Origin of the sequence: Volucribacter psittacicida (genome assembly GCF_004339025.1) — a bacterium.
Classification (GTDB): domain Bacteria; phylum Pseudomonadota; class Gammaproteobacteria; order Enterobacterales; family Pasteurellaceae; genus Volucribacter; species Volucribacter psittacicida.
In genome coordinates this window covers 1-113,264 of sequence record NZ_SMFT01000004.1, presented here as the reverse complement: position 1 = coordinate 113,264, position 113,264 = coordinate 1, and the positions used below count along the sequence as shown (strand labels likewise).

The following is a 113,264-nucleotide window of genomic DNA, read 5'->3' as shown; positions in this document are numbered from 1 at the left end:
ATGCAAACACAGTTACTATAGATATGTTCGGTTCTGCTAAATACCGAAACTATGACTACGGAGCAGACGATCATATTGCGGTTGTTCATACTGAAAGTCTTCCCCCACTGGCAACAATGTTTATCGCATCAGCTATTCATAAAGCTTCTTATTTTTCTGGAAAATTCAGTTATTCTCGTAATTTTTACGCTAAAGATGCAGATGAACTAACGATTTCTCTACCTTGTAAATCAGGGAAACCAGATTACGATTATATGGCGGCGGTAATGTCTGCTGTTCAAAAACTAGTAATTAAAGAGGTGGTTGATTATAGTGATAAGAAAATGAAGGCTTATTGTTCCTGTGTGGATTAATAAGCATAAGTATGTTTCTTTTATTTACTTCTTGAGAAGCAAGGTCAGTTCAGAAATGTGTTACGGTGGTTTAAATAGTGTAAGACATTTTTGATATGTTTTATTCTTATATTTGAAACAATACATTGTTTGTTGAAAAATAATTAATAACCACAAAATATTAAGAGTAATATAGGTTTTTAAAGTGAATCTATCTAATTCCCAAATTTTTATCAAATACCGCAAACGTTTGCTTAAAAATGCGGTATAATTTCCCAAAATTTTTTTAATACAGGTAAACACAATGACAGAAATTAGCTTAAAAAAAATTTATTCAGGTAAAGTGCGGGATCTTTATGAAATCGATCAGCATAGAATGTTAATGGTCGCTACCGATCGTTTATCGGCATTTGATGTGATTTTACCCGATCCTATTCCGGGCAAAGGGGAAATTTTGACGCAAATTTCCAATTTTTGGTTTAAGAAATTAGCCCATATTATGCCAAATCATTTCACAGGCGAAACAGTGTTTGATGTGTTGCCTGCTGAGCAAGCGGAACAATTACAATATCGTGCGGTGGTGTGTAAACGCTTAACGCCGATTAAAATTGAGTCTATTGTGCGTGGTTATTTGACTGGCAGTGGCTTAAAGGATTATCAAAAAACAGGCACTATTTGTGGGCTTGCTTTACCAGCGGGGTTGGTTGAGGCGAGTAAATTACCAGAGCCTATTTTTACTCCTTCAAGCAAGGCTGAAGTAGGCGATCACGATATTAATATTAGCTTTGCTCAATGCCAACAAGAAATCGGCAAAGCATTGGCGGAGCAAGTCAAGGAAAAAGCCATTGCGTTATATACAGAGGCGGCTAAATATGCTTTGAGTAAGGGCATTATTATTTGTGATACCAAGTTTGAATTTGGGCTAGATGAAAACGGAGTATTAACTTTAATGGACGAAGTGTTAACACCAGACTCAAGCCGTTTTTGGTCAGTGGAAATCTATCAAGAGGGGACAAATCCGCCGTCTTTTGATAAACAATTTATTCGTGATTGGTTAGCTCAAAGCGGTTGGAATAAACAGCCACCCGCTCCAACTGTGCCAGCGGAGATTATTGAGAAAACCGTTGCGAAATATCAAGAGGCATTGGATTTATTAACCAAATAATTGTTAATTTTCTTATTATCATTGTATCCGCCCTTTATCCATTAAAGGGCGGTTATTTTTTAAATAATTTTTCTCAACTTTTATTAAGCAAACGATTGCTTATACCCTGTTTTCAAGTATAATCCGCCACTTAAATTTGACTAATCTAAGGAAAAGCATGAACCATTTATTATATTCCGTTGAAGATAAGCCACCATTCGGCTTAAGTTTATTATTGGCGGCACAGCATTTATTAGCTGCATTGGGGGGCATTATCGCCGTACCTTTGGTGATTGGTAATGTATTAAAATTGCCAGTAGAGGATACTATTGTGTTAGTGAATGCTGCCTTGTTAATTTCAGGGGTAGTTACCATTATCCAATGTAAGGGTATTGGACCTATTGGTATCCGTTTGCCTAGCGTGATGGGAACGAGTTTTACCTTTGTGGCGGCGGCGTTAGCCATTGGTTTTAGCGAATATGGCGTAGCTGGGATTATGGGGGCATCCCTTGCAGGATCGGTGGTAATGATTATCGGCAGTTTCTTTATGCCTTATATTCGTAAACTTTTTCCACCTGTGGTAACAGGTACAGTGGTAATGATGATCGGTTTAAGTTTAATCCCTGTAGCGGTGGATTGGTTTGCTGGTGGACAACGTGGCGATAGCCATTATGCCACCCCTGAAAATTTAATGATGGCGACCTTTGTATTGGTTATCGTAGTGGCATTGGTGCAATGGGGAAAAGGTATTTTTTCCGCTGCCGCTATCGTGATTGGTATGATGACAGGTTATATTATTGCTTTAGCATTGGGTTGGGTGGATTTTACAGGCGTTAAAGAGGCACAAGTTTTCGCCGTTCCGCAGCCATTGCATTTTGGTTTAGCCTTTCCTATTTCAGGCATTATTGGTATGAGTATTGCCTATTTGGTTACCATTGTAGAATCCAGCGGTAACTTCTTAGCCTTAGGTAATGCCACCCAAACAGAGATTACAGGCAAACACTTGCGAGGTGGCGTGTTATGTGATGGATTAGGCTCAGCTTTGGCGGCTTTGATGTCCACCACACCATTTTCTTCTTTCTCACAAAATATTGGCGTGATTTCATTAACAGGTGTAGCAAGCCGTTATGTGGTGGCGTTAACAGGGGCGTTATTAGTATTAGCAGGCTTGTTCCCTGTATTTGGGGCATTGATTGTGTCTATTCCATTGCCCGTATTAGGCGGAGCGGGATTGATGATGTTCGCGATGATTATCGCCGCTGGAATACAAATGTTAGATAATGTTGAACGTAGTCGCCGTAATGGTTTAATTATTGCCATTTCCATTGGCTGTGGCTTAGCGGTAACCACACGCCCTGAATTATTAGATAAATTACCGAGCTTTTTCAAAGAAGTGTTTGGTTCAGGTATTACGGTCGGCTCATTATTGGCATTGGTATTGAATTTGGTATTACCACAGGATAAAAAAGCCTAATTTTAATCAAATGATAAAAAGTAAAAGTCGTGAGCCAAATGCCACGACTTTTTGTTATAATATGCCCTTTAATTTTATTTTATAGAAGGACGTAATATGGAAACCATGCCAGCCTGCCCTGTGTGTCAAGGGCAATATGTTTATCACGATAGTATTCATTTTGTTTGCCCTGATTGTGCACACGAATGGGCAGAAAATGAAAATGTTAGCCAAGAGCAAGAGAGGGTTTACAAAGACAGTAATGGCAATCTTTTGCAGGACGGTGATTCAGTGATTTTAATTAAGGATCTCAAGGTAAAAGGCTCTTCTATTGTATTGAAAAAAGGGACAAAAGCGAAAAATATCCGCCTTGTGGATGCTGATCACGATGTTGATTGTAAAATTGATGGGCAAAGTTTTTCATTAAAATCGGAATTTTTGAAAAAAGCCTAAAAAAATTTTGGCAAAATAGACCGCACTTTTAGCACAATAATAGGAATAAGTTACGATGCTCAAGCAAGTTTCTGACAGTTTATTAGCACCGAGCCAGTTGTCGGTGCAGGATTTTCCACAGGTTTTTGATATTCTTTTACAGCGTAATGTTGATTATGCTGATCTCTATTTTCAATTAAGCCAAGATGAAAGTTGGGTTTTAGAGGACGGTATTATCAAAGAAGGGGGCTTTCATATTGATCGTGGGGTTGGTGTGCGAGCCATTAGTGGCGAGAAAACGGGTTTTGCTTATTCTGATCAAATTAACCTAACAAGTTTACAACAATGTGCCAATGCCATTAAAGGGATTGCTCAATCGGCACAAACTCAGCCTATGGCTTTGCGTGATTTTGCGCTAACACAAGCCCCATTACGCTATGCCGCCATTAATCCTTTAGCCATGGAAAAAGAGCAGAAAATTGAGATTTTGCGTTTAGTGGATCGTATTGCTCGTGCGGAAGATCCGAGAGTAATGCAAGTTTCCGCCAGTTTGACAGCATTATATGAAGAAGTGTTAGTGGCAGCCACTGATGGTACGCTAGCTGCGGATATTCGTCCATTAGTGCGTTTGTCCGTATCGGTTTTGGTGGAACAAGACGGTAAGCGTGAGCGTGGCGGAGCTGGTGTTGGTGGACGCGTAAGCCTAGATTGGTTTTTACAGCCTTATTTGGGCGAAATCAGAGCGGTCTATTTTGCTAAAGAGGCGGTACGTCAAGCCTTAGTGAATTTATCGGCGGTGGCAGCCCCAGCTGGGTTAATGCCAGTGGTACTTGCCGCAGGTTGGCCGGGCGTGTTATTGCACGAGGCGGTAGGGCATGGTTTAGAGGGCGATTTTAATCGTAAACAAAGTTCGTTATTTACAGGAAAAATTGGCGAGCTGGTAACATCGCCATTATGTACCATTGTTGATGACGGTACTTTACCTGATCGACGCGGATCTTTAACCATTGATGATGAAGGCGTGCCGAGTCAATGTAATGTGCTGATTAAAGAGGGGATATTGCAAGGCTATTTGCAAGATAAAATGAATGCCCGTTTAATGGGAGTAAAGCCTACTGGTAATGGACGGCGTGAGTCTTATGCGCATTTACCTATGCCAAGAATGACCAATACTTATATGCTTGCTGGGCAAAGTAAATTTGATGATTTAATTCATTCGGTGGATTATGGGATTTATGCACCGCATTTTGGTGGTGGGCAAGTGGATATTACCTCAGGAAAATTTGTGTTTTCTGCCTCTGAAGCCTACTTAATTGAAAAGGGAAAAATTACTAAACCTGTTAAAGGTGCAACTTTAATCGGCAGTGGTATTGAGGTTATGCAAAATATTTCTATGGTGGCAGATCAGGCTGAATTAGATCATGGTATTGGGGTTTGTGGTAAAGAGGGGCAAAGTGTGCCTGTTGGTGTGGGACAACCAGCCCTTAAAATAGATAAAATGACGGTTGGGGGGACGGATTAAACGTTGAAGAATTATATTTTTTCTTCGACTTTGTTAGCATATTTCGCTCCCTTTGATAAAGGGAGCGACTTACTTTCTTTGCTTGCACAAAGAAAGTAAGCAAAGAAATGCACCCCTAGAAAAATTCTGATCCTGTGTTTCAACTTGAACCATCACGCCACATTTCTGAACTCGCCTTGCTTTGCAAGGCTCAGACAGCAGAAATGTGTCTATGGTTCTAAGTTTTACACAGGGAATTTTTAAGGGGAATGATCGGAAATATTGAGATTATTGGAAAATTTTCTAAAACTGACCGCACTTTTGAACAAAACCTAAACTTAAAAAATATATTTATTACCAATAAGTTACCCGAAACAATGATAATGCTCCCTTACCCCTTAAAAAATCCCAGCCTGAGCTTAGAACGATAGAATAATTTTGGCTGTTTGAGCGTAGCGAGTTCCAAAATTATTCGTATATCTTTCTTAGTGAAAGGCTGGATAAGATTTTTTCTAGGGGCGTGTTTCTTTGCCTACTTTCTTTACACGAGTAAAGAAAGTAGGTCGCCAACGGCGAAAACCGTTAGCAATAACGAAGAAAAAAAGCCCCTAAAATAAAACAAAGCTCCAACTAAGCAAACGTTTACTTACCCCCTAACTTTGATTAGAATAACCCCTTTTCTTATAACTTAAGGGGCTATTATGTCAACGCCAACTCATCAAACAAATACATCTTTTTTAGAAAAGCATTTTTTATTAAAACAACGAGGCACTCATTTACGCCAAGAAATTATCGCAGGCTTAACCACCTTTTTGGCGATGGTTTATTCTGTGATTGTAGTGCCTAATATGCTTGGTGCCGCAGGATTTCCGCCAGAATCTGTGTTTATTGCGACCTGTTTAGTGGCAGGTTTGGGATCGATTTTAATTGGGTTTTGGGCAAATGCACCAATGGCGATTGGCTGTGCCATTTCTTTAACCGCATTTACTGCCTTTAGTTTAGTGATTGGACAACAGGTTTCCGTACCTGTGGCATTAGGGGCGGTATTTCTGATGGGCGTGGTCTTTACCTTGATCTCTGCCACTGGCGTGAGAGCATGGATTTTACGCAATTTGCCTATCAGTATCGCCCATGGTGCAGGAATTGGTATTGGCTTATTTTTATTGTTAATTGCCACTAATGGGGTTGGGCTTGTGGTAAGTAATCAAGCGGGTTTACCTGTTCAATTAGGCGATTTCACCTCGTTTCCTGTGTTAATGTCTTTATTAGGCTTGGCGGCGATTATTGGTTTGGAAAAATTGCAAATTAAAGGGGCAATTTTATGGGTGATTATTGCCATTACCTTAATTGGATTATGCTTTGATCCTAATGTAAATTTTAATGGCGAAGTGTTTAAAGCCCCAACTTTTGGCGAACAATCCTTATTTTTACAACTGGATATTATGGGGGCATTACAACCCGCCATTTTACCTGTGGTTTTTGCGTTAGTGATGACCGCCGTATTTGATGCCACAGGTACTATTCGTGCCGTTGCTGGACAAGCAAATTTAATTGATAAAGAGGGGAAAATTATTAATGGCGGTAAAGCCTTAACTTCTGATTCGGTGAGTAGTTTAATGTCGGGGGTATTAGGCACGTCACCTGCTGCGGTTTATATTGAATCTGCCGCAGGTACAGCTGCTGGTGGTAAAACAGGGATTACAGCCATTGTAGTGGGGGTACTGTTTCTTTTAATGTTATTTTTTCAACCCTTAGCTTTTCTTGTACCGGGCTATGCCACTGCACCCGCGTTAATGTATGTGGGGTTATTAATGTTAAGCAATGTGAGTAAACTGGATTTTAGTGATTTTGTCGGCGCAATGAGTGGCTTGATTTGTGCGGTATTTATTGTGCTTACCGCAAATATTGTGACAGGGATTATGCTAGGTTTTGCTAGCCTTGTCATCGGGCGTTTAATCAGTGGCGAAATCGCAAAATTAAATGTAGGAACAGTGATTATTGCGGTGGTATTGGTTGCCTTTTATGCCGGTGGCTGGGCGATATAGTCGTTAGATTTTAAAAAACAAGGCGTATTGCCTTGTTTTTTCGTTTTAAAAATAGGGGAATTTTTATTCCTCAAACAAATCCCGATACTGCACTAATTGTGCTTTTGTTAAAGCAAATACACCGTCTCCACCTTGTTTAAATGTGAGCCATTGGAAAGGGACTTGTGGGTATTGCTCAATTAAATGCACCATACTATTTCCCACTTCACAAACCAGCACACCTTGTTCAGTTAAATAATCGGCGGCTTTGGCTAAAATACGTTTGGCGAGTAATAAGCCATCTTGCCCAGCTTCTAAGGCAAGCATAGGCTCATGTTGAAATTCGGCAGGCATATCGGCAAGATCTTCGCTGTCCACATAAGGGGGATTGGTAACGATCAAATCGTATTGATCAGCAGGTAACTGGTCAAAGAGATCCGATTGAATAGGAAAAACACGATGTTGTAATTGATGTCTTTCAATATTGATTTCAGTTACATTTAACGCCTCTAATGAGAGATCCACCGCATCAACTTCTGCTTGCTCAAAGCGATCCGCACAAGCAATGGCGATACAGCCACTTCCTGTACACATATCCAAAATACGTTTTGGGCTATGTTCAAGTAAGCCCGTAAATCCTTGTTGAATAAGCTCGCCAATGGGAGAACGAGGAATTAAGACACGTTCATCTACATAAAAAGGTAATCCGCAGAACCAAGCTGTATGGGTTAAATAAGCCACGGGGATACGCTGTTCAATGCGAGCAATCACTAAGTCAATAATCCGTTGTTTTTCGGTTTGAGTGAGTTTTGCATCATATAATTCGCTTGGTACATCAGGGGGAAGATTAAGGGCAGTAAGCACTAATTGGCTTGCTTCGTCCCAAGGGTTGTCATAACCATGACCATAAAAAATGTCCGCTTGATTAAAATGGCTATATGTCCAACGTAGATAATCTTTAATACTGTGTAAATCTTTTTCCACCAAGTCGGTATCAATGGTATTTGTCATAATTTGCTCCTTTAAAAATTTTGTCGCTAGTTATATCATATTTAGCCTGATAGCTAAATCGCTTTTCTTTGAATTTATAGTCGTTACACTTAAAATAACCCCCTTTGTACATTGGCTTATTTCAAACTAAAACAACAATCATTGAGATAGGAATAAGAAAAGTGCGGTGTAAAATAGAAAAATTTTTAAAATGAAAAAATTAGCACAACAAGATATTGCGTTATTTAGAGAAGCAACCAAAGGTTGCAAACCGATTAAACAGGATAGTGTTATACCTACTCGCAATAGGAAAATCGTTCAATCAGTGGCAAAACGTGAACAACGTGAGCAACAGGATAATTTATTTTATTTTTCTGACCAATATGAGCCATTACTGAACGAAGATAATGCGGTCAAATATTTGCGTGAAGGGGAAAATCCCCATTTATTAAAGCAATTACGGCGTGGCGATTTTTGTCCTGATTTATTTTTGGATTTACATGGCTTAACCAAGCAACAAGCTAAACAAGAATTGGCAGCATTATTGCTTGTTTGTGAAAAAGAACATATTTTTTGTGCCAGTATTATGACAGGTTATGGAACCTTCACCTTAAAACGGAAAATTCCCCGTTGGTTGGTGCAACACCCAAGGGTGCGAGCCTTACATCAAGCACCAAAAGAGTGGGGCGGTGAGGCGGCAATTTTAATATTGCTTGATACTTGAGCATAAAAAAACCTTGCCTATAAGGCAAGGTAATAATCAAAGGAGATTTATTTTTATGCGACAACACCAAATTGTTGTTTCATTAATGCTTCAAAATCTGTGCAACCGCCGATAGGTTTTTCATCAATAAAAATTTGTGGCACAGTTTCTACAGGTTTACCTACAGATTTTGATAAATCCGCTTTACTAATGCCTTCTGCAAGAATATCTACATAGCGATAGCTAAAATCTTCAACGGTATTTTGTAATTTTTCCGCTAATTCTTTTGCACGAACACAATATGGGCAACCTGGGCGGCCAAAAATAACAACAAACATAAATAACTCCTATTAATAAAATTAGTTTATATTTCGCCTATTCTATCTTATTCTTATGCCATTAATAAACTGTTTTTCAGCATTATTTTGATTGGTATAATATATCAATCTTAATCAGCAGGCTTATTTTAGGAGATTTTTATGCAAGCATTATCTTCCACCATTGCAACGCAATTAGCGCATCGTTCTATTCGTCAATTTACATCACAACCTATTGAAGAATCACTCTGCCAACAGCTCATTGAGGTGGCAAGAATGTCATCTTCCTCGAATCATTTGCAATGTATTTCCATTGTACGCATTACAGATATGGCATTGCGAGAGCAAATTATGGCTTGTGCGTCTCATCAAGTTTATATCAAGCAAGCCCCTGAATTTTGGGTGTTTTGTGTAGATTTTGCTAAGCACCAACAGCTTTGCCCACAAGCTCAATTAGATTATACCGAAGTGGCGTTGATCGGTGCGGTTGATGCAGGGATTATGGGGCAAAATGTGATGGTCGCCGCCGAATCTTTAGGCTTAGGTGGCGTATTTATCGGGGCATTACGTAATAATATAGAAAAAGTTGGCGAACTTTTGCAGTTACCTCCCCATTGTTTTGCGGTGTTTGGATTATGCTTAGGTTATCCCGATCAAGATCCGCCACAAAAACCTCGTTTACCACAACAAACCCTGTGCTTTGAAAATCAATATCAACCTTTATCCGCAAATCAGTTAGATAACTATAACCAAGAGGTTAAAGCCTATTATCAGCAACGTGGTAAACAAACAGATTGGTATGCCAATATCGCCAAAACCCTTGCAGAGCCTGTGCGACCACATATATTACCTTATTTGCAACAGCAAGGTTTTATGAAGAAATAATCTATGAAACTATTGATGTTATGCCGAGAGCCTCGTTTATACAGCTGTGTGAGGCTCAAACAAGCCGCTGAAAATAGTGGACACCAGCTAGATATTCTTGATCCTAATCGCTGTTTATTAAAACTTGAACAAAATGCACCGCACTTTATTCTGTATTATCAAGAAAAGAGCGACAGTGAGCCTGTTTTATTGAATGATTATCAAGGGATTATTCCACGTTTTGGCACAACCAGTACGCAAATGGGCTGTGCTGTATTACGGCATTTTCAAGCTAAGGGTACAGCCTGTTTAAATGAGGCAAAAGCTTTTTTATTGGCACGAGATAAATGGCAAAGTTTGCAGGCATTATTACAGGCGAATGTTCCTATTCCTACCACTTTATTAGCAGGGAATGAATTTTCCGCCTCAGCAGCGGTGGCGCAACTGAATGAGGAAATGATTTTAAAAACCTTAACGGGCGCACAGGGCATTGGGGTTATGCTGGCGGAAAAAGCCCAAAGTGCGGTCAGTATTTTGGAAACTTTACGTCATTCCTCTGTCCCTACCTTATTACAGCAGTTTATTAAAGAGGCACAAGGGCGTGATATTCGTTGTTTTGTGATAGGGCAACAAGTGATTGCCTCTATGCAACGAATTGGCAAAGCGGGGGAATTTCGTGCTAATTTTCATCGAGGCGGTTCCGCCGAGCTAGTTCAGCTTTCGCCACAGGAAAAAAATATGGCTATTCAAGCCACGCAAGCCCTTGGTCTTGATGTTGCTGGTGTGGATCTGATTCGTACCCACAAAGGCACAATGGTATTGGAAGTCAATGCCAGCCCGGGGTTAGAACTGATTGAACAAACCAGCCATATTGATATTGCAAGCCAAATGATTGCTTATTTAGAAAAGAAAATGGCACAATGAAAATATAGTCTTTCCATTTTAAAATTGAAACATAAAAATAGCCGTTTTATCGAACGGCTATTTTTTATGGTATCAATCTGATGAGTCTTTATGCTTGATTTTTTCTTTCATCAGCGATACATACAGCGGCGGTAAATAACACATCTGTTGAGGAGTTTAACGCCGTTTCTGTTGAGTCTTGTAGTACCCCAATAATAAAACCTACCCCAATCACTTGAGCGGCAATTTCATTGGGAATACCAAATAGGCTACAAGCTAATGGGATTAATAATAATGATCCACCAGCGACACCAGAGGCACCCGCACCACAAATAGAGGCGACTACGCTAAGTAATAAAGCACTACCTAAGGAAATTTCCATACCTAAAGTATGTACCGCGGCTAAGGTTAATACAGTAATTGTAATGGCAGCACCAGCCATATTCACAGCTGCTCCTAATGGGATAGACACTGAATAGGTTTTTTCATCAAGGTTTAAGCGTTTAGCCAGACTTAGATTGACAGGAATATTGGCGGCAGAGCTACGGGTTAAGAAGGCGGTTAAACCACTTTCACGCACACAAGTCCAAACTAAAGGGTAAGGATTACGGCGAATTTTCCAGAACACTAAAATTGGATTGACCACAAAGGCGACAAATAACATACAGCCAATTAATACCGCAAGTAACTGTACATAACCCAAGAGAGAGGCAAGCCCACGATCCGCTAAGGTATCAGCCACTAAACCGAACACCCCGATAGGTGCAAGCGAAATCACAAAATAGACGATTTTAGAAATGGCTTCGGAAATATCATTAAGCACATTTTTGGTAGTATCTGCGGCGTGGCGTAATGTAATACCTAAACCAATCGCCCAAGTGAGAATACCGATAAAGTTCGCATTAAATAGTGCACTAAGTGGGTTATCTAAGGCGTTAAAGAGTACCGCTTTTAATACTTCTGAAATCGCTTCTGGCGGAGAAAGGGAGTTATCTTGTACTGCAAGCGCAATGGTGCTTGGAAAAAGGAAGCTGAAAACCACCGCTGTTAATGAAGCAAGAAAGGTACCTAAAGCATATAAAATGATGATGTCTTTCATATTGCTTTGATCGCCAATTTTTTTATTGGCAATGGAGGCAATGATAAGGACAAATACCAGAATAGGTGCAACCGCACGCAATGAACGTACGAAAATTTGCCCTAATAAACCGACTTTTTCTGCGATATTAAAGCCTAAAGTGGGTTCGAGAGTAGGAGAAATTAATGCAACGATAATACCTAGTACAAGACCGATAGCAATACGTTTAATAAGATTTCCCTGAAAGAATAACGAAAAAAAACGTGAAGTATTCATAATATAATCATTGATGTTGTGTTTGGGCAGGTAAAATATAACCTGCGGTTAATCACGATATAACCTATTGGTATAAGCTATATGACCTATTAGAGACTGGAAAGATTAGCTTAAATTAAGCTTAAATAAAACATAAAAATAAAAAATTTGTATAAAAAAATGAAATTTTATTGACACATTGTTTTTTTATACAGTATATTAACTGTATTCTTGTACAGTTAATTCTTTTGAGGCGAATATGGATCCTATTGTAGCGATGGATAATGAAAAACAGACTTTCTCATATCAACCGATGCCGTTTTATACGGATTGTAGTCATAATGCGTTGGGGAAAAATAACTTGGTTAAATATAAGTTAGATTTAAATCTCTACTGTATTAAACGCCCGAAACAAACCTGCTTTATTCAGGTAACCAATCCTAATATGTTGGCTTGGGGAATTGAGCAAGGCGATATTTTGGTGGTTGAGCAAGCGGAGAGATTGAATGTGGGTGATTTGATTGTGCTTGAACAGGAGGAACAATTTTTACTGTATGAATTGCTGAATGATCGAGAACAAGAATGGGTATTTATGTCATTAGATGCCAAATACCATAGTATTCGTACTCAGAATTGGCAAGGGCTAAAGGTGTTAGGACGAGTAACCAATACCATTCATCAGTTTAAACCAAGAAAAAATCTCTTTAAGGCTTCGGTACAATAAGGGGATCTCTTATTTTATTTTAAATTGAAAGCAGTGATATTATTTAGGCGATAAGAGAATACGGCGAGATTGGGTATAATTTTTACGCCAATAATGGTCATTGAGGGAGCTAATGGTTACTCCTTGGCTTGTACTGGCGTGCATAAATTTATTTTCACCAATATATAAACCCACATGATGATTATGACGAAAGAAAACGAGATCCCCTTGTTGTAATTGCTCTTTATTAATGGATTTACCCAGCTGCCGTTGTTGTGATGTAGAACGAGGGAGATCGATTTGGTAAATTTGGGCGAAAATTTGTTGCATGAATGCTGAGCAATCTATGCCATTTTTTGTTGTTCCGCCTAGACGATATTTTGTACCTACCCATTGTTGATAAAGATGAGCAAGTTGAGCGTTGTTGATGAGTGTAGGGTGGCTTGCTTTATTGGTTTTAAGTGCTAATTGAGATTTAGGTTGCTGTATGTTTGTTTGTGGTGGTACGGCGTTACAAGCACTTAGCAATAATAAAGCTATTATAATAAAGAGTTTTTTCAACATTATTCACATCATCTCGCTATTTTTGATAAAATTTTGAAGATAATACTTGAATTTGTATATAATATCCAGTTTTTATCACTAATTGTTTTATCGCCGTACTTTATGAATGATGTGATAGCCAAAAAAGCAAAAGTGCGGTCAAATTTTTTATAATTTTTTAAGGATAAATGATGACAACACAAACAACACCTTTCTCGCTGATTAGCCGTTTATTTGGTAATTTATTTTATCGCCAACCTCAAGATCCTATTTTGGCAAATATTTTTACGTGGTTGGCTCAACAACAACTAACTGCCATTTGGCCATTATCCACCGATAACCAAAGTGAACAAGCCTTAAAGGCTTTGCAATCTCCTCAAGATTTAACGCAATTAAACAAAGAATATTGCCATTTATTCGATCCTCAAGTAGGGGCTGTAACAATTAAACTCAGTAATTATGATGTGAATTTGGCGGACTTTTTACAATTTCGTCAACAATATGCTATGCCAACATTAGAAAATGCTGATCATATTGCCCTTTTATTGCTTACTTCTGCTTGGCTTGAGGATAATGTGGTGGATATTGAGGTGCAAAAAACTTTCTTTGCCCAATTTTTATTGCCTTGTGCCAGTAAGTTTTTGGGGCAGGTTGAGGCACATAGTCATTTACCTTTCTATCGCGCCTTATCTCAATTATGCCGAGAAATTTTGTCAGCAATGGCTGATGAGTTAGAAGGTGTTGAATAGTTTTATTGTTCTCCCATTTTAAAATAATACAGTATTGGTACGCTTTAGCTTATTTTAATGGGGGACGACTATATTTGTTTACTGCTTGAATAGCCTGATACAAATTAGGCAATAATTGGTTAATCATATCAAGTTGTTGAATTGGTACAGTGAAATCTATTTGATTTAATTGTTCATGATAACAATTTAAAAATTGTTTAAGATTGTCGCTAATCTGTTGGTGTAATTGCTCAAATTCTTGAGTATTTAGCTTCGCCAGATGTTCTAATCCATAGATGATTTTTTTTGCCGTTGGGTAAAATTGAGCGAGGAAGTCCCTTTGCTGAGTTAAGGTTGCCATATAGCTACGGTATGCCCCCAATGCAGAAATATAACTTAGCAAGGTGGTATTCAGTTTGAGGAGCTGAAACCCTTCGCTGAGGTAGGATTGGTATTTATGTGGCTCATTATTCATATTGGATACCCTAATGTAGAGGGTATTTGCACTGTTATGGGCATTACGCCGAGCAATACGATATTTTAAATCATCGATCTGATCAAATTGTAATTGGCTGATAATGTATAACAAGTATTTGGCATTGGCGTTGAGGGCTTGCTCACTAACTTTATTTAATTCTAAATATTTCCAATCAGGCCATAAATAAGATACCGCCAGCCAAGAAATTAATGAGCCCGTTAAGGTGTCAATAACACGAGGTCCCATCGCTGCATAAAGATCAAAACCTATAATATCAAAGCTCATTAATACTTGAATGGTAATAAAAAAGGTGGAAAAGCTATAATTATTGCTACGAAAGAAGAAAAATAAGGTACTAGATAGCACCACAATGCCTAATTTGGTTTCTAAGGTTGTGCCGATATAGGGGAGTAATGAGCCGACGATGACGCCAAGAATTGTACCAATAATGCGTTGTTTTAAACGTGTTTTTGTGGCGGAATAATTAGGTTGGCAGACAAAAATAGCAGTAAGTAAAATCCAATATCCCCGTTCTAATTGTAAAAATTCAGCGATACTGCAACAGATGAACACCACAATAGAAAGTCTGAGTGCGTGGCGAAATAGGGGCGAGCGAAAGTTTAATTGACTACGAATAGCTTCAATAATATTACTTAATCCTGCAATATTGTCATTATTGATTTGCTGATGTTGGCTTTTCTCTTGCTGATTGTCTTGGCCGAGGTGTTGTAATTGCCAACCCACATTTTGTAAATTTCCAATGAGACGTTGCAAAGGAAATTGCGGAGATTGCGGTTGGTGCTGTTGATAAAATTCAAAAGATTGTTGAATGCCTTGCAAGGCTTTTTCTAAGCGTTGGTTATGTTGATAAGGGAGATTTTGTTGCAACTGATGAGCAAATTGGCGACAGGCTTGGGCTTGTAATTCTAATAAACGTTGGATACGAAAGAGAATATCGCTATTTTTGAGTTGTTGGGTAATGCGTTGATAATTGAAATGGCTAGAATTCACTTTTTCGTGAATTTCTTGAGCGGTTACGTAATAACGCAACATTTTTTGTGTGCGTGAATGGCGATGTTGCCCTTTTAATCGATAGAATAAAGAGGATCGACAATCATTAAATGATTGAATAACTTGACTATTTTTCAAGGCAAGCTGGACTTGTTTTTGTTCTAACTCATCAATATCATCAGGATCAAAGAAGCTGGCTTTGGTGTCTAAATAATCGGCGAGTGCCAGAAAAGATTTACAGATATTTTCTTGTACAGGGCGATGGGGAAAAAGAAGATAAATCAGCATAGCAGTAACACTATAAAGTAATGTTCCCGCTAAAATCATCAAAGGATTGAGATACCAAGGGGTAGAGGGTAAATAGGTTAAGCCAGTGTAGAGAGCGACAACCAATGCACTAAAAGCCACTGTGTTATAACGTTGCCCTAATGTACCAAGTATAGTAAAAATAAAGGTCATGGTGGTCATCACCATAATAAAGGCGTGGCTATGTCCTAACGTCAGTTGCGTGGCGATAGATGAAATGCTAAAAGCAATAAGGGTGTAAAACAGGTTTTTTAATCGCCCTGTTAAACGATGATCAAGATCGGCTAATCCCCCCGCAATAATTCCTAATACTAAGGGCATACTTTGTTGAGAAATAGCTAATTGCCATACTAATAATGCCGCAATATTAACGGCGATAAAAACAGGTAAGACCGCGATAATATTGGCGGTTAGCCAGCGCTTGATCATGATTTCGTTATTTATTGGTTAAGTTGTTTTTGTGCTTCTCGCACTCTTGCCCGTTGTGCCACTTCTTTGCTTACCACCCGTTGTCCCACAGGGAATAAGGCGATAGCGGCAAGTTTAAAATTCGCAATGCCCGTAGGAATACCTATAATGGTAATACATTGTGCAATCCCTGTGAGGACATGAGATAAACATAGCCACCAGCCAAAAAAGATAAACCAAATAATATTGAGTATTGTGCCAAGGCCGTTGCTGACAGGGTGAGTCGGTTCTAAGTATTTAATATGAATAATATCATTCCCAAAGGGAACAAAGGCCATTTTAGTAATTTCCCAACAACTGCGTGTGTAGGGTAAGGTAATGATTAAAATTGCACTTACTACTGTGGCGAATAACCAGCCTAATGTGGTAAAAAAACCGCCCAAGATAAAGTTTAAAATATTAAGAATTAATGCCATGGTATATTCTCATTGCTTTGATAAACGGATTATGAGTATAGCAAAAGCCTATTGCGGAATATATAGTTGCTCCATTTTAAAATAAGTCAAGCCCTATCAACGCCGTATTTTTTAAAGTGGGGCGACTATTTTAATCGTTCGGCTAAATAACCCTCATAATCAGGGACTGTAATGTCACATTTTTGAGCAAACAAAGGGGAACTAATAAGAAAATCAGCACTGGCTTCATTCATAGCAACAGGGATATTCCAAACTGTCGCAACACGCATAAGTGCCTTAACATCAGGATCATGAGGTACAGCATTCATTGGATCCCAAAAGAAAATAAGGAGATCGATTTTTCCTTCAGCAATTAATGCCCCTAGCTGTTGATCGCCCCCCATAGGTCCGCTTAACAGACTCGTGATTTCAAGTTGAGTATGTTGATGAACAAGGTTACCTGTTGTGCCTGTACCGTATAAACGATGAGGTAATAATAAAGTGCGGTTAGTTTTACACCAATTTATAAGTTGTTGTTTACGATGATCATGTGCCACCAGCGCAATATTTTTTTGAGAAGGTAACTGGCGAGTGGTTGTGTTCATTCTTTTCTCCTTTAAGCTAAATAAAAAGTGAGCAAAGCTCACTTTTCTATTTTGTTTGGATTAGGATTGATATTATTGCTGTTTTGCCCAGTTTAAGAAACGTGCTTGCGTTTCTTTGTCCGCTTGTTGGAACCAATATTGTAATTGCTGTTCTACAATATTTTCTCCTTGTACAACCACTTTTCCTTTTTGTGTTTTCGCAATGCCCGGAATACTTGCTGGAATTGCTGTAGTGGCAAAGGCACTTACCGCAGCAGGTGCACCAGAGGCATTATAATCTGAGATATTATCAATCAGATTAACACCAGGTAAAAAACCTTCTTGTTTTAAGCGATCTTGTTGCGTTTCAATCACATTACCAGAAGTGGTTTTTACTGTGATTTGTGGATTTTGTTTAAAATTACTCACATCACGCTCATTTTCAAGACGTGGTGCGGAGATAACAATATCTTCATTAGAGCCTTGGAAAGTCACAATAATAGGATCTGATTCAAACAATGTACGATCAGAGCCAGCGCGTATAATTTCGGAAACACGAATGACCACTTGATGTTTGTTACCAGCCTGAACATTAAAAGAACGAGCCTCTTTTAATAAGGATTTATTCGCTTTTTTTCCATCAATAGCAAGAAAATCTATATTTGAAGAACTGGTAACCACACCAGCAAAAGTTGCGCTACTTGCAAAAAGCATTGTTGCAGTCAACGCCAGATGACGAAGTTTCATGTCGACTCCTGAAGTGATATATCATTTAACGATAATTGAGTTATTGTTAATCGTCCCATTTTAAATTGAAACGGTTATACTTTGGTTAAGTACAAGGATATATCCTAGTCTAAATTGAGTAAAATTGAAATATTAAAGATGGTTAATATTGTATAATTGTTTATAATTTAACCATAACCTAGGTTTTAGTCCTAAGGTTTTTAAATTATCGTTGCCCTATTTTAAAGTAGGAGGACTATAATATGATGGTATAGGCACGTTTTGCCTTATTTGAACTGAAACGACTATAGCAAATAAAAAAATTTTTGAAAAATCGACCGCACTTTTATAGCATTGATAAACTTCATTACGGACGAAGAAAATGGATAAGGTATTAATCACAAAACATTTTGCTATTTATGGCAAAGTACAGGGCGTAGGCTTTCGCTATTTTACTTGGAAAAAAGCTAAGCAATGGCAGATTACGGGTTGGGTAAAAAATTTGGCAGATAATAGCGTTCAGGTATTGGCACAAGGAAGCCATGAAAATTTGACTTTATTTAAACAATGGTTAGAACAAGGACCGCCTCAATCTCGTGTAGAGCTTGTCCTTGAACTCAACGAACCACAATTCACCGAACAAATTTATTCACAGTTTTCTATCAAATATTGAGGCACTATAAACATTTGGCAGGTTTAGGAAGTCCTGCAAGTTTCGTTGCTTGTTTAGCGGGACCATCGGGAAATAAACGCTGTAAATAACGACTATTACCTTTTTCTTCACCCAGTTTTTGGCTCATGGCTTTCACAAGCATTCTTATTGCGGGAGAGGTTTTATATTCTTGATAAAAATTGCGGACAAAATAGATCACTTCCCAATGTGCTTCAGTCAGGGTAATTTGCTCTTGTTGTGCGATTAATTCGGCCACAGCAGGAGACCACTGGCTAATATCCATTAAATACCCATTGGGATCGGTGGCAATGATGACATCATCAAGTTTAAGCATACTTTTTCCTTTTTATAAAATGGAAAGCCCCTGTAAAGGGGCTTGAGTAGCTACAACAATTTATCGTTATTTCACTTTAAATTGAAACAGCCCTATTAATCTCTATTTAATGATAATAAGTTTAATAAACTAATAAATAAGTTATAAAGTGAAACAAAAATACTGACTGTGGCACGAATGTAATTGGTTTCGCCACCATGAATAATATTACTTGTTTCAAATAAGATCATACCCGCCGAGAAAATAACAAATAATGCACTAATAGCCACTTGCAAACCCGGGATATTTAAGAAGAAACTTGCAATCACACCCACGACTAACACGATAAACAAGGCGAAAAGCATACCAGACATAAATGACATATCTTTTTTTGTTGTTAATACATAGGCAGAACAAGCAAAAAAGACAATGGCGGTTCCAGCTAATGCAAGGAAAACAATATCGCCAGCGCCATAGCTTAAATAAGCATTTAAAATAGGTCCTAAGCTATAGCCCAAAAATCCAGTAAAAGCGAATGTAGCTAAAATCCCTAAGGCACTGTTTGCAAGAGAATAGGTTAAGAATAATAGACCATAAAAGCCCACGAGCATAACAATAAGACCCGGACGAGGGAGATTAAAACTCATGGAAACAAAAGCCATTAACGCCGAGAAAGCCAAGGTCAAAGCTAATAAAAAATAAGTATTACGCAATACTTTGTGCGTGCTAAGCAATGACGTAGATTGTTCACGACTATCAACAACAATACGAGGTTGCATAAAATTCTCCTTAGAATTGTGAATAAGATGTAATACTGGTTAAAGGTAATGTTTCAGCATGGAAAAGTCAATATTCAACCTCAAATTTGTATTAAACTAAAACAAAATGAACAAATAATCAGCTTTTGAACGATTAAAGTAAAATTTTCATTTACTCAATAAAAAAACTATATTATATTTCGCTCCGTCAAAACGACGGAGGAATGGTCGAGTGGTTGAAGGCACCGGTCTTGAAAACCGGCGAGGGTTTACGCCCTCCGTGAGTTCGAATCTCACTTCCTCCGCCATAAAATTTCATTAAGTCGTAAGTAAAGGTGTGAAAAATCAATAACTTACGGCTTTTTTATTTTCTAGTAGATCAAATAAATTTTCGTTTTCTGCTTCAGTACCAAATGCGTTAATTGGTGAGTGTTCCCAAAACATACCCACATTTGCATATTCAAGTAAGTGGTTTGCGTTTAAGTGAGCATAACGTTTTACCATTTCAATACTCTCCCAGCCACCAAGTTCTTTTAAAACCATTAGCGGCGTACCGTTTTGAACATGCCAGCTTGCCCAAGTATGTCGCAAATCGTGAAAACGAAAATTTTCAATGTTAGCTCTGCTTAATGCTCTTTTAAAATCTTCACGATCAATTTCTGTAATATATTTCCCATTTCCTCTATGAAATACAAAACCAGATACACGATCATTCCATTTTTTCTTAAGCATTAATATTACCTCGTTACTTAAAGGCAAAGGGCGAGCCTTTCCTGATTTGGCAATATCACTAGTAACGATAGCGATTTTTCGGTCAAAATCAATTTTATCCCAAGTTAATGAAAGAATCTCAGTCATTCTTGCTCCCGTCATTAAGGCAAATGAGCAGACTTCTTTCATCCAGATTAAATTCAATGAATCTATCAATTGTTGAGCTTCTTGTTTGCTAAGCCAGCGAACCCTTATTTTCGGCTCAGGATTTTTAGGTACGTAAGGCACGCTATCAATCCAACCCGCTTTATGAGCCAGAGACAATACTCGCATAATTGATGTTCGATATCGATTTTGAGTTGATGGAGAAAGTTTCTCTTGAGTACCTGTTTTATGAGTAGGTAAATTGTTCAAGATATCATCTGTTGTTAAAGAGCTTAGCGTTCGCCCCGCTAATACTGTTCGCCAATATTCTGTATGGCGAATTTTAGTTTCAATATCTTTTTGTCCTTTAGATACTTCAAGAAATCGAATTAGGGCTTCTTCTATGGTTCGTTCAGGCTTTTTGTCTAGCTGTTCGATTTTCCACATTTCGTGTTTTAATTTGTCGTGGTATTCTTGGGCTAATTTCCTTTCAGTTGTTTTAGCAGAGTGTCTAATTCTTTTGCCACTCGGCGTTCTGAAATCAACCCACCACTTACCATTTGTTTTTTTGTAGATCGACATTGTAACTCCTTATCGCCGACCTGCATTTCTAGCCGACATACATTATTTTGTTTTTTACGATTTTTTTCAAGATCTGCTTTATAAATCCGCCAAATACGAGAGCCTTCCATTCTGAAAAACCCCCACCTTTCACGGTTATTATAAACAGCGGAATAACTCATTTTGAGTAGGTCGGCGACATCTTGGATAGAAAGTGCTTGTTCCATAATTCCCCCTACAAATACTTATCCTTAATTAATCTATGCAAAACATTTTTAAACGCTCTGATATATTTCGCATTAAAGTTTAGCCATTTAAGCCTGATATGTTTTGTATTCTTCCAATCAGATATAAATCGATTACGTTGAATACACTTTTTATAGGCTTTCTTGGTTTGTCTGAAATTCCAACATTTTCGTTGTCGGCAATAAGTGATTTCTACTTCATTAGTTTTGGTGTTATAGGCTTCTAGGTTAATCATTATTTCCCCCTTTAATTCTTTCACTGGCCAGATTGAAATAATGTGGATTGATTTCAAAACCAACACAGTCAAATCCAAGCATTTTGCAAGCAACTAAACTACTTCCACTGCCAACATGGGTATCTAATATAAGCTGGCCAGCTTTAGCATATTTTTGTAATAGCCATAAATAGAGATTCACCGGCTTTTGGGTAGGGTGAATGCGTTTTTCATTCAACTTTTTATTTCCTTGTTGAATATGACCTTCTTCAATGCTTTTCCCTTGCATCATTCCATTCCACATATAGCGAAATTGTCTTACACTATTGTGTAAACTGCAGTATGCGATTTCGCAATCACTGAATGAGCTTTTGCCATTGACTTTATCCCATACAATTCGGCCAGAGCCAAAATTGTAATTGTTAAAATAATTAACACCCCAAATAATTTGATGTTTACTTACCCGAAATAATTCATCAAAATATTCAGCCGTGGGTAAATCCCAAGTGCTTGTTTTCGCATATAATCGCTGAACGCCAATAGAGCTTGCTTTATTGCCATAATAATTTCTTTTTTCTGGCCCACTAAAATAAGGTGGGTCAACAATAGCCAAATCAAAGAATTTATCAGGATATTTTTTTAATCCTTGTAAACAGTCTTCATTTCTGAAATCAATCATTAGTTATCCTTATTAATAAAAAAGCCACAATCGTGGCTATGTAGTTTGTAATATTTTAATTCTTATCCGTAGAAATACATTCCCTGTATCTAAAGGGATTAAGACTTATCAATTAATACACATTTCAACAAATAAACCATATATAGAAATACCTTTCTTACTTCGGCATCATTGTTATTACTTTGTTGTTCCTCACATGTAGCGATCAAATTTTTAACTTCTGCTATATCGATCTGAAAATCCCAATCCACCTCAACGCCCACACAAGGAGCATTAAAAAGATTTAGTAAAACGTAATAAAGCCCCTTTCTGTAAAGTTCTCTTTCTGGTTTTTCTCCATCAATAAAACTTCTCATATTTTCAAAAGTTAATCTATGCCTTGTTACCATTAATAATTCATTTATAAAGGTTTCTATTTTCTGATCGTCCTCTATGCTTGAATTATGAAAAAATAGTTTTATTACTTCCACATAATTTAAGAGTGTATTAAGCTCCCTTTTCATGTCTTCAGCAATATAAAAATTATTATTCAACACCGCCTGTAAGGATTGCATATAATTAGCCTCATACTTTACTAAGTCAGCTAATTCTACTGAACTTAGATCATTTTCATTAAAAATTACAGTAGCTAACATTATTGTATCTCCTCAAATATGTTTAATTTCCTTTCAACACCCTCAACGCCTTAATAAACTCAGGAATATAAGTATCAAAAGCGTTCATTAATTTTTCATCACGTTTAACGGTGTATAAATAAAGCGGTTGTGGTTGATATTCTGGGCAGTAGCTTACAAAATCCCAAGTTTCATAACCAGTTACCCATAATGCGGATTGCACTTGAATGATGTATTCATTAGGGACACCGCCCTCAAGCAAATAAACAATGTGGGTTTTCATTTTAGGGCATTTAATTTCAAGCCCTTTTTTTAACTCAGGCATTAAACCATCAGGGCTTATCATTAATTCCCTTGCCTCGTTTAAATACACACCGCCTACTTGAACAACGGTATTGCCGGTTAGAAATTCGTAAGCACTTCTGGCTAAAGGCTCAAGCTGATTACCTCTCTCCATAGCGGGTGTTTTTATCGTGTCGGCAGTATGTTCTATGCTTTCTGCTACAAGTTCCGCAAGATAACCTGTCCAACCTGATGATTTATTACCATTCGCCGTCACAATATGCTTTATGCCTGTAGCAGTGGGTATGCCTAACCTTGCGGCAAGCCATTCCTCTGTTCCTTGTTCGCAATCTAAAGTAATTAATCCCTCGATCATAATGGCACGTCCTCACCGTCAATACCGTCATCACGAACTTGCTGTTGATTAAGTTTATCCTTGAGCTTTTTCAGCACCTTTTCAGTCATCGCCTTTGGAATACTTTCAATATTTTTCACGCCACAAGCCGCCAGCAAGCCGTCCATATTTGATGAAGTTACCTCAACTAATTGCTTAATTTCCTCGATTTGTTCGGCGGAAATAAGCTCAATAGCTTGTCCCTCAAGGATATTTGCTTTAGGGGTAACATTGATCGGCTCTTTGTTATTTTCTGCAATGCGATCGGCTTCATCTTGGTCATAAATCCCTGTAAACCCAAAGGCTAATCTTGCACATTGAATCATCGCTTTATGACGTAACATTCGTTTAGGGTGGGTTTTCCAAGGGCCCATATCACGATAACATTCGCTCATATATTCTGTGACTGAAATGGGTTTGGATCGGTCTTTACGGTAAATGCGACAAGTACATTTTTCATCATCAAGATCAAATTCAATGCCGTCAAACTGCGGATTTTCGTTTAGAATTCTTGCCCAACCATCCACCCCAACAATCGGGACAATGCCGTTATTTTTATCAGGGAAAGCGTAAATTTCTTTTGTCCAAGGATTAAGCCCATATTGGTTAGCAACGATTAATAGCGCCGTCATTTGGCTATCATTCACATTGCCTTTAAATGCGGTATTTTTTAGGGTTAACATTAAATCTGAACCATCAGCAATTTCAAACCGATTGGCAAGTTTTTGAGTTAGGGATTGAAGTGTTGTTGACATAATATTTCCTCTGCTAAGTTAAATTAGGGTATAAAAAACCGTACTTGCCTAAAATCAAGTGTAAGTGCGGTTGGTTTTTTGGAAAGTTTTTCAGAATGAATTTAAGGTTTGACGTGAAGTGATAATGCTATATTTTTTATCAATTCAACTTCGTCAATCTTACCCCCTGATAATTTAATGCTTTAACAGGGGCAAAATAAGCTCTGGCTTGTTCTACTGTACCTGTAAATGGAATTTGTAGCATAAAATTAAAAACGGGCTGATGATGTTCTGAGCATTGATTCTCTGATTGTGTTGCTGTTTGGTTTGTCTGCGGTTCTGGAGTAACGGCGTGAGCTTGTGCGTTAGCGTTAGCTTTCGCCTCAATCTCTGTTTTGAGTTGAGCCTCACGTTCCGCTTTTTCTCTTGCCTCTTGTTCGGCTTTCGCTTTGATTTCAAGCTCTCGTTGTTTTTCAGCTTCAACACGCTCAGCAATGATTTGTTCAATATCATCTTGGCCAGCAATTAATTTGACTTCATCACTAAACAAATGTTTATGTGAAAGGGGAATTAATGTTAGCCGAGATTGCAAGCGTGCGATTTCTTGTGAAATTTCCGCCAAAATCAGTGTTTTTTCCGTATTAACCGCTTTTTGCAAGCCGTCTAATGTGCGTTTGTTTTTGCTTGCGGTTTGAATACGTTGAGCAATGCTACTTTTCGGAATATTCATTTCTAACGCTAATGAAATGGTATTTTCCGAACAGCTCTTATATCTAACGTCAATTGTTTTACCAATTGCCATATCAATAATCGCTTGTTTTACTTCCGCCTCTTTGCTTTTCACTAATTTTTCACGGCTTAAGCGTGCTTGTCTAAAACGTTCTGCAATCTCTTTCGCCGTTTCGATCAAGTCGGTAATCTCTTTATTACCATTTAACACGTTATCAATGGCTTGTTTAGTACGACTTTCAAGCTCTTGCAAAGTTTTTATTTCTTCCTTTGCTTGAATAAAATCTTCGTCAGTTTCAAAGGTTTGGGTTAAACCGGCTAAATAAGTGTCTGCTTGATATTCAAAATCCAGAATATTGCATGCAACAACTTTGCTTTCCGTATTTAAGATTAATTCAAAATGAGTGTTCATTTTCACCCCCTGCCATAACATTGACTTTGCCAGTATTCGCAATCGTAACTTTCATAAATACAGTGATAAACATCGCCCTCGCAATCATCGTCTATGTCTTCTTCCGAATCGGTAGGCGTGATTGAAGCATAATAATCGTGGTCGCTATCGTAAGCCCAAGGCGATGAGCTATGTCTGCGTGTCTTTTTTATCATTGGTTTTCTCCTAATTTGCTCTGCGTTGCACTCACCATTTCCGCTAACATTGCAAACATATCTGGTTCAAGTACGATAGTGGAAGCACAGGCTCGGCGGTTGAGCATTAAGCGGATATTGCCTTGATTATCAACGAGATAGCCTTTTAAACCGTAAGGGGTAAAGGGCTTACGTCTGTTAGGTTTAGCTACTTTGGTTGCGATTTCTTTGGTAACGGTTTTTACTTCAAGTGTGGCTTGTTCGTCTTTTATCACGTCCTCTTTAACATCTCGCCGAACGCGAGGAATTTTGGTGTTATTCATAAAGTTATAGCTCTCTATTCGTTCATTGAGCTTTTTAATACAAAGGGCTTTATTCATCATAAATGCCGTTTGGCTGACTGAAACGCCATTTTTAAATAATACGCCTTGATACTGCCCTTTTCCTTCGTGGTAAATAATTTGAGTGCTATACATTATGGCTTCTCCTTATTGATTGATAATTGTTTATTCGCCGTCCATTGATGGAGGTAATCTAATTCCTCTGTGGTAGGTTCTCGTTGAAATTCACCGTATTCCGCTATCCATTCTGCTTTCGCTTGCTGTCGGCTTTGTTGGCTGATTTGTTCGCTAAGGTAGTGATTGTGGTAGTCTGTGGCGTATTCAGCTTTGCCTTTTGTAGGTAAAAGATGAACAATCACGAGAGCCAAGATAAAAAGTGCGGTACATTCTAGAAATGTTTTGAGTAAGTTTTTCATTGGTGGTTTCCTTAAAAAATTAAAGCCCTATTCAGGGCTTACGCATTATTGGCTAATTGAATTAATTCATTTGCTTTGGCAATCTCATCATCATCTTTAGCAGGAAAGCGAGAGCTAATGATAATGGCGTTATTTACCGTCATTAGTGCCACTCTCTTTAATTCTTTAATGAAGAAATATTCAGGATTTCTTAACCATTGATTGAGTAAACCTTTTTCAGCCAGTTTTATTAAGCCTTGATGAATAGGGTTTTTATTTAAAAATTTCTGGCTTTTCTGGGTTTGCGTACGTCTTTCCGCTAACCGCCATTCCATTCGCTCAATCTTTTCATCTTGAGCTTCAATTTCCTTGATTTTGGCGGCGATTCTATTTTGATGTTTATCACAAACCGCCTTCATTCTTCTGCCTTTGGCATTATTAATATAAGGTGTTCCGCCATGTCCTAAGCGAGGGTCGCTATCGCAAAGTTGTTGTAACTCTTGCTCTAATCGCTCTCTTTTGTCTTTCATTTTTTGTAACATTGCATCACTCATAATGTGTTTTCCTTTTCTCTTTCCATTTCAAAGCACATTAAGAACATTCCCCTCTGTGCTAGCTTACATTGGTTCTCTGTGTAATGTGCTTTGAAATAGCGACAGTTGGCTGTCGTATTTCTTACCTTGCGTTTGGGCTTCACGATTCATTGCCGTTGCTAACATTTCCGCAAGGTGGAATATCGCTTGGTTTGGGCTTTCTTCCATTCTGTTGAGCGGTAGGTCTGTTACTACACTTTGACTAACTCTCACCATCAGGCAAGCGATATGTTTTTGGGATAAATTGTTAAAGAGCATTTGAGATTGATTTATCTCTATCAACCCACCGTCTCTGCTTACTCTCGGTTTCCTGCTCGGGTGTGTTGTTTTGATGTGTTTATTATGTACCAAAGGTTCAATTAAGTAAAGAACTTTTTGTACACAAAAGTAACGAAATGAATTAAAAGTTCATATTTAATTGATTTATAAAGGAAAATAATTTGAAAATTTTTTTGATCAGTTGATCAATTTGTGAGCGAGATCACAGAAAATGGGGAATTTAGTGTATAAGAAAGAGGATATAGGTGGATTTATTCCGCATAGGAAAATTTCATAAGCTACAAATATAGAAAGGCGATATGTAGCCAGTTTACCGTTAGCAAAATACTTTTTTATAAAATAGCTTAATATCATCAAGTCTGTATATTAATTCTCTAATAGCTGTTTTCCTAGTTATTTCATATTCAGAAAGTAAGCGATCCGTTAAGATTTGTTTAGCTATACGCAGTTCATTTTTAGGATATCCCTTTTTGCTACGACGGATGGATTCTAATTGATCGCACTTCGTCTGTAAGCGTCTATGATTAGCAATCATAATTTGAGTATGAATATCTATCAATTTTGGGTCCCAGTTTTTATGAATATTTACAGCTTCATTATGAATTTTATCTAATAGCATACCAAGGGAGTCTATCTCATTATTATAAGTCGAATTTATTATATTTCTTATTCCTAAATAATAGCTTATAGGAACTAATAAAACTGAAAAAAGTAACGCTAAAAACGAGATTAGATCACTAGTTTGCATTTTTTCTTACCTTAATTGCTTCATTAACGTAATTACGAATTTCTTCTATTAAATCTGGGTCATCTTTTGATATTAAATTGTCTATAATGTTTGACATAATGGTGCTATTAATACCTTTACGAATAGCTCCTCCAAAAGCTTCCTCTAAAAAAGAAGAACCATACCCAGCAACCCCATCAAGATCTATGATAATATAGTCATTAGCTTTAATTGATGGTATTAAAACATTTTCTCTAAACCATTCGCCACTATACTCTCCTAACTTTATATAACGAGGTCCAGGAAATAAAGTAAAATCTCTAACATTAAGTTTCTTCATATAACTTTCCTATTCTATCTTACTGGGTATGGTATATCCCACTGAACTACCGTTCCCTTTAATGAATAAATCGATTCTTTAAGTAAATCAGGCTTATTTTTGCCATTATACACATACATTCCACGATTTGAACGAATTATTAATTGACTGCTTGGTGTTTTATCAATAAATAATCGAATATCATTACCTCCTTTCCCACGATACTCTAATTCTGTACGTGTTTCTTTGATCAAAGTAGAGGCTTTTATACACAAAGAATCTGCAGTTGGCTTTTTAGTTAGTTTCAATAGACTCCAAATTTTCATTAAAGTAGACTCTTTTTGTGTTTTTTCCAATGTGTTTGGTATTCCGTGTCCTAAATCACAGATAAAAATAGACAATTTCCCTTCTAAAACCGCCATCAACATCCACCATCGTTTGACTGGAAAATTTCTGTTAGAGGGAATATGTGCATCATAAGCATGTTCAACTGCATTCGCTATTGCTTCAAAATAGCTAGCGTAAATATCATTAATTCCCATAGACTTCAATTCATTAAAAAGAGGTTCTGTAATTTTACCATTTGCGCAGTCACTTTGTACAAAGTGCCAACATTTTACATTCTCTAGAGAACAGAACGATGTGTAATTAAATCCAAGCAACTTGTATAACCCAATATGACAGAACACGGCATCTACGTCATATGGCAAATGTTTTCGCTGATCAGCTGGTTTTGATTTTGGTCTAGCTATTTTAAATTTTAATGCAGGATATTGGCATTTTATTGTATCAAGTACAGCTATTAAAACGCTACAAGCGGGAGCATCAATTATAAAAGTATCACGAAAATTTAATTTTAATTGAGTCTTACTTTTAGAGGCTAATTTAGCTTTAAGTTCCAATTCATCTTTAAAATTTGTAAAATCATAACCTATTTCTCTTGCTAATATAATTTTGCTTGGTGCAATAACTTCAAATAAATTTAGTGTCCTATTATTTATTATTTTATACTTCGGTTTGCCACCTCTAGATTGATGGCGTTTTTCTTTACTTATTAAGTTACGAATGGTCCTTTTTCTAACAACAGATTTCCAAACTTGAATATTCACTTATTCTCCTTATTGAATGAATAGTTGCCCTTGAATTTCATTTTTTGACATAAATTATCCTTGATCGTAATTTATTTAAATTAAATATAACATTTTGTTTTTTATGAAAAATATCCCTGATCATAAAATCTATCTTTCCCCATCACAACAAAACCGAATACCAGAACACACGAGAAGTCGCCAAGTATCCAGAAGATTTATAAAATTTGCCTATGCTCAACAGCTACTCCAATAATTGTAATGTCATGCTCCAGGCTGCTTAATGTAGGAAAGCTGTCATTTAGAGGTACTAAATTGAAATGTGGTCGTCCATATTCATCATAAGATCCTAGTTGTTTGTATTGTTTAAATGTTGCCTCGCCATCTCCGTTGATCGCAGCAACAAATTTACCGGGCTTTGCTGAAATATCAGGATCAATCAAAACTAAATCTCCCTCATTAAACCTAGGAAGCATACTTTCCCCTTTAATTTCTAAGAAAAATGCGTGTTCACTTGCTTTAATTTGTGAGGAGATAAGTTCAAATTGCTCATCAATATCAATGTTATTTAGGTAATTAACATCGCACCACATTCCTGCTTGTACAGTACTGAGTAGAGGGTATTTGTAACTTTTTTCTATTTGCACAAACTCTATATTATTATCCCCATAAGTTAGCCATTCAGGAGTAACGCCTAAAAATTTGGCTAATACATAAGTGTTACTTGCCGAAGGCATTGTTTCAGCATTAAACCATTTACTTACTGCTTTAGGTGTAACTTTCAAAATTTTAGCAATTTCTGTACCTCTTCCTTTTTCAGGAAGACCTTTTTCTTTACAGGCTAAATCAAGACGTTTAGCAAAATTTTCTCTAATTTTTTCTTCGGTAATCATTTTTATTCCTTACTGAACTACTAGTTCAGATTATAAATAAAACTTGAAGTACTTTCAGTTCTGTTTTAATATGTACTATATGTTCATTTTGTTGTAGGGGAATTATGGAAAAACTTACTCATATCATAGATCGAATAGGAGTATCCAATGTAGCTCGACTTTGTGGAATTACATCTCGAGCAGTTTACAAGTGGAGAGCTTTAAATACTTTACCTCGAACCGATTATACAGGCGAAACTCAGTACGCAGAAATACTCGCATTAGCCTTAAATAACGGAATGACTGCGGAGGACATTAAGCAGTTAGCAAATCCAGCTAATAATTAATCTATCAAAATTTAATGATAAATAACACCATAAAAAACAACAGGAATTTATGGCAATGAAAACAGTAATTATTGAAATGATAAGCAAATGCACTGGCGGTAAATCGGCGGTGGCAGGGTTTTTAGGATTGAGTGAACAAGCCTTGAATAACCGTTTATATCAAACCAAAGGGCAACGTTTTACCGAAGATGAATTAATTGCCGTTGAGCAAGAGTTTGGCGTCAGTGATTGGTCTGATGAGATTAATCGTAGGCTAAATAAAGTGAGCTTTAGTGTTCCTAATGGGAATAATTTTGATTTTGTTGAGCTATCTCAGTTGCAGTTACAAGAGTTAGCCGAGCGAGGCAGTTTATTTACCAAACTGAATGAATTTTTGAGTGATGGTGAGCTGACTGAGGCGGAAGTTAATGTTTTACGCAAGTTACTACATCGTTCACAGAAAGCAACCAGCAATACCATTGAAGTAACCATTGCTTTACATCAGAAATAAAAAACCACTGCGGGAACAGTGGTTAGTACTAATACTCAAGGAAATACTAATATGGAAAATGTTAATCCAAACGAAAAACAAAGTCAATCACAGAACGATAGGATTTTGGCTTATCTGAAAAAAGGTGGGCGAATAACTTCACTTGATGCCTTAAGTCAATTTGGTTGTTTACGCCTTTCTGCTCGTATTAAAGATTTGCGTGATGATGGGCATCAAATCGACTCAGAATTTATTGCTGTGTCAAGTGGCAAGCGTGTGAAACAGTATTTTATGGTGGGTGATGTATGAGCAAATTTATTGTCAATTCAAATCAATCAAATAGCTCTATAGAGGTGTCATTATGAGTATGTTGTTAATGGTTAAAGCAATGAATTGTAAGGTGGGAAATTCCGCACGCAAATTAGTGTTATTGAAATTGGCTGATAACGCTAATGATGATGGCGTTTGTTTTCCTAGTTATCAGTTTATTGCAGATAAATGTGAAATGACAAGACGCAGTGCGATTAGTCATATTAATGCCTTAATTGAAATGGGCTTAGTAAGTAAAACATTACGCCAAAATAAAGATGGTTCTAGCTCAAATTTATATCAATTACACCTAGACCAAGTGAATGAAAATTGTTCATTTTCTAGTGAAGATTTTGCACCAGAGGGGGTGAAAAATTTGCACGAGGGGAGTGAAAATTATGTAGGGGGGAGTAGTGAAAATTTTGCACCCATAACCAGTAACTCTATTAACCAGTCAATTAACCATAAAAAAATAAATAAAAAAAGTTCGCCTGAAAAATCCGACGAATTAGAAATTTTGCAAGATTTTGGTATTACCGATCAATTGGCAAAAGATTTCATCACTCACCGTAAAGCGAAAAAAGCACCGATTACCATAACGGTGATGGAAGGCTTTCAGCGAGAGGCGGACAAAGCCAAGATACCAATCACGAAAGCAGTGGAAACAAGTATTAACCGTGGTTGGAGAGGTTTTTCGGCGGAATGGCTTGTTGAGAAAAATAAACCACAAAACAAACCTAGCAAACCGGATACTCATAACGGTTTTAACAAACGACACTACGGCGAAACAAAAATACCAGACTGGGCGAAAGACGATGTTAAGGAGAATGGCAATGCGTAAATCCATTGATGAATTACGGAAAGATTTGGAAGATCACCAAGAGGCGTTGAAGTGTGCCAGCGTGGGCTTTACGCCTTCTGGAAATACGGAAGTCAGCCGTCAGCAAGTCGTTTGTGAAAAACATGGTGTTTATACTCAACATTGTCGAAAAACAACCCTGTTTGGCGGCAAAACCCTTGAGAATAAAACCCGTTGTCCACGTTGTTTACAACAAGAAATTTCGGCGTTAGAGGCGGAAATCCGCCAAGTTGAGCAGGCTTATACCCAACGCAAAATTAATGACCTAAAAGCCAAATCAGGTGTTGCTAAACGCTTTGAACAGGCTAGCTTTGACAATTATCAAGATTTAGACGTAAACAGCAAAGCTAAGCGAGTTTGTGAGGCTTATGCGAAAAAATGGCAAGAACGTAAAGCGGTAGGTGGAGGGTTAATCCTAACAGGGAAGCCCGGAACCGGTAAGAGCCATTTAGCCTGTGCTATTGCTAATTATGTGATAGAAAAATATCAAGATGATGTGTTAATGACAACCGCTTTGCGGATTATGCGTAAAGTGAAATCCACTTGGGAGAAAAACGCTGATTTGACAGAAAGTGAGGTCATAGAGGTTTACGTAGATAAGGATTTACTGATTATTGATGAAGTCGGCGTTCAATTTGGCTCAGAGGCAGAAAAAATTATTTTATTTGAGATTATCAATGAACGATATGAGCAATTAAAGCCAACCATTTTAATCAGTAATTTACTGGAAGATGAGCTAGCAGGTTACATCGGCGAGCGTGTTATTGACCGTATGCGAGAAGGCAAAGGGGCCATGATTGCTTTTGACTGGGAGAGTTATAGAAAATGACAGAACAACAATTTAACAAAGACAGCTACCGCACCCCTGAATACCTTTTTAACTGGTTATATAAGCGATTTAAATTTGATGTGGATGGTTGTGCTAATCACAAAAATAAACTTTGTTTTGACTACATTGGCGAGGGTGGTATCGCCGAAGACTTTTTAGATTTTGACCCCTTAGAGCTGGTTTGTGAGTTATGCGAAGCGAATTTAGCTTTTTTCGTCAATCCGCCTTATAGCAATCCGTTACCTTTTGTTCAGCGTGCGGCGGCGCTTAAACAGCAAGGCTATTTAGTCGTGATGTTATTGCCGGCGGATAAATCCACAAAATGGTATGGGGTGATTAATGAACAGGCAACGGAAGTGATTGATATTATCGGCGGTCGGATTAATTTTGTTCACCCACTCACCGGCGAGGAAGTCAAGGGCAACAACAAAGGCTCAATGGTGGCGGTATTTGACCCCACAATGCAAGGTTTGGTAACTCGTCAGGTGGCGTTGGATTTTATTAAAAAATGGGGGGAATAATGGAATTTAATCAACATATTAAATTAGCAGAACAGCTATTAAAACAAAATAAATGTGTTATCTATCAAATATTTGAAAAAGGCATTATGGCTGTTTTTGACAAGAAAGAAACAAGAACATCTATTGTCTGTTCAGCGGAAGAGGACGGATTAATGGTATCCATTTCCGTTAACGGACGAGCTAATTTAAAAATAAGCCAGAAGTTCATTCAAAAAATATTTGGTAAACGTTATGCCGTTGAGCGCCATTTAAACAAGATTGACGGTCAACAAGCCAATTATTTCAAGCTAACAGTGTTGAGGGCGTAATGGCTAAATATCAAATGTTAAAACTGCCGGGCGGTATTTTATCGCCAGTAACAGAGCAAGAGGCGGAAAGTTTAAAAGTCTTAGCCAACAATGAGCAATACGAGGTAGAAATCAAACGTAGTCGCAATCCTGCCTTTCATCGCAAGGTGTTTGCTTTTTTCAATTTCTGTTTTGAGCATTGGTCGGCAGAGCGTACAGAGTTACGTTTTCAAGATGAAAAAGCCCAGTTTGATACTTTTCGCAAACATTTAACGGTGCTTGCAGGATTTAGAACTGTTACTTACAAAATTAACGGCGAATTTAGGGTAGAAGCGAAAAGTTTAAGCTATGCCAATATGGAGCAGGAAGAATTTGAGCAATGTTATTCAGCATTAATTAACGCCGCACTTGTTCATATTTTTGCTAATACACAGGACGAGAAAATTATTAATCAGCTTTATGCGTTTTTTTGGTAAGGAATAAGGTGGGTAATGAATAAGGAATTTTTGTTAGTCATTGTGGGAACATTTATTTTTTGGAGCGTTGTTATAGGGGGTATTGTTTGGTGGCTACTTTAGAAAAGAAAACATTAACAAAAGAGCAAGAGCAGACATTAATGCTCGTACTAGCGAAACAAGTATCAGATTGGCGTAAATGGCGGCAATCGGGGAAAAATAGTCAAAGTGTAATTAATGGGGTAAGACGATGAAAGAAATTATTATATTAGGTTTGTGGTTTGCTTGTATTGCTGCTTTATTTGGTTTTTCGGCGTTTCTTTTTTATCACAAAGTCAGTGGAGCTGGTTGGTTCTTATTTGCCGTTGTGGTTGTTGTAGGTTCAATAAAAATCAAGGTAGGTAAACGATGAATTTACGCAAAGAAGCCAAAGGCAGAGAGTGCCAAGTGCGGTTAGTTGGCGTTTGTAATTACAATCCTGAAACGGTGGTATTAGCCCATATTCGCATGGCAGGTTTAACAGGAATCAGTCAAAAGGCAAATGATATTCAAGGGGCTTGGGCTTGTAGTTGTTGTCATGATGCTATTGATGGACGAACAAAAACGCTTTATTCCAAAGATGAATTAACCCTTGCTCATTTACAAGGAGTTATGCGGACGCAGGCGATATTAATCCAAGAGGGAAAAATTAAATGAGACAACTGGCCGTCAACTTACCCTATCCACCTAGCCTTAATCATTATTGGCGACATACCAGACAAGGTAGGCATTATATATCAAAAGCGGGGAAAACCTATCGTGATGCGGTATTAATGGCTTGTGTAAAGGAGAAACCATTTCAGAGCCAGGTCAGTATTCATATTGATGTTTTTGTGCCTGATAATCGTAAAAGAGACCCCGATAACCTTTGGAAAGTGGTATTAGATTCGTTGACACAAGCCAATATTATTGAAGACGATTGCTGGCAAGTTGTGCCGAGACAGTCTATTGATGTGGTCGCAGTTGATAAACATAATCCGAGATTAGTGGTAACCATTAAGGAGTTGACGTGAGCGAGTTAATATTAAGTGAATTGACATTAACCCCAGAGCAGGAAAAATGGCTTAAAGAATGGTTATTTAAATGGGGGGCTTGGGTCAGAACAGGTCGCTTAGATAAGCGACAAGTCAATATTATTGCTCGGTTAATGGAAAGTGTTACCCCAAGCGATCCGCAAGATCCGATTTGTACGGATGATGAGGGGTTAATGATAAGCAAGATGATTGATGAGTTCTTTTTAACCCAAGATAAGGAGCTTCATTTTATTATTTATGGCTATTATGTGAATAAGATGACAGTAAATAGATTAGCAACAATTTTAGCTGATGATATTAAGCCAAGATTAATGCAGCCTTGTCATGGGAAATCAGAAGTAAGAAAGCCAAGCAAACGAACAGTATTGCGTTATGTATCTAATCGTTTAAATTTAGCCAATGCCATTATTCACGAAATGCTGTTAAAAGGCTTTATTATTCTTAAAAAGGTTACTAAAAAACGTAAAAATATCAAACTTTGTTATTGACAACCTTGTCATCTTGTCATATGATTTTATGCAATGGTGGTCGTAGTGTAACCAGTTTACACCAACGATAAAAAACAAAACGAATTTACAGCCTCAGTAGCAATACTGGGGCTTTTTTATTGGCAAATAATCAAGGATCAATATGTTTAAAGACGCAGGAAACCAAAGTTATTTCTGGTCTGGGTTTGGGGCATTTTGGGCAATGTATTCATTTGAGGAAAAATTAGCCCTTGCAAGTTTATGTGTGGGTGTAGTTACAGCCCTTGTCAATGCTTATGCGAAATGGCAAGAGGGAAAACGTCAAAAAGAATTACATGATTTAAAAGTGCAACAGTTAAAACGTGGACTAAGAAATGAAAATCAATCAGAAGAAAATTAGTGCGGTTATTTGCTCCGTTGGGGCAGTAATCGGCTTAGTGAGTATGTACTATGCTGATGAATTACGCATTACCGAACGAGGGTTAGCCATTATTGGTAATGCAGAGGGTTGTCGTCAAACGCCGTACTATTGCCCCGCAGGCATTTTAACGGTTGGGATTGGGACGGCAGAAACCAGTGGCGAAAAGATAGAACAAGGCAAGGTGTATTCCTTAGACGATATTGCTCAGGCTTGGGTTAAGCAGCTTAAAGTGGCAGAAAAATGTGTCAATCGGTTTGGTAACGGTCGTAATATGCCGTTAGGAGCATTTGAGGCGATGGTTTCGCTGACCTTTAATACGGGCTGTGGCAAGATGCAAAGCTCAACCTTATTTAGAATGGCAAATCAGGGCTACACGCCTGCAATGTGTAACCAGTTTGAACGTTGGGTTTATTCTGGGGGTAAAAAGTTAAATGGCTTAGTAAAACGCCGTCAGCAAGAGAAAGCCTTATGTTTAGCCGATTAAATCAGATTGTGATTGTGGCGGTGTTGGGGTTATGCCTTTGGTCATTCTATCAATCACAACGTATCTATCGCTTAAAAACCGATAACCAAACACAAGCCCAAACCATTGAGCAACTCACTCAACAGCAACGGCAATTAACATTAAGCCTTGAACAAGAGCGACAAGCGATTGCTAAGCTCACTGCGGAAGAACATAAACAAAAGGTAAAAGCCGATGAAGATATTCAAATTATTGACCGCACTTTATCAAAAGAGCATTGTGCCACTACTCGCTTGCCTGCTGATGTTATTAAACGGTTGCAGCAATCAGACTAAGATAACCTATTTAACGCCACCAACCATCTATACTCTACCTTGTCAACGAACACCTTTTACCGCTCAAACTTACGGCGAGGCAATCACGTATTTACGTATGGTAATGAAAGAGCGGGATATGTGTGCAAATCGGGTAGATAAAATTCGGGAATGGATAGTTGAGCAGGCTCAAAGATAAAAGCCCTAGCGGAGGAAACTAGGGCTTTGGGTTAGACGGCTGAAATTTCTAGGCGTTTACCTAGCGCTTTAAAGGCTCGGTTAAGCGTGTCAATTTTGGTATTATGTCCTAAATTAGTCACCCTTTGCATTTCTTGTGGTGTGACATTTATACGTCTAGCCAATTCAGCATTAGAGATTTTTTGCTCAATCATTTCATTAAGCAATAACACTTTAGTTGCAACGCTAGGCGGTAGCTCAATTAAGACATCGCCTTTTTGTGGCTGACTAGGTAATGGAACTTGTCTTTTATCTTCAAAATAAAAGTCCATTGCAGTAACTAAAGCATCTTCTGCCATTATTAAAGCATCTTGATAGTCATCGCCACAAGTAATCGCTTCGGGAATATCTCTAAAGGTTATATTAAAGCCATCACCTTCAGGTTCAAATATCGCTGGATATTGCATTATTAACTCCTTAAGAAGCCTCCCCTTTCGGGGAGACTGGTTATTTTAGACCTAATTGCTTTTTAATGTTCTCAGCAGTACCTTTTCTAATCTCCTTTGATGGGTGTCTTGGCATTACTGATTGATTATTTCGGTAGAAAAGTTTGATATGTTTTGTACCATCTTCAACTTTAACACCTTGTGCTTTCAGCCATCTTAAAAACTCACTTTGTTTCATTATTCCTCCGTGTCGTTTTAAGATGGAATAATTATAATCAAAAATGTTTACTTTGTCAATAAAAATAATCAAATTTGTTTACTTTAAGGATTAACTATGTCAAAGAAAAAAGACGAGGTTAATTCCACGTCTAAAGGGCGTGGTTTAACCGATAAACAAAAACGATTTGTTGAAGAATATCTAATTGATTTAAATGCAACTCAAGCCGCAATTAGGGCTGGATATAGCGTTGAAACAGCAAGACAAATAGGTGCAGAAAACTTGTCAAAACCTGTCATTCAAGAGGCTATTCAGAAAGCTCAAAATAAACGTTCAGAACGCACTAAAATTACTCAAGATGAAATTTTAAGAGATTTGCAAGAACTCAAAGATATTTGTCTTGGGCGTAAGTCCATTGTTATTACTGATACATTAAAGAATGGGCAAGAAGGTAAGGTTACCACGGTTGATAACCCTGTATTTCTCTTTGAGCCAGCCAGTGCAAATAAGGCACTTGAATTAATGGGAAAACATTTAGGGATGTTTAAGGATAAGGTTGAACTAACAGGGGAATTAGCTAGTACGAATATTAACTTAACTCCAGAAGAATTTAAGGATATTGCGAGTGAATTATTAAAGGAGATTTGAGGTGCGTAAATTTAGCAGAGAGGAAAGATTTACTGCTAGGCAATTAGCTATCAATGATTTCTATTTTTTTACTCGGTGGATGTTTTTACAAAAAAGGGGCTATAACTGGCTACAAGCAACACATCATAAAGTGATTTGTAATGCTTTAATGAGAGTTTTTAGGGGAGAAAGTAAAAGATTAATTATTAATATTCCACCTAGATATTCTAAAACAGAATTGGCAGTTGTTAATTTTGTAGCTTGGTGTTTTGGGCAAGCAACAGATAGCGAATTTATCCACGCAAGTTATTCCGCTACATTAGCTACAAATAATAGTTCAAATATTCGCTCCATTATGCAACATGAAGCTTATCAAGAAATATTTCCTGATGTCATTTTAGATAGTGAAGTAAAAAATCATTGGACTACTTCAAAAGGCGGTGTTTTTTATGCTACTGGTGCGGGAGGAACAATTACAGGATTTGGAGCAGGCAAACAGCGTGAAGGTTTTGGTGGGGCTATTATTATTGATGATCCGCATAAAGCAGAGGAAGCTCGCTCAGAAAAGATGCGACAGAATGTAATAGATTGGTTTCAAAATACCATAGAAAGTCGTAAAAACGATCCTAAAAATACCCCCATTATCGTTATTATGCAAAGATTGCATGAAAGCGACTTAGCGGGATGGCTAATTGAAGGAGGTAATGGAGAGGAATGGGAAATATTAAAATTACCTGCCATTCAAATGGATGGAACGCCTTTATGGCCAGAAAAACATGATCTTGTTACATTAAAACAAATGCAGAAAGCTGCACCTTATATGTTTGCGGGGCAATATATGCAAGAGCCATCGCCACTAGAGGGAGGAGTATTTAAACCTCATAACATAGAAATTATTAATGCCTTACCAACGCAACAAGTGAAGTGGTGTCGTGCTTGGGACTTAGGAGCAACTGTCGGTGGAGATCCAACGGCAGGAGTTAAATTGGGCAAATGTCATGATGGTAGCTTTATTATTGCCGATTTGGCTCATGCGGATGTAGGTCCTGATGAAAGGGATAATTTGATAAAAAATACAGCGTCTTTAGATGGTACAAATGTAAAAATTAGTATTCCTCAAGACCCTGGACAGGCAGGAAAAACACAAGCCTTATACTTAACAAGAATGTTGACGGGATATATTGTGAAAACAAGCCCTGAAAGTGGCGATAAGTTGACTCGCGCAGAGCCTTTTGCGGCACAAGTTAACATAGGCAATGTGAAAATGTTAAAAGGCGAATGGAACAAAACAGTAATTGATGAAATGCGATTATTTCCTAATGGTACGCATGATGACGTAATCGATGCACTTTCAAGAGCATTTGGGGAAATTATTGATACTAAAACATCTTTTTTTGGGTAATTTTATGTTTAAATTATTTAAGAGAAATAATCAGGTTCAAGAGAATAAAGAAAGCAAAAAGGCTTCTTTTTGGAGTAGCGAACGTTTTGTTGATGACTTAGAAAATAACTTTTTTATTGAACAATTAAATCGCATTGTTTTATCAAATAACCGATTAACTGGGAATAGCGGTAATATAGCTACAGATAGTGATAATCAGTCATTAAAAATGAATTTAGTCGCACCTGATACAATTAGTGTGGCAATTGCTAATTGGTTTGCAGCACATTCATTTATTGGTTATCAGATGTGTGCATTATTAGCACAAAACTGGTTAATCAATAAGGCGTGTTCAATTCCTGCGAGAGATGCCACAAGAAATGGTTACGATATTATTTCAACAGATGGTTCAGAAATTCCTGATGATATCATTAAAGCATTGCAAAAATATGACAAACAATATCGTTTACGTTGGAACTGTGAACAATTTGTAAGAATGGGGCGAATCTTTGGGATTCGGCTTGCTTTATTTGATATAGAAAGTGATGATCCTGAGTTTTATGAAAAGCCTTTTAATTTAGATGGTGTTACAAAAGGTAGCTATAAAGGAATTATTCAGATTGATCCTTATTGGTGTATTCCTATGCTTGTTGGAGAAGAATTATCTAATCCAGCAAGTCAGAATTTTTATGAACCCACATATTGGCAAATTAATGGTAAAAAATATCATCGTTCTCATCTCATTATTTTTCGTAATAGTGAAGTCCCTGATTTATTAAAACCAGTCTATTTATACGGTGGTTTACCTGTTCCCCAATTGATTATGGAGCGTGTTTATGGTGCAGAAAGAACAGCTAGTGAATCTTTAGGGCTAGTTACGTCAAAACGAACAACGGTTTGGCTAACAAATATGGCAATGTTTGCCGCAGATGCTGAAAATAATTCTCAAAAATTAAAACAATGGGTTAGTTATCGAGATAATTATGGTGTTAAAGTTGGCGATAAAGACGGAGATCAACTCCAACAATTTGATACAGCGTTAGGCGATTTAGACGAAGTAATCATGACTAACTATCAGTTGGTGGCTGCCGCTTCAAATGTTCCTGCGACTAAATTATTAGGCACTACTCCTAAAGGTTTTAATTCTACAGGAGAAGGGGAAGCCAAAAATTATCATGAAGAATTGGAAAGTATTCAGGAACACGATCTTACAGAACTAGTAGAAAGACATCATCAATTAGTTATTAAATCTTGTGGTTTAGAAAGTATAGAAACAACCATTAACTGGCGTCCAGTAGATAGCCCAACTGCACAAGAACTCGCAGAAAGAAATAAACTTAAGGCTGATACTTATTCAGCCTTAGTTATGTGTGGGGCTATTGATGGTGCTGATGTTCGTTATCGATTAGCCTCTGATCCTGATTCAGGTTTCCATGATATGGGTGAACAAGATAATGAACACAAATTGTTAGAGGAGTTGGGATTAACAGAAGATGTTATTCATTCCATTAATGAGTTAGAGAGAGGTAATGATGAGAAAGTCTGAGCTTGAAGGAAAGCCTCTTATAGTTAGTGAGTCTATTGGCAATGAATATGGGAAAGTTATTAAGGCGACTATAAAATTGCTACATAGAGATTTAATGCAAGGCATTGACCGAATATACATTACTTATGCTCAAGATAACGATTCTAGCGATCAAAAAGGAAACGGCATATCTCAATTAAAAATACTTTTTAATAAGTTATTAAGGAAATATACACCAATATTTTCATTTTTAGCCAAAAACGCCACTGAGCGGATGATAAACAGGGTTTTAAAAAACTCATCATCTACGCTGAAATTGAGCCTTAGGGATATTAGCCAAGATCTTGCTATAAAAACCGATTTTATGACAGAAAAGCTCAATAGCATTACTAAAGCGGTAACGATTGAATCGGTTAGTTTAATCAAAACTATTCCTAGTCAATACCTTAATGAAGTTCAATCAATAGTTATGAATTCCATTACAACGGGTAAAGGTTTCCATGATTTGAAGAAATCACTAGATCGTTATTATGGAAAAAATGCTCGTAAAGCTGAATTAGTTGCATTAGATCAAACAAGAAAAGCTTATAGAAATATTCAAGCTGAAAAATTAAAGAAGCTTGGTGTTAGAAAGTTTAAATGGTTACATACTGGTGGCAGTAATGAGCCTAGAAAGTTACATATGGATCTAAATGGCAAAGTTTTTTCATTCGATAATCCGCCGTATATTGGTGAGATGTATGGGGAAAAAGTTTATGGATTACCAGGGCAATTACCAAATTGTCGTTGTAGTATGAAACCTGTAATAGATTTTGAGGACGAATAAATGATTCAATTTAATTCATCACAGATAGAAAGAATAAATCATCTCTTTGCTAAATTATCCATTCAAGCAATGGATAATCGTTGGATCACAGTGAAACCTAATGGAGCACATAATAAAGGTAGAGCTGTAGAAATTGATGATGAGGGAAGAATTGTTAAAGGTATGGGGGGAAAATTTAATGGAGAAAAAATTAACAAGATAGGAAAACAAACTAGGACACCACAATCTTCTACAGAAAAACCTGAAAATACGAGTAAAAGTAGAGAATTAATAGAAAAAATCAAAAAACTTACGGGCAATCAATTACCTGATCATATATTAGAAGATATGGAAAATTGGTCGGAAGAGAGATTAAATAATCGGCTTGTGATATATGCGAGAAATGCACAAAGAAGGCTTTCACAAAGTGAAATTACTACTCAAACTTCTCCTAAAGATAATGTCGAAAAAAATGAAATCACGTCTATTTTAAGTCAGAGCAATAAAAAAAGTTACAGCATTAAAAACATAAGTGCTTTCGTAAAATCTATGAAAAAACAACAAAATGCTGACTTTTCGAATACAAGCGAAAAAGACGCTGAAAGTTTTGCTAAACAGATTTTACCAGTATTAAACGACAGAGGGAGGGGAAGAACCCAACAAGGGCTAAATCTAATTTCAATTATTAATTCTAAACATCGAACAGCATTTAATAAAAGCGAATTAGGTACTTCTCCTGAGAGTTTTATCAGTTCAGGTATCATTGAAAAAGTTCCTGGAACAGAAAAATATCGCTTCACTAAAGCAGGTAATATGATTGCTCGTGAAGTAAAAGAATTATCTGATCAACTAAATCGTAGGGATAATGAAAAAAGGGCTGAAACTAAACGCAGAAAAGCAGAGAAAAAAGCGTTAGAGAAGTCAAAACGAACAATATTAAATGTTCCCTATGCTGAAAAAGAGATAGCGAAATCTTTTGGAGCGAGATGGGATAGTTATGAAAAGACGTGGTATTTACCTAAAGGGAAAGAATTGCCTGATGGATTGAAAAAGTATGTTGTTCAGGATAGTTTAGATTATTTAGAACGGTTAGATATTCTATATCAAAGGACAAAACAGTAGGACATCATCAATGATAGGACAAGACAAAAAAGATATTGATAATAATGGCTGGTTCGAAGTAAGAAATAACCCCCTCAGTAAAGAGGGGGTTTTCTTTTACAGAGGATCGGCAATCAGATTACCCAATGGTGAACAACCGCCAGATTTAAATAAATTATATGCCGTTTATAGGCCAGCAAGTGAACTATCAAATCAACAAGCCATTGACAGTTTCAAATTAGTCCCTTGGGTTGATGATCACGCTATGTTAGGTAGCGAAAATATAGGAATGACGCCTGCTGAAAAAAAAGGTGTAAGCGGTGTGATTGGCGAAGATGTTTATTTTAAAGACGGTATTTTATACGGAAATATTAAAGCATTTTCAGAAACATTGGCACGAAAAATTGAGAATGGTAAGAAAGAATTATCGCTCGGTTATCGTTGCCGTTATGAGCATAATCCCGGTGTATGGAATGGGCAACTTTATGATTATATACAACGGGATTTAAGAGGAAATCATCTAGCCCTTGTAGAGAGTGGCAGGATGGGCGGAGATGTTCGAGTGTTAGATCACGATGATGTAAACCTTGGACAATTTAATTTTACTTGTGATTCTTTTATGGAGAGAAAACAAATGACTTTAGAAGAACTATTGGAACAACTTCAAGGATTAACACCAGAACAGATCGCAGCGTTATCGGCGAAAGTTGAAGAGGTTAAACAATCTAGTGAAGATAATTCCATTAATGATTTAGAAAATGACAATGATCCTGATACCTCAGATCAAGAACCAAATGAAAAGGATGAGTTTAGTTCTGATGATGAGGAAGAAAAACTAGGTCCATTGGAAAAATTGATTAGTGTTGTTGAAAATTTATCGAAAGAAGTTGCTGAATTAAAAGCAGGCTCAAATAAAGAAACACAATCAGAAGATGACGAGGATAATACCCTAGAATCTGATAATAAAGCAAAAGAAGCTGAAAGTATGGATGCGGCAGATGTTGCAAAATTAGCAATGACTGAAATTGCGAAGAAAAATAAATTATATCAACAAGTATCAGGCTTTACCGGTGCTTTTGATTGCTCAGCAATGGATGCCAATGATATTGCTATTTATGCCTGTAAAAAACTGGGTTTAAAAGCAAATCGAGGGCAAGAATTAGCTATGCTTACAGGTTATATGACTCATCGCACCCCAATTAACAAACAAGTAACTACTTCAGCGATGGATAAAACGGATAATTCGTTTGTAGATAAACAATTAACAAAATAGGAGACATTATGGCGTTTCAAAAAACAGTTCAAACTGAGCAAGGTTTTGGCGTTCCTGGGGATATTCACTTAAATTCGCCAACGAGAGCTGAAAGTTTGCTTATTCAATCAGGTAGTGGGCAAAAAAATATCTACGGATATTGCTTCACGAAAGACGCATCAACCAATATTGCAAAAGTTGGTGGCGAAATCAGTTCAGGGCGAGTATTTGCAGGGATTTTAGCCAATCCTAAAGAAAGTATTTCGTATGGTACAGAGGCAGGCACATTAGAGCCAACATTAAATATTCCAGATAATCAACATGGTGACTTTATCACGATGGGAGATGTTGTTGTAAAAGTCTCAACGAAATGTGCTGTTGGTGATCTTGTTGTTTATGATACAACGACAGGGGAATTATCAACCGTAGCGGCAGGAACTGCAACAGCGGGAGCTGGTAAAGCGTTTGTGCCTAATGCTGTTATTTATCGTTATCCAGTAACAGCCGCTGGTGGGCTTACTGTGATCCGTTTAACTAATTAACTTATACAAAGGGGATTTTAATGTTATCAAAAGAACATGGATATATTAGCGGACGCCGAGTCGCTGAATGTATTTCGGAAAATAGACCGCTTATTACTATGGATGCTGCGGATGTTCCGAATTATAAAGCCTTACAAAAGGTCGGTATTGGTTTTTCTAATGAGTATTTACGTAAAGCGCCACAAGCATTTGCTATGGATGATGTGAACGGTGGAGTATTTACGGCAAATTCTGGTGTTCCAGTTCAATTTTTACAAGCTTGGTTACCTGGATTTGTTCGAGCAGCCTTTGCACCTCGTAAAATTGATGAGCTTATCGGTATTATGACTGTCGGCGAATGGCATGATGAAGAGGTTGTACAAGGCGTGTTAGAAACTATGGGGGACGCAGTACCTTATGGCGACACATCTAATGTGCCATTCTCAAGCTATAATGCAGGTTTTGAACGCCGTACAATCGTACGCTTTGAAAAAGGTATTAGCGTTGGACGTTTAGAGGAAGCGAGAGCAGGTGCAATGCGATTAAACAGTGCCGCAGAAAAACGTGCGGCTGCAGAGCTAGCTTTAGAAATGCAACGTAATAACGTAGGCTTTTTTGGATATAATGCACCGAATGTTCGTACTTATGGTTTCTTAAACGATCCGTCTCTTCCTGCTTATATTACTGTGGCTACGGGCGCAGGTTCCGCCACGACTTGGGATAAAAAAACGTTTTTAGAAATTACTGCGGACATTCGCCAAGCCTTTACTCAATTGCAAATCCAATCACAAGGGGTTGTTGATGCTGAACAAACACCAACTTGTTTGGCTCTTCCTACAAATTGTTCAACATTCTTAAGTGTTACTTCTGAATATGGCAATAGCGTTAAGGAGTGGATCAGTAAAACTTATCCTAAATGCCGAATTTGTGTTACCCCTCATTTGAATGGGGCAAATGGTGGTGCAAATGTCTTTTATCTATATGCTGAAAATATTGAGGACGGTGCAACAGATGATAATCGTGTTTGGGTTCAAGCTGTCCCTGCCAAATTTATGGCGTTAGGTATTGAGCAAAAAGCAAAATCAGTCGTTGAGGATTACACTAATGCCACAGCAGGTGTAATGTGTAAACGCCCTTATGCCGTCTATCGAGCAACAGGTATTTAATGATATTGCCCGAGTAACATCGGGCTTTTTATTATTTAGGAGAAATTAATTATGCCTTACGTATTTTCAACATTATCTTGTGATAACCGTTACACTTCTTATACAAAAACCAATAGTGATATTCAAGTTCCTTCTAAAGGGATATTAATCAAAGGTGGTGCAGGTGTAATGAATGATCGCTTTATTACGCCTATGGGTGTAGTTACAGAAGTTTCTAAAGAGGAACTTGATATTTTAGAAAGTAATCCTGTATTCCGCTTACATAAAGAAAAAGGGTTTATCGTGGTTCAAGATAAAAAATCAGATGTGGATAAAGTAGCGTCAGTGATGAATCAGGACGATGGTGGCTCCCCTTTAACGGATGAAAAAATCAGGAAAATGAATCGTTCTAAAAATAGTGAAGTGACAGTAGTAACTAATAACGAGGAATAAAAATGGATATTCAGGTTTTCCGCCGTATTTTCCCTGCTTTTGTTGGAGAAGCATTTCCAGATGAAATGATAGAAACTTGGGGAAACCTAGCAAAAAGTTATTTATCGGAAAGTTGGTTATTAAATGGAGAACGTTTTTCTTTAGCATTAAACCTAATGACAGCACATTTATTATTTAGTGTAAGCCAAAGTACCAAAAGTAATAATGGTGCATCAGGAACAGTTCAATCAGCTTCACAAGGAAGTGTGAGTGTTTCATTCTCTACACCTACAACAAAAAATGGTTGGGAGTTTTGGTTATCTACTTCTCCTTATGGTGTTCAATTATGGGCATTATTGAATAGTGTAGGAGCGGTAGGATGTTTTATTGGTGGATTACCTGAACGTCAAGCTGTTCGTAAAGTAGGTGGTGTATTTGTATGAGTAAAGCTGCAAAATTTACGGCAAAACTGAAACATTACATAAATGCTGTAAAAAGCGGAGAACAAAAAAGCGTAAGAGTGGGAGTGATTGAGAACCAGCATTATGAAAATGGTAATCCGGTTGCTTATATTGCTGCAATTCAAGAGTATGGTAGTGAGCATATTCCCCCAAGACCTTTTTTTAGACCAACCATAGCTACTAAAAAAACAACATGGGCTGGAAAAGCAACGGCATTGTTGAAGCGTGGTAATGATGTTGAGTCAGTTCTAGAAATTCTTGGCGAAATTGCAGCGGCGGATATTGTAGAAACAATAAGTAATATTCACTCTCCGCCTTTATCTCTGGCAACTAAAATAGCTAGAAATCGAAAAGCTCATCAAAAAAATGCGAAAGGAAGACGTAAAAGACCTAAATCAGTATCTATTAAGCCATTAATAGATAGCGGATTATTAGTTACATCCATATCTAGCCAAGTTGTTGAGGGAGAATAACACAATGGATCTTCATCATATCGCTAATCAAGCTATTACAGCGGTTAATCCTAATATTTCAGCAAAACTCAAGTTAAATATTGGTTATAAAACTGATGACACAGGAAAGCGAGTATCTGCTTATGAAGAGCATAAAGTCATGATCCAAGCTCAAAGTTTAAGTTCATTTGACTTACAACTATTTGACTCATTAGCTCAACAAGGTCAGCTATTAAATGTTTATGTATCAGGACAAATTCATGTACTACGACGTATATCAAATAAAGGTGCTGATAAATTAATATTTAAAGCTTTTGGAGAAAATGAACCATCTGAATGGCTAATTAAATCTGTTTCCGAATCTTTTCCTAACTGGTGCAAGGTGGTGGTATGTCGGCAAAGTTAAATATAACTTATGAGGATATTTACCGAGAAGTCCGAGCATTTTTGCTTGGGCTTTTTAATTTGCATGAAGATAACGTAATCAGAGGGTATAGCAATAATGTGCCATTGCCTAATGGCGATTTTATTTTGATGAATATCATTAATGAAAGGGCATTATCAACGACAAGGCATAATTACAACATAGATGAGAGTAGTGCAGAAGTTGTTCAAACCGCAGAAATTATGTTGCAGTTAGATTTTTACGGAGAAAATGCCGCTAAAAATGCAAAAACATTTTCTGTTTTATGGCGAGATTTTTATGCTTGTGAACGTTTTAGTTGTGGCCAGCCACTTTATTGCGATGAGCCTAAATTTATGCAATTTATTAATGAGGCTTCGGAATATGAAAACCGTTGGACATTGACAGCATTTTTTAACTATAACCCTGCATTAACGCATCATCAAGAGTTTATCACTTCATCAAACATCGAAATTAATCAATTGTGAGGATTTTAATATGTTTAATTCAATTCCAGCATCACAAATTGTTAATGTAACCCCTGCAGTATTAAGTTCAGGTGGATCGCCATTATCAATGAATGCGGTTTTTATTAGTAAAAATGATAATTTACCTACGGGGCAGGTTGTTTCTTTTGCGACAGCGGACTCTGTAGGAGATTATTTTGGCTTAACTTCGGAGGAATATAAAGCAGCAGCCATTTATTTTAATGGCTATGATAATTCCACGATCAAGCCCGGTACATTGTTTTTCTGTGCCTATAATTCAGCAGACGAAGAGGCTTTTTTACTTGGTGGCTCATTAAAGTCATTATCACTTGATGACTTAAAAGCGATTAATGGTGAATTAACCTTAACCATTGACGGCACAGAGAAGAAAGTAACAAGCTTGGATTTAAGTAGCGTAACAAGTTTTTCTAAAGCGGCGGAAAAAATGACAACAGCACTTGGTGTTGGTAAGGTAAGTTTTGATACTCAACTGCAAGCATTTAAAATTACCTCACCGACCAAAGGGACAACATCATCTATTTCGTATGCTAAAGGTGCCGTAGCAGAAAAATTGAAATTAACTCAAAAGACGGGTGCAGTGATTTCCCAAGGATCAGGAAAAAGTACGCCAGTTAGTGTGATGCAATCTGTTACAAGTTCTACATTAAACTGGGCAACGTTTACCACAATTTTTGAGCCATCTTTAGAGGAAAAAATAGCTTTCGCTGAATGGGTAAATAACCAGAATGAGCGATTCTTATATGTAGGTTGGGGATTTGAAGAAGAGGCTACATTAACAGGAAATACCACTTGTTTTGGGGCTAAATTAAAAGAAAGTGAGTTTAGTGGTTGTTGTCCTATTTATGGGGGCGTTGATAAAGCCGCTTTTGTGTGTGGCACTATCGCTTCCATTGATTTTACTGAACGACAAGGGCGGATTACCTTAAAATTTAAAGGGCAATCAGGTTTAAGTGCGGATGTTACAGAGGCAACAATAGCGAAAAATTTAGAGGAAAATGGTTATAACTTCTATGGAGCTTGGGCTACCGCAAATGATCGCTTTTTATTTTTATCGCCAGGGCAAATGCCGGGGAAATGGAAATGGATTGATGCTTTCGTCAACCAAATCCGAATTAATAGCCAATTACAACTCGCATTAATGACTTTGTTGACTTCCGCAAAATCTATTCCATATAACGCTGACGGCATTGCATTACAACGTGCAGCTTGTACCGATCCAATTAATGAAGCATTAAATTTTGGTTCAATTCAAATCGGCGTATCATTAAGTGAGCAACAAAAAGCCATTATTAACCGAGAAGCTGGATTTGATGCCGCCAGTATGATTGAAACACGAGGTTATTGTTTGCTTATTGAAAAGGCGACAGCACAAACTCGAGGTGTTCGTCAATCAAATCCAATGAAGTTATGGTACACCGATGGTGGTAGCGTGCAATCAATTAATTTGGCTTCAATTAATGTTCAGTAATTATTTTTCATATCATTAAGGATTAAAAATGCGTACCAATACAGAAAAAACACTTACCTCAGCAAATAGTATTTTGCAAGTTAGAGCAAAAGGCTTTAATGATAATTGGGTAAAAATGGAACAATATGCGGCAGATAATGCCTTTGATTATGGACAAGGGCAAATTGGCGAAACCGTATTAGGGGTTGATGGTATTCAATCAGGCGGATTTACACCTTACGAGGTGGATTTAAATATCCAATTGCAAGCCAATAGCCCAAGTTGTTCATACTTTGATAAGCTAATCAACCATATTAACAACACGCAGGAAACGGTTGCGTTAGAGTTTTCTTGTGAAATTCCATCTATTGGAAAGCGATATAGTTCATCTGGTTTTATGGTAAATATTCCAGGCGGTACAAATGCGAAGAAACTTCTTGACTCAGTAACCTACACGTTTCGTGTTGTAAATAATGGTGCGGAAGATATTTAAGTGATTGTTAAAATGATTATGTAAAAGCTCGATTTTATCGGGCTTTTGTTTTTTAAGAGGTGGAAAATGTCATTAAAAGAGAAAAAAGTTACTATTCAAAAAGGGCGAGATGCAGGAGTTAATTTTTTAATTACTGAAATGCCTGTCGCAAAAGCAGATAAATGGGCAATGAAAGTGTTAATTGCTTTATCAAATGCAGGAATTAAAGTACCAAATGCACAAGTAGGTATGTTGGGGATCAGTGCAGTCTTGTTATCAGCTTTGCAAAATATTGATGAAGAAAAAGCGATTCCCTTATTAGATGAATTACTTGATTGCGTCAAAATCATTCCAGAAGGCGGTGTTCCCCGTCAATTAGATTTAACCCTCAATGATGTACAGGATTTCACTACATTATGGTACTTGCGTAAAGAAGCATTAATGTTACACATTGATTTTTTGAAAGACGCCAATATCCAGATTTAGGGGTAGGAAAACCAAATTCTGGTGAGGCATACATTAATTTAACTTATACCGTTGGTATGATCGTTTCATATAGGCTTGCAACGTTACACGAATTACAAACAGTTTATAGCTTAGAAGACGCTTTAGATTTGCTTGAAGTGATTAGCGTTGATTCCTATAACCAAAATAAAACGGCTAAACATCGTTAATAGCCCTTTGTTCTTTTTTAAGGTTTTTCATTATGACAAATATTATTGATTCACTTTTTCTTGAAATTGGCATTAAAGATAAATTATCTTCTGATGGTGCGAAAATTATTGCTTTTTTAGAGCGTTTTGAAAAAGAATTATTCGGTTTACAAAATACCGTAGAGGAAACTCAAGATACTTTTGATGAAATGCAAGATAAAGTGGGTAAAACTGTTGAACCACTTAAGAAAGTAGAAAAAGAGTTAAAGAATAATGAAAAACAAATTAAAAAGAACAATACGCAAGCAAAAAGTTTACTTGAAGTCTTAACTAAAACAGGTAAACAACTTGGGGCTATTGGTACTATTTTTGCTTCAACAACGGCATTGAAAAGATTAGCAATGCAGTCCGCAGACGTGAATGTTGGATTAAATAATTTATCTAAAAATATTGGCGTAGCCTATGATAGCCTTGTTAATTGGTCAGGTGCCGCTGAAATGGCAGGTGGCTCAGCAAATGGTATGTTAAGCACGATTAAAGGATTATCTAGTGGGCTAACACGTTTTGCGGTAATGGGTGATGACTCAATTATTAAATTCTTTACCACATTAGATATTATGCCCTTTGAAACGAATGGCAAGATCAAAGATTTAAATGCGCTTTTACTTGAACTTGCCGATCGTTTTAGTGTAATGGAAACAACAAAAGCCTTTAGCATAGCCCAATCTATGGGGATTGATGAAGATACATTCAATCTATTAAAACAAGGGCGGAATGAGGTTCAAAAATTTCTCTTACAACAATCCTCTATGTATCGTTCTAAGCAAAAAGATATTGAGGTAAGCCGTAGATTGGTAAAATCAACGAAAACGATTAACCAACAGTTTGAGGCAATGAAATTAATGATTGGCAATGCTGCCGCTCCTGCATTACTCACTATTTCTGAAATTATTGAGAAACTGTTCAACTTTTTAATGAAACATGAGGGATTAATACAAGGCTTTTTCTTATCCCTATCAGGGATTTTAACAACGGTATTAATTCCTACATTATGGCGAGCTACTGCTGCTACATTTGCATTTATTGCTCCCTATTCAACAATGATTTTAGTTATATTAGGTCTAGCTGCTGCCTTTGGTTTATTATTTGATGACTACCAAACTTGGGCTGAAGGTGGTGATTCGCTTTTTAATTGGGGTGTTTTTATCGGATATATTAATGGGACAGAATTTTCCCTAAAAAATTTAGGAAAAGCATTTAACCGATTAAAAGAATATTATACTGATTGGGAGAAAAAAGTTGAGAATGGCAAAGCGTGGCTAACAGCAAAAGGCTTTATTGAGGATAACAAAATTACCGTAGAATCTTTAATCAATGGTTTTTCTAATTTAGCCCAAGAAATTTATATTTCGGTATTACCTGCTCTAGGAAAAATTGGAGATATAGTTAATGCCTTAAAAGAGGGGAGATTTAGCGATGCTTTTGCTATTGCTAATGAGGCTATTTATTCTACAGCTAAATGGGCTCAAAACAAAATAAACCCTTTCTATTCACTATTTGAATTAAAATCTGATAAAAATTTTTACACTGTTGCAAAAAGTGTTAAATGGATGAATGGCAAACTAAATCCTTTTTATATCGAAGGCTTAAAACCATTTATTGATGATCTAACTGGACATGACCCCAACTCCCCCAACTCTTTAACCCAAATGGATATTTATAACCGAGAGGGAGCAACGGGCAAACCAAGAACAATTAAAAGTGGCTTTACGGGGTTCGGTGCTGATATTGATAGTTATATTAAAGAAGCGGCTGAAATGTGGAATGTTGATGAAAAAACATTGCGAGGTTTAATTAAAATGGAAAGTGGTTGGACGGGTAAGGACTCGCCAACGGGGGCTATTGGTGTTGGGCAATTTACGACACGAACTTGGAATGAGTTAGCTAATTCAGCTGACGGGAAAAGGATTGGTATGCAGCTTGTTACTGAAGAAAATAAAGGAACAAGTAATGATCCAAGACGTAATAATCGTGTTAATACATTGGCAACCGCTCTCTATGTAAGAAATAATCGTAAACAGCTATTAAATGCAGGTATTGAAATTACCCCTGCTAATATTTATATGGCACATAATATTGGGGCGTCAGGACTAAGAAAAGCTCTTTCAGGAAACGCCGATTCCTCTTTAATTGATATTATGCGTAAGAATGGTATGAAAGAAGGAATGACCCCTGCGGAGTTCTTAACATACCAGAAAGGAAGATTTCAAACCCATTATGATATGGCAAATAATGTGAATAATGTTGCCCCTGTGCCCGAAATAAATCGTAATAATTATGCGATTTCTGCCGCAATGAGAGCCACAGAGTTTGTAAATAATGCGATGGGATATAGTGGTCCACAAAATATTCAACATAATCGCCATACAGAGGTTGTCATTAATGGGGGTTTAAATGTACAATCCTCTGCGAGTACCATTTCTGGTACATCGAAAGACGCAGTAAATGCAATACAACAGCATATTGACGTTATGGCATTTAATAATGGATTACATTGATATGAAACACTGTAAATACTTTTTTAAGTTAATCCTAGGATTATTACTAACTTTTTCAACTCCCCTTAGCTATGCTTCTTTTCAAGATATATGTTTATATTCTCCAGATGGGCAATCTATACAGGAAGTGCATTGTATTATTGATATTAGCTCTCAAGATAAAATTGGTGGCGATTATTATGTAGCAACGTTAAAGGACAACTATTTTGTTAGCTATAAATTTACTCCTAATAATCCTTATTATTTAGGGGAAGCTATTTTTGAAACGCTTAGATATCCTATTGAATATAAAGCGGAAGTATTCTCTTTAACAAATGAATTTAAGAGATCTAATTCGTTGTCGGACAAATGGCAGTGTATACAAAATATTGATATGAAAGAAATGCTCTGTAAAATTTGGGAACATCATCGAACAAATTCCGAGCAATCTGCTATCAAAAACAAAATGAAAGCTGTCTGGAACGAAGGCACTTATAAAGTAGGTGTAGATATTCCCGAAGGAGAGTATAAATTAATAGAAGATAGTAATAAGTATGGTGGATTTTATAGAGTATATTTAGATTCTGGTAATAAGTTATCTTCAATTGTTACTGGAGGAGCATTTAATAATATGACTTATGTTACTGTTAAAAAAGGGCAATATTTAGAAGTTAGTAGAGCGACTTTTACTTTAGTAAATTAACTAAATGACTTATCGTTACATTGAATATTATCAATGGAGGAAAAGTGTATAGAAAGCGAAGAAAATTGAAAAGCCATTCTGATAGAGAAGCAAATTTCTATGATGTATTAACAAATAAGCCATATTTGACTCGATGGTTCACTGTAGATGGATTACTTGAAGTTGGAAGTCAATATAATAGCTTATCTATGGAAGATAAGCTAAAATTTTGGAGTAATACTCATTTATACTCTATACATAAGTTAACGTTTTTTTCCCTCTTTTTCGGATTGATAGGTGTAGATCGATTTTATTTAAATGATAATTTCCTTGGTATTCTTAAATTAGTATTTTTATTTCCACTATTATTAATAACACCATATAGTTTTATTATTGTATTACTTGATTTATTTTTGTGTAGAAAGAGAGCAAAAATATTAAATCACTTAAACTCTATTAAAACAATTACTAAAATCAAGGCAAGTAGTTATGAGTTAAGAAGTCAACAAAATCAATGTATAAAGCCATTAATAATAGAAAGAGGAACGGCGTCTAAATTAGTTATTGATGAGTTTATTGGCAATGTTTCATTAACAGAAGAATCATTAGAAAATACAGAGAAAGAAAATGAGTTGATTATAGAGAAGAAAATAAAAGAACTAGCTACTATTATTATTTACAAAGAATATGGTAAAGTTATTTATAAAAGAAAATTAACAGCGTTAGTGTCAAAATATTATCATTTTTCTAACTATCTACTTATATATCTAGCTAATTCATCAACTGATGATGCAAATAAATTATTTTTCATAGATATGAAAAATAATAAACAGCTATTTTCTATTATACCTATATATAATTGTTATAAAGGTTCATTCGAATATAAGAATAATAGATTATTTTATTGTTTGTATGGCGATGAGTTTGAGATTGGTAGTAATGGAGATTTGGTAGATAGAATTTCTTATTTGCATAAAGAAGTTTCTAATTTTAGTGATAATTCTCTATTTTATATTGAGTGTTTGATAGAAGAAACAGAGCTAACTAAATATAATATAGGATTATATATTAAATATATTAGAAATTATATATCTTTTTTAGAAGGAACACTTCATTTTTTAGAATATTTGGCAGAGGCATATTCTCTACAAGGAGATTTATTACTTAAATTAGAGGATTTAGAATCTGCATACTATTCATATAAATTAAGTAATAGATTAAAATGTAAAAATAAAAGGAAGTTAGCAAAATTAGAGAAAATATTATCAAAAGAAGTAATAGAAAATATTAGTATAAGTGCTGAGGATGAATATCAGAGGTTACTAGTGATTAATAATAAAGTTAAATCATTTTATTTTAAGAGTTAAAATAGTAAATATTTTATATAAGAGAATTTTTATTCGTTTTTGTGTATCAGACAGCTTTAAATTGGTAGATGCCAAGCCTGTAAAGGTAGATTTGTTGTAGGCAATACAACCCGATCAGAAATGGTCGGGTTTTTTATTATCTAAAATCCAAGAGGCATATCATATGGAAACATTAAAAGCAGAATTTTTAGGACAACAAATCACATTAGTGGGTAACAATGGTGTAGCCTATGTCGCTATGCGTGAGATTGTTGAAGGTATTGGACTTGATTGGAAGTCTCAACATAGAAAATTAATCGATCAGTCTGGTAAATTCAGTTGTGGTCATATCACCACAACAGGGAAAGATGGCAAGAAATATGAAATGCTTTGTATCCCTATCAAAAAGCTAAACGGCTGGCTATTTTCAATTAATCCTAACAAAGTGCGTGCGGATTTAAAAACACGCTTAGAGGAATATCAGGAAGAATGTTTCTTAGCTTTATGGGATTACTGGATGTTAGGCGTGGCTAGACGTGATGAGGTTAAGAATAAATTATTAGAATGGAAACAAAAGGACTTAGAATCAAAAGAACGTGGCAGCGAAGCTGGTCGATTGCTAAATAAAAGAAAGCAAGAAAAAGCAATGTTAGAGGTTGAGTTTTTACAGATTAAGCAAATGGAGCTATTTATGCCGATGTAATAGCATTGACAACTAACTCCTTGTTATCGTAATAAAAAATAAACCCCGATTGCGGCAAACAATCGGGGTTTTCTTTTACCCCTTATCCAAGTTTAGCAACTAAGGAGCAATTTTGATTAAGTATACACCAAAACATCAAGTAAAGGTAGGTGGAAAAATGAGTAAAGAAGGTGCAGATAAAGTAGGGAATAAATTAGCAAATGCAGCATTAATTTTGGCAACTTGCTTGGGAATTAGTGCGTTAATGATTGCATATTCTTATTTGATGTAGTGATATTATTCTACATCAATCGTGTTTTAGCGATATTACATAATTGAATAATGACAAAAAACATAACAATAATTGCCTTGTTCAAGCCTGATAATTTAAAATCATCTCCTCAATTAAGGCAGTTTTTGATTTTTCGGTACGTTCGCTTAGCTCATTTAAACGCTGTATAGTTTCTTCTTTCAGTTTAAAACCAACCATACGAACACCGCGTTTTTTATCAGAGCGATCTTGAATTTCTTTTTTTGTCATTGCCATATTGCTTTCCTGTTGATTTTTAGAACTTGAGTTGTTATAGTAGGAGCCGTTGGGGGACACTCTCACATATCCCCCTCGGGTTTATCCTAGAATGCTGGCATTGCCACCATTAGCAGGATAATTAGGATTGCAATTTTCCAGATCATAATCCTAACTCCTTTTTTAAGACCGCTCACCACAAGGGCGGTTTCTTGTTCTAAAGCACTTTACTTTAGATATGATAATTATAGTTAAAACTACATTTGTTGTAAAATACTTTTTATAGTTTTAACTATATTTTTTATTTGACAACCTACTCCTATTCTATTATTATCATCAACAAGGCGTCGAAACCTTAAACCAAAGGCGGTTATCCGCACCCGATAGCATAGCGGTTTTTTTATGCGTGAAATTTGTGTTTTCCTTTTCTTTTTTCTCACAAATTAACCATACACATCTATCTATGCCGAGAGGGCGGAGAATATAAGACCCGAAAGGGGAATAATCCCGACCGTTCCTTTGGCGGTTTTCGAACCTCTTGGCAACCCTATCCTATAATGGGGGTAATCTTAAACTTCGAAAATTAACAAAGGAGTTCTATATGAACACTCAACTTCAAACAATTCAATTCAACAGTCAATCTCTAGTTACTTTTGAACAAAACGGTACACACTACACTGCGATGAAACCAATCTGCGAAAATATTGGTTTAGCGTGGAACGCCCAATTACTAAGGATTAAAAGAGATGAAGTTCTTTCTAAAGGTATGATCGTGATGATCACACCTACAAATGGCGGGGAACAAGAAATGGTATGCCTACCAATCCAATATCTAAACGGTTGGCTATTTGGTATTGATACAAATAGAGTAAAACCAGAAATTAGAGAAACCTTAATCAAATATAAAAAAGAGTGCTACCAAGCTCTACACGATTATTGGTTTAAAGGCGAAGCTAAAAGAGAGATTAACCTACAAAAACTCACGAAAGAACACCAACTGTTTTTAAAAGATCTGGTAATGGATCGCACAAAACGGTTGCCGAAAGACAAGCAAGCCAAAGGGGCTATTGCTCAATGGTCTGCGTTAAAAACGCATTTTGGTAAGTCTTATAAAGACATTGATGATGAACAGTTCGTTGAGGCTGTGAGTTTATTGGCAAGATTGCCATTAGAGGGCGAGCTAATCATTGAACAACAAAATACAGAGATGATTCAATTGCCCTACTCTATTTTTCTCGGTATTATGAAACATACTCGCTTGGCGAAGAAACTCGGCGAAAAAACAGAAACACTGCATAGAACGCTTTTTGAGCTATTAAAGATAGATCGTTATACCAGAAACGATCTTGCCGCCATAGCCTATGATGTCAGAGCTGAATTTAATGCTGTCTTAGATGTGGGCGAAAAATACTTGCGAGAATACCAAATTAAAAACGGCTTGTTAGAGGAAATAAAGCCTAGAGTAAGAATGATAGCTAAATACTAGAAATTTTTTGAAAATCGACCGCACTTCGGTGCGGTTAATATTAAAAAGTAGGTATAATAACTATAAATTTATTGCATTATTTATCTTTTGTGGGTATAATAACCACAACTAAACAAGTTAGAGGATAGTGTGGAAAGCCGAAAAATCATTAAAATGCTAGAAAAAGATGGTTGGTTTTTAGTAAATATTGAAGGAAGTCATCATCAATTTAAGCATAAACAGAAAAAGGGGCGAGTTACAGTTCCCCACCCTAAAAAGGATTTGCCAGTAAAAACTGTAAATTCAATATTAAAGCAAGCGGGGTTGAAATAACCCCCTTAATTAAGGTGTATTCCACTTAACGAAATATAAGGAAAAATATGTTATATCCAATTGCTATCGAAATCGGTGATCAGGATCATGCTTATGGCGTGATTGTGCCAGATGTGCCTGGGTGCTTTTCGGCAGGCGATACCATGGCAGAAGCCTATGATAATGCTAAACAGGCTATTGCTTTTCATATTAAAGGAATGTTAGAAGACGGGGAAGATATACCGCAACCGACATCCATTGAGAACCATATTCATAATGAAGATTATGTGGGGCTAACTTGGGGGATTGTTGATGTTGATTTAAGCCATTTAATGGGAAAAGCTGAAAAAATTAATATCACTTTGCCGTCATTATTATTGCAACATATTGATAAGTTTGTGGCGACTCATCCTGAATACAAAAACCGCAGTAATTTTCTTGCAAAATTAGCGACAGATAAGGTATTTCAGCAAACCGCACAGTAAAATATTAATGCCTTGAATTTTCAAGGCTTTTTTATTATCTAAAGTCCGTAACCGCTCGCTTGAGCGGTTTTTTATTATCTAAAAGAAATAAGGTGCAAAATGTTTTGGGATTCAATAGGTGTGCCTAATGTACCGGGCATACCACAAAATATCAGTGGAGCGATTATTAAGTTTGGCGGTTCCCAAATTATTAATCAATTTTTTGGAAATTATTGGGGGATATTTGATCAAAATGGTATTCCCCTACTTTTGGCTGATAATGTGAAGTCAGTCAAATATCAGAATACGTCAAAAATATCTAACGCTCCTTTGGAAAAAGGGTCTTTTACTAGTTATAACAAAGTAATCGATCCTTATATTGTTGATGTTGTTATGACAAAAGGGAGTGGTGGTGTTATTGAACGAGGGGCTTTTTTAGCATTAGTTGAAGCCTTTGCCAATAGTACAGATCTATTTATGGTTATTACGCCTGAAGCTATTTATCCAAATTGCAACATTATAGGTTACAACTATATGAGGGAAACGTTAGATGGTGCGAGATTGCTTAAGGTAAATATCAAACTTCAAGAGATTAGAGAAATTGAACCAGAATATACTTCGACAAAATCTGATACATCCGCTACTGAGCAAAATTCAGGAAATATTACGACAGAAAGCATTGGTGGGACGCGAGAGCCTTCGTTATTAAAACGATTAAATAATGTTGTAGGACAAATAAAAGAAAAAGGACTTGGGACATTCCTTAATGAAGGAATAGGAGATTTAAAATCAATTATCGGAATATAAGTGAAATGTTACATAAAATACCGTTACAAGCTATCCCTAATCAAAAGTTTTCTATTCAAATAAATAATCAGGAAATAACGATTAGCCTTGCGACTCGTCATAAACAACAGCTTTATGCTACGGTAAGCGTGAATGGAGAAAAAATAGTGGATAATCGTTTATGCTTGAATATTCAGCCATTAATTAGTGTTGATTATTTGCCAATAAAAGGAAATTTATTTTTCATAGATATGGAAGGGCAAGATGACCCTCATTATTCTGGATTAGGTACAAGGTTTATCCTTATTTACTCTGAACTATAAATCCTTAGTTGAAAAGCTAAGGATTTTTTTATAGGTAAAATTATGCAATTTATAAGAAATGGTTCATTTAATCAGAAAAAACTTAGATTAACTTTATTGTTGGGAGCAACTAGCCAACAAGGCTTTGATGATAAAGGAAATAACACAGTTATCGTTGAAGGATTAAGAGTTTCAGCACAAATTAGGAATGGTGGTGGGATTATTGCTCCAACAACACAAATAGTCGTATATGGGCTTAGTGCTGAAATAATGAATCAGGTTGCAAGGATTAAATGGAATACAGAAGAAACGAAAATGAATTTTATCCGTTTAGAGGCTTTACATAATGGGGCGTATACATTGGTCTTTGAAGGTATGATTTCTTTTGCCTATCCAAATTTTGGAGCTTCGTCAGAGTCAATGTTGACTATCCAAGCTGTTACAGCGATACAACACCAAATACAAGCCGCTCCCCCAGTAAGTATCAAGGGAGAAGTTGATGTTGCTAAGTTGATCGAGCAGATTTGCCAAAATATTGGTATGGACTTTGAAAACAATGGAGTAACAACAAAGATAAGTAATCCCTATCTTTGTGAAACTGGTTTAGAACAGATTAAAAAATTATGCCAAGCTGCGGATATTAATTTAGCGATAGAGGCAAGAAAAGTAGCAATCAGTAATAAGACTAAGGGAAGAAATATTAAGATCCCTGTTATATCGCCGAATACGGGCTTAATAGGTTATCCAGTACCAAATTTAAGTGGAATTACATTTCAATGCTTATTTGATCCTATGATTAGATTTCATGGCATCGTGCAAATAAAGGATAGTTTAATCTCGGTCGCTAATGGTATGTGGTTAATTTATGGCTTAACTTATCATTTAGAAAGTGAGGTCGCAAATGGAAAATGGTGTATTGATGTGAGTGCCACTTATATAGGAGAAGTAAAAGTTGCAAAATAAATTTGGTCTAGTTGATCCCAGTGCAATGTTAGATTATGAGGGGCAACTTCAATTTATGGTAAATAATTTAATCGGTAGAATTCAAACGGTTACTTTAGTACAGATTAAGAATGTTAATGCTACAGGAGTAAATCCCGTTGGTACAGTTGATGTTCAGCCGATGGTGGCTCAGCTTGATGGGCAAGGTAATGCGTATACGCATGGCGTTATACATAATATTCCTTATTTTCGATTACAAGGTGGAAATAATGCGGTAATTATCGATCCTAAAGTTGGAGATATTGGTATGTGTGGCTTTTGTAGCCGAGATATTTCAAGTATTAAAAACAATAAAAAGCCGTCTAACCCACAGAGCCTTAGAAAGTTTGATTATGCTGACGGGCTTTATTTTGGTGGTTTTTTAAATGGTGTACCGAGTCAATATATCTTTTTTAAGGATAGTGGTATTGAAATTGTTTCCCCTAATGAAGTAAAGATTAAGGCTTCTAAAATTATTCTTGATGCCCCTGTCGAAGCTAAAAATACAATTATGGCGGATAAAGATATTACCGATAATGTAAGTAGTGGGGGAAAATCAATGGCAAATATGAGAAAAGTTTATGATACACATACTCATGATAGAGGATCTGTGCCAGATCAAAAAACAGGAGGGTAAATGAATACAATATTTTTACACCCTGAAAATTGGGATCTAACGTTAACTGAGGACGGAGATATTGCTTTAGCTAAAGATTTATATGCTAAAGCCCAAGATGTTGCAAGTGCAATAAAATTATTTAAAGGGGAGCTTTATTATAACACTGAAAAAGGAATTCCTTATTTTGATGAAACTTTAGGGAAAAAGCAGTCTTTTTCTTTATATCAATATCGTTTAGAAAAAGCCGCATTAACTGTTCCAGAGATAATTTCAGCAAGTGCTAAAATCATTAGTGGAGATAATAGAAAGTTAATCGGAAGTATTTTCTTCACTGATAACCAAAACAATACATTACAGGTGCAAATATGACAACAAATGTTCCAAGTATTCAATTTACTTCAACGGGTGTAATCATTCCAACAGAACAGGAAATATTAGAAGGGATATTATCCGATTTTGATAGAGCTTTTGGCGGTAATTTAAATAGAAATCTTGAAACCCCACAAGGACAATTAGCAAGCTCTTTAGCGGCTATAATTAGTGATAGGAATAATCAAATAGCTTGGCTTATTAATAATTTAGATCCTAATTATAGTGATGGTGTAATGCAAGACGCTATTGGCAAAATTTATTTTGTTAAACGAAAAGGACAAGTAAACTCGGTTGTTAGTTGTGAATTTATGGGGTTACCTGGGACTGTTATTCCTAAAGGATTTACAGTTAAAGATATTCAAGGAAACGATTGGGTTTTAGATGAGGAAATTAGCATATTAGCAGAAGGAACGGTTACAGGGCGATTATCAGGCTTGGGCGTATACAGTGCTAAAGCAAATACAGTAACGGAGTTAACGAGAGCAATTATTGGGCTAGATCGGGTAACAAATCCTCAAGAAGCAATTACAGGAACAGAGAAAGAAAGTCGATTGGAGTTTGCCAAACGTTATGAAAATAGTGTAGCTATTAATTCACAAGGAATGCCTGCTTCAATTTATTCGAATGTTGCTAAACTTGATGGCGTTATAGATTGTTATGTAATAGATAATGGGAAAGGTACATCAGTACAAATTGGCGCAACGAATAAAACATTAGCTCCTCATAGTGTTTATGTTGCTGTAGTTGGTGGTGATAACCAAGAAATTGCAGAAACAATATGGCGTATGTCAGGAAATGGTTGTGATTATAATGGGAATACTGTTATTGAGGTAACAGATAATCGATACGATGATCCAAAGCCTACTTATGAAATTAAATTCCAACGACCAGCAGAAGTACCTATTTATTTTAAAGTAAAAGTAAAAAGCGGTATTCATGTAGATGCTGAAAGTTCTATTAAAGCTGCTATCAAGAATTATTTTAATCAAAATAAGGGAAAAATTGGCGGAACAATTTATGCAATGGGGTATATTCCTTCTCTTATTACGGAAATTGGGAAAGATTATTTGCTTGATGTTAAAGTGGGAAAACAAAAATCGTCTTACTCTGAATCAATTAATATGGGAATAGATGAATTCCCAGTAATTAGTGATGATAACATTGTTGTGGAGAAAGTATGATAGATGTGGAAAAAACGTTAATCAGTCAATATGCCAATAGCCCTGTATTATGTACATTAATATCTAATTTTAATCAATATATCGATCCGTCAGAAGAAATTCAACATTTTTATGATATGGTTTGGAATATCGATACAGCCGAAGGATTTGGACTGGATTTTTGGGGAAAAGTGGTAGGAATATCAAGAGAAATTGTTATTAATAATAGAAATCAATTTATTGGTTCAACATTAGCAAGTGATGATTTAAAACAATATTCCGCTGGAGAACGTCATTTTATGAATGATGCTATGTTTAGAAAAATGATATTAATGAAGGCAATGAGTAATATTATTTATGCTACAGCTTATAATATTAACGGATTATTACTTGCGTTATTTGAGAAAAGAGGGAGAGCTTATTTTATTAAGAGTGGAACAATGTCTGCGAGATATATATTTGAGTTTAACCTTTCAGCGGCAGAAAAGGCAGTATTGATTAGCACTGATTTATTGCCTAGACCCACAGGAGTTTTAATTGATTTTTATGAACCAGATATTAAGAAAACATTTGGTTTTATAGAAGCCAATATGGCCCCTTTCGGAGATGGTGCGTTTTATATTGGTGATAGATAACCTAAATAACTTATTTAGCCTGCATTTTGCAGGCTTTTTTATTGGAGAAATAAAATGGAACAACCAAAATTATTATCTAAAGCTTGGGCAAGCAATGGTTTAAAAAATGATATACCAAAGGAAAGAACTGATTCAATTCCTAAGGAATCGGCTACCTATAGTGAAGGATTTCCTCAGATTACTATGACCCCCATTTCAATGGGCGGAAAAGCACCGGCAGGAAAAGATATGAATGGTATTTTAAATGAGCTTTCAGCTCATACCGTTTTTTTAAATCAAGGTGGTATATATAAATTTAATCTTGCATTTGCGAACGAAATTGGTGGATATTCAAAAGGTGCTATTCTTATTAATGATAATTATGACAAATTATTTATTAGTTTAGTTGATAAAAATAAAACTAACTTTAATACCTCATCTTACGAGGGAAAATGGAGTATCGTGTCTGGAGTGGATTTTTTTGTTCCACAAACTCAAAAAGCCAGTACCTCAATCGCTGGAATTGTACAACTGGTCGATAATTTATTAAGTAACGCCAACAATATGGCACTGGCTGCCAAACAAGGGCGAGAGTTAAAACGCCTTATTGATGGATTAGGCACTCCCTTTCAAAATTTTTCAGCCACTTCTTCCTTGAACAATACAACTAATTTAAATGATTTAAAAGGGGCAGGGAAATACGGTGTTTATTCGCAAAGTAGTAATAGCAATGCCCTTACGGCATTAAACTATCCAGAACAAAAAGCAGGGGCATTATTTGTTCTGCCCTCTGCTTATCAAGGTATTCAGCTTTATGTGCCGTTTGATAATCAAATTATCTATATTCGCCGAACCAATCAAGCCAGTGGATTTGAAAATTGGCGGATTATTGGCGAGGTAATTGATAATTTAAATAGTGATAGCAAAACCGCAGGCTTATCTGCCCGTCAAGGAAAATTATTAAACGAAAATAAAGCCAATAAAACCGAAGTAATGCCCTTACAACAAACTTCATTATCAGCAACTGATGATTTAAATGACTTTCGTCAAAATGGCATTTATTCACAAACGACCTCTGCTAGAGCCTCTGTTGAGAGAAATTACCCCGAGGCTGCCGCTGGGGTTTTAGAAGTGCTATACAACGGCAATTTCCAACGTTATACCACCTTTAATAGCGTTTGCTATCAGCGAGATTATCGTGGGGGAAGTTGGAAAGACTGGAAGCGAGTGGATTCATTGGGTAAGGTTGACCGTGCAGGAGATACCATTACTGGGGATTTAAAAGTTAATAAAACCCTCGAAAGTAGTTACCGCATTCAAATTGTGCGTAATGAAGAACGTTTTGTGCCTTATATGAATGTGCGCAATGAAGCCATTGAGGCGGATAGCAATACCACTGACCGCCATATGACGGATTTTAATATGCAATGTTTGCGAGGAGGGGCTGAGAAAACAAAAGCGTTGATCCGTTCTTATTTGTTATCGGATAAAACATCAAGAGTACATTTTATGGCATCAAATGCCAGTGACCAATATCAAAATAATGTGGTTATCCACGGCACTGGCAACACAACCATAGGCACATCTACCGATAATAAAACCGATCGATTACAAGTGAATGGCTCAATCAGTGCAACCACAATGACGTTCAAAGGTGTAGGAAGTACTTGGGCAAGAGCGTATTTTGATATTCCTGACGGAGGAAATTGGCGATTGGAGTTTAATCCCAATTCAGAAAATGACCCAAGATTTAATATGGCTTATACCACTAAAAACAATATTCAAAAGTATGTGGCATTTCCAACAATCAATTCCAATCGTGAAACGGTGGCTTATCAAAGTTGGGTTACTCAACAATTTACAGGCGCTGTTTGTGCATTTGCGATGACTACACCACCTGCAGGCTGGTTAAGATGTAATGGTGCGGCAGTATCAAGAACAACTTATGCTGATTTATTTCAAGCTATTGGAACGACTTTTGGAGCAGGAAATGGTTCAACCACGTTTAACTTGCCTGATTTGCGTGGTGAGTTTGTTAGAGGCTTTGATGACGGCCGAGGTGTTGATAGTAGTCGAGGTTTTGGTTCTTGGCAAAATGATGAAATAAAAGAACATAAACATCAATTAAAGATAAATGGTGTTGCCGCAGGAAATGTTGGACCTTGGGAAGGGGCTTTACATACTGGTTCAGGAAAAGAATATAGCACAGAAAATTTTGGCGGAAATGAAACCCGTCCTAGAAACGTGGCTTTACTGTACTGCATTAAATATTAGGAGAGGATATGACAGAAAAAATAGTCAGCCAGTTAGATAATAACGGCTATTTTATTGGGACAACGGTGGCAGATAAATCGCCACTTGAAGACGGGATCTATCTCTTACCGTTTAATGCGGTAGATATTGCACCGCCAGAGCTTAAAGAGGGCGTGATTTATCAATACGATAAAGGCACAAATACTTGGCTTGAGATTGATGATTATCGAGGCAAAACATTTTATTCAACGGAAACAGGGGAAAAGGTAGAGATTACCCAATTAGGGAAAATTCCTGAAAATTTAACCGCACTTGTTCCGTTAGATTGTCCTTGTTATTGGGACGGTGAGGAGTGGATTATTGATGAAACCAAAAAAGCCGAACTGAAAGCCCAACAACAAACTGAAATGTGGGAGCGTATCAAAGAAAAACGTTACCAAAACGGCTTAGGTGGGGTGTATGTAGAAAGTGTTGGAAAATGGTTTCAAACAGGCGAAGAAGAAAAAACCAAGTATCTCGGTTTAGATCGTGTGATTGATAAGCTCGGCGAAATTGATTGGAAAACTTACGATAATACTGTGGTCAAAATGAACCGCATTTTATTAGATGAAATCTTTATTGCTATGGTACAGGCAGAAAATGCAGACCATTTAAACGCAGAACGCCATAAACAGCAAATGTTATTGGCGGACGAACCATTAACTTATGATTATTCAACAGGTTGGAGTAAATGTTATGAAGAAAACCATCAAGAAAGCTAAAAAATGGGGCTATCACGTATTGATAGCCGTAGATCAACTTATTAATGCCCTAACAGGTGGCGGTGCAGATGAAACCTTTTCTAGCCGTTGCTATCGAGGAGCAATATTAGCTAAAAATCCTAAAAAGCGTTGGCGGTTTTGGTATGGCTTTGTGAATAAGCTATTTTTTGACCCAAACCACTGTAAAACCGCTTATGAAAGCGAGGTGTTAAGACGGCAATATCCTGCGGATTTTGAGGTAATTAAGTAATTATTAGGGGGCTGCTCGCTCCCTATTTGCTAGTTAGTTATATATTATATTTATTTCCTATTGTGTCAGCATTACGAATTCAAAAAGCTTAAAATACCATATTTATTTGAGCAGGATAGAGCAATATATTCTTTTTAAAATACGCTGAGAAGCGAATTGAATTGAGTAGTATAAAAATAGGAATTCCCAAAATGTTCCCAAAAAGAGGAAAAAAGAGGTAAATATTTGATATTTTGATAGGATAAGGATATGCTAGATAGAAATGCAAGTCATTGAATTTGTTATATTTTGATTTAGTTTCTTTTTATATTATGTAGGTCTTGAAAACCGGCGAGGGTTTACGCCCTCCGTGAGTTCGAATCTCACTTCCTCCGCCATTAAGTTTCATTAAGTCGTAAGTAAAGTTCGTAAAATCAATAACTTACGGCTTTTTTATTTTCCGGCAGATCAAATAAATTTTCGTTTTCTGCTCGTATGTTTGAGTTGTCAAAAATGGACTTTGACGAAAACTTGACTTGATTTGCGTAGTTCAATAAATGCCCTGCGTTTAAATGGGCATATTTCTGCACCATTTCTAAGGTTTCCCAGCCGCCTAGCTCTTTTAATACCATTAGCGGCGTGCCATTTTGAACATGCCAACTTGCCCAGGTATGCCTTAAATCATGAAAACGAAAATTGGTTATATTGGACTTATTCAAAGCCCGCTTAAAATCCTCCCTATCAATATCCGTAATTAATTTTCCTTTTCCCCGATGAAAAATGTAATTTGATATTTTCTTCGTTTCTTTTTGCCTTAAGAAATGGATTGCTTCGCGGCTTAAAGGCAATGCCCTAGCTCGTCCTGATTTGGCAATATCGCTAGTTACAATAGCGATACTTCTTATAAAATCAATTTTATCCCAAGTCAGGGTTAAGATTTCTGTCATTCTTGCGCCAGTCATAAGGGCAAAAGAGCAGACGTCTTTCATCCAAGATAAACTTAAATTATCGAGTAATGTATCGGCTTCATAATGTGTTAGCCAACGTACTCGTTTTTTAGGCTCATCATTTTTCTTAACATAGGGAATTGAATCAACCCAACCTGCTTGTTTAGCCAAATTTAAGGCTCGCATAATTGAGGTACGATAACGATTTTGCGTTGATGGGGATAATTCGTTACCTGTATGCGTTTTGTGAGTGGATAGATTGTTTAAAATGTATTTATGTAGTGAATAAGTTTCAGGATTTATACTAAATTACCGACAGCCAATATTTGATATCCTATTATTTTGAAAATATTTCTATTTTGATTTGTTCTCAACCGCACTTTCATTTTACAAAATAAAAAAGGCATATACACATATGCCTTTTTAAATATTTGCGTTGATCAGTTTATTTTCAGATAAAGAAATTATTTTTTCTCTGCCACTTTATTTTTTAATTCAATTAACGCATTGTTTGCATCAAGTAATTTTTTGGTGGAATCTTGTTGTAACTGCATAAAAGCAGCGGCTTGTTCTTCATTTGGTGGATTCACAACATATTCTGCACTTTGGTTCATCAAGTTAATAAATTTCGTAATCGCATTATCAAACTTAGCCTGTACGTTTTTACCTTCTTCTGTTTTGAGTTTTAGACTTGCTACAGAATCTTTTAACTTGCTATATTCTGCGCTTACCTCGGTAAAAATTTGCTTTAATTGTTCTTTATCTAATGAACCAGAAACAAGTTGAGTTTGTAATTGTTCAATTTTTTGTAAGTTATTGCTTTGTTCGGTGACTTGCTCAATTGCATTAATATCAGCTTGCATATCTTTTTTGGCATCAGAACAAGCGACCATCACAAAAGCAGCGAGGATCAAAGTGAAAATTTGATAAATACGTTTCATGTTAATTCCTTTATTTTTGAGTTAATGAATAAATAGGGGATTATCCCCTCTATTTCTGTTTGACTTCTATTGATAAGCATAAAAGTCAACAGATTGAATAGATAAATGATTTAATCCGCAGAATAATATAATTTACCTATTTCAATTTTTTGCCGACCATTGGCTTCTCGCCATTTATTGGTATCACGCAATGAATAAACGCAACCGCAATATTCTTGTTGATAAAAACGTTCACGTTTACTGATTTCAATCATTCGTTGTGAGCCACCGCCTTTACGCCAGTTATAATCCCAATAAATCACATCATCATATTTTTCAGCGGCACGATGTCCACAGCCATTGATTTGGTTCATATCTTTCCAACGGGAAATGCCTAAACAACTGGTAAAAACAGGAAAGCCGTTTTCATGAGCATATTGTGCGGCTTTTTCAAAACGCATATCAAAGCACATGGTACAACGAATACCACGTTCAGGTTCATTTTCCATACCTTTGGCGCGATCGAACCAATTTTGTCGATCATAATCTGCATCAATAAATGGAATTCCCCATTTTTCAGCAAAACGAATATTTTCTTCTTTGCGAATAAGATATTCTTTGAGTGGATGAATATTGGGATTGTAAAAATAAATGGTAAATTCAATGTCTGAGGCGTGAATCGCTTCCATCACTTCACCAGAACAAGGGGCACAGCACGAATGTAATAATAATTTATTATGCCCATTGGGTAGGCTTAATTTTGGACGCACAAAAGGGGCATTGGGATCTTTGTTATTTTTTTGTTGGCGAGATTTGATTTTTTTTTGTTGAAAATCTACCGCACTTTTTGGCATAGAGGTATTTTGTTGCATATTCATAATAGGATTAATATTGTCTATCAATAGATAAATAAGCTAAAGAAATTAAAGCCTGTTTATAAGGGCTATCAGGTAAGATTTCAATGGCAGCTACCGCTTTTTCCGCTTCTTCTCTTGCACGTTGCATAGCATAATCAAGCGAGCCATATTGTTGCATAATGGCTAAGATGTCATCAAGCAAATGGCGTTGTCCTGCTTGTTCTATGGCGGAACGAATTAAAGCGGCTTGTTCGGCATTACCTTGTTGCATTGCGTGTAATAAAGGTAAAGTCGGTTTGCCTTCGTCTAAATCATCGCCGATATTTTTGCCTAGGGCTTGAGCATTGGCACTATAATCTAATACATCGTCAACAAGTTGAAATGCCGTACCTAAATAACGCCCGTATAATTGTAAGGCTTTTTCTTGCTGTTCATTGCCATTGGCGACAATGGCTGCACATTGACTAGCGGCTTCAAACAAGCGTGCAGTTTTGCTATAAATCACTTGCATATAGCTTTGTTCAGTGGTGTTTGGATCGTTACAATTCATTAATTGTAATACTTCACCTTCAGCGATAACATTGGTTGCATCAGACATCACTTGTAAAATTTTCAGTGAATTTAGGCTCGTCATTAATTGAAAAGCACGCGTATAAATAAAATCGCCCACTAATACGCTGGCGGCATTACCAAATTCTGCGTTGGCAGTAGGGTTACCACGACGCATATCGGATTCATCAACCACATCATCATGGAGTAAAGTGGCGGTATGAATAAATTCAATAAAAGCGGCACAAGTAATATGTTGTTGACCTTGATAGCCCAGAGCATTGGCGGCTAATACCGCAATGAGCGGACGAATTCGCTTACCGCCACCTTGGATAATATAATGACCGAGTTGATTAATGAGAACAACATCAGAATTTAATTGTGCTAGGATTGCTTGATCAACCGCTTGCATATCTTGTTGAATTAATTGCTGAATGCTGTTTAAATCCATAGATAAATGATGTTTTATCATAAACTTATCAAATGCGTTAAACTGAAAAATAGCAAGATTGTACCTGAATTTCTTAATTTTCTGAACAATTTATCAATTTTTTTATTTTATCGTAAAATCCTGCTTGCTAAATGTTTTATTTTTCCGTAAAATCCACCACCTATTTATATAATTTTTGATGTGCTAAATGACATAAACATTGAAATAGCACAAATATAGCGGAGTATATATGTACGCAGTATTTCAAAGCGGTGGTAAACAACACCGTGTCAGCGAAGGTCAAGTTGTTCGTTTAGAAAAACTTGAAGTAGCGACTGGCGAAACCGTTGAATTCGATTCTGTATTGATGGTTGTCAATGGTGAAGATGTTAAAATTGGTGCACCATTAGTAAGTGGTAGCAAAGTAGTGGCTGAAGTGGTTGCACACGGTCGTGGCGAAAAAATTAAAATCGTTAAATTCCGTCGTCGTAAACATAGCCGTAAACAACAAGGTCATCGTCAGTGGTTCACAGAAGTGAAAATCACTGGGATTCAAGCATAATTCAGAGGAGATCAAGTAGATGGCAACTAAAAAAGCTGGTGGTTCAACTCGTAACGGTCGTGATTCTGAAGCTAAACGTCTTGGTGTAAAACGTTTCGGTGGTGAATCTGTATTAGCTGGTAGCATTATCGTTCGTCAACGTGGTACAAAATTCCACGCTGGTAACAATGTTGGTATGGGACGTGACCATACTTTATTTGCAACCGCTGATGGTAAAGTGAAATTTGAAGTAAAAGGCGAAAAAAGCCGTAAATATGTAAGTATTGTTACTGAATAATTTCAATTAGCGAATTGAGAACCCCACAATGATCAAATGTGGGGTTTTTTTATATTTGCATAATGCTAGAGATTATTCATAAAAGTGCGGTGTATTTTGAAATTATTTTTATCAATGAATAATTATCATCATTTCATTTTAAAATAAGACAAGACGTACCAACACAGTATTATTTAAAAATGGGACGAGGATAAAATTAACTTTAATGGTGTCATAAAATGGGCTTTCTTTTTACCCTGATTGCTGTAACCATGTGGGCAAGTTTTCCCATTGCCGTACAGCAAGTATTAACCGATATGGATCCGCAAACTATTGCTTGGTATCGTTTTGCTGTTGCCACTTTTGTTATCTTTATCCTATTGATTAAAAACAATAAATTACCCCATTTAGGACAATTAAAAGGGAAGACCCTGTTATTTTTATTGATCGCAACGTTAGGATTAGGATTAAATTTCTTTTTTTATCATTTAGCTTTACGTTATATTCCCCCAGTGACTAGCCAAATTCTAAGCCCATTATCTTCATTTATGATGTTATTGGCTGGTGTTGTATTATTTAAAGAACGCTTATCTTTTTACCAAAAAATTGGTTTATTATGCCTTGTTATTGGATTAGCCATCTTTTTTAATGATAAATTAGAAAACTTTTTAACTTTTGATTTGTATTTTCAAGGTATTTTGCTTGCGATATGTGCCTCTGCACTTTGGGTAACTTATGCCATTAGCCAAAAACTGTTGCAACATAAATTGGAAGCACAGCAAACCCTATTAATTATTTACTTAGGTTGTACCTTATTTTTTACCCCAGTCGCCGAGATTGGGCAAATTAAGGCATTAAACAATGCCCAACTGGGTTACTTGTTTTTCTGTTGCATTAATACATTACTTGCCTATGGCTGTTATGCGGAAGCATTAAATCGTTGGGAAGTGTCTAAAGTCAGTGCGTTAATTACTCAAATTCCTGTATTTACGATTTTATTTGCTAATGGTTTATTTTACTTTTTTCCTGAACATTTTACCGATCAGCAAGTAAATGCCTTAAGTTATGTGGGGGCTGCCATTGTGATTTTTGGCTCGCTCACCTCCGCAGTAGGACATAAATTATTTAGGAAGGTAGCAAAATGAAAGATCAACCCATAATAGGCTTTATCTTTGCCTTGATAACTGCAATGGCTTGGGGATCCTTGCCTGTGGCATTGAAGCAAGTTTTAACGGTAATGAATAGCCAAAGTATTATTTTTTATCGATTTTGGGTAGCGGCAGTAATTTTATTGATCATTTTAGCTGTGCGGGGAAAATTGCCTAAAAAATCCCAATTTAATCGTTATTATGTGGTTTTAGCCATAATAGGTATTATGGGGCTTGCAGGAAATTTCTTTTTATTTAATACCTCATTAAATTATATTGAACCTGCGATTGCACAGATATTTATTCATTTATCTTCTTTTGCAATGCTAATTTGTGGCGTGATTGTTTTTAAAGAAAAATTGGGGTTACATCAAAAAATTGGTTTAGGTATTTTAATAATAGGATTGGCTTTATTTTTTAATGATCGCTTTAATTTATTATTTGGGTTTAATATTTATGCCATAGGTATTTTGGGAAGCATTAGTGCTGCTTTAGTTTGGGTGGCTTATGGTATGGCACAAAAATTAATGTTGCGTAATTTCACCGCCCCACAAATTTTATTCGTAATGTATTTAGGTTGTGCCATTATTTTTACCCCTTTTGCCCAGCCAAGCCAAGTAAATGGACTAACGGGAATTACCCTATTTTGTTTTATTTATTGTTGCTTAAATACCCTAATTGGCTATGGGGCTTATGCGGAAGCATTAAATCGTTGGGAAGTCTCTAAGGTTAGTGTGGTCATTACCTTAGTGCCTTTATTTACCATTTTGTTTTCGCATTTATTACATAGGATTTTGCCTGAATATTTTGCTGATCCCCAATTAAATGCTATGAGTTATTTCGGGGCGATGGTCGTGGTATTGGGGGCAATGTTGTCAGCAATAGGGCATAAATTAATTAAATGAATATTTTAATATTTCAAATTGAAACAACGACATAAATGAAAGGATAACAAATGAAATTTATTGATGAAGCATTAATTCGTGTTGAGGCTGGGGACGGCGGTAATGGCTGTGTGAGCTTTCGCCGAGAAAAATATATTCCTAAAGGTGGGCCTGATGGCGGTGATGGTGGTGATGGTGGCGATGTTTATTTACTTGCTGATGAAAACCTTAACACCTTAATTGATTACCGCTTTGAGAAACGCTTTGCCGCCGAACGTGGTGAAAACGGACGTAGTTCAAACTGTACAGGTCATCGGGGTAAAGATATTATCTTGAGAGTACCAGTAGGAACAAGAGCGGTTGATAACGACACCAAAGAAGTATTAGGCGATTTAACTCAGCATGGCACAAAATTATTAGTGGCAAAAGGTGGATACCATGGTTTAGGTAATACAAGGTTTAAATCATCGGTCAATCGTGCGCCTCGCCAAAAAACTAATGGCACCGCGGGCGAAAAAAGAGATTTACAGCTTGAATTATTATTACTTGCTGATGTGGGTATGCTCGGTTTACCTAATGCTGGGAAATCGACCTTTATTCGAGCCGTTTCTGCGGCAAAACCGAAGGTAGCGGATTATCCATTTACCACTTTAGTACCAAGCCTTGGGGTGGCAAGAGTCGGCACAGATCGCAGTTTTGTGGTGGCTGATATTCCGGGCTTAATTGAAGGAGCGGCTGATGGTGCAGGGCTGGGAATCCGTTTTTTAAAACATTTGGAGCGTTGCCGAGTATTAATTCACTTAGTGGATATTGCACCGATTGATGAAAGCGATCCAGCGGATAATATTGCGATCATTGAGTCTGAACTTTTTCAATATAGTGAAACCTTAGCAGATAAACCTCGTTGGCTAGTCTTTAATAAAATCGATCAATTTAGCGAACAAGAAGCACAACAGCGTGCAGAACACATCGCACAAAAGCTCGGTTTAACAGAAAAATATTACCTTATCTCAGCGGTAACTGGGCAAAATGTACCTGAGTTATGTCGTGATATTATGGACTTTATTGAGGCTAACCCTCGCCAATTAGAGCAACAACAACTTGTTCAAGCTGAGGAAGTGAAATTTAAATGGGATGACTATCATCAACAACAACTCTCTGAACATCAAGAAGAGGATTGGGACGAAGACTGGGACGATGATTGGTCAGAGGAAGATGAAGAGGGCGTGGAGATTATTTATAAGCCTTAGTTGAGGAAAAATGGCACTTAATGTGCCATTTTTTGTATTTACTTTAAATACTCCAGCCCATTAATTACCATACGTTTACCACTTGGTGCCCCAATGGCGTTAGCGAGGTTATGTTTTAGTGAATTGGCGAAATCGCCCGTATATAATTTTGCACCTTGATGAGTCAGGTTAGAGCGACAATCAATATAGATTTTTCCGCCAATTTGTCGCCAAAGGTAACAAAAACCATAATCTTCGGAAAGATAACGGTTGGATACGGGATCTACCATGGCATCAAAAAAGCGGTAATGCAAGCCTTTATCTTCAAAACCAATACTATCAGGGGTATAGCGTAATTCTGGGTAGGCGTTGATGAGTTTTTCAAACACTTGACGCTTTATTACCATAAAGCCCGTTGGGGCTTCATCAACTTCAAGAAAACCATCAGGTTGAATATTAAAAGTGACTTCATCATTTTCCACTTTACTATGATTTACTGTATAGCGTGTACTGGCGGCTTCAAAGTCTTTTTGGCTCATATTTGCTTTGATATGCTGAGGCCATTGTTCGTGTTTCAAGGGATAAACGCCCGCCGCGACATCATAATCGGACAAGAGTAAACGAATGGCTGCTTCGGGTTCAAAACCAATATCGGAATCAATCCAAAATAAATGTGTCCAATTAGGGTTAGCAAGAAATTCAGCAACAGCGTTATTTCTTGCCCTTGTAATAAGGCTTTCGCCACGTTGCAATGAAACTTGCATAGCAAGCCCAAATTGTTGTGCTTGGCTAGTGAGATTGAGTAATGAAATCACATAATTATGGAAGTATTTTCCATCGTGGCTTGGGGTAACAAACACAGGAAACATTTGTTTTAAGGCATTTATTTCTAACATAGTTTTTCCATTTTATTTTTATGATTTAGTTTCTAATACTGTAATCGCCAACACATAACCATTTATAGGTGGTTAGTGCGTCAAGTCCCATTGGGCCTCTTGCGTGTAATTTTTGGGTGCTGACGGCGACCTCTGCGCCTAAACCAAATTGTGCACCATCGGTAAATCTTGTGCTGGCATTAATATAAACTGCGGCAGAGTCCACCTGTTGTGCAAATTGTTGAGCCTGCTGAATAGATTCGGTCAGAATACCGTCTGAATGTTGACTACCGTAGCGACGGATATGGGAAACAGCCTCGCTTAAATCCTGAACAATGACCACATTAAGATCATAGGAAAGCCATTCTTGGGAAAGTTGCTCCGTTTGTAATGGCACAACATCCGCTTGGCATTGTTGTAAAATCGCAAGTGCGGTAGGATCGGCGTGAAATTTTACCTTTTTAGGGCTTAATTGTTGATGAAGTTTAGGTAAAAATGCGTGAGCAATGGATTGTTGTACCAATAGGGTTTCTAGCGTATTGCAGGTACTCGGGCGTTGCGTTTTCGCATTTTCAATTAGTGGCAATGCTTTGGTTTGATCGGCACTTTGTTCTACAAATAAATGGCATACGCCAATACCGCCAGTAATCACTGGAATTGTTGCTTGTTGTTGGCATAAAGCTTGTAATTTCTCACCGCCACGAGGAATAATCATATCTACATATTGATCCAATTTGAGTAATTCTAGTACAAGCTCTCGATCGGGATCGGTAATGGCTTGCACTGCATATTTGGGTAATCCCGCTTGTTGTAAGGCGGATTGAATCACTTCCACTAAAATTTGATTAGAATATTGTGTTTCTTTGCCACCGCGTAAAATCACCGCATTGCCCGTTTTTAAACATAGGCTTGCCACATCAATGGTAACATTGGGACGGGCTTCATAAATTGTGCCGATAACGCCAAGAGGAACACGCACACGCTGAATGGTTAAACCGCTATTTAATTTGCCACCATCAAGAATTTGTCCGATAGGATCGGCTAAGGAAATCACTTGACGTACATCATTGGCAATGGCTTGTAAACGTTGTGGCGTAAGCAATAGCCGATCAATGATTGCCTCTGATAAGCCATTGGCTTTGGCTTGCTCAATATCTTTAGAATTTTGTTGTAAAATGACCGCACTTTGTGCTTCTAGCTGCTCGGCGATCAGCTGTAATGCGTGGTTTTTTTGTTGTTCAGAGAGTTGAGCAAGGATAACGCTGGCTTGTTTGGCTTGTTTGCCCATATTGATTAATTTTGTCATATATGAAATCTCTATTTTTTAGGTGGCGGTAATTTATCGTTAATTTTGGGTTTAGGCACAATTTGTTGTTCTTGATAATCAAAAACAGGTAAACCTAACTTGAAATAAATGGCAAGTAAACGCAATAAAAAACCACATATTAGGGTAATGATTATCACTAAATTAGCGGCAATGCCTAACTTAAGTAAACCAATATAAATGCTGGCAGATAATAAGGCAACGCTAGCATATAATTCTTTTTGGAAAACCAGCGGAATACGATTACAGAGTAAATCTCTTAGTACCCCACCAAACGCCCCTGTGATAATGGCGGAAATCACAGCGATAGTAAAACCATGCCCCATACTTAATGCGACTTGTGCACCGATAATGGCAAAGACAATTAAACCTAAGGCATCTAACACCAAAAAAATGGTACGAAAATAACGCATAAAATTATTGATTAAGGGGGCAATAAATACGGTCATTATAGCGGCACCAGCAACAATTAAAATATATTCAGGGTGTTTTACCCAAGTTAAGGGATAATGCCCTAATAACATATCCCTTACCGATCCGCCACCCACGGCGGTCATTGAAGCAATGATAATAACACCAAAAATATCCATTTTTTCTCGCCCAGCCGCCAATGCACCTGTGATGGCTTCTGCGGTAATACCGATGATATAAAGAATGGTTAATAGCATGTAAAAAGGGTGATTGATTATTTTGCTGTATTGTAGTCGTTAATGGAATAAATTGCTATGTTTAGCGGGTAAATTAGAAAGAAAGTGCGGTGGTTTTTTGAAAATTTTTTGTTTCCTAATTTTAAGGGGTTTTAATATTGATTTTACCAATAGGTATAATATTTTACATTTTGGCTTAAAATGGCTAGTATGAGCCAATAACCTGATAAATATTAAGGTTTATTATTGATAATCATTATCAATAACTATTGACTTGTTAAAGAATTGAGGTAATATTAATCTCGCTGTTTATGTGTTTACGCTAAAATACATAAATAGAAAAAATTATAGTTTATCGATCATTATTTTAATATTGATCCTCAATTTTAGGAGATAACAATGAAATTAAAGCATTTTATTGCGGGACTTGCACTTTTTTGTGTGGGAATGGGTGCGCAAGCACAACAATTTAAGGTATTAACCACTTTTACCGTTATTCAGGATATTGCTCAAAATGTCGCTGGCGATGCGGCAGTGGTTGAGTCTATTACTAAACCAGGCGCAGAAATTCACGATTATCAACCGACACCACAGGATATTGTGAAAGCACAATCTGCGGATTTGGTGTTGTGGAATGGGTTAAATTTAGAGCGTTGGTTTGAGCGTTTTTTACAAAATGTCAAAGATAAGCCGTCCGTTGTGGTAACAGAGGGGATTACGCCAATTGCAATTACCGAGGGATCTTATAAAGATATGCCTAATCCACACGCTTGGATGTCGCCATCAAATGCGTTGATTTATATTGAGAATATTAAAAACGCCTTGATTAAATATGATCCAAAAAATGCAGAGACTTATCGTAAAAACGCACAAGCCTATGCAGAGAAAATCCAGCAATTAGACCAGCCATTACGAGCAAAATTAGCTCAAGTGCCTGAACAACAACGTTGGTTAGTGACCAGTGAAGGGGCGTTTAGTTATTTAGCGCATGATTATGGTTATAAAGAGGCTTATTTATGGCCAATTAATGCTGAACAACAAGGTACGCCACAACAAGTGCGTCAATTAATTGATTTAGTGAAGAAAAATAATATTCCAGTGGTATTCAGTGAAAGTACAATTTCGCCAAAACCTGCTCAGCAAGTGGCGAAAGAAACGGGGGCAAAATATGGCGGTGCGTTATATGTGGATTCATTATCTACTGCCGATGGTCCAGTTCCAACCTATATTGATTTACTGAATACAACGGTATCGATCATTGTAGAGGGTTTTAATAAATAATGTCATCATCAGTATCTATTCATGTTGAAGATGTAAGTGTCCGTTATAGCAACGGACACGTTGCCATTTATGACGTGAGTTTTGAATTACAAGGCGGCACTACCTGTGCCTTATTGGGCGTAAATGGTAGTGGAAAATCCACCTTGTTTAATAGCCTAATGGGGTTAGTACGACCAACGAAAGGCAATATTAGTTTATGTGGACTCCCTATTAATCAAGCCTTAAAACAAAACCTTGTGTCCTATGTTCCACAAAGTGAAAATGTGGATTGGGCATTTCCTGTGTCTGTTTATGATGTGGTGATGATGGGACGTTATGGCTATATGAACTTTTTGCGTATTCCTTCCAAACAGGATAAGCAGAAAGTCATTGAAGCCATGCAACGGGTAAATGTTGAGCATTTAGCCCATCGTCAAATTGGCGAACTCTCAGGTGGGCAGAAAAAACGGGTCTTTTTAGCAAGGGCTTTAGCTCAACAAAGTAAGATTATTTTACTTGATGAGCCTTTTACTGGTGTGGACGTAAAAACCGAGAATGCCATTGTAGATTTGTTAAATCAACTGCGTGCTGATGGGCATTTAATCTTAGTATCTACCCATAATTTAGGTAGCGTGCCAGATTTTTGTGATCAGGTGGTAATGATTAATCGTACCGTCCTTGCCACAGGAAATATAGAAAGTACTTTTAACCAAGAAAACTTAGAACGGGTATTTGGTGGGGTATTACGCCATATTAAATTATTAGGTAATGATCTACATGATGATGAAGATCCACGTGCCGTTACAGTATTAACCGATGATGAACGCCCAGCGGTATTTTATGGACATACCAAAATTGATCCGCCAGCCCCCATTATTAAAAATGATAAGGGGAAAGCCTAATGTTTGCGTTATTAATGGAACCCTTTCAGTATAACTATATGCTAAAAGCCATTTTTGTGAGTGCCGCTGTAGGAGGAATTTGTGCCTTTTTATCCGCCTATTTAATGTTAAAAGGTTGGTCATTAATTGGCGATGCCTTATCTCATTCGGTTGTCCCGGGTGTCGCTATTGCCTATGCCTTTGCATTACCCTACGCCCTAGGGGCATTTTTTTCAGGCTTTTTAGCGGCGGTAGCCATTTTATGGATTAAATCCATTACCAAATTACGCGAAGACGCCGTCATCGGCTTCATTTTTACCACATTCTTTGCCATTGGTTTATTAATCATCTCTTTAAACCCAACGTCCGTTGATGTGCAATCTATCGTATTGGGCAACGTATTGGGTATTAGTGACAATGATATGATCCAAGTGCTATGGATTATTGCAATTAGTCTCATTTTTCTACTATTACATTGGAAAAACCTTTTATTGGTCTTTTTTGATGAAACACACGCACGTTCTGTGGGGTTATCGCCGTTAGCCTATAAAGTCTTATTTTTTACCTTATTAAGTGCCTGTGTGGTCGCCGCTTTACAAACTGTCGGAGCGATTTTAGTGATAGCCATGGTCATTACCCCAGGGGCAACAGCCTATTTATTAACAGATCGTTTTGGTAAACTCATCATTATTGCCGTATTACTTGGTGTACTCACCAGTGGCATTGGTGCTTACTTAAGTTATTATCTTGATGGTTCAACAGGCGGTATCATTGTGAGCTTACAAACCCTTTGTTTCTTGCTCGCTTTCTTTTTTGCCCCTAAATATGGGCTAGTAAAACAGCGTTTGGCAAATAAGCCTCAGATTAAAGTAGGAGAGCAATAATGCAAGTCATCTGGAATTGGCTAACAGAACCCTTTCTTTTTCCATTTATGCAAAATGCCCTAATTACCGCATTAACGGTTGCTATTATTTGTGCCGTATTATCTTGTTATTTAGTCTTAAAAGGCTGGTCATTAATGGGGGACGCTATTTCTCATGCGGTGTTACCGGGTATTGTGATTGCTTTCTTATTAGGAATCCCCCTCGCTATTGGGGCATTCTTCTCAGGGATTTTCTGTGCTGTCAGTGTCGGTTACCTAAAAGAAAATAGCCGAATCAAAGAAGATACTGCCATGGGGATTGTGTTTGCAGGAATGTTTGCCTTTGGTTTAGTGTTGTTTACCAAAGTAGAAACCAACCAACATTTAATGCACATATTATTTGGTAATTTATTGGGAATAAGCCAAGCGGAGCTGATACAAACTCTTATTATTAGCTTATTGATATTCTGCGTAATTGTTGCAAAAAGACGAGATTTTTTATTGTATTGCTTTGATCCTAGCCATGCAAGAGTAGCAGGACTTTCCATTCGCCGTTTACATTATGGACTATTGATCTTATTAGCCTTAGCCATTATTACCGCTATGCAAGTGGTCGGGATTATTTTAGTGGTTGCTATGTTAATTTCACCGGGCATTACCGCTTATTTACTTACTCACCGTTTTGATATGATGTTATTAATCGCATTAATCACTTCAGTACTTTCCACTATTCTTGGCACATTACTGAGTTACCACATTGATGCCGCCACAGGCCCTTGCATTATCTTACTGCAAGCCCTATTCTTTTTATTCGCATTGATTTGGTCTAAGGTTCGCCTTTCTCTAGGAACAGAATTGAACTTAAAATGATGCTAAATTAGAAAAGAATAAAACAAAAAAGCACCTTAACCAAGGTGCTTAAAAAATCTGGTTGCGGGGGCTGGATTTGAACCAACGACCTTCGGGTTATGAGCCCGACGAGCTACCAAGCTGCTCCACCCCGCGTCAACAGGTGTGCAATATACGCTTTTAAAAATTTATTGCAATCATTAATTTAGATTTTATGATTTGTTTGCTAAAAAAATAGCCGATATGTTGATTTAATCCTCAGTATTCTTATGGGATTCTTTGATTTGAACATTAGCAAATATGCGGTAAATTTTTAAAATGCACTATTTATTTTTTCTTTTTTTTGGTAGTTTATAGCTTTTGTTTTATCAAGCCATTTGTTGGAATAGTTATGTTATTTTTTAATCGAATTTATGCTTTTTTTCGTTTAATTTTATTATTTATTGTTGGATGTTTATTAGCAAATTGTAGTTCAGATAGTTCACAATCGCTTTCGCCTTGGCAGGAAAAGGAAGCCCTTGGTGCAAAATATGCAGGGCGTAGTTATCTTTCTTTACCTTTAACCCAGGTTGCACAAATTGATAATCAAACGGGGGTTGTTAATCAAGGTGATTTTTTAACCCAATTATCTAAAGTTAGACATTATTCGCCACGTTTAAATTCAACACATGCCCATACTTACGCGAAAATTACCCGTTGGGTAGCGGCAGGGGGAAATGTTAAGGATCTTGCGGCTTTTAATCTTGGTATGCAACAAATGGCAGGCGTTGATGGTTATCAAAATGTATTAATGACAGGGTATTATATTCCTGTTTTCCAAGCAAGAAAGCAACCACAAGGCGAATATCAGCATCCAATTTATGCCTTACCTAAAAATAAACGCTTTACTCGTGCTCAAATTTACGCGGGTGCATTGCGTGGGCAAGGGTTGGAATTGGGCTATACCACGATGTATAACGTTTTTGCTATGGGCGTTCAGGGCAGTGGCTTTGCGGATTTTGGTGGTGGTAAGCTCGCCCATTTTGCTTATGGTGGTCAAAATGGTTTTAGTTATACCAGTGTTGGGCGTTTATTAGTTGAAGATGGCGAAGTTGAAAAAGAAAAAATGTCAATGCAAGCGATTAAGGAATGGGGCGAACGTAATCCTGATCGTTTTCAGCGTTTGTTAGAACGTAATCAATCTTATGTCTTTTTTAAGCATGATCCTACTTTTGATGTCAAAGGGGCAGCAGGTGTGCCATTAGTGGGGCTTGCTTCTGTAGCAGTGGATCGCAATGTGATCCCTTTAGGCAGTATTTTATTAGTGGAAATTCCACAACTGGATAAAAAGGGGCAATGGACTGGGCAACATATTTTGCATTTAGCTGTGGCTTTAGATGTTGGCGGTGCGATTAAAGGGCAGCATTTAGACTTGTATCAAGGCATTGGCGATGAGGCAGGGCATACGGCAGGATTGTTAAAACATTATGGACGAGTTTGGGTATTACAGTAATGGATAAAGTCATTCATGAGGATTATCAACGCCGTTTTGGCGGAATTGCTCGTTTATATGGTGAGCAAGCCCTTGAACGCTTACAGCAGGCGCATATTTGTGTCATAGGTATTGGCGGAGTAGGCTCTTGGGTTGTTGAGGCTTTGGCGAGATCAGGTATTGGTGAGTTGACCTTAATTGATATGGACGATATTTGCGTGACCAATATAAACCGTCAATTACCCGCTTTAACCCAAACTATTGGGCAGTTGAAAACAGAGGTTATGCAACAACGTGTACAGCAAATTAATCCCCAGTGTAAAGTACATATTATTGATGACTTTCTTAGCCAAGATAATTTGTCCGATTATCTTGATACAGGTTTTTCTTATGTTATTGACGCTATTGATAATGTGAAAACCAAAGCGGCATTATTGGCTTATTGTAAACGGCATAAAATGAAAGTGATTACTGTTGGTGGGGCAGGAGGGCAGACTGATCCTCGTCAAATTCAAATTGCTGATTTAAGTAAGACAATTCAAGATCCTTTATTAGCAAAAGTGCGGTCAGTTTTACGCAAAGAATATCATTTTAGCCAAAATCCTAAGCGTAAATTTGGAATTGATGCGGTATTTTCTACTCAACCTCTCATTTTTCCCCAATTAACAGGGGCTTGTGAAACTTCGGCAACCATGAATTGTGCCAATGGATTTGGGGCTGCCACAATGGTAACAGCGACGTTCGGTTTTTTTGCGGTAGCAAGAGTCATTGAAAAGCTATTACAAGTGAAATGACTTATTTTTTAATAGAAAAAAAGATGGCTATTTTCTAAAAAACAGAGTAATCTAACCGCACTTTATCATTTTATTAAAGGAGATTTTTATGCGTTTACCCCATTCTATCTTTAAAAAAGCAATGCTTGCCAGTGCAATTACTGTATTTGCCAGTGCCGCAAATGCAGCGGTATTAACTTCGATTAAACCCCTTGGTTTTATTAGTGCGGCGATTACTGACGGCGTGACGGATACAGAAGTCCTTGTGCCAGCAGGCGCATCGCCGCATGATTATAGTTTAAAGCCTTCTGATATTCAGAAAATTAAGAATGCCGATCTTGTGTTATGGATTGGTGAGGATATTGACAGTTTCTTAAATAAAAGCATTGAAGGTATTGATAGTAAAAAAGTGCTTACTATTGCTGATATTAAAGGTGTAGAACCATTATTATCTGACCATGACCATGACCATGACCATGACCATGACCATGACCATGACCATAATCACGCTCATTCTCATTCCCACGCTCATAGCCACCATGCACATAGCCATGCCCATGATCATCATCACGATCATAGTTTAAACTGGCATATTTGGTTTTCACCAAAGATTAGCCTGTTAGTCGCCAATGATTTAGCCGAAAAATTAACAGAACAATATCCTGATAAAAAGCAACAAATTGCAGATAACCTCGCGGCTTTTCAGCAAAATTTAGCCAATAAAAATCAAGCGATTAGTCAACAGCTTAAATCCGTTAAGGATAAAGGCTTTTATGTATTTCACGACGCTTATACTTACTTTAATGATAGCTATGGGCTAAACCAAGTAGGGTATTTTACCATTAATCCGTTGGTTGCCCCTGGGGCGAGAACCTTAGCGACGATTAAACAAGAAATTAATGAACACAAAGTGCGTTGCTTGTTCGCAGAACCTCAATTTACGCCAAAAGTAATTGACACCTTAAGCAAAGAAACTGGGGTTGCAGTAGGAAAATTAGATCCTATTGGTGATGCAATTCCATTGAGTAAAACAAGTTATATGGATTTCTTACAGCGTATGGCTGATGATTATTATGCTTGCTTAAGTGGTAAATAATCTTATTTTTAGAGAGAAAAGGCTAATTTCATAATTAGCCTTTTATTTTGTTAGCTATTTTAACAGCGTAATTATTTTAAGCTACCTACCATATCCTCAGGACGTACCCACTCATCAAATTGTTCAGCTGTGACTAAACCTAAATTAATGGCTTCTTCTTTCAATGTTGTGCCATTTTTATGAGCAGTTTTCGCAATTTTGGCGGCATTTTCATAGCCAATATGGGTATTTAAGGCGGTAACTAACATCAAAGACTGTTCTAATTGATGTTTAATTCTCGGATAGTTTGGTTCAATACCACTGGCACAATGTTCATCAAAGGAAACACAAGCATCTGCTAAAAGCTGAGCAGATTGTAAGAAATTGGCAGCCATCACAGGTTTAAACACATTTAATTGGAAATGTCCTTGCGAACCAGCAAAAGAAATGGTGGTGTCATTGCCCAATACTTGTGCACATACCATGGTTAAAGCCTCACATTGGGTTGGATTGACTTTACCTGGCATAATAGATGAACCTGGCTCATTTTCTGGAATAAGAATTTCACCAATACCAGAACGAGGCCCAGAGGCTAATAAACGAATATCATTAGCAATTTTGAATAACGAAACGGCTAATTGTTTTAATGCACCGTGCGTTTCCACAACAGCATCATGAGTTGCTAAGGCTTCAAATTTATTTTCTGCGGTAATAAAAGGTAGCCCTGTAAATTTAGCGATATAGTCAGCGACTTTTACATCATAGCCTTTAGGGGTATTTAATCCTGTTCCTACTGCCGTTCCGCCTAAAGCTAGCTGGCTTAAATGAGGTAAGGTATTTTTCAAAGCCCGTAATCCAAAATCAAGTTGTGCCGCATAAGCAGAAAATTCTTGCCCTAAAGTTAATGGCGTGGCATCCATTAAATGAGTACGCCCAATTTTTACCACATCTTTAAAGGCTTCTGCTTTTTCTGCGAAAGTTTTTTGTAAACGCTCAATACAAGGGATAGTTACTTCAACCACTTTTTTATACGCAGCAATATGCATAGCAGTTGGATAGGTATCGTTTGATGATTGAGATTTGTTCACATCATCGTTTGGGTGAATAATGGATTTTTCACCGAGTTTACCGCCATTCAATACATGGGCACGATTGGCAATGACTTCATTAAGGTTCATATTAGATTGTGTGCCTGAACCTGTTTGCCAAATAACTAAAGGAAATTGATCATCAAGTTGATGAGCTAAAATTTCATCACAGGCTTTTGCGATCAGATCACGTTTTTCAGCAGGCAACACGCCTAAATCAGTATTGGCATAGGCAGCGGCTTTTTTTAGATAGGCAAACGCCTCAATAATTTCGTGAGGCATAGAGGCTTCAGGACCAATTTTAAAGTTATTACGAGAACGTTCAGTTTGGGCAGCCCAGTATTTATCAGCAGGAACTTTAACTTCGCCCATTGTGTCTTTTTCAATACGAAATGTCATAATCTTTCCTCTAGGTAAATGAAACAAATCTTACGAAATTCTAACACCTATGAGTTAGAAATAAAATGTAAGGGATGAGGTTTTGTGATTTAGATCATATTAGGATAAGTATTTAAGAAGAAAGAAAATAAAAACGGTGGTAAAAACCACCGCACTTTATAGATACTAAAATGATTTATATTTTATTCATTTTCATTAAAGGTAACATCGTCCTCTTCGTCAACCTCAGCAACACGTTCTAAGCTGACGAGTTGTTCATTATCCACGGTACGGATTAAGCGTACTCCTTGGGTATTACGCCCCACAATGCTTACTTCACTGACACGTGTTCGAACTAATGTTCCCGCATCAGTGATTAACATAATTTGATCGTTTTCCGTCACTTGTGTAGCGGCAACTACTTTACCATTGCGTTCGCTCACTTTGATAGAAATTACCCCTTTAGTATTACGCGATTTGGTTGGGTATTCTTCCAATTTTGTGCGTTTACCATAACCATGTTGGGTGGCGGTAAGGATTTCGCCGTCATTTTTTGGTATAACTAAAGACACCACTTTATCAATATTGAGATCGAGGATTTCTTCGCTGTTATTATCCTCAAGATTTTCCTCCTGCTCTGCACCATTTTCATCATCATTGAGATCATTGGTTAAGGCAAGTTTTATACCTCGTACTCCTGTTGCAATACGCCCCATAGCTCGCACCGCACTTTCACAGAAACGTACTACACGCCCTTGAGCTGAGAATAACATAATCTCGTTGCTACCATCGGTAATATCTACCCCTATTAGTTCGTCTTCATCACGCAAGTTCAAGGCAATAATACCATTGGCTCTTGGGCGACTAAATTCGGTTAAGGCAGTTTTCTTCACGATACCACCTGCTGTTGCCATAACAACAAACTTATCTTCTTCATAAGAAGAAACCGGCAAGATAGCGGTAATACGTTCATTTTGCTCCAAAGGTAAAATATTGACGATTGGACGACCTCTTGCCCCTCGGCTTGCTTGCGGTAATTGATAGACTTTCAGCCAATATAAGCGCCCACGACTTGAGAAACAAAGAATGGTATCGTGGGTATTGGCGACCAATAATTTCTCAATAAAGTCTTCTTCTTTCATTTTGGTGGCGGATTTTCCTTTACCACCACGACGTTGGGCTTCATAGTCGGTTAAAGGTTGATATTTCACATAGCCTTGATGAGAAAGGGTAACAACCACATCTTCTCGTGCAATCAAATCTTCTAAATCAATATCGCCTGAACTGGTGGTAATTTCGGTACGGCGTGGATCGTTGAATTGTTCACGAATTTGCTCTAATTCTTCACGAATCACTTCCATTAAGCGTTCAGGGCTGCGTAAAATATGCAATAATTCACCGATAACATCGATCAATTTTTGATATTCTTCCAGAATTTCATCTTTACCCAGATTGGTGAGTTTCTGTAAGCGTAAGTCCAAAATTGCCTGAGCTTGTACTTCGGTTAAATAATATTTGTTATCACGAATACCATATTCTGCGGATAATTCTTCTGGACGAGCGGCATCAACGCCAGCGGCGGCTAACATTTGTGCCACATGACCGAGTTGCCAACCTTGGCTTAATAAGGCTTGACGAGCGGCTTCAGGATTAGGTGCCTGGCGGATTAACTCAATAATAGGGTCCACATTGGCTAGGGCAATGGCAAGCCCCTCTAAGATATGCGCCCGTTCACGAGCTTTGCGTAATTCAAACACAGTACGGCGTGTTACCACTTCGCGGCGGTGCAACACAAAGGCTTCAATTAATTGTTTGAGGTTAAGTACTTTTGGCTGCCCATGGTCAAGGGCAACAATGTTAATCCCAAAGGTAATTTGTAATTGAGTCAGGGCGTAAAGTTGGTTCAGTAATACCTCCCCAACGGCATCACGTTTTACTTCAATGACAATCCGCATACCTTCTTTATCGGATTCATCACGCAAGGCACTAATTCCCTCAACTTTTTTCTCTTTTACCAAGTCAGAAATTTTTTCAATTAATTTCGCTTTATTCACTTGATAAGGGATTTCATTAACGATAATGGTTTCACGCCCTTTTTCATCGGTTTCAATATGGGCTTTGGCGCGCACATAAATTTTACCACGACCTGTTTTATAGGCTTCTTCAATGCCTTTGCGACCGTTGATTAATGCCGCTGTAGGAAAGTCTGGGCCCGGGATATATTGCATTAATTCATCAATACTAATGTGATTATTATCAATATAAGCTAGACAGCCATCTAATACTTCGCCTAAATTATGGGGCGGAATATTGGTCGCCATACCTACGGCAATCCCTGATGAACCGTTGATTAATAAGGCAGGAACTTTAGTGGGCAACACCTCGGGGATCATTTCTGAACCGTCATAGTTTGGCACAAAATCAACGGTTTCTTTATCTAAATCAGCCAATAACTCATGAGCAATTTTGGTCATTCTTGCTTCGGTATAACGCATTGCCGCAGGAGAATCACCGTCCACAGAGCCAAAATTACCTTGTCCATCAACTAGCATATAACGTAGTGAGAAAGGTTGTGCCATACGCACAATGGTGTCATACACCGCACTATCGCCATGTGGGTGGTATTTACCGATCACGTCCCCTACAATACGGGCGGATTTACGATAAGGTTTATTATAAGCATTGCCACCTTCGTGCATAGCAAATAGTACGCGACGATGAACAGGTTTTAAACCATCACGCACATCAGGCAAGGCACGACCAACAATCACAGACATGGCATAATCAAGATAAGAGGACTTTAATTCTTCCTCAACGCTAACAGGGGTAATATCTTGGGCTAAATCGCTCATTGAGAATTTCCTAAGCTATAAAATTTATGAATAAAAATTGGCGAGATTGTACCATAAATTGTATTATTACCCTAATATTTATCATTCCTTTTTCCGTAAAAGTGCGGTCAAAATTAAAGATATTTTTTAACAACAATAAAGGATCATTATGAAAAATGTTGATCAACAAGAACTTGATAAGTTTGAAAAAATGGCAGAGAGTTGGTGGGATCCTAATGGCGATTTTAAGCCTATCCATTTGTTAAATCCCTATCGCCTTGATTTTATTTTACAACAAGCAGAGGGATTACAGGATAAACAGGTGCTTGATGTAGGCTGTGGTGGCGGTATTTTAGCGGAAAGCATGGCAAAACTAGGGGCAAATGTTACAGGGATTGATCTCTCCACCGCACCTCTAGCAGTCGCGAAACAACATGCACAAAGCCAACAACTTAATATAGATTATCAACAAATTGCCATTGAAGAATTAGCCAGTCAAGCTGCATATCAAAATAAATTTGATGTGATTACTTGCATGGAAATGCTAGAACACGTCCCCGATCCTGCGGCAATTATTGTCCATTGCCAATCATTATTAAAACCTCATGGCAAACTTTTTATTTCTACCATCAATCGTACGTTGAAAGCGTGGGCATTGGTGATTATCGGGGCGGAATATATATTGAAAATGTTGCCAAAAGGTACACATCAATACGAGAAATTTATTAAGCCAGCAGAATTGCTTGCCTATACGGATCAGGTTAATTTAGTTTGCCAGAAAATGGTGGGTTATCATTATAATCCCTTAACAGAAAAATTTTGTTTAAATCAGGATGTGAGCGCAAATTATATGGCGGTGTTTATTCAGAGATAGAAATAATATTTTTGTATATTTGTATTATCTTTTGTAATTCTAGTTTATGGGGATAATATAATTATCAATAATAAGGGTATCTAGTTATGAATAATGAAAATGTGGTTAGGGTATTATATATCTTATTAATGGGATTGGGATTTCCATTAATGAGATTTATGAGTATTCATTTTGATAGCTTAAATAATAATGCAGTTAGATTTATTTCTGGAGGAGTATTATTTCTTATAATATGTTTATGGAAATATCTAGATAAGGTTAAGAGTATTATTTATCAGCCTATAGTAATGTTCTATTTAATATTATTAGCCGTATTTATGACTGCAAATATGTATTTTTTTATTAATGGACTTAAATATACATCGGCTTTATCTGGCAGTATATTTGGTATCATTGCGATGCCTTTATCGATAATTGTTTCTGCGATCTTTTTTCAAGATGAGCGAGAAAGAATAAAACAAAAATATTTTTATATAGGCAGCTCTTTATCGTTATTAGGATCCTTTATCTTTGTAATTTATGGTAATAAGTCTGCTGAGGGAGAGGATTTTTTCCTTGGTGTATTATTTCTTAGTTTTGCCATTTTAATTCAATCTATTCAGAATATTATTGTTAAGTTAGTCTCTAAAAAAATTAGTGTATTTATTATTAGTGCTTCAACAGCGACTTTATCTGGCATAATATTTTTAATCTTAGCTATTTATTCAGGACAAATTTATAGCCTACAACAAGTTAGCATAGGTTTATTAATAGGGCTTTCTTTTGCTGGAATATATGGAATGCTAACTGGAATGTTAATGGCATTCTATATTGTGCAAAAGCAAGGTATTGTTATCTTTAATATTATTCAATTAATGGTGCCTCTATCTACCGCGATTATGGGGTATTTTACTTTAGGGGAAACCCTTACTTTATACCAAGCAATAGGAGCCTGCATAGTAGTATTAGGCTGTGTTTTATCTCTCAAAAAGGAGTAAATAATTATGTATAACTTTGGTGTTATTGGATTAGGACAAATAGCATATATATAGATAAAGATGATAGCAGAAAAATCATTTGGAGCCATATTGGTGCGTATAAGCAGATTGATAATGTAAAAATAGTTGCTATTTGTGATATAAATAAAAATATAGTGCAATCTGTACAAGAAGAATGTGATATTCCTAAGGGTATACTGATTATAAACTAATGCTTTATGAAAATAAATTTGATATTGTTAGTATTTTTACGCCAATTCAAACTCATTTTGATATTATTAAAGAGTATATACAATGTGGAGTAAAGGCGATTTTTTGTGAGAAAACTATTTCTTATTCTTTACAAGAAGCAAATGATATTGCACTTCTATGTTCTAAATATAGTATTGTTTTTGCGGTTAATTATATTTTTAGGTGGGATAATTTAATTCAAGAGATTAAGATGTTATTAGATTCTAATGAAATAGGTAAAATATATTCTTTAACTGGATATGGAGCAACAGCATTACATACAAGCACAAGTCATTTGATAGATTTAATAGTTTATTTTTTTAACTCCAAAGTTAAATATGTATTAGGAGATATTCAAACAGATTTTGCTCGTAATGTTTATGGTGTTGATGAGTATGGAGGAATAGGTATTGTTAAATTTCACTCTGGTATAATTTCTTTTATTAAAGGTACTAGTGTTTCTCCAATGAGCTATATGTTAGAAATAGATATATTGGGAGAAAATGGGCGAATTAAGCTCTACAATAATGGAATGTCTTATGATTTATACAAGTATTCAAATAAAATAAATTCTTCAGGAAGTTCTTACAAGGCTTTACAGTTAATATATTCTAAAAATAATACAGATCCAAATGAAAGAATGATTGATGCTATATTAGATATTATAAATTGTATAGAAAATGGAGGGATACCTGTTTCGAATATTTATACATCAATAGAGTCTATTAAAATAATAGAAGGAATTAGAAGTTCACATTTTAACCAAATCTTGGAATATAATTGATAGTATGATTGTTGTTTGTACAGAATTTCACTAACAAAACCATTGCATTTTATCGCCACTAATCATACACTTATTTTCGTTCTCAATGGGGTGCTGAATGTTTAGCTGAGAAATACCCATAGAACCTGAACTGATTAATATCTGCGTAGGGATTTGAGAAAGTTAAAAAATTTTTCTATTTTTGACCGCACTTAAATTCCTTTAATCTTAATTTAAAGGATTATCTTATGAAAAAATTAAAGACCTTGTTGCTTTCTACCGCATTGGCCGTTTCACCGAATCTCTTGGCAAAAACAACCCCAGTTACCATTTATGCTGAAGAATTTTTTTCCGCAGATTGGGGACCAGCCCCTGTTGTTAAAGCTCAATTTGAACAAAAATACCCACAATGCCAAGCCAATATTGTGCCTTTTGATAGCCGTACTACTTTATTAAATCGTGTGCGTTTAGAGGGAAAAAACACCCAAGCGGACGTTGTGATTGGCTTGGATAATTTTCAGCTAGAGCCAGCAGAAAAATCCGGTTTATTTGTAGCAAATCAAGTGGATCTCAATCAATTATCCTTGCCAATCCCTTGGCAAAATCACACTTTTTTGCCTTATGATTTTGGGCAATATGCCTTTATTTATGACAAAACCAAATTGACTAACCCACCGCAAAGTTTAGCGGAATTAATTGAGCGACAAGATCTTAAGGTCATTTATCAAGATCCACGTACCAGTAGCATTGGGCGTGGGCTATTGGTGTGGTTAAATTTGCTTTATCCTGAGGAACAAATTCCACAACGTTGGCAACAATTAGCGAGCCATACGGTTACGGTAGGAAAAGGTTGGACGGAAACCTATGGGGCATTTTTAAAAGGCGAGGCAGATTTAGTGATGAGCCATAATACTTCGCCGATTTATCATTTATTACAAGAAAACAAAGATCAATATGCCGCCACAGAATTTAGCGATCCTGTGTTATTACAAGTTGAAATGGCTGCCAAAACAATTAAGGGCAAAGATAATCTATGTGCCGAGCATTTTTTAGGCTTTTTATTAAGCCCTGAAGCACAGCAAGAAATTAGCCGTAAAAATGTCATGCTATCTGTGATAGACGCTAAGGTTGATCCTCTGTTTGATCAACTTAAAGCTAAACAATTAAATACAAAAACCCTTGATAGTAGTACAGTAAGTGCTGAGCAAATTAAACAATGGATTAATGTGTGGCAAGCGGCGTTAATTAAATAATGAAACTGCTCACATTAATTCGCAATCCGCAATTTCGTCCGAAGCATTATTTGGGCGGAATGGCGGTTTTATTGCTTTTAGTCTTAGTCTATAGCAATGCCTTACAAGCCATTTTCCGTTTAGAAAGCCCTAAGGCATGGCTTTCTTTATGGGATCCTTATTTACGCCACGTCCTATTTTTTAGCTTTGCACAAGCCTTATTATCGGCAATTTTGTCGGTAATCGGGGGATTGTTATTAGCTAGAGCCTTGTTTTATCAAGATTTTATTGGGAAAAAATGGTTACTTAAATTATTTTCTCTAACCTTTGTTCTACCCTCGCTCGTGGTGATTTTTGGGGTTTTAGGTGTGTATGGCACAAAAGGCTGGCTTGCACAATTTCTTAGCCTTATGGGCATAGAGTGGCAACCTAATATTTATGGCTTAACAGGGATTTTATTAACCCATCTCTTTTTTAATATCCCCTTTGCTTGTCGTTTATTTTTGCCTTGTTTTCAAGCAATCCCAAGCCAACAACATCAGCTTGCGGAACAGTTAAATCTACGAGGCTGGCGATTTATCCGCTGGGTAGAATGGGCATATTTACGTCCGCAAATCCTGCCCGCCCTAAGCCTAATTTTTATGCTATGCTTTACCAGTTTTACCATTGTGCTGACCTTAGGTGGCGGACCGCAATATACCACCTTAGAAGTGGCGATTTATCAAGCGATAGTGTTTGATTTTGATTTAGCCAGAGCATCTTTTTATGCCTTATTACAATTTGTTTTTTGCTTTATGTTATTTGCGATAACCAGTTGGCTTGGTAAACCTGTGAATAATGATTTACAACAATCTACTATTTGGCGAGGAAAACAAAAAAGTGCGGTGCGATATTGGCAAATTTTTTTGATTATCAGCGTTTGCTTATTTATTTTATTCCCCTTATTCAATTTGTTTATGAGTGCCTTAACGTCTAAAGCATTATGGTCTATTTGGCAATCCTCTCAATTATGGCGAGCGATGGGGTATTCTTTAGCGATGGCATTAAGTTCTGCTTGTTTTGCCCTGTTATTAGCCATCGGCTTATTACTCTTATCACGCCGATTATTATGGCTTTATTGGCGAACAGCAGCGAATTTTCTGCTTAACTTTGGTATGTTAATTTTATCCATACCCACCTTATTATTGGCAATCGGATTATTTATTTGGCTACAACATCTTCGTTTTGATGAAATAGCATTATTTTTTATTGTGGTATTGTGTAATGGATTAGCGGCAATGCCGTTCGTTATCCGCATATTATCACAGCCAATGAATCAAAATATGTTGTATTACGAAAAACTTTGCCAATCTTTAGGTATCAAGGGCTGGCAACGTCTGCGTTTAATTGAATGGAATACTTTAGCTCAACCAATCAAATATGCCTTTGCTTTAGCAATGGCATTGTCCTTAGGTGATTTTACCGCCATCGCTTTATTCGGCAATCAACATTTTACCTCATTGCCTTATTTACTTTATCAACAATTAGGCAGTTATCGAGGCGATGAAGCTGCCGTAACCGCAATGATTTTATTATTATTTTGTTTTACCATTTTTGTTTTAATTGAACGTAATAACAAAACAGCGAGTAACCAACAATGATTAAATTAACGCAAGTAGAATTTCATTATCAGGCGATGCCCATGTATTTTGATTTACATATTCCCGCAGGGCAACGTGTCGCCATTATTGGTTCAAGTGGTGCTGGAAAAAGTACTTTATTAAATCTTATTGCGGGATTTGAATTAGCGGAAAAAGGCGAAATTTGTTTAGCCGGGCAAAATTGTAACCAAATTGCACCGCACTTACGCCCCGTATCTATGTTATTTCAAGAAAATAATTTATTTAATCATTTAACGGTTTGGCAAAATATTGGTTTAGGCTTACAACCACATTTAAAATTAAATAAAAATGAACAGCAAGAAGTCGCTCAAGCCTTAGAGGCAGTCGGCTTAACCTCTTTTGCTACACGTCTGCCTACCCAGTTATCAGGTGGACAAAAACAACGGGTCGCCTTAGCACGTTGTTTATTGCGAAATAAACCGATTTTATTGCTTGATGAACCTTTTTCTGCGTTAGATCCCTTGTTACGGGGAGAAATGGCAGAGCTATTAGATAAATTATGCCAAGAAAAAGCATTAACAATGTTGATCGTTACCCATCAACCTAATGAATTAGCAGGAAAAATAGATCGGATTATACGCATTGAACAAGGAAAAGTAATCAATTAATGATAGTCGTTTCAATTTAAAATGAGACAAGGCGGTATGTCGAAGACAGTACAAGTAGTACGGCGAGGCGTACCAACGCTGTATAATTTTAAAGTGGGACGATTATACATAAAAAAATCCCCTTATTATTAAGGGGATTAGGGTTATTTATCACATTTCTCAATATCGTTACATTTTCCGTATAAATACAAACTGTGTGTTTCTAACTGAATACCGTGTTCTTTACTGATTTCACGTTGACGTTTCTCAATAATATCGTCATTAAACTCAAAAACCTTACCGCAATCCACACAAATAATATGATCATGGTGTTCACTTGGGGCTAACTCAAAAACTGATTTATTGCCCTCAAAATTATGACGAATTAAAATTTTTGCTTCATCAAATTGATTTAACACACGATAAACAGTGGCTAAACCGATTTCTTCGCCTTGTTCCAATAGCATTTTATAAATATCTTCAGCAGAAAAGTGCTGAATTTTATTTTTTTGCATCAATGCCAAAATCGTTAAACGTGGCTCAGTGATTTTTAGCCCCGCTTTTTTCAGTAATTTAATATTTTCTTCAGACATGGCAACCTCTTTATTTTGCTTTAACCTTACTTATATTAAGGGTAATAATTCTCAATTTCAACTCTTGATTGTTAAAAATCACTTAATTCACTAATTCAGCTAAACACATTTCATCATAAACTTGCTTAACCCAAGTTTCTACACGTTCTGCCGTTAATTCTGGTTGACGATCTTCATCAATACATAGGCCCACAAAGGTATTATCGTCCACTAAGGCTTGGGACACTTCAAAGTTATAGCCTTCAGTCGGCCAATGCCCCACAATAATAGCGCCATGAGGCTCAATAATATTACGCACTGTTCCCATAGCATCACAGAAATATTCCGCATAGTCTTCCTGATCACCGCAACCGAAAATTGCCACCAGTTTATCAGTAAAATCAATTTGCTCTAAGGTTGGGAAAAAATCGTCCCAATCGCATTGTGCTTCACCATAATACCAAGTAGGAATACCAATCATAATAAAATCATAGGCTTCAATATCTTCTTTACTACTTTTGGCGATGTCACGAATATCAACTAACTCGTTACCAAGCTGTTTTTGAATCATTTTGGCAATATTTTCTGTATTACCTGTATCACTACCGTAAAATAAACCAACAATAGCCATATTAATTCCTTGCTTTTTGAAGTTTCAAATAATCTTGTAAAATTGTTTCAATTAGTTCTGCCCGACTAACATCAAGTATAGACGCTAATTGCTCTAAATCCTGCACCATACTGGTATGCAGTTTTAATTCTACACGTTTTAATCCGCTTGATTTATCACGCTTTAGCTGATTGCGTTTGTTAATTCGCAATTGTTGTTCACGAGGCAACGGATTCGTTTTAGGGCGTCCAACTTTCGGTACATTAGCGAAGAGATCCAAAGTGATACAATCTGCATCTTGTTTTGCCATCGCTTAAACCATTGAATGTACTATAAGGCTCAAAATGAGAATGATAAGCCCCGTTGAGAATGGGCGAACTATAGCATAAATTTTATAGAAAAGAAATATTGAACGATGGGAAAACCCATAAGAGCTTAAGCTAAGATGGGATTTTTACTGAGTGTCGTAGATTAAATTTATCTACATATTATTATTTTTTACAATAATCAATTATTTCTTGTAAATTTATTTTAAATAAAGTAATCTCGCAATCTGTTATTGATAATAATTATTATTACTGAAAATTGATGAGGTTTTAATGAAATTTAAAAAATGCTATTTGTCTTATTGTTGCTCAATGTTAATGGTTGGCTGTGCTTTTGGAGGAGGAAGTACAGAACCTGAGGTCGTCCCTTCTGCAACCTATGTAGAGGAAGGGACAACAGAGAATAAAACCGTTTATAAAACGCCTGTCATTTCAGTACAAGAAGATAATGCTGAAGTGGGATATAGCATAAATGCGCCTATTCCTAAAAATTTATTGATAGAAGCTTCCGATCTTTTTGGCAAAATTCATACACTTAATCCCGATGCACAATATAAAGAAGAAAGTGAGAATAAAGCCAGTTTAAAAATACATTTTATGACTGTGCAAGAAGTAAATGGAACGAAACAATATGTGAAGGAAGAACGTGAAATTCCGTTGTCTTTTGATGGGGATAAATGGAATTATTTATCTTCTTCACAGAAGTTTGAAGGGGGTAAGGCGGTTTATTATTATGATGAATCTGATCCTAACGTCATTATTAAATTATTTAGTAATGATAATACTTTGTTAGGTTTAGTTAGAATTAAAGATAATCAATTTCAAAATGCTAGCTTAATATCTCAAGATGATTACTATGTAACTTCTATTTTTTATAAGGGCTTTGATAAAACCCCTGCTGATAATATTCCTGATAATGGCACTTTTACTTATGAAGGACATTGGTTGTTTGCACATCAATTAAATGGGAGTGATGATTTAAATCCTTATGGGGGAACAGGTGAAGAATTAACAGGAGAAGATAAAGTAACCTTTATCGTTGATTTTAGCCAAAAAACCTTGTCAGGGAAACTGAAATCTAGTTCAGGTGTGAATATTGATTATGATGTTACTGCCGATATTAAAGGTAATAGCTTTTATGGTACAGCTAAGGGAAGTTATAGCGATAAAGAAAATAATCTAGGGCAATTTGTCAACGGTAAGAGTAATTCTGAGGCAATCGTTTTTGGCTCATTTTATGGTAATCAAGCTGAAGAACTTGCTGGACGGGCGCAGGCAAAAGATAACTCTTGGGCAGGTGTTTTTAACGCTAAAAGGGATAATACAGATATTAGTGAATTATATTCAGCGGGGATCTTGAGTTTTGAACAAGAAAAATTACAGGAGATGAAGAAAGTTGATTTTAATGGCGATATTCATCAATTAGTGATTGATGGTACTGTAATTGATCTGAATACACAAGGGGGCAGTTGTTGTAATGAAATGCAATTTGCTCAATATGGTTTATATAGCCAACAAATTAATAATGAAACATCAGGGGGTTATTTTGTACAGGGCAAGCCTACCCCTAATTATCAAATTCCAACAACAGGATCTGCTGAATATGCAGGATATTGGTACGGTAGTGGTACAGGTGTGGGAAATGTAACTGCTAATAAATTTGATGCACGTTTTGTGGCAGATTGGGAAAATAAAAAGCTAACAGGTAATTTATATACTAAAGACCAATTAGTTTCTTCTGAAAATCCTGCGGTCAAATTTGATGCTAATATTCAAAATAATCATTTTTCTGGCACGGCAAATATAAATTGGCAAATTGATAGTTCTAAGGAGGGATTAGGTAACGATCAGGCGATCACTGGTCAGGCTGCGGTACAAGGTATGTTTTATGGTCCTTCAGCAAATGAGTTAGGTGGACATTTCCTCAGTGAGGATAAAAATGTTGGTGGCGTATTTGGTGGAAAACAGGTTGAAAATTAAGGGACAAAAACATGAAAAAAAATAACCGCACTTTTAAATTAACAGCCCTATCATTATTTGTTATTGGTTATGTTGGTTATGCTTTTGCTGAGACAGAAACTATTATGGATGATGAAGTTTTAGAGTTAGAAACGATTCATGTTCAAGAATATCATGCTAACCCTAAGAAATATGATGTAACGGGATTAGGGGCAATAAAAAAGACAAAGGAAAGTTTACAACGTGATCAAGTGGAAAATATTCGCGATTTAACTCGTTATGATCCTGATGTCGGTGTGAATGAAGCAGGTGGGCGAGGTACCTCAAGAGGATTTTCAATGCGTGGTGTTGAACGTGAACGAGTAGCTATTGATGTTGATGGTTTTGGTTCAGCACCTATTTTGAAAAAAGATAGTCCTACATCGGGTTATCATAGAGTACAACAAACAAGCTCTTCTATTAATGAGATCGAATATGAAAACTTGAAAGAAGTGGATTTACGTAAAGGATCTGCTTCTGCGGAATCGGGCAATGGGGCACTTGGTGGTGCGGTAAGTATGACAACCAAAGATACTCAAGATTTCTTTAGTGATGATGAACGTCAAGTGGCAGGGCGTTTTAAGATCGGTCATACCACAAAAGATCGTAGAACGCTTTATTCTGGGGCATTAGCAGGGCGTCATAATGGTTTTGAGGGCTTTGTTCAATACACTAAACGACAAGGTCATGAGTTAAGAGCTCATGATGATCTCTATGATAATGGTTATATTATTTCCCATTATGCGGTTGACGATAACTTAACAACACAACGTACGGTGGATACTTATTTTGATGCCGAAGATGTAAGTGGCCCTCAGCGTAGAATTCCTAATCCGTTAGATTACCATAGTGAATCTTTTTTATCTAAATTTGGTTATCATTTTTCTGAACAACATTATTTAGGTGCAGTAGTAGAAAATACTATTCAAAAATATGATCTGCGAGAAATGTTTTTACCTAATTATTATGCGGGTTCTAATGCAAATGTTCAGAGTTATGAACCACTTTTTCCTTCTATTGGAACAATTAGCCAGTATCAATTTACCCCAACACGTTTTTATTTTGATAAACATAAAAATAAACGTGTAGGCTTAGAATACAAGTATCATAATGAACAACAAGATTTTATTATTGATCAGGCTATTTTACGTTTAGATCGGCGAGATTTAAAATTGCAAAGTACGGCGTTAACGCTAAGTTGTTCCTATTGGCCTAATGTTGATAAAAATTGTTTTCCAAGTGATGCAAATTATATTCGTGGGCAATTAGGTGATAAGCACTTTAGTGAATTAAAAGAAAAAGATATTAAGTTTGATGTGAATCTTGTTAAAAATATAGAAATTGTGGGGAGTCAGCATCAGCTACAATTAAAAACAGGATTAATTAAATCTGATTATGAAGTAACTAATTATTGGTTAAGACAAAAAAATACTGAAAGAACGGTAGAGGAAAATCGTCGTTATTCTGAAAATTACTATTTAGATGGGCCACACTCCACAGGAAAAATGAAAGGTCAAAATATTTTTATTTCATTGAGTGATCGTATCCATTTTAATGATAAGTTTAATACTAGTTTAGCATTACGTTATGATCAGCAAACGTTTCGTGCTAAACCTACAGAAGAAACCAGAAAGCATGGTCTTACTTTTGAAAAAGCAAAATATGACGCATTTTCGTGGGATATTGGATTAGCTTATCGTCCTATTGAACCGATTGAATTGACTTATCGTGCGAGTACGGGCTTTAGAACGCCAAGTATTATTGAGCTTATTGGTCCTGGTTTTAACAATGAACGTTTTAATCCTCAACAGGATACGCAAGGAAGTTTAAAAGCAGAGAAATCCTTTAACCAAGAGGTGGGTATAGAATTAATTGGCTCATTTATGAAAGTCTCGGCAAGTTATTTTATTACAGAGTATCGTGATGTAATAGGGCGAGCGGTGAAATATCATGATGATCGTAGTTTACCAGGTTATGCCACATCGGATATTTATTTTAATTTGTATAATTTTACTACCCATGGTTTTGATATTAAATCCTATGTAGATGCGAATTCTTTGTGGAGTAAATTACCTGCAGGATTAGAATTTAGAGCTAATGTAGGGGTAACGAAGATTAAAAAACAAAAACCAATTTCTGATGATTTTGGTATTGTATCCAGTTATTCTTTCGATGCAATTCAACCTTTAAAAGTCGTTTATGGTGTGGAATATCATGCACCTAGTGAAAAATGGGGCCTGAGCTTAATGAATACTTATTCTAAAGCGAAAAATTTAGATGAGTTAATCTCTACATCTAGACAAAATACTTTAACTTCCCAAGGGGCAAGAGTGGCGAATATTAAGACGAAAAGTTGGTTAACTACTGATTTGACGGGATATTACCATTTCTCACCTTATATTACGTTGAGAGCTGGGATTTATAATTTATTTAATTACCGCTATGTAACTTGGGAGTCAGCGAGACAAACAGCTTTTGGTTCTGAAGCTCGTCAAACAACAGAAAATTATTCAGCATTGGCTGCACCAGGGAGAAACTTCTTACTTAATTTAGAAGTGAAGTTTTAATTTTATTAATATCATTAAAATAGAGATAGGTGATATCACTTATCTCTCTTTTTAGTTTTTAGCTATGAAACAGTTATTTCTTTTTTTATCTTTGTTATTGACTTCGTTAGTTTTAATGGCTCAAGAGTCTATTCATCCTCGTCAAATAAATAGTGATGAATTTTCTATGGGTTATCCAAAATCAATTATTTTAGATAATATTCAGCAACAGATTTATCAGGAAAATCAATATATTCCTCAATTACCCTCAGAAAATAAGGAATTGATGATAAGCAGCCAACAATTATTAGATAATCCAGAGCTGTTAAAGAAAGTGATGTTGACAATTATTCGTCAACATAATATTACAGGGCTTGAAACTGTATTGCCGATTTATCGACAGTCAGAGTTTGCTAATCCTTATTTAATTGCGTATGCGGAAGGAATATTGTTATTATACCAAGGTAAATCCGAAAAAAGTGCGGTAGCTTTTCATAAAATTTTGCAAGATTATCCTTATGCTGAGGTAGTTGGTTATTATTATGCCTTAGCGAATTTTTATAATAAAAATTATGCTTTAGCACGTTATAATTTTAATCAATTAGATAAACTCTCCCATTTGCCAATAGATATTAAGCAACAAGTTGACAAGTATAATGAATTAATTCATCACATTACTAGCTGGAAGTTTAATTTTAATTTGAGTTTTTTTTATGATAGAAATATCAATAATGCACCAGATAATCAACAATGGGGGCGCTTTCGATTCTCTGATAAAAAATCTGATTTTGGTATAACCTATCAAGGACTATTGTCTAAAAAATTTATTTTTCCTCAAGGATTTTATTTCCAACCCAACTTTTATCTTTATGGAAAACAATATTATCAATATCGTCACTATAATGATTTTAATAGCCGTATAGCCTTAACTTTTGCTAAAGCAGATCAATATAATGATTTTACATTACAACCTTATGCGGTAAGAAGATTATATGGCGAAAAGGCTTATTCTTATACTTTGGGTAATCAAGTGAGTTGGTTACATCATTGGCATTATCGATTTTCAACATTATTTTCGTTAGCTTATGAACATCAATATTTTGATCGCCAGAAGTTTTTTAATAATCATCGTCAGATTTTTAATTTAACCAGTTTATATGCTTTGACGGCAAAACATACTTTATTATTAAATCAAGAAGTCGTACATCAATATGCGACTCGTGATTCTGAGGATAGTTATTGGGGATGGAGCATTAAGGCTGATTGGCGAACAAATTGGGATAGTGGTTTAGGTACAAATATTTCTTTTTTGTATGGAAAAAACAAATATAAAGGACCGACTTTATTAACACAACAACATAATCGGAAAGATCGAAAATATGCGTTGATGTTGCAATTAAAACATCGAAAACTGCAATATGCAGGTTTTCAACCAGAAATTTCTTTGCAATATTATGCTCATAGAAGTAATAGTGCATTACATTCCTATACAAGAAAAGAAATCTTTTTCAATATAAATAAAATATTCTAATCATTTTATTAAAGTGATATCTGTTAAATGGATAAGAATCTTTCAATAGATTTTATGACTTGATTAGGCTTTTCCGCATGTACCCAATGATCTGCGCCGTTAATGGTAAAGGATTGGGCTTGGGGAAATTGGGCTAAGATGGTTTCTTTATCTTTAAGTTGGATATAGTCCGAATTACCGCCTTTGATAAATAAGGTTGGCTGATTAACCAGACAAGGTTGCCAATCCATTAAGGTGGAATAATGCTGATAAAGTGCGGCCAAATTAAAACGAAATTTTTCAATACTCTGCGGATCGAAAGATTTGAGCATAAATTGGATAATGCTTTCCTCTTTGATATGTTGAGCAAGTAGGGGACGAGCTTGTTGTCGAGTGCTAACTTGGGCTTGTTTGACCGCAAATAAGCCTGCGAATACCTCTTTATGGCGTTGTTGTTGATAGGCTATTGGGGCAATATCAATGACGATCAGTTTTTCTACTCGATTTGGGTATTGGGCGGTAAATTGCATTGCGGTTTTGCCGCCCATAGAATGTCCAATTAGGTTAACTTTCTCAAGGTTAAGTTTTTCTAATAGTTGATAAATATCCTGTGCCATAACGGAATAATTCATTTGATCACTGTGAAAACTTTGTCCATGATTACGCAGATCAAGACGGAGAATGTTGTATTGTTCACTAAATCCTTTAGCAATAATACCGAGATTGTTCATATCGCCGAATAAGCCATGTAAAAAGACTAGGGTGGGGTGCTGGGGAGAAAGTTGATGATATTGATAATTTAATTGTTGTTCGCTCATTATTTTGCCGTTATTTTATGCACTTTGCATAGTGTATTGAAAAAGAAATCAGTATAATGCACCATTATAACGAGCAAGCCAAATAACATAAAGAGGAAAGAGCAATGAAAATTATCGAGGTAGATGAAGAACTTTATCAGTATATTGCGAGTAAAACCCAATCTATTGGCGAAAGTGCATCTGATATATTACGCCGTTTGTTAGATCTTGATCCTCTTTCTAACACGCAAACTAATCTTGAAACGAGTGAAAATGTTCCTTTAGAAACGCCACAAAACTCACAGCCCCCTTTAGAATTATCGGTTGCGAATAAAGGGGAGAGCCAAACAGTTAAGCTAGCGGAAGAGGAAAAAGAAAACCTTCGTCCCACTGTGAAAAAACAATCGGAGCAAGCCATTCAGCAGGTGGTGAGCAAGGTGCGAGCTTTATTACAATCTGAGGAGTTTGTGCAAGAAAATAAAGCCGTTGTACGTTTTTTAGCGATTCTTAAAGTGTTATATCGTACGCATCCTGAAAGTTTTGCCCAAGCAACCGAGTCATTGCAGGGGCGCACTCGAGTATATTTTGCCCGTGATGAAGCGACGTTGTTGGCAGCAGGTAATCATACTAAGCCGAAACAAATTCCAGATACGCCTTATTGGGTTATTACTAACACCAACAGTGGGCGAAAAATGTTAATGTTAGAGGGGGCGATGCAATCAATGCAACTGCCTGAGGATTTAATTGAGGAAGTGCGGTCGTTTTTTGTTGCAAATTAAATGAATCGTCAATTTTTATGGCAACAATATGCCAAGGATCCTGACTATGCTCAACGTATTGCTTTGCAATTTGAGCAACAATATTTAACTTGGCAAACCTTTTCCGAGCGAATTGATCAATTCGCTTTTTGTTTTGTTCAGCAAGGGGTTAAAGCAGGGCATACGGTAGCCCTATGTGGCAAAAATAGCCTTGATTTATTGTTAGCTTATTGTGCCTTGTTGCAACTTGGTGGGCGAGTGTTGTTGCTTAATCCTGCGTTTAATGCCAGTAAAATTCAGCAACTTTGCCGAGATCATCAAGCAGTATTGCTTTGGTCTGAGCAGCAATGCTTAGCATTGACACAAGTTGAACCACAGCAAGACTTTGTTGCTTTAACCTTAACTTTAACCTCAGGATCTTCTGGGGAACCTAAGGCGGTTGCACATCGTATAGACGATCATCTTGCTAATGCCCAAGGGGTTTGCCAGTTAATGGGGTTTCAAGCGGAGCATTGTTGGTTACTTTCTTTGCCATTATTTCACGTTTCAGGGCAAGGGATTATTTGGCGTTGGTTATTGACGGGGGCAAGATTACAGTTAGTGGGCGATAATCTTTATGCCGCAATGGCACAAGCCACGCATCTTTCTTTGGTGCCTACGCAATTACAACGTTGGTTAGCCTATTTAGCGGATAATCCTGTTCAATCTCAACAAAAACAACATATTTTATTGGGGGGAAGTCATATTCCGCTTAATTTGGTTAAACAAGCGGAACAGCAAGGCTTTTCTTGTTACTGCGGTTATGGTATGACAGAAATGGCGTCCACAGTATTTGCTAAACGCTATGATGATAGGGCGGGGGTCGGACAAGCCTTAGCGGGGCGAGAATATTGTTTGGTCAATGGTGAAATTTGGTTGCGTGGTGCGGGATTAGGCTTGGGGTATTGGCAAAATGGACAGCTTATCCCCTTATGCAATCAACAAGGTTGGTTACAAACTAAGGATCGAGGATATTGGCAAGACAATGAATTAGTGATAGCTGGACGATTGGATAATATGTTTATTTCAGGGGGAGAGAATATTCAACCTGAGGAAATTGAAAAGATTTTGTTACAATATGAGGGTTTAAAGCAAGCGGTAGTGCTTGCAGTTAATGATAATGAGTTTGGGCAACGCCCTGTGGCGATGGTGGAATTTGCTCAGAAATTTTCGCAAAATGAAGTGAATAAATTGACCCATTGGTTGTCCAATAGGCTGGAAAAATTTAAACAACCTATTGCTTATTTCCCCTTGCCAGAACAAGCACAATCAGGGATTAAGGTTTCTCGTTATGGGTTACAACAGCAATTAGCTAAGATATGGGATAAAGAATAATTTATGAAATTACGGCGTATTGGCGTTTATATTATGTTGTTATTCGGTTTGGCGACCTTTGTGCAGGCAGCCGTACCGAGCTTAGATGATCTTCGTGCCCAATTAGAAGGGGCAAAAGCCGATAATAGCAGTTCGGCGGAACATCAATTAATGGTGCAAAATTTAGAAGAGGCAGTATCATTAGTTGGCAAAATTAACCAACAAAAGCAGGCTAATGAACGCTTAGAAAATGAAATTGCCAATGCGGGAAAATTATTAGCAGAAAGTCAAAATAAAGTCCGCCAGTTACGCCAACAAAGTGCGGTGCAATCTGTTGAAGAATTAGAAAACCAGTCTTTAACCAGTCTACAAAGCCAATTAGAAACCACCTTTCAAAAGGTACAAGAAGCACAAAGTGATTTAGCGGAAGTGAATGCCACAGTGGTATCACAAAGCACTGTGCCAGAGCGTTCGCAAATGGCGTTAAAAGATAATCTTACCCAAAGCCAAACCATTAATAGCAAGTTATTAAACCTTTCTCCGTCCGATAGCAGTCCGCAAACGGAAGCTTTACGTCATCGCTTAGAACTTGAACAAGAATTAATCGAGTTAAGTAACCGTTATCATCAAATGTTATTACGTGGACACGATAGTTTAACGGTATTATATGAATCTCAAAGCGAAGAAGATACCCTAGCTTTACAACAGCTACAAGCACAATTAGCCAATTTACAGCAAGCCATTAATGCTAAACATTTGCAAGAGTCCCGTAAACAGGTGCAACAAGCCACCGAATTAGAGCAAAATACCAATGCGGATAATCCAGTGATTGTGCAAGAGCTTGCCTTAAATACCCGCTTTTCTCAGATTTTGTTACAAAATACCGCACAAATGAATGCCTTATCGCAAGATGATCTTCGCATTACCAATGTGTTGGATAATTTACGCCAAATGCAACGCAATATTGAAGAACAAATTAGTGCCTTGCAAGGGACATTAGTGCTATCAAGAATTATTAACAAACAAAAACAAGCCTTACCCCAAGATCAAATGATCAAAGGCTTATCCAAAACCATTGGCGAATTACGGGTACAGATTTTTGATACCACAGAAATTCGTGAGCATATTTATAATACGGACAGCTATATTGCCGAGTTAGAACATACTTACAAAGTGCAATTTGATGAAAAAGTGCGGTCAGAATTAGAAAAAATTCTGCAAGAGCGTTATAAAATTCTTAACGATTTAATTAAGTTATTGAATAATCAATTAAATTTAGCCATTACCATTGAGTTAAATCAACAAGAAGTTTTATCCATTAGCGATACCTTACAGAGTAAATTACGTCAGCAAAGTTTTTGGGTCGCCAGTAATAATCCCATTGATCTTGATTGGTTGGAATCTTTTCCTCGCCTAGCGATTGCGGAGATTGGCGAGCTGGCAAGACATATTAATCTTGCTAGCTTAACGGAAAATATTATTCCCCTTGGCTTATTTATTTTGATTGCCTTGGCGGGCTATAGCCTGATTATTTATAAAAAACCAAGCATTAAAAAACGCCTTACCAGTTTAGCGGAGCAAGTGAATACCTTAAAACGGGATAGCCACTGGCATACGCCAGAAGCCTTGTTTTGGACAGTGGTTTTAGCGTTACCGAGTACCCTGATTTTTGTTTCTGTGGCGAGTTTAGCCACTTATGTGATTTTTCAAAATCTTTATGCTGGTTGGAAATGGGCGTGTTTTTTAGCTGGCTATTGGTTGTTTTTTGCTACTATTTTGTCCTTATTGCGTCCCAACGGCTTAGCCTATCGCCATTTTGGTATGCCACAGGGCAGTAATGAAATTTTCCGTATTGTTATCAAAAAATCCATTTTAGTGATTTCATTGATTTTTGGTTCATTTATTTTTTCTTATTTACAACAAATTGATTTTAGCCGCGATGTGATCGGGCAAGTGATGTTAATTGTGGCATTAATTCTCTGTCAATTTGTGATATTACCTTTGCTGACCAAAGCCATTAACCGTTATGAAAATACGGTGACAGAAACGGGCGAAATTCGTAGCACCAAACTATTACGCTTAGTCAAATTTGTACTGTTTTTAACCCCAAGTAGTTTAATCGTGTTGGTGGTATTAGGCTATTATTATACCGCCGTTGAATTGATTAAATATTTATTTGAAAGCTATATGGTGGTGGTCATTTGGATTTTTGGGCGGCAAATTGTTTACCGCTTTTTATCTGTGTCCTCAAGACGTATGGCATATCGGCGTTTACAAAAACGGCGTGAGGATATTCGTCAGCAATTAGAAGTGGGTGAAGATAAAGCCATTACTGAAGCCGATGTAGCGGAAAAAAGCATTAAAATTGCCACCGTCAACCAACAAATTTTTCGTATGGCGGATCTTATTGCTTGGGTAGTATTAATTTTAGCTTTTTATGCCGTATGGTCGGATCTATTCAGTGTGGCTTATTATTTAGACGGCGTGATTTTATGGGAAAGCATTGAAACCACGGCGAAAGGAACGGTGGCAAACTCCATAACCTTACTAAACTTAATGCGTGCGATGCTTGTGTTGCTAGCAATGTATATGTTAGTACGCAATTTAAAAGGCATTTTGGAAGTGTTAATTTTTTCTCGAGGACGCTTTTCGCAAGGAACACCGCATACGATCACGTCATTATTAAGCTATTGTATTATTGTGATTGGCTTAATTTGGTCGTTTACTAACCTTGGTTTGTCTTGGAATAAATTACAATGGTTATTTACCGCACTTTCGGTGGGGCTTGGCTTTGGTGTAAGAGAAATTTTTGGCAGTTTTGTGTCTGGTATCATTCTTTTATTTGAACGCCCGATCCGAGTTGGCGATAAGGTTACCGTAGGACAATTTACGGGCGTAGTCACCAAAATTCGTTTGCGTTCCACCACTTTGCTTGATTCTGATGATAAAGATGTGGTATTACCTAACCAGTCTTTTGTTACCGAACGCTTCATTAACTGGACATTATCAAACAGTATGACAAGATTGGTCATTCATTTAAGCGTGGCTTATGGCTCAGATTTAGATCTTGTGCATAAACTCTTGCTACAATCTGCCCAAGAAGCCCCAAAAGTGTTAGATACGCCAGCACCGCAAGTGAATTTCTTAAACTTTGGTGAACATGGTTTAGAATATGAATTATTAGTACATGTACCGACTATCGATGATCGTGTACCAATGACCAATTTCTTAAATTATCGTATTAATCAATTATTTAACCTTAACCATATTGAGATTGCATTTAATCAGCTCAATGTTAATATTCGTAATCAAGAATTATCAGAGGATAACCAACCTCATCAACTATTTAAACAATAAGGAACAATTATGGCAGGAAATAGCATAGGACAACTTTTTCGTGTTACCACTTTTGGCGAATCTCATGGGCTTGCGTTAGGTTGTATTGTGGACGGTGTACCGCCGAATATGGCATTGTCAGAGCAAGATATTCAGCCTGATTTAGATCGCCGTAAACCGGGGACATCACGTTATACCACGGCTCGCCGAGAAGATGACCAAGTACAAATTTTATCAGGCGTGTTTGAGGGAAAAACCACAGGTACCAGTATCGGTTTATTAATTAAAAATGGCGATCAGCGTTCGCAAGATTATAACGAGATTAAAGATCGTTTTCGCCCCGGGCACGCGGATTTTACCTATCAACAAAAATATGGTATTCGTGATTATCGTGGCGGCGGACGTTCTTCGGCGAGAGAAACCGCAATGCGTGTGGCAGCTGGTGCCATTGCTAAAAAATATTTGCGTGAACAATTTGGCATTGAAGTACGAGGCTTTTTAGCACAAATCGGCGATATTCAAATTGCACCACAAAACATTGAGCAAATAGATTGGCAACAGGTTAATAGCAATCCTTTTTTCTGTCCTGATCTAAGTGCGGTGGAAAAATTTGATGAATTAATTCGCCAGCTCAAAAAAGAAGGGAATTCTGTGGGGGCAAAATTAACGGTGATTGCCGAAAATGTGCCAGCAGGATTAGGCGAGCCTGTTTTTGATCGCTTAGATGCGGATCTTGCCCATGCCTTAATGGGCATTAATGCGGTAAAAGGGGTAGAAATTGGTGATGGTTTTGCGGTTGTCAGCCAAAAAGGCACAGAACATCGTGATGAAATGAATAAACAAGGCTTTTGTTCTAACCATGCTGGCGGTATTTTAGGGGGCATTAGTTCAGGGCAACCTATTATCGCAACCATTGCGTTAAAACCTACTTCCAGTATTACTATTGCAGGAAAAACCTTAAATTTGCAAGGGGAAGAAGTGGAAGTGGTTACCAAAGGACGCCATGATCCTTGCGTGGGTATTCGTGCGGTACCTATCGCTGAAGCAATGGTAGCTATCGTACTATTGGATCATTTATTGCGTTTTAAAGCACAGTGCAAATAATGGCGGATTGAAGAGAAAGGAACAAGTATGACAAAGAATCTGTGGATAAGCCTTTGGGTAGTATTGGGCTTATCGCTGTTTTTTATGCCATTAAATTCACAAGCCTCGCCACAGGATTGGCAAAAAGTGAAACGTCCGATTCCAGGCGATCCGCAGCCGATTGGGGGCTATTCTAATGGGTGCTTAATTGGGGCAGTAGCACTTCCCTCCGAGGGCGAAGGCTATCAAGTCATTCGCCTCAATCGTAACCGTTATTATGGGCATCCAGATATGATTGCTTACTTGCAACGTTTAGGCAAAAAAGTCAAACAAGCAGGACTACCTGAAATGTTGGTGGGCGATATTGCGATGCCGGGCGGTGGACGCTTTTTAACAGGGCACGCTAGCCATCAAATGGGACTTGATGCGGATATTTGGTTGCGAATGGGAAAAATGTCGGCGAAAGATGCCTTAAATTCTGATGGAAAAGGATTATTAGTGGTTAATCGTAAGGCACAGCGGGTTGATGATAAGGTTTGGAACGACAATCATCGTAAACTGATCCAACTTGCCGCTCAAGATCCGCAAGTGAGCCGTATCTTTGTTAATCCAGCCATTAAAGTGAAGCTATGCCAAACGGTACAAGGGGATCGGCGTTGGTTACAAAAAATTCGTCCTTGGTTTGGGCATGATTCCCATTTCCATGTGCGTTTAACTTGTCCTAAAGGTGCGACTTATTGTGAGAATCAAGCTCCAGTTCCTGCTGGAGAGGGTTGTGGCGCAGAATTGTATTCTTGGTTTGAACCAGCAAAACCCTCAGCCACACCAAGCAAGCCAAAAACCATACCGCCTGAGCCTATTCTATGTCAACAGATTAGATCAGCCCCTAATCGTAGTGAATGGTTAGAATAGCAATGGAAATCAGTATTGAAATACTCTTATTATTGTTTGCCGTCGCAATGCTGGCAGGCTTTATTGATGCGATTGCAGGGGGCGGAGGCTTAATTACAATCCCTGTGTTAATGTCTATTGGACTTTCGCCTGCGTTAGCCTTGGGAACAAATAAGCTACAAGCCTGTGGCGGTTCATTTTCGGCAAGTTTATATTTTATTCGTCAGCGTGCGGTCAAATTGCGTGAAGTAGGAATACTGATTGCTTTTACCTTTATTGGCGCAGTGATTGGCACAATTTTAATTCAAAACCTTAATGCCTCTCTGTTAAAAAATATTCTTCCGATACTTATCATCATTATTGGCTTATATTTTTTATTTAGCCCCCAATTAGGCGAAGTAGATCGCCAACAACGGGTGTCTTATTTAGGCTTTGCTTTGACGGCGGGGTTAGGGATTGGATTTTATGACGGTTTTTTTGGACCGGGAACAGGATCTTTCTTTAGTCTTGCTTTTATCAGTTTGCTCGGTTTCAATTTAACCAAAGCCACTGCTCACGCTAAAGTCTTGAATTTTACCTCTAATTTTGCCTCATTATTATTCTTTATCCTCGGTGGGCATATTGTTTGGTCATTAGGATTGATTATGATGTTAGGGCAGTTTATTGGTGCAAATATGGGGGCAAAAATGGTCTTAAGCAAAGGTAAAAAGTTAATTCGCCCTATGGTTGTCCTGATGTCCTTGATTATGGCAAGTAAAATGATTTATGAACAAGGTTGGTTTAGTTAATTGTATGAGTGAACAGCATATCCGTTTAACCGCCAGAGTCGGTTATGATCCCAAATTTTTATGGTCATTTTTATTACCCAAATATTGGGGGATTTGGCTCGGTATTTTCCTTTTGTTTATTCTTGCTTTTATCCCTTTTCGCTGGCGTGATAAATTTGCCAGAAAAATCGGATTAATCATTGCTCATAGAGCCAAAAAACAACGCCATCGTGCCAGAGTAAATTTACAATATTGCTTTCCACAATGGACAGAACAACAACGTGAACAAGTGATCGATGAAATGTTTGTGATTACTAGCCAAGTAATGCTAGGTATCGGCGAAATCGCTTTACGTTCTCAACAGCATCTCAATCAACGTAGCGAGTTTATTGGTTTAGAGCATATTCATCAAGCCAAAGCAGAGGGAAAAAATGTCATTCTTTTAGTCCCACATGGCTGGGCGATTGACGCCTCAGGCATTATTTTGCATACCCATGGTATGCCAATGACCGCCATGTATAACCCGCATCGCAATCCATTGGTGGATTGGCTATGGACAATTACTCGAGAGCGTTTTGGCGGCAAAATGCACGCCAGACAAAACGGCATAAAACCTTTTTTACTTTCAGTAAAACAAGGCAATATGGGCTATTACCTACCTGATGAAGATTATGGCTCAGAACTCAGCGTTTATGCGGATTTTTTTGCCACCTATAAAGCCACCTTACCGGGTTTAAATAAAATGGCAAAATTAGCCAAAGCAGTGGTAATCCCTATGTTCCCACGCTATAACGCACATCGCGGCAAATATGAAATAGAAATCCACCCAGCGATGACATTAAGTGATGATCCTGAACAATCCGCCCGAGCAATGAATGAAGAAATAGAATCTTTCGTCACCCCAACGCCTGAACAATATGTTTGGATCTTACGCCTATTAAAAACTCGTAAAGATAATGAGGATATTTATCGTTAAGACAAGTGCGAGATAAAAAGTGCGGTGTGTTTTTAAGATTTTTTGGCGATATTGTTATAGTTGTTTTGCTTGATTTTATTGGCGTGCCGTTTTGTCTTATTTTAAGGGGCTGAAGTAGATTAGCCTTAAATTCCACACCATTTTCTCAAGATTTTAAGTTGCTGAGAAGGTGTCCCAAAGTTAAACCGAAACTCGCATTC

130 protein-coding genes, 2 tRNA genes, 3 pseudogenes and 1 riboswitch (1 of these 136 running past the window's edge) are annotated in these 113,264 nt (G+C 37.0%); of the genes and pseudogenes, 92 read left to right on the top strand and 43 right to left on the bottom strand.

Features of this window, described 5'->3' with window-relative positions; translation table 11 throughout:
- From EV694_RS08620 to EV694_RS08595, 6 genes are all read left to right on the top strand, one after another.
- Nucleotides 1-353: the end of a restriction endonuclease subunit S gene (locus EV694_RS08620; RefSeq protein ID WP_132691551.1), read on the top strand. Its footprint begins 796 nt before the window's first position; the window shows 353 of its 1,149 coding nt (coding positions 797-1,149); its start codon lies beyond the left edge, outside the window; its stop codon occupies nt 351-353.
- Between the two features lie 283 nt (nt 354-636).
- Nucleotides 637-1,497, top strand: coding sequence for a phosphoribosylaminoimidazolesuccinocarboxamide synthase (locus EV694_RS08615; RefSeq protein WP_132691549.1), 861 nt, complete (start codon nt 637-639; stop codon nt 1,495-1,497).
- A 157-nt stretch (nt 1,498-1,654) separates the two neighbouring features.
- Nucleotides 1,655-2,950: a nucleobase:cation symporter-2 family protein gene (locus tag EV694_RS08610; RefSeq protein WP_132691547.1), complete on the top strand. Its 1,296-nt coding sequence runs from the start codon at nt 1,655-1,657 to the stop codon at nt 2,948-2,950.
- A 96-nt stretch (nt 2,951-3,046) separates the two neighbouring features.
- Nucleotides 3,047-3,382: a zinc ribbon domain-containing protein YjdM gene (locus EV694_RS08605; RefSeq protein ID WP_132691545.1), complete on the top strand. Its 336-nt coding sequence runs from the start codon at nt 3,047-3,049 to the stop codon at nt 3,380-3,382.
- 55 nt (nt 3,383-3,437) lie between these two features.
- Nucleotides 3,438-4,883 carry a metalloprotease TldD gene (tldD, locus tag EV694_RS08600; RefSeq protein ID WP_132691543.1) on the top strand — a complete coding sequence of 482 codons (1,446 nt, stop codon included), beginning with the start codon at nt 3,438-3,440 and terminating at the stop codon, nt 4,881-4,883.
- Between the two features lie 680 nt (nt 4,884-5,563).
- On the top strand, nt 5,564-6,907 hold the full coding sequence (locus tag EV694_RS08595) for an NCS2 family permease (RefSeq protein WP_132691541.1): 1,344 nt from the start codon (nt 5,564-5,566) through the stop codon (nt 6,905-6,907).
- Between the two features lie 63 nt (nt 6,908-6,970).
- Here the strand turns inward: EV694_RS08595 and prmB are convergent, their stop codons facing one another.
- Entirely contained in the window at nt 6,971-7,897 is a 927-nt protein-coding gene (prmB, locus tag EV694_RS08590; protein WP_132691539.1) for a 50S ribosomal protein L3 N(5)-glutamine methyltransferase, read from the bottom strand.
- 190 nt (nt 7,898-8,087) lie between these two features.
- Here prmB and smrB point away from each other — a divergent pair, with 190 nt between their 5' ends.
- Entirely contained in the window at nt 8,088-8,600 is a 513-nt protein-coding gene (gene smrB / locus EV694_RS08585) for an endonuclease SmrB (RefSeq protein ID WP_132691537.1), read from the top strand.
- 53 nt (nt 8,601-8,653) lie between these two features.
- Here the strand turns inward: smrB and EV694_RS08580 are convergent, their stop codons facing one another.
- Complete coding sequence (locus EV694_RS08580; RefSeq protein ID WP_132691535.1) at nt 8,654-8,917, bottom strand: GrxA family glutaredoxin; 264 nt, start codon at nt 8,915-8,917, stop codon at nt 8,654-8,656.
- 141 nt (nt 8,918-9,058) lie between these two features.
- On the opposite strand from EV694_RS08580, the gene nfsA reads away from it, so the two are divergent.
- Both nfsA and EV694_RS08570 read left to right on the top strand, forming a co-directional pair.
- Nucleotides 9,059-9,781: an oxygen-insensitive NADPH nitroreductase gene (nfsA, locus tag EV694_RS08575; protein ID WP_132691533.1), complete on the top strand. Its 723-nt coding sequence runs from the start codon at nt 9,059-9,061 to the stop codon at nt 9,779-9,781.
- 3 nt (nt 9,782-9,784) lie between these two features.
- On the top strand, nt 9,785-10,684 hold the full coding sequence (locus tag EV694_RS08570; RefSeq protein ID WP_132691531.1) for an ATP-grasp domain-containing protein: 900 nt from the start codon (nt 9,785-9,787) through the stop codon (nt 10,682-10,684).
- Nucleotides 10,685-10,772: 88 nt separating this feature from the next.
- Here EV694_RS08570 and sstT read toward each other — a convergent pair whose 3' ends face one another.
- Complete coding sequence (sstT, locus tag EV694_RS08565) at nt 10,773-12,017, bottom strand: serine/threonine transporter SstT (protein WP_132691529.1); 1,245 nt, start codon at nt 12,015-12,017, stop codon at nt 10,773-10,775.
- A 238-nt stretch (nt 12,018-12,255) separates the two neighbouring features.
- On the opposite strand from sstT, the gene EV694_RS08560 reads away from it, so the two are divergent.
- Nucleotides 12,256-12,720: a LexA family protein gene (locus EV694_RS08560; protein ID WP_132691527.1), complete on the top strand. Its 465-nt coding sequence runs from the start codon at nt 12,256-12,258 to the stop codon at nt 12,718-12,720.
- Nucleotides 12,721-12,759: 39 nt separating this feature from the next.
- Here the strand turns inward: EV694_RS08560 and EV694_RS08555 are convergent, their stop codons facing one another.
- Nucleotides 12,760-13,263 carry a C40 family peptidase gene (locus EV694_RS08555; protein ID WP_132691525.1) on the bottom strand — a complete coding sequence of 168 codons (504 nt, stop codon included), beginning with the start codon at nt 13,261-13,263 and terminating at the stop codon, nt 12,760-12,762.
- A gap of 170 nt (nt 13,264-13,433) precedes the next feature.
- Here EV694_RS08555 and EV694_RS08550 point away from each other — a divergent pair, with 170 nt between their 5' ends.
- Nucleotides 13,434-13,991, top strand: coding sequence for a TorD/DmsD family molecular chaperone (locus tag EV694_RS08550; RefSeq protein WP_132691523.1), 558 nt, complete (start codon nt 13,434-13,436; stop codon nt 13,989-13,991).
- A 49-nt stretch (nt 13,992-14,040) separates the two neighbouring features.
- Here EV694_RS08550 and yccS read toward each other — a convergent pair whose 3' ends face one another.
- From yccS to EV694_RS08530, 4 genes are all read right to left on the bottom strand, one after another.
- Entirely contained in the window at nt 14,041-16,191 is a 2,151-nt protein-coding gene (yccS, locus tag EV694_RS08545) for a YccS family putative transporter (protein WP_132691647.1), read from the bottom strand.
- A gap of 14 nt (nt 16,192-16,205) precedes the next feature.
- Nucleotides 16,206-16,649 (bottom strand): YccF domain-containing protein, encoded by a 444-nt coding sequence (locus EV694_RS08540; protein WP_132691521.1) that lies wholly within the window; start codon nt 16,647-16,649, stop codon nt 16,206-16,208.
- A 125-nt stretch (nt 16,650-16,774) separates the two neighbouring features.
- Entirely contained in the window at nt 16,775-17,233 is a 459-nt protein-coding gene (locus tag EV694_RS08535) for a methylglyoxal synthase (protein ID WP_132691519.1), read from the bottom strand.
- Between the two features lie 72 nt (nt 17,234-17,305).
- Nucleotides 17,306-17,959, bottom strand: a complete 654-nt coding sequence (locus EV694_RS08530; RefSeq protein ID WP_132691517.1) for a curli polymerization inhibitor CsgI-related protein — start codon at nt 17,957-17,959, stop codon at nt 17,306-17,308.
- A 361-nt stretch (nt 17,960-18,320) separates the two neighbouring features.
- Here EV694_RS08530 and EV694_RS08525 point away from each other — a divergent pair, with 361 nt between their 5' ends.
- The gene (locus tag EV694_RS08525) at nt 18,321-18,611 is read left to right on the top strand and encodes an acylphosphatase (RefSeq protein WP_132691515.1); all 291 of its coding nucleotides are present in this window, start codon (nt 18,321-18,323) and stop codon (nt 18,609-18,611) included.
- Between the two features lie 4 nt (nt 18,612-18,615).
- Here the strand turns inward: EV694_RS08525 and EV694_RS08520 are convergent, their stop codons facing one another.
- Both EV694_RS08520 and EV694_RS08515 read right to left on the bottom strand, forming a co-directional pair.
- Complete coding sequence (locus EV694_RS08520; RefSeq protein WP_132691513.1) at nt 18,616-18,945, bottom strand: TusE/DsrC/DsvC family sulfur relay protein; 330 nt, start codon at nt 18,943-18,945, stop codon at nt 18,616-18,618.
- Nucleotides 18,946-19,040: 95 nt separating this feature from the next.
- The gene (locus tag EV694_RS08515) at nt 19,041-19,703 is read right to left on the bottom strand and encodes a Bax inhibitor-1 family protein (RefSeq protein WP_132691511.1); all 663 of its coding nucleotides are present in this window, start codon (nt 19,701-19,703) and stop codon (nt 19,041-19,043) included.
- 197 nt (nt 19,704-19,900) lie between these two features.
- Here EV694_RS08515 and EV694_RS08510 point away from each other — a divergent pair.
- A tRNA-Ser gene (locus EV694_RS08510) sits at nt 19,901-19,990 on the top strand.
- A gap of 37 nt (nt 19,991-20,027) precedes the next feature.
- Here EV694_RS08510 and EV694_RS08505 read toward each other — a convergent pair.
- From EV694_RS08505 to EV694_RS08435, 15 genes are all read right to left on the bottom strand, one after another.
- Nucleotides 20,028-21,119 carry a tyrosine-type recombinase/integrase gene (locus EV694_RS08505; protein WP_132691509.1) on the bottom strand — a complete coding sequence of 364 codons (1,092 nt, stop codon included), beginning with the start codon at nt 21,117-21,119 and terminating at the stop codon, nt 20,028-20,030.
- Nucleotides 21,017-21,325: a helix-turn-helix domain-containing protein gene (locus EV694_RS08500; protein WP_132691507.1), complete on the bottom strand. Its 309-nt coding sequence runs from the start codon at nt 21,323-21,325 to the stop codon at nt 21,017-21,019. The genes EV694_RS08505 and EV694_RS08500 overlap by 103 nt, the downstream gene beginning before the upstream one ends.
- 246 nt (nt 21,326-21,571) lie before the next feature.
- On the bottom strand, nt 21,572-22,237 hold the full coding sequence (locus EV694_RS08495; RefSeq protein WP_132691505.1) for a DNA-methyltransferase: 666 nt from the start codon (nt 22,235-22,237) through the stop codon (nt 21,572-21,574).
- Between the two features lie 98 nt (nt 22,238-22,335).
- Nucleotides 22,336-22,872, bottom strand: coding sequence for a hypothetical protein (locus EV694_RS08490; RefSeq protein WP_132691503.1), 537 nt, complete (start codon nt 22,870-22,872; stop codon nt 22,336-22,338).
- 22 nt (nt 22,873-22,894) lie between these two features.
- Nucleotides 22,895-23,509 (bottom strand): YqaJ viral recombinase family protein, encoded by a 615-nt coding sequence (locus EV694_RS08485; RefSeq protein ID WP_132691501.1) that lies wholly within the window; start codon nt 23,507-23,509, stop codon nt 22,895-22,897.
- The gene (gene bet / locus EV694_RS08480) at nt 23,506-24,282 is read right to left on the bottom strand and encodes a phage recombination protein Bet (RefSeq protein ID WP_132691499.1); all 777 of its coding nucleotides are present in this window, start codon (nt 24,280-24,282) and stop codon (nt 23,506-23,508) included. Before bet ends, EV694_RS08485 begins: the two co-directional genes overlap by 4 nt.
- A gap of 139 nt (nt 24,283-24,421) precedes the next feature.
- Nucleotides 24,422-25,402, bottom strand: a complete 981-nt coding sequence (locus EV694_RS08475; RefSeq protein ID WP_243646013.1) for a hypothetical protein — start codon at nt 25,400-25,402, stop codon at nt 24,422-24,424.
- A 190-nt stretch (nt 25,403-25,592) separates the two neighbouring features.
- Entirely contained in the window at nt 25,593-26,051 is a 459-nt protein-coding gene (locus EV694_RS08470; protein ID WP_132691497.1) for a hypothetical protein, read from the bottom strand.
- On the bottom strand, nt 26,051-26,332 hold the full coding sequence (locus EV694_RS08465; RefSeq protein WP_132691495.1) for a hypothetical protein: 282 nt from the start codon (nt 26,330-26,332) through the stop codon (nt 26,051-26,053). The genes EV694_RS08470 and EV694_RS08465 overlap by 1 nt, the downstream gene beginning before the upstream one ends.
- 38 nt (nt 26,333-26,370) lie before the next feature.
- The gene (locus EV694_RS08460) at nt 26,371-26,865 is read right to left on the bottom strand and encodes a hypothetical protein (RefSeq protein WP_132691493.1); all 495 of its coding nucleotides are present in this window, start codon (nt 26,863-26,865) and stop codon (nt 26,371-26,373) included.
- A gap of 63 nt (nt 26,866-26,928) precedes the next feature.
- Nucleotides 26,929-27,162, bottom strand: a complete 234-nt coding sequence (locus tag EV694_RS08455; RefSeq protein ID WP_132691491.1) for a hypothetical protein — start codon at nt 27,160-27,162, stop codon at nt 26,929-26,931.
- A 337-nt stretch (nt 27,163-27,499) separates the two neighbouring features.
- Nucleotides 27,500-27,931, bottom strand: coding sequence for a hypothetical protein (locus EV694_RS08450; protein ID WP_132691489.1), 432 nt, complete (start codon nt 27,929-27,931; stop codon nt 27,500-27,502).
- Nucleotides 27,921-28,250, bottom strand: a complete 330-nt coding sequence (locus EV694_RS08445; RefSeq protein WP_132691487.1) for an STAS-like domain-containing protein — start codon at nt 28,248-28,250, stop codon at nt 27,921-27,923. Before EV694_RS08445 ends, EV694_RS08450 begins: the two co-directional genes overlap by 11 nt.
- A 14-nt stretch (nt 28,251-28,264) precedes the next feature.
- Nucleotides 28,265-29,338 (bottom strand): hypothetical protein, encoded by a 1,074-nt coding sequence (locus tag EV694_RS08440; RefSeq protein ID WP_132691484.1) that lies wholly within the window; start codon nt 29,336-29,338, stop codon nt 28,265-28,267.
- Between the two features lie 197 nt (nt 29,339-29,535).
- Nucleotides 29,536-30,210, bottom strand: a complete 675-nt coding sequence (locus EV694_RS08435) for a LexA family protein (protein WP_132691482.1) — start codon at nt 30,208-30,210, stop codon at nt 29,536-29,538.
- A gap of 375 nt (nt 30,211-30,585) precedes the next feature.
- Here EV694_RS08435 and EV694_RS08425 point away from each other — a divergent pair, with 375 nt between their 5' ends.
- The 16 genes from EV694_RS08425 (at nt 30,586) to lysC (ending at nt 37,202) form a co-directional block, all read left to right on the top strand.
- Nucleotides 30,586-31,026, top strand: coding sequence for a YmfL family putative regulatory protein (locus tag EV694_RS08425; RefSeq protein WP_132691478.1), 441 nt, complete (start codon nt 30,586-30,588; stop codon nt 31,024-31,026).
- A gap of 51 nt (nt 31,027-31,077) precedes the next feature.
- Nucleotides 31,078-31,314: a helix-turn-helix domain-containing protein gene (locus EV694_RS08420; RefSeq protein WP_132691476.1), complete on the top strand. Its 237-nt coding sequence runs from the start codon at nt 31,078-31,080 to the stop codon at nt 31,312-31,314.
- Nucleotides 31,315-31,366: 52 nt separating this feature from the next.
- Entirely contained in the window at nt 31,367-32,155 is a 789-nt protein-coding gene (locus EV694_RS08415) for a helix-turn-helix domain-containing protein (protein ID WP_132691474.1), read from the top strand.
- Nucleotides 32,148-33,002, top strand: coding sequence for an ATP-binding protein (locus EV694_RS08410; protein WP_207859813.1), 855 nt, complete (start codon nt 32,148-32,150; stop codon nt 33,000-33,002). The genes EV694_RS08415 and EV694_RS08410 overlap by 8 nt, the downstream gene beginning before the upstream one ends.
- Nucleotides 32,999-33,523, top strand: a complete 525-nt coding sequence (locus EV694_RS08405; protein WP_132691470.1) for a phage N-6-adenine-methyltransferase — start codon at nt 32,999-33,001, stop codon at nt 33,521-33,523. The genes EV694_RS08410 and EV694_RS08405 overlap by 4 nt, the downstream gene beginning before the upstream one ends.
- Nucleotides 33,523-33,831: a hypothetical protein gene (locus EV694_RS08400; protein ID WP_132691468.1), complete on the top strand. Its 309-nt coding sequence runs from the start codon at nt 33,523-33,525 to the stop codon at nt 33,829-33,831. The genes EV694_RS08405 and EV694_RS08400 overlap by 1 nt, the downstream gene beginning before the upstream one ends.
- Nucleotides 33,831-34,286 carry a DUF1367 family protein gene (locus EV694_RS08395; protein ID WP_132691466.1) on the top strand — a complete coding sequence of 152 codons (456 nt, stop codon included), beginning with the start codon at nt 33,831-33,833 and terminating at the stop codon, nt 34,284-34,286. Before EV694_RS08400 ends, EV694_RS08395 begins: the two co-directional genes overlap by 1 nt.
- Before the next feature lie 89 nt (nt 34,287-34,375).
- Nucleotides 34,376-34,519: a hypothetical protein gene (locus tag EV694_RS10915; protein WP_165865515.1), complete on the top strand. Its 144-nt coding sequence runs from the start codon at nt 34,376-34,378 to the stop codon at nt 34,517-34,519.
- Nucleotides 34,516-34,677, top strand: a complete 162-nt coding sequence (locus EV694_RS10910) for a hypothetical protein (protein ID WP_165865514.1) — start codon at nt 34,516-34,518, stop codon at nt 34,675-34,677. Before EV694_RS10915 ends, EV694_RS10910 begins: the two co-directional genes overlap by 4 nt.
- Entirely contained in the window at nt 34,674-34,961 is a 288-nt protein-coding gene (locus EV694_RS08390; RefSeq protein WP_132691464.1) for a DUF1364 domain-containing protein, read from the top strand. Before EV694_RS10910 ends, EV694_RS08390 begins: the two co-directional genes overlap by 4 nt.
- A complete protein-coding gene (locus EV694_RS08385; protein WP_132691462.1) occupies nt 34,958-35,317 on the top strand; it encodes a RusA family crossover junction endodeoxyribonuclease in 360 nt (119 codons plus the stop codon). The genes EV694_RS08390 and EV694_RS08385 overlap by 4 nt, the downstream gene beginning before the upstream one ends.
- A complete protein-coding gene (locus EV694_RS08380) occupies nt 35,314-35,826 on the top strand; it encodes an antiterminator Q family protein (protein WP_243646012.1) in 513 nt (170 codons plus the stop codon). Before EV694_RS08385 ends, EV694_RS08380 begins: the two co-directional genes overlap by 4 nt.
- A 142-nt stretch (nt 35,827-35,968) precedes the next feature.
- Nucleotides 35,969-36,205: a hypothetical protein gene (locus tag EV694_RS08375; protein ID WP_132691460.1), complete on the top strand. Its 237-nt coding sequence runs from the start codon at nt 35,969-35,971 to the stop codon at nt 36,203-36,205.
- A complete protein-coding gene (locus EV694_RS08370) occupies nt 36,180-36,710 on the top strand; it encodes a lysozyme (RefSeq protein ID WP_132691458.1) in 531 nt (176 codons plus the stop codon). Before EV694_RS08375 ends, EV694_RS08370 begins: the two co-directional genes overlap by 26 nt.
- A complete protein-coding gene (locus tag EV694_RS08365; RefSeq protein ID WP_132691456.1) occupies nt 36,695-37,024 on the top strand; it encodes a DUF2570 family protein in 330 nt (109 codons plus the stop codon). Before EV694_RS08370 ends, EV694_RS08365 begins: the two co-directional genes overlap by 16 nt.
- Complete coding sequence (lysC, locus tag EV694_RS11130) at nt 36,924-37,202, top strand: Rz1-like lysis system protein LysC (RefSeq protein ID WP_424580057.1); 279 nt, start codon at nt 36,924-36,926, stop codon at nt 37,200-37,202. The genes EV694_RS08365 and lysC overlap by 101 nt, the downstream gene beginning before the upstream one ends.
- Nucleotides 37,203-37,233: 31 nt before the next feature.
- On the opposite strand, the gene EV694_RS08355 is transcribed toward lysC, so the two are convergent.
- Together EV694_RS08355 and EV694_RS08350 are read right to left on the bottom strand one after the other, a co-directional pair.
- Nucleotides 37,234-37,647 (bottom strand): type II toxin-antitoxin system HicB family antitoxin, encoded by a 414-nt coding sequence (locus EV694_RS08355; protein ID WP_132691454.1) that lies wholly within the window; start codon nt 37,645-37,647, stop codon nt 37,234-37,236.
- A 40-nt stretch (nt 37,648-37,687) separates the two neighbouring features.
- A complete protein-coding gene (locus EV694_RS08350) occupies nt 37,688-37,864 on the bottom strand; it encodes a type II toxin-antitoxin system HicA family toxin (RefSeq protein WP_132691452.1) in 177 nt (58 codons plus the stop codon).
- 96 nt (nt 37,865-37,960) lie between these two features.
- Here EV694_RS08350 and EV694_RS08345 point away from each other — a divergent pair, with 96 nt between their 5' ends.
- The 21 genes from EV694_RS08345 to EV694_RS10905 all read left to right on the top strand — a co-directional run bounded on the left by EV694_RS08345 (nt 37,961) and on the right by EV694_RS10905 (nt 56,568).
- Nucleotides 37,961-38,491 (top strand): terminase small subunit, encoded by a 531-nt coding sequence (locus EV694_RS08345; RefSeq protein ID WP_132691450.1) that lies wholly within the window; start codon nt 37,961-37,963, stop codon nt 38,489-38,491.
- A gap of 1 nt (nt 38,492) precedes the next feature.
- Nucleotides 38,493-39,872 (top strand): phage terminase large subunit, encoded by a 1,380-nt coding sequence (gene terL / locus EV694_RS08340; RefSeq protein WP_132691448.1) that lies wholly within the window; start codon nt 38,493-38,495, stop codon nt 39,870-39,872.
- A 4-nt stretch (nt 39,873-39,876) separates the two neighbouring features.
- On the top strand, nt 39,877-41,397 hold the full coding sequence (locus EV694_RS08335) for a phage portal protein (protein WP_132691446.1): 1,521 nt from the start codon (nt 39,877-39,879) through the stop codon (nt 41,395-41,397).
- Nucleotides 41,384-42,202 (top strand): phage head morphogenesis protein, encoded by an 819-nt coding sequence (locus EV694_RS08330; protein WP_243646011.1) that lies wholly within the window; start codon nt 41,384-41,386, stop codon nt 42,200-42,202. The genes EV694_RS08335 and EV694_RS08330 overlap by 14 nt, the downstream gene beginning before the upstream one ends.
- Nucleotides 42,203-43,303 carry a DUF5710 domain-containing protein gene (locus EV694_RS08325; protein ID WP_132691442.1) on the top strand — a complete coding sequence of 367 codons (1,101 nt, stop codon included), beginning with the start codon at nt 42,203-42,205 and terminating at the stop codon, nt 43,301-43,303.
- Nucleotides 43,304-43,313: 10 nt separating this feature from the next.
- Nucleotides 43,314-44,555, top strand: a complete 1,242-nt coding sequence (locus EV694_RS08320; protein ID WP_132691440.1) for a DUF2213 domain-containing protein — start codon at nt 43,314-43,316, stop codon at nt 44,553-44,555.
- Nucleotides 44,556-44,563: 8 nt separating this feature from the next.
- Entirely contained in the window at nt 44,564-45,076 is a 513-nt protein-coding gene (locus tag EV694_RS08315) for a structural cement protein Gp24 (RefSeq protein WP_132691438.1), read from the top strand.
- A gap of 20 nt (nt 45,077-45,096) precedes the next feature.
- A complete protein-coding gene (locus tag EV694_RS08310; protein WP_132691436.1) occupies nt 45,097-46,221 on the top strand; it encodes a major capsid family protein in 1,125 nt (374 codons plus the stop codon).
- 51 nt (nt 46,222-46,272) lie between these two features.
- Nucleotides 46,273-46,653 (top strand): hypothetical protein, encoded by a 381-nt coding sequence (locus EV694_RS08305; RefSeq protein WP_207859811.1) that lies wholly within the window; start codon nt 46,273-46,275, stop codon nt 46,651-46,653.
- Between the two features lie 2 nt (nt 46,654-46,655).
- Entirely contained in the window at nt 46,656-47,075 is a 420-nt protein-coding gene (locus EV694_RS08300; RefSeq protein ID WP_132691434.1) for a DUF4054 domain-containing protein, read from the top strand.
- A complete protein-coding gene (locus EV694_RS08295) occupies nt 47,072-47,566 on the top strand; it encodes an HK97-gp10 family putative phage morphogenesis protein (protein WP_132691432.1) in 495 nt (164 codons plus the stop codon). Before EV694_RS08300 ends, EV694_RS08295 begins: the two co-directional genes overlap by 4 nt.
- Nucleotides 47,567-47,570: 4 nt before the next feature.
- Nucleotides 47,571-47,951, top strand: a complete 381-nt coding sequence (locus EV694_RS08290) for a hypothetical protein (protein ID WP_132691430.1) — start codon at nt 47,571-47,573, stop codon at nt 47,949-47,951.
- The gene (locus tag EV694_RS08285; protein ID WP_132691428.1) at nt 47,936-48,436 is read left to right on the top strand and encodes a phage neck terminator protein; all 501 of its coding nucleotides are present in this window, start codon (nt 47,936-47,938) and stop codon (nt 48,434-48,436) included. Before EV694_RS08290 ends, EV694_RS08285 begins: the two co-directional genes overlap by 16 nt.
- 10 nt (nt 48,437-48,446) lie before the next feature.
- Nucleotides 48,447-49,925 carry a DUF3383 domain-containing protein gene (locus EV694_RS08280; protein WP_132691426.1) on the top strand — a complete coding sequence of 493 codons (1,479 nt, stop codon included), beginning with the start codon at nt 48,447-48,449 and terminating at the stop codon, nt 49,923-49,925.
- Nucleotides 49,926-49,953: 28 nt separating this feature from the next.
- On the top strand, nt 49,954-50,397 hold the full coding sequence (locus EV694_RS08275; RefSeq protein WP_132691424.1) for a phage tail fiber protein: 444 nt from the start codon (nt 49,954-49,956) through the stop codon (nt 50,395-50,397).
- Nucleotides 50,398-50,463: 66 nt separating this feature from the next.
- Entirely contained in the window at nt 50,464-50,862 is a 399-nt protein-coding gene (locus tag EV694_RS08270; protein ID WP_132691422.1) for a hypothetical protein, read from the top strand.
- 220 nt (nt 50,863-51,082) lie between these two features.
- Nucleotides 51,083-53,587 (top strand): transglycosylase SLT domain-containing protein, encoded by a 2,505-nt coding sequence (locus EV694_RS08265; protein WP_132691420.1) that lies wholly within the window; start codon nt 51,083-51,085, stop codon nt 53,585-53,587.
- The gene (locus EV694_RS08260; protein ID WP_132691418.1) at nt 53,574-54,269 is read left to right on the top strand and encodes an Rv1352/Rv1906c domain-containing protein; all 696 of its coding nucleotides are present in this window, start codon (nt 53,574-53,576) and stop codon (nt 54,267-54,269) included. Before EV694_RS08265 ends, EV694_RS08260 begins: the two co-directional genes overlap by 14 nt.
- Before the next feature lie 44 nt (nt 54,270-54,313).
- Complete coding sequence (locus EV694_RS08255) at nt 54,314-55,615, top strand: TM2 domain-containing protein (protein ID WP_132691416.1); 1,302 nt, start codon at nt 54,314-54,316, stop codon at nt 55,613-55,615.
- A gap of 163 nt (nt 55,616-55,778) precedes the next feature.
- Nucleotides 55,779-56,297 (top strand): phage antirepressor N-terminal domain-containing protein, encoded by a 519-nt coding sequence (locus EV694_RS08250; protein WP_132691414.1) that lies wholly within the window; start codon nt 55,779-55,781, stop codon nt 56,295-56,297.
- A gap of 112 nt (nt 56,298-56,409) precedes the next feature.
- Nucleotides 56,410-56,568 carry a hypothetical protein gene (locus EV694_RS10905; protein WP_165865513.1) on the top strand — a complete coding sequence of 53 codons (159 nt, stop codon included), beginning with the start codon at nt 56,410-56,412 and terminating at the stop codon, nt 56,566-56,568.
- A gap of 81 nt (nt 56,569-56,649) precedes the next feature.
- Here EV694_RS10905 and EV694_RS08245 read toward each other — a convergent pair whose 3' ends face one another.
- Nucleotides 56,650-56,823: a ribbon-helix-helix protein, CopG family gene (locus EV694_RS08245; protein ID WP_132691412.1), complete on the bottom strand. Its 174-nt coding sequence runs from the start codon at nt 56,821-56,823 to the stop codon at nt 56,650-56,652.
- A gap of 580 nt (nt 56,824-57,403) precedes the next feature.
- On the opposite strand from EV694_RS08245, the gene EV694_RS08240 reads away from it, so the two are divergent.
- The 13 genes from EV694_RS08240 (at nt 57,404) to EV694_RS08180 (ending at nt 67,141) form a co-directional block, all read left to right on the top strand.
- Entirely contained in the window at nt 57,404-58,288 is an 885-nt protein-coding gene (locus EV694_RS08240; protein ID WP_132691410.1) for a phage antirepressor N-terminal domain-containing protein, read from the top strand.
- Between the two features lie 153 nt (nt 58,289-58,441).
- Nucleotides 58,442-58,600: a type II toxin-antitoxin system HicA family toxin gene (locus EV694_RS08235; RefSeq protein ID WP_341538825.1), complete on the top strand. Its 159-nt coding sequence runs from the start codon at nt 58,442-58,444 to the stop codon at nt 58,598-58,600.
- Between the two features lie 47 nt (nt 58,601-58,647).
- Entirely contained in the window at nt 58,648-59,064 is a 417-nt protein-coding gene (locus EV694_RS08230; protein ID WP_132691406.1) for a type II toxin-antitoxin system HicB family antitoxin, read from the top strand.
- A gap of 99 nt (nt 59,065-59,163) precedes the next feature.
- Nucleotides 59,164-59,850: a phage baseplate protein gene (locus tag EV694_RS08225; protein WP_243646010.1), complete on the top strand. Its 687-nt coding sequence runs from the start codon at nt 59,164-59,166 to the stop codon at nt 59,848-59,850.
- A 5-nt stretch (nt 59,851-59,855) separates the two neighbouring features.
- Nucleotides 59,856-60,152 carry a phage baseplate plug family protein gene (locus EV694_RS08220; RefSeq protein ID WP_132691404.1) on the top strand — a complete coding sequence of 99 codons (297 nt, stop codon included), beginning with the start codon at nt 59,856-59,858 and terminating at the stop codon, nt 60,150-60,152.
- Nucleotides 60,153-60,194: 42 nt separating this feature from the next.
- Nucleotides 60,195-61,094 (top strand): baseplate hub protein, encoded by a 900-nt coding sequence (locus EV694_RS08215; RefSeq protein WP_132691402.1) that lies wholly within the window; start codon nt 60,195-60,197, stop codon nt 61,092-61,094.
- The gene (locus EV694_RS08210; protein ID WP_132691400.1) at nt 61,084-61,749 is read left to right on the top strand and encodes a Gp138 family membrane-puncturing spike protein; all 666 of its coding nucleotides are present in this window, start codon (nt 61,084-61,086) and stop codon (nt 61,747-61,749) included. The genes EV694_RS08215 and EV694_RS08210 overlap by 11 nt, the downstream gene beginning before the upstream one ends.
- On the top strand, nt 61,750-62,100 hold the full coding sequence (locus tag EV694_RS08205; RefSeq protein WP_132691398.1) for a contractile injection system sheath initiator: 351 nt from the start codon (nt 61,750-61,752) through the stop codon (nt 62,098-62,100).
- Entirely contained in the window at nt 62,097-63,284 is a 1,188-nt protein-coding gene (locus EV694_RS08200) for a baseplate J/gp47 family protein (RefSeq protein ID WP_132691396.1), read from the top strand. The genes EV694_RS08205 and EV694_RS08200 overlap by 4 nt, the downstream gene beginning before the upstream one ends.
- Entirely contained in the window at nt 63,281-63,898 is a 618-nt protein-coding gene (locus tag EV694_RS08195) for a baseplate wedge 1 family protein (protein WP_132691394.1), read from the top strand. Before EV694_RS08200 ends, EV694_RS08195 begins: the two co-directional genes overlap by 4 nt.
- 54 nt (nt 63,899-63,952) lie before the next feature.
- On the top strand, nt 63,953-66,151 hold the full coding sequence (locus EV694_RS10945; RefSeq protein ID WP_207859809.1) for a tail fiber protein: 2,199 nt from the start codon (nt 63,953-63,955) through the stop codon (nt 66,149-66,151).
- Between the two features lie 8 nt (nt 66,152-66,159).
- Entirely contained in the window at nt 66,160-66,891 is a 732-nt protein-coding gene (locus tag EV694_RS08185) for a DUF4376 domain-containing protein (protein WP_132691392.1), read from the top strand.
- Nucleotides 66,866-67,141 (top strand): hypothetical protein, encoded by a 276-nt coding sequence (locus EV694_RS08180; protein WP_132691390.1) that lies wholly within the window; start codon nt 66,866-66,868, stop codon nt 67,139-67,141. The genes EV694_RS08185 and EV694_RS08180 overlap by 26 nt, the downstream gene beginning before the upstream one ends.
- Nucleotides 67,142-67,554: 413 nt before the next feature.
- On the opposite strand, the pseudogene EV694_RS08175 reads toward EV694_RS08180, so the two are convergent.
- The 4 genes and pseudogenes from EV694_RS08175 to ispB form a co-directional block, all read right to left on the bottom strand.
- Nucleotides 67,555-68,337, bottom strand: a pseudogene (locus EV694_RS08175) (site-specific integrase); the annotation flags it as partial.
- A 194-nt stretch (nt 68,338-68,531) separates the two neighbouring features.
- Complete coding sequence (locus EV694_RS08170; RefSeq protein WP_132691386.1) at nt 68,532-69,008, bottom strand: hypothetical protein; 477 nt, start codon at nt 69,006-69,008, stop codon at nt 68,532-68,534.
- A 110-nt stretch (nt 69,009-69,118) separates the two neighbouring features.
- Nucleotides 69,119-69,841 (bottom strand): epoxyqueuosine reductase QueH, encoded by a 723-nt coding sequence (locus EV694_RS08165; protein ID WP_424580059.1) that lies wholly within the window; start codon nt 69,839-69,841, stop codon nt 69,119-69,121.
- 31 nt (nt 69,842-69,872) lie between these two features.
- Nucleotides 69,873-70,844, bottom strand: a complete 972-nt coding sequence (ispB, locus tag EV694_RS08160; protein WP_132691637.1) for an octaprenyl diphosphate synthase — start codon at nt 70,842-70,844, stop codon at nt 69,873-69,875.
- A 229-nt stretch (nt 70,845-71,073) separates the two neighbouring features.
- Between ispB and rplU the strand changes: the two genes are divergently transcribed.
- The 5 genes from rplU to cgtA all read left to right on the top strand — a co-directional run bounded on the left by rplU (nt 71,074) and on the right by cgtA (nt 74,923).
- Nucleotides 71,074-71,385 carry a 50S ribosomal protein L21 gene (gene rplU, locus EV694_RS08155; protein ID WP_132691382.1) on the top strand — a complete coding sequence of 104 codons (312 nt, stop codon included), beginning with the start codon at nt 71,074-71,076 and terminating at the stop codon, nt 71,383-71,385.
- A gap of 19 nt (nt 71,386-71,404) precedes the next feature.
- Complete coding sequence (rpmA, locus tag EV694_RS08150) at nt 71,405-71,662, top strand: 50S ribosomal protein L27 (RefSeq protein ID WP_005539872.1); 258 nt, start codon at nt 71,405-71,407, stop codon at nt 71,660-71,662.
- A gap of 218 nt (nt 71,663-71,880) precedes the next feature.
- The gene (locus EV694_RS08145) at nt 71,881-72,786 is read left to right on the top strand and encodes a DMT family transporter (protein ID WP_132691380.1); all 906 of its coding nucleotides are present in this window, start codon (nt 71,881-71,883) and stop codon (nt 72,784-72,786) included.
- Nucleotides 72,783-73,694 (top strand): DMT family transporter, encoded by a 912-nt coding sequence (locus tag EV694_RS08140; protein ID WP_132691378.1) that lies wholly within the window; start codon nt 72,783-72,785, stop codon nt 73,692-73,694. The genes EV694_RS08145 and EV694_RS08140 overlap by 4 nt, the downstream gene beginning before the upstream one ends.
- A gap of 50 nt (nt 73,695-73,744) precedes the next feature.
- Entirely contained in the window at nt 73,745-74,923 is a 1,179-nt protein-coding gene (gene cgtA / locus EV694_RS08135) for an Obg family GTPase CgtA (RefSeq protein ID WP_132691376.1), read from the top strand.
- A gap of 38 nt (nt 74,924-74,961) precedes the next feature.
- Here the strand turns inward: cgtA and EV694_RS08130 are convergent, their stop codons facing one another.
- The 3 genes from EV694_RS08130 to EV694_RS08120 are packed head-to-tail and all read right to left on the bottom strand — an operon-like array spanning nt 74,962 to nt 77,769.
- Nucleotides 74,962-75,798 (bottom strand): hypothetical protein, encoded by an 837-nt coding sequence (locus EV694_RS08130; protein WP_132691375.1) that lies wholly within the window; start codon nt 75,796-75,798, stop codon nt 74,962-74,964.
- A 25-nt stretch (nt 75,799-75,823) separates the two neighbouring features.
- Nucleotides 75,824-77,083 carry a glutamate-5-semialdehyde dehydrogenase gene (proA, locus tag EV694_RS08125; RefSeq protein WP_132691373.1) on the bottom strand — a complete coding sequence of 420 codons (1,260 nt, stop codon included), beginning with the start codon at nt 77,081-77,083 and terminating at the stop codon, nt 75,824-75,826.
- Between the two features lie 11 nt (nt 77,084-77,094).
- Complete coding sequence (locus EV694_RS08120; RefSeq protein WP_132691371.1) at nt 77,095-77,769, bottom strand: trimeric intracellular cation channel family protein; 675 nt, start codon at nt 77,767-77,769, stop codon at nt 77,095-77,097.
- Between the two features lie 426 nt (nt 77,770-78,195).
- Here EV694_RS08120 and EV694_RS08115 point away from each other — a divergent pair, with 426 nt between their 5' ends.
- Genes EV694_RS08115 through EV694_RS08100 form a run of 4 tightly spaced genes read left to right on the top strand, consistent with a single transcriptional unit; the run spans nt 78,196 to nt 81,621 of the window.
- On the top strand, nt 78,196-79,029 hold the full coding sequence (locus tag EV694_RS08115; protein ID WP_243646015.1) for a metal ABC transporter substrate-binding protein: 834 nt from the start codon (nt 78,196-78,198) through the stop codon (nt 79,027-79,029).
- Nucleotides 79,029-79,910, top strand: a complete 882-nt coding sequence (locus tag EV694_RS08110) for an ATP-binding cassette domain-containing protein (RefSeq protein ID WP_132691367.1) — start codon at nt 79,029-79,031, stop codon at nt 79,908-79,910. Before EV694_RS08115 ends, EV694_RS08110 begins: the two co-directional genes overlap by 1 nt.
- Nucleotides 79,910-80,773 carry a metal ABC transporter permease gene (locus tag EV694_RS08105; protein ID WP_132691365.1) on the top strand — a complete coding sequence of 288 codons (864 nt, stop codon included), beginning with the start codon at nt 79,910-79,912 and terminating at the stop codon, nt 80,771-80,773. Before EV694_RS08110 ends, EV694_RS08105 begins: the two co-directional genes overlap by 1 nt.
- Nucleotides 80,773-81,621 (top strand): metal ABC transporter permease, encoded by an 849-nt coding sequence (locus tag EV694_RS08100; RefSeq protein ID WP_132691363.1) that lies wholly within the window; start codon nt 80,773-80,775, stop codon nt 81,619-81,621. Before EV694_RS08105 ends, EV694_RS08100 begins: the two co-directional genes overlap by 1 nt.
- 58 nt (nt 81,622-81,679) lie before the next feature.
- Here EV694_RS08100 and EV694_RS08095 read toward each other — a convergent pair.
- Nucleotides 81,680-81,756 (bottom strand) — tRNA-Met (locus EV694_RS08095).
- Between the two features lie 235 nt (nt 81,757-81,991).
- Here EV694_RS08095 and mltA point away from each other — a divergent pair.
- The 3 genes from mltA to znuA all read left to right on the top strand — a co-directional run bounded on the left by mltA (nt 81,992) and on the right by znuA (nt 84,940).
- On the top strand, nt 81,992-83,092 hold the full coding sequence (mltA, locus tag EV694_RS08090; RefSeq protein WP_132691361.1) for a murein transglycosylase A: 1,101 nt from the start codon (nt 81,992-81,994) through the stop codon (nt 83,090-83,092).
- A complete protein-coding gene (gene tcdA / locus EV694_RS08085) occupies nt 83,092-83,865 on the top strand; it encodes a tRNA cyclic N6-threonylcarbamoyladenosine(37) synthase TcdA (protein WP_165865512.1) in 774 nt (257 codons plus the stop codon). The genes mltA and tcdA overlap by 1 nt, the downstream gene beginning before the upstream one ends.
- 88 nt (nt 83,866-83,953) lie before the next feature.
- Nucleotides 83,954-84,940 (top strand): zinc ABC transporter substrate-binding protein ZnuA, encoded by a 987-nt coding sequence (gene znuA, locus EV694_RS08080; protein WP_132691357.1) that lies wholly within the window; start codon nt 83,954-83,956, stop codon nt 84,938-84,940.
- A 71-nt stretch (nt 84,941-85,011) separates the two neighbouring features.
- Here the strand turns inward: znuA and fumC are convergent, their stop codons facing one another.
- Together fumC and gyrA are read right to left on the bottom strand one after the other, a co-directional pair.
- Nucleotides 85,012-86,406: a class II fumarate hydratase gene (fumC, locus tag EV694_RS08075; protein ID WP_132691355.1), complete on the bottom strand. Its 1,395-nt coding sequence runs from the start codon at nt 86,404-86,406 to the stop codon at nt 85,012-85,014.
- A 182-nt stretch (nt 86,407-86,588) separates the two neighbouring features.
- The gene (gyrA, locus tag EV694_RS08070; RefSeq protein ID WP_132691353.1) at nt 86,589-89,237 is read right to left on the bottom strand and encodes a DNA topoisomerase (ATP-hydrolyzing) subunit A; all 2,649 of its coding nucleotides are present in this window, start codon (nt 89,235-89,237) and stop codon (nt 86,589-86,591) included.
- A gap of 148 nt (nt 89,238-89,385) precedes the next feature.
- Here gyrA and ubiG point away from each other — a divergent pair, with 148 nt between their 5' ends.
- The 6 genes from ubiG (at nt 89,386) to thiQ (ending at nt 95,562) form a co-directional block, all read left to right on the top strand.
- On the top strand, nt 89,386-90,090 hold the full coding sequence (gene ubiG / locus EV694_RS08065; protein WP_132691351.1) for a bifunctional 2-polyprenyl-6-hydroxyphenol methylase/3-demethylubiquinol 3-O-methyltransferase UbiG: 705 nt from the start codon (nt 89,386-89,388) through the stop codon (nt 90,088-90,090).
- Nucleotides 90,091-90,176: 86 nt separating this feature from the next.
- Nucleotides 90,177-91,067, top strand: coding sequence for a DMT family transporter (locus tag EV694_RS08060; protein WP_132691349.1), 891 nt, complete (start codon nt 90,177-90,179; stop codon nt 91,065-91,067).
- A gap of 211 nt (nt 91,068-91,278) precedes the next feature.
- The gene (locus tag EV694_RS08055) at nt 91,279-92,082 is read left to right on the top strand and encodes a Gfo/Idh/MocA family protein (protein ID WP_165865511.1); all 804 of its coding nucleotides are present in this window, start codon (nt 91,279-91,281) and stop codon (nt 92,080-92,082) included.
- A gap of 76 nt (nt 92,083-92,158) precedes the next feature.
- A riboswitch (TPP riboswitch) is annotated at nt 92,159-92,252 on the top strand.
- 57 nt (nt 92,253-92,309) lie between these two features.
- On the top strand, nt 92,310-93,314 hold the full coding sequence (gene thiB / locus EV694_RS08050) for a thiamine ABC transporter substrate binding subunit (RefSeq protein WP_132691347.1): 1,005 nt from the start codon (nt 92,310-92,312) through the stop codon (nt 93,312-93,314).
- Nucleotides 93,314-94,933, top strand: coding sequence for a thiamine/thiamine pyrophosphate ABC transporter permease ThiP (gene thiP, locus EV694_RS08045; protein ID WP_132691345.1), 1,620 nt, complete (start codon nt 93,314-93,316; stop codon nt 94,931-94,933). Before thiB ends, thiP begins: the two co-directional genes overlap by 1 nt.
- On the top strand, nt 94,930-95,562 hold the full coding sequence (gene thiQ / locus EV694_RS08040; protein ID WP_132691343.1) for a thiamine ABC transporter ATP-binding protein: 633 nt from the start codon (nt 94,930-94,932) through the stop codon (nt 95,560-95,562). The genes thiP and thiQ overlap by 4 nt, the downstream gene beginning before the upstream one ends.
- A 143-nt stretch (nt 95,563-95,705) precedes the next feature.
- Here thiQ and fur read toward each other — a convergent pair whose 3' ends face one another.
- The 3 genes from fur to ybfE all read right to left on the bottom strand — a co-directional run bounded on the left by fur (nt 95,706) and on the right by ybfE (nt 97,033).
- Nucleotides 95,706-96,134 carry a ferric iron uptake transcriptional regulator gene (gene fur, locus EV694_RS08035; protein ID WP_132691341.1) on the bottom strand — a complete coding sequence of 143 codons (429 nt, stop codon included), beginning with the start codon at nt 96,132-96,134 and terminating at the stop codon, nt 95,706-95,708.
- A gap of 82 nt (nt 96,135-96,216) precedes the next feature.
- Nucleotides 96,217-96,744, bottom strand: coding sequence for a flavodoxin FldA (fldA, locus tag EV694_RS08030; protein WP_132691333.1), 528 nt, complete (start codon nt 96,742-96,744; stop codon nt 96,217-96,219).
- A 1-nt stretch (nt 96,745) separates the two neighbouring features.
- Nucleotides 96,746-97,033, bottom strand: a complete 288-nt coding sequence (gene ybfE / locus EV694_RS08025; RefSeq protein WP_132691331.1) for a LexA regulated protein — start codon at nt 97,031-97,033, stop codon at nt 96,746-96,748.
- A gap of 289 nt (nt 97,034-97,322) precedes the next feature.
- Here ybfE and EV694_RS08020 point away from each other — a divergent pair, with 289 nt between their 5' ends.
- The 3 genes from EV694_RS08020 to EV694_RS08010 all read left to right on the top strand — a co-directional run bounded on the left by EV694_RS08020 (nt 97,323) and on the right by EV694_RS08010 (nt 103,124).
- Nucleotides 97,323-99,029: a transferrin-binding protein-like solute binding protein gene (locus tag EV694_RS08020; RefSeq protein WP_132691329.1), complete on the top strand. Its 1,707-nt coding sequence runs from the start codon at nt 97,323-97,325 to the stop codon at nt 99,027-99,029.
- Nucleotides 99,030-99,040: 11 nt separating this feature from the next.
- Complete coding sequence (locus EV694_RS08015) at nt 99,041-101,614, top strand: TonB-dependent hemoglobin/transferrin/lactoferrin family receptor (protein ID WP_132691327.1); 2,574 nt, start codon at nt 99,041-99,043, stop codon at nt 101,612-101,614.
- A gap of 64 nt (nt 101,615-101,678) precedes the next feature.
- On the top strand, nt 101,679-103,124 hold the full coding sequence (locus EV694_RS08010; RefSeq protein ID WP_132691325.1) for a surface lipoprotein assembly modifier: 1,446 nt from the start codon (nt 101,679-101,681) through the stop codon (nt 103,122-103,124).
- Between the two features lie 23 nt (nt 103,125-103,147).
- On the opposite strand, the gene EV694_RS08005 is transcribed toward EV694_RS08010, so the two are convergent.
- A complete protein-coding gene (locus EV694_RS08005) occupies nt 103,148-103,921 on the bottom strand; it encodes an alpha/beta fold hydrolase (RefSeq protein WP_132691323.1) in 774 nt (257 codons plus the stop codon).
- A 104-nt stretch (nt 103,922-104,025) separates the two neighbouring features.
- Between EV694_RS08005 and EV694_RS11125 the strand changes: the two are divergent.
- From EV694_RS11125 to lpxM, 8 genes and pseudogenes are all read left to right on the top strand, one after another.
- Nucleotides 104,026-104,082, top strand: a pseudogene (locus tag EV694_RS11125) (hypothetical protein); the annotation flags it as partial.
- A gap of 3 nt (nt 104,083-104,085) precedes the next feature.
- Nucleotides 104,086-104,679: a replication initiation negative regulator SeqA gene (gene seqA / locus EV694_RS08000; RefSeq protein WP_424580058.1), complete on the top strand. Its 594-nt coding sequence runs from the start codon at nt 104,086-104,088 to the stop codon at nt 104,677-104,679.
- Nucleotides 104,680-106,032 (top strand): o-succinylbenzoate--CoA ligase, encoded by a 1,353-nt coding sequence (gene menE, locus EV694_RS07995; RefSeq protein ID WP_132691319.1) that lies wholly within the window; start codon nt 104,680-104,682, stop codon nt 106,030-106,032.
- A 3-nt stretch (nt 106,033-106,035) separates the two neighbouring features.
- Complete coding sequence (mscK, locus tag EV694_RS07990) at nt 106,036-109,368, top strand: mechanosensitive channel MscK (protein ID WP_132691317.1); 3,333 nt, start codon at nt 106,036-106,038, stop codon at nt 109,366-109,368.
- 9 nt (nt 109,369-109,377) lie between these two features.
- Complete coding sequence (gene aroC, locus EV694_RS07985) at nt 109,378-110,451, top strand: chorismate synthase (RefSeq protein WP_132691315.1); 1,074 nt, start codon at nt 109,378-109,380, stop codon at nt 110,449-110,451.
- 84 nt (nt 110,452-110,535) lie between these two features.
- On the top strand, nt 110,536-111,342 hold the full coding sequence (gene mepA, locus EV694_RS07980) for a penicillin-insensitive murein endopeptidase (protein ID WP_243646014.1): 807 nt from the start codon (nt 110,536-110,538) through the stop codon (nt 111,340-111,342).
- A 2-nt stretch (nt 111,343-111,344) separates the two neighbouring features.
- Nucleotides 111,345-112,109, top strand: a complete 765-nt coding sequence (locus tag EV694_RS07975; protein WP_132691311.1) for a TSUP family transporter — start codon at nt 111,345-111,347, stop codon at nt 112,107-112,109.
- Nucleotides 112,110-112,113: 4 nt separating this feature from the next.
- Nucleotides 112,114-113,064: a lauroyl-Kdo(2)-lipid IV(A) myristoyltransferase gene (gene lpxM / locus EV694_RS07970; protein WP_132691635.1), complete on the top strand. Its 951-nt coding sequence runs from the start codon at nt 112,114-112,116 to the stop codon at nt 113,062-113,064.
- Nucleotides 113,065-113,189: 125 nt separating this feature from the next.
- Here lpxM and EV694_RS07965 read toward each other — a convergent pair.
- Nucleotides 113,190-113,264 (bottom strand): annotated as a pseudogene (locus EV694_RS07965) (IS1595 family transposase); the annotation flags it as partial.

Excerpts from the sequence above, each read along its gene's own strand:
- prmB (WP_132691539.1), bottom strand. The coding sequence starts at position 7,897 with ATGACAAATACCATTGATACCGACTTGGTGGAAAAAGATTTACACAGT.
- EV694_RS08220 (WP_132691404.1), top strand. The coding sequence starts at position 59,856 with ATGTTACATAAAATACCGTTACAAGCTATCCCTAATCAAAAGTTTTCT.
- EV694_RS08540 (WP_132691521.1), bottom strand. The coding sequence starts at position 16,649 with ATGGCATTAATTCTTAATATTTTAAACTTTATCTTGGGCGGTTTTTTT.
- EV694_RS08420 (WP_132691476.1), top strand. The coding sequence starts at position 31,078 with ATGGAAAATGTTAATCCAAACGAAAAACAAAGTCAATCACAGAACGAT.
- smrB (WP_132691537.1), top strand. The coding sequence starts at position 8,088 with ATGAAAAAATTAGCACAACAAGATATTGCGTTATTTAGAGAAGCAACC.
- EV694_RS08230 (WP_132691406.1), top strand. The coding sequence starts at position 58,648 with ATGTTATATCCAATTGCTATCGAAATCGGTGATCAGGATCATGCTTAT.
- EV694_RS08300 (WP_132691434.1), top strand. The coding sequence starts at position 46,656 with ATGGATATTCAGGTTTTCCGCCGTATTTTCCCTGCTTTTGTTGGAGAA.
- EV694_RS08260 (WP_132691418.1), top strand. The coding sequence starts at position 53,574 with ATGGATTACATTGATATGAAACACTGTAAATACTTTTTTAAGTTAATC.
- EV694_RS08530 (WP_132691517.1), bottom strand. The coding sequence starts at position 17,959 with ATGAAACTTCGTCATCTGGCGTTGACTGCAACAATGCTTTTTGCAAGT.
- mepA (WP_243646014.1), top strand. The coding sequence starts at position 110,536 with ATGCCATTAAATTCACAAGCCTCGCCACAGGATTGGCAAAAAGTGAAA.
- EV694_RS08560 (WP_132691527.1), top strand. The coding sequence starts at position 12,256 with ATGGATCCTATTGTAGCGATGGATAATGAAAAACAGACTTTCTCATAT.
- thiQ (WP_132691343.1), top strand. The coding sequence starts at position 94,930 with ATGATTAAATTAACGCAAGTAGAATTTCATTATCAGGCGATGCCCATG.
- EV694_RS08020 (WP_132691329.1), top strand. The coding sequence starts at position 97,323 with ATGAAATTTAAAAAATGCTATTTGTCTTATTGTTGCTCAATGTTAATG.
- rplU (WP_132691382.1), top strand. The coding sequence starts at position 71,074 with ATGTACGCAGTATTTCAAAGCGGTGGTAAACAACACCGTGTCAGCGAA.
- EV694_RS08180 (WP_132691390.1), top strand. The coding sequence starts at position 66,866 with ATGAAGAAAACCATCAAGAAAGCTAAAAAATGGGGCTATCACGTATTG.
- EV694_RS08320 (WP_132691440.1), top strand. The coding sequence starts at position 43,314 with ATGATAGGACAAGACAAAAAAGATATTGATAATAATGGCTGGTTCGAA.
- EV694_RS08100 (WP_132691363.1), top strand. The coding sequence starts at position 80,773 with ATGCAAGTCATCTGGAATTGGCTAACAGAACCCTTTCTTTTTCCATTT.
- EV694_RS08450 (WP_132691489.1), bottom strand. The coding sequence starts at position 27,931 with ATGCAAACTAGTGATCTAATCTCGTTTTTAGCGTTACTTTTTTCAGTT.
- EV694_RS08010 (WP_132691325.1), top strand. The coding sequence starts at position 101,679 with ATGAAACAGTTATTTCTTTTTTTATCTTTGTTATTGACTTCGTTAGTT.
- EV694_RS08225 (WP_243646010.1), top strand. The coding sequence starts at position 59,164 with ATGTTTTGGGATTCAATAGGTGTGCCTAATGTACCGGGCATACCACAA.
- EV694_RS08445 (WP_132691487.1), bottom strand. The coding sequence starts at position 28,250 with ATGAAGAAACTTAATGTTAGAGATTTTACTTTATTTCCTGGACCTCGT.
- EV694_RS08475 (WP_243646013.1), bottom strand. The coding sequence starts at position 25,402 with ATGAACACTCATTTTGAATTAATCTTAAATACGGAAAGCAAAGTTGTT.
- EV694_RS08460 (WP_132691493.1), bottom strand. The coding sequence starts at position 26,865 with ATGAGTGATGCAATGTTACAAAAAATGAAAGACAAAAGAGAGCGATTA.
- EV694_RS08415 (WP_132691474.1), top strand. The coding sequence starts at position 31,367 with ATGAGTATGTTGTTAATGGTTAAAGCAATGAATTGTAAGGTGGGAAAT.
- EV694_RS08240 (WP_132691410.1), top strand. The coding sequence starts at position 57,404 with ATGAACACTCAACTTCAAACAATTCAATTCAACAGTCAATCTCTAGTT.
- EV694_RS08290 (WP_132691430.1), top strand. The coding sequence starts at position 47,571 with ATGGATCTTCATCATATCGCTAATCAAGCTATTACAGCGGTTAATCCT.
- EV694_RS08120 (WP_132691371.1), bottom strand. The coding sequence starts at position 77,769 with ATGCTATTAACCATTCTTTATATCATCGGTATTACCGCAGAAGCCATC.
- EV694_RS08310 (WP_132691436.1), top strand. The coding sequence starts at position 45,097 with ATGTTATCAAAAGAACATGGATATATTAGCGGACGCCGAGTCGCTGAA.
- fumC (WP_132691355.1), bottom strand. The coding sequence starts at position 86,406 with ATGACATTTCGTATTGAAAAAGACACAATGGGCGAAGTTAAAGTTCCT.
- EV694_RS08610 (WP_132691547.1), top strand. The coding sequence starts at position 1,655 with ATGAACCATTTATTATATTCCGTTGAAGATAAGCCACCATTCGGCTTA.
- EV694_RS08395 (WP_132691466.1), top strand. The coding sequence starts at position 33,831 with ATGGCTAAATATCAAATGTTAAAACTGCCGGGCGGTATTTTATCGCCA.
- EV694_RS08330 (WP_243646011.1), top strand. The coding sequence starts at position 41,384 with ATGAGAAAGTCTGAGCTTGAAGGAAAGCCTCTTATAGTTAGTGAGTCT.
- EV694_RS08060 (WP_132691349.1), top strand. The coding sequence starts at position 90,177 with ATGAATAATGAAAATGTGGTTAGGGTATTATATATCTTATTAATGGGA.
- EV694_RS08535 (WP_132691519.1), bottom strand. The coding sequence starts at position 17,233 with ATGAACACAACCACTCGCCAGTTACCTTCTCAAAAAAATATTGCGCTG.
- EV694_RS08485 (WP_132691501.1), bottom strand. The coding sequence starts at position 23,509 with ATGATCGAGGGATTAATTACTTTAGATTGCGAACAAGGAACAGAGGAA.
- EV694_RS08505 (WP_132691509.1), bottom strand. The coding sequence starts at position 21,119 with ATGTCGATCTACAAAAAAACAAATGGTAAGTGGTGGGTTGATTTCAGA.
- EV694_RS08435 (WP_132691482.1), bottom strand. The coding sequence starts at position 30,210 with ATGATTACCGAAGAAAAAATTAGAGAAAATTTTGCTAAACGTCTTGAT.
- EV694_RS08405 (WP_132691470.1), top strand. The coding sequence starts at position 32,999 with ATGACAGAACAACAATTTAACAAAGACAGCTACCGCACCCCTGAATAC.
- EV694_RS08170 (WP_132691386.1), bottom strand. The coding sequence starts at position 69,008 with ATGAAACGTATTTATCAAATTTTCACTTTGATCCTCGCTGCTTTTGTG.
- EV694_RS08140 (WP_132691378.1), top strand. The coding sequence starts at position 72,783 with ATGAAAGATCAACCCATAATAGGCTTTATCTTTGCCTTGATAACTGCA.
- EV694_RS08265 (WP_132691420.1), top strand. The coding sequence starts at position 51,083 with ATGACAAATATTATTGATTCACTTTTTCTTGAAATTGGCATTAAAGAT.
- fur (WP_132691341.1), bottom strand. The coding sequence starts at position 96,134 with ATGTCTGAAGAAAATATTAAATTACTGAAAAAAGCGGGGCTAAAAATC.
- EV694_RS08165 (WP_424580059.1), bottom strand. The coding sequence starts at position 69,841 with ATGCCAAAAAGTGCGGTAGATTTTCAACAAAAAAAAATCAAATCTCGC.
- EV694_RS08315 (WP_132691438.1), top strand. The coding sequence starts at position 44,564 with ATGGCGTTTCAAAAAACAGTTCAAACTGAGCAAGGTTTTGGCGTTCCT.
- fldA (WP_132691333.1), bottom strand. The coding sequence starts at position 96,744 with ATGGCTATTGTTGGTTTATTTTACGGTAGTGATACAGGTAATACAGAA.
- EV694_RS08350 (WP_132691452.1), bottom strand. The coding sequence starts at position 37,864 with ATGAAACAAAGTGAGTTTTTAAGATGGCTGAAAGCACAAGGTGTTAAA.
- EV694_RS08365 (WP_132691456.1), top strand. The coding sequence starts at position 36,695 with ATGTTTAGCCGATTAAATCAGATTGTGATTGTGGCGGTGTTGGGGTTA.
- EV694_RS08520 (WP_132691513.1), bottom strand. The coding sequence starts at position 18,945 with ATGCTTAAACTTGATGATGTCATCATTGCCACCGATCCCAATGGGTAT.
- EV694_RS08555 (WP_132691525.1), bottom strand. The coding sequence starts at position 13,263 with ATGTTGAAAAAACTCTTTATTATAATAGCTTTATTATTGCTAAGTGCT.
- EV694_RS08375 (WP_132691460.1), top strand. The coding sequence starts at position 35,969 with ATGTTTAAAGACGCAGGAAACCAAAGTTATTTCTGGTCTGGGTTTGGG.
- EV694_RS08275 (WP_132691424.1), top strand. The coding sequence starts at position 49,954 with ATGCGTACCAATACAGAAAAAACACTTACCTCAGCAAATAGTATTTTG.
- EV694_RS08105 (WP_132691365.1), top strand. The coding sequence starts at position 79,910 with ATGTTTGCGTTATTAATGGAACCCTTTCAGTATAACTATATGCTAAAA.
- EV694_RS08390 (WP_132691464.1), top strand. The coding sequence starts at position 34,674 with ATGAATTTACGCAAAGAAGCCAAAGGCAGAGAGTGCCAAGTGCGGTTA.
- ubiG (WP_132691351.1), top strand. The coding sequence starts at position 89,386 with ATGAAAAATGTTGATCAACAAGAACTTGATAAGTTTGAAAAAATGGCA.
- EV694_RS08580 (WP_132691535.1), bottom strand. The coding sequence starts at position 8,917 with ATGTTTGTTGTTATTTTTGGCCGCCCAGGTTGCCCATATTGTGTTCGT.
- EV694_RS08455 (WP_132691491.1), bottom strand. The coding sequence starts at position 27,162 with ATGCTCTTTAACAATTTATCCCAAAAACATATCGCTTGCCTGATGGTG.
- EV694_RS08335 (WP_132691446.1), top strand. The coding sequence starts at position 39,877 with ATGTTTAAATTATTTAAGAGAAATAATCAGGTTCAAGAGAATAAAGAA.
- mscK (WP_132691317.1), top strand. The coding sequence starts at position 106,036 with ATGAAATTACGGCGTATTGGCGTTTATATTATGTTGTTATTCGGTTTG.
- aroC (WP_132691315.1), top strand. The coding sequence starts at position 109,378 with ATGGCAGGAAATAGCATAGGACAACTTTTTCGTGTTACCACTTTTGGC.
- EV694_RS08325 (WP_132691442.1), top strand. The coding sequence starts at position 42,203 with ATGATTCAATTTAATTCATCACAGATAGAAAGAATAAATCATCTCTTT.
- znuA (WP_132691357.1), top strand. The coding sequence starts at position 83,954 with ATGCGTTTACCCCATTCTATCTTTAAAAAAGCAATGCTTGCCAGTGCA.
- EV694_RS08355 (WP_132691454.1), bottom strand. The coding sequence starts at position 37,647 with ATGCAATATCCAGCGATATTTGAACCTGAAGGTGATGGCTTTAATATA.
- mltA (WP_132691361.1), top strand. The coding sequence starts at position 81,992 with ATGTTATTTTTTAATCGAATTTATGCTTTTTTTCGTTTAATTTTATTA.
- EV694_RS08015 (WP_132691327.1), top strand. The coding sequence starts at position 99,041 with ATGAAAAAAAATAACCGCACTTTTAAATTAACAGCCCTATCATTATTT.
- EV694_RS08595 (WP_132691541.1), top strand. The coding sequence starts at position 5,564 with ATGTCAACGCCAACTCATCAAACAAATACATCTTTTTTAGAAAAGCAT.
- sstT (WP_132691529.1), bottom strand. The coding sequence starts at position 12,017 with ATGAATACTTCACGTTTTTTTTCGTTATTCTTTCAGGGAAATCTTATT.
- EV694_RS08285 (WP_132691428.1), top strand. The coding sequence starts at position 47,936 with ATGTCGGCAAAGTTAAATATAACTTATGAGGATATTTACCGAGAAGTC.
- lysC (WP_424580057.1), top strand. The coding sequence starts at position 36,924 with ATGAAGATATTCAAATTATTGACCGCACTTTATCAAAAGAGCATTGTG.
- EV694_RS08500 (WP_132691507.1), bottom strand. The coding sequence starts at position 21,325 with ATGGAACAAGCACTTTCTATCCAAGATGTCGCCGACCTACTCAAAATG.
- EV694_RS08280 (WP_132691426.1), top strand. The coding sequence starts at position 48,447 with ATGTTTAATTCAATTCCAGCATCACAAATTGTTAATGTAACCCCTGCA.
- EV694_RS08195 (WP_132691394.1), top strand. The coding sequence starts at position 63,281 with ATGATAGATGTGGAAAAAACGTTAATCAGTCAATATGCCAATAGCCCT.
- nfsA (WP_132691533.1), top strand. The coding sequence starts at position 9,059 with ATGCAAGCATTATCTTCCACCATTGCAACGCAATTAGCGCATCGTTCT.
- EV694_RS08490 (WP_132691503.1), bottom strand. The coding sequence starts at position 22,872 with ATGTTAGCTACTGTAATTTTTAATGAAAATGATCTAAGTTCAGTAGAA.
- ispB (WP_132691637.1), bottom strand. The coding sequence starts at position 70,844 with ATGGATTTAAACAGCATTCAGCAATTAATTCAACAAGATATGCAAGCG.
- EV694_RS08570 (WP_132691531.1), top strand. The coding sequence starts at position 9,785 with ATGAAACTATTGATGTTATGCCGAGAGCCTCGTTTATACAGCTGTGTG.
- EV694_RS08515 (WP_132691511.1), bottom strand. The coding sequence starts at position 19,703 with ATGCAACCTCGTATTGTTGTTGATAGTCGTGAACAATCTACGTCATTG.
- EV694_RS08130 (WP_132691375.1), bottom strand. The coding sequence starts at position 75,798 with ATGTTAGAAATAAATGCCTTAAAACAAATGTTTCCTGTGTTTGTTACC.
- cgtA (WP_132691376.1), top strand. The coding sequence starts at position 73,745 with ATGAAATTTATTGATGAAGCATTAATTCGTGTTGAGGCTGGGGACGGC.
- EV694_RS08250 (WP_132691414.1), top strand. The coding sequence starts at position 55,779 with ATGGAAACATTAAAAGCAGAATTTTTAGGACAACAAATCACATTAGTG.
- EV694_RS08525 (WP_132691515.1), top strand. The coding sequence starts at position 18,321 with ATGGATAAGGTATTAATCACAAAACATTTTGCTATTTATGGCAAAGTA.
- menE (WP_132691319.1), top strand. The coding sequence starts at position 104,680 with ATGAATCGTCAATTTTTATGGCAACAATATGCCAAGGATCCTGACTAT.
- rpmA (WP_005539872.1), top strand. The coding sequence starts at position 71,405 with ATGGCAACTAAAAAAGCTGGTGGTTCAACTCGTAACGGTCGTGATTCT.
- EV694_RS08055 (WP_165865511.1), top strand. The coding sequence starts at position 91,279 with ATGCTTTATGAAAATAAATTTGATATTGTTAGTATTTTTACGCCAATT.
- EV694_RS10910 (WP_165865514.1), top strand. The coding sequence starts at position 34,516 with ATGAAAGAAATTATTATATTAGGTTTGTGGTTTGCTTGTATTGCTGCT.
- ybfE (WP_132691331.1), bottom strand. The coding sequence starts at position 97,033 with ATGGCAAAACAAGATGCAGATTGTATCACTTTGGATCTCTTCGCTAAT.
- EV694_RS08345 (WP_132691450.1), top strand. The coding sequence starts at position 37,961 with ATGTCAAAGAAAAAAGACGAGGTTAATTCCACGTCTAAAGGGCGTGGT.
- EV694_RS08605 (WP_132691545.1), top strand. The coding sequence starts at position 3,047 with ATGGAAACCATGCCAGCCTGCCCTGTGTGTCAAGGGCAATATGTTTAT.
- EV694_RS10945 (WP_207859809.1), top strand. The coding sequence starts at position 63,953 with ATGGAACAACCAAAATTATTATCTAAAGCTTGGGCAAGCAATGGTTTA.
- EV694_RS07975 (WP_132691311.1), top strand. The coding sequence starts at position 111,345 with ATGGAAATCAGTATTGAAATACTCTTATTATTGTTTGCCGTCGCAATG.
- EV694_RS08385 (WP_132691462.1), top strand. The coding sequence starts at position 34,958 with ATGAGACAACTGGCCGTCAACTTACCCTATCCACCTAGCCTTAATCAT.
- EV694_RS08205 (WP_132691398.1), top strand. The coding sequence starts at position 61,750 with ATGAATACAATATTTTTACACCCTGAAAATTGGGATCTAACGTTAACT.
- EV694_RS08425 (WP_132691478.1), top strand. The coding sequence starts at position 30,586 with ATGGCAATGAAAACAGTAATTATTGAAATGATAAGCAAATGCACTGGC.
- EV694_RS08370 (WP_132691458.1), top strand. The coding sequence starts at position 36,180 with ATGAAAATCAATCAGAAGAAAATTAGTGCGGTTATTTGCTCCGTTGGG.
- thiB (WP_132691347.1), top strand. The coding sequence starts at position 92,310 with ATGAAAAAATTAAAGACCTTGTTGCTTTCTACCGCATTGGCCGTTTCA.
- EV694_RS08145 (WP_132691380.1), top strand. The coding sequence starts at position 71,881 with ATGGGCTTTCTTTTTACCCTGATTGCTGTAACCATGTGGGCAAGTTTT.
- EV694_RS08200 (WP_132691396.1), top strand. The coding sequence starts at position 62,097 with ATGACAACAAATGTTCCAAGTATTCAATTTACTTCAACGGGTGTAATC.
- tldD (WP_132691543.1), top strand. The coding sequence starts at position 3,438 with ATGCTCAAGCAAGTTTCTGACAGTTTATTAGCACCGAGCCAGTTGTCG.
- EV694_RS08185 (WP_132691392.1), top strand. The coding sequence starts at position 66,160 with ATGACAGAAAAAATAGTCAGCCAGTTAGATAATAACGGCTATTTTATT.
- EV694_RS08410 (WP_207859813.1), top strand. The coding sequence starts at position 32,148 with ATGCGTAAATCCATTGATGAATTACGGAAAGATTTGGAAGATCACCAA.
- EV694_RS08005 (WP_132691323.1), bottom strand. The coding sequence starts at position 103,921 with ATGAGCGAACAACAATTAAATTATCAATATCATCAACTTTCTCCCCAG.
- EV694_RS08110 (WP_132691367.1), top strand. The coding sequence starts at position 79,029 with ATGTCATCATCAGTATCTATTCATGTTGAAGATGTAAGTGTCCGTTAT.
- EV694_RS08215 (WP_132691402.1), top strand. The coding sequence starts at position 60,195 with ATGCAATTTATAAGAAATGGTTCATTTAATCAGAAAAAACTTAGATTA.
- bet (WP_132691499.1), bottom strand. The coding sequence starts at position 24,282 with ATGTCAACAACACTTCAATCCCTAACTCAAAAACTTGCCAATCGGTTT.
- lpxM (WP_132691635.1), top strand. The coding sequence starts at position 112,114 with ATGAGTGAACAGCATATCCGTTTAACCGCCAGAGTCGGTTATGATCCC.
- EV694_RS08270 (WP_132691422.1), top strand. The coding sequence starts at position 50,464 with ATGTCATTAAAAGAGAAAAAAGTTACTATTCAAAAAGGGCGAGATGCA.
- EV694_RS08615 (WP_132691549.1), top strand. The coding sequence starts at position 637 with ATGACAGAAATTAGCTTAAAAAAAATTTATTCAGGTAAAGTGCGGGAT.
- gyrA (WP_132691353.1), bottom strand. The coding sequence starts at position 89,237 with ATGAGCGATTTAGCCCAAGATATTACCCCTGTTAGCGTTGAGGAAGAA.
- EV694_RS08295 (WP_132691432.1), top strand. The coding sequence starts at position 47,072 with ATGAGTAAAGCTGCAAAATTTACGGCAAAACTGAAACATTACATAAAT.
- EV694_RS08115 (WP_243646015.1), top strand. The coding sequence starts at position 78,196 with ATGGGTGCGCAAGCACAACAATTTAAGGTATTAACCACTTTTACCGTT.
- EV694_RS08245 (WP_132691412.1), bottom strand. The coding sequence starts at position 56,823 with ATGGCAATGACAAAAAAAGAAATTCAAGATCGCTCTGATAAAAAACGC.
- EV694_RS08550 (WP_132691523.1), top strand. The coding sequence starts at position 13,434 with ATGACAACACAAACAACACCTTTCTCGCTGATTAGCCGTTTATTTGGT.
- proA (WP_132691373.1), bottom strand. The coding sequence starts at position 77,083 with ATGACAAAATTAATCAATATGGGCAAACAAGCCAAACAAGCCAGCGTT.
- tcdA (WP_165865512.1), top strand. The coding sequence starts at position 83,092 with ATGGATAAAGTCATTCATGAGGATTATCAACGCCGTTTTGGCGGAATT.
- EV694_RS08235 (WP_341538825.1), top strand. The coding sequence starts at position 58,442 with ATGCTAGAAAAAGATGGTTGGTTTTTAGTAAATATTGAAGGAAGTCAT.
- EV694_RS08495 (WP_132691505.1), bottom strand. The coding sequence starts at position 22,237 with ATGATTGATTTCAGAAATGAAGACTGTTTACAAGGATTAAAAAAATAT.
- EV694_RS08305 (WP_207859811.1), top strand. The coding sequence starts at position 46,273 with ATGCCTTACGTATTTTCAACATTATCTTGTGATAACCGTTACACTTCT.
- EV694_RS08465 (WP_132691495.1), bottom strand. The coding sequence starts at position 26,332 with ATGAAAAACTTACTCAAAACATTTCTAGAATGTACCGCACTTTTTATC.
- EV694_RS08400 (WP_132691468.1), top strand. The coding sequence starts at position 33,523 with ATGGAATTTAATCAACATATTAAATTAGCAGAACAGCTATTAAAACAA.
- thiP (WP_132691345.1), top strand. The coding sequence starts at position 93,314 with ATGAAACTGCTCACATTAATTCGCAATCCGCAATTTCGTCCGAAGCAT.
- EV694_RS08470 (WP_132691497.1), bottom strand. The coding sequence starts at position 26,051 with ATGTATAGCACTCAAATTATTTACCACGAAGGAAAAGGGCAGTATCAA.